The sequence below is a fragment of the Achromobacter piechaudii NBRC 102461 genome (genome assembly GCF_001571245.1).
GTDB classification, from domain to species: Bacteria; Pseudomonadota; Gammaproteobacteria; order Burkholderiales; family Burkholderiaceae_B; genus Achromobacter; species Achromobacter piechaudii.
This window is the reverse complement of record NZ_BCTK01000005.1, coordinates 569274-684616: the sequence shown is the minus strand read 5'-3', so window position 1 is coordinate 684616 and position 115343 is coordinate 569274. Positions and strand designations below refer to the sequence as shown.

Sequence of the window (115343 nt, the reverse complement as noted above, 5' to 3'; positions counted from 1 at the left end):
GCCGGCAGCCGGTTCGTCCAGCAGCAGCAGCACGGGATCGGACGCCAACGCGCGCGCGATCTCCAGGATGCGTTGCTGGCCCAGCGCCAGATTGCCGGCCTGTTCGTAAAGGTATTCGCCCAGGCCCACGCGCTTGAGCTGTTCGGCGGCTTCGTGCAGCAGTTGCGCCTCGCGGGCGCGGTCTGAATGCAAAGCGCCTGCCAGCACGCCGACGTCCGAACGCAGATGCGCGCCCAACGCGACGTTCTCAAGCACCGTCATGCCCGGCAGCAACTGCACGTGTTGGAACGTGCGGCCCACGCCCAGTTTGGCGATCTCGCGCGCGGAACGGTTGTCGATGCGTTCTCCCATGAACGTGACCTTGCCACGCGTCACGGGCAGCACGCCGCTGATCAGGTTGAACGTCGTGCTCTTGCCGGCGCCGTTGGGGCCGATCAGGCCCATGATTTCGCCCGAGCTGACCTTGAACGTGATGTCGTTGACCGCGACCAGACCGCCGAATTCCTTGCGGATGGCGTCGACTTCCAGCACCACCTGCCCCGCTTGCGGGCGCGCGCGGGCAGGCAGAGCCGGGGCCGTCGCGGGCGGCGCCAGATTGCGGCGCGAGCCGTCTGCGCCGGTCACGCTGCTCCACCACGTCGCCAGGATCGGCCAGAGGCCATTGCGGGCGTATTGCAGCATCAGGATCAGCAGCACGCCGAAGACGATCATCTCGAAGTTGGCGTTGGTGTCCAGCAGCTTGGGCAGCCAGTTCTGCAACTGGTCTTTCAGCACCAGGATGACGCCCGAGCCCAGCAACGCGCCCCACACGTAGCCCGCGCCGCCCACCACCGCCATGAACAGGTATTCAATGCCGTAGTTGACGCCGAACGGGCTGGGGCTGACAGCGCGCTGCATGTGCGCGTAGAGCCAGCCCGAAATGCAGGCCAGCAACGCCGCCCAGACAAAAATCACGACCTTGTACGCAGCGGTGTTCACGCCCATGGACTCGGCCATGCCCGCGCCGCTCTTGAGCGCGCGGATGGCGCGGCCGGGCCGCGAATTGAGCAGGTTGCGCGTCGCCCACAGCGCCAGCAGCACGAAGACCCAGATCAGGTAATAGATGTTGCGGCCGCTGGCCAGCGAAATGCCGAACAGGCTGAGGGGTTCGATGCCGGCAATGCCGTCATGCTTGCCCAGCCAATCAATATTGCCGAACAGGAAGTACAGCGACAGGCCCCAGGCGATGGTGCCCAGCGGCAGGTAATGGCCCGACAGGCGCAACGTGATCGCGCCCAGCAGATAAGCCACCACGGCGGTCAGGATCAGGCCGGCCGGCAAGGCCAGCCACGGCGACACGTCGTATTGCGTGGTCAGGTAGGCCGTGGTGTAGGCGCCCAGGCCCACGAACGCGGCCTGGCCGAACGAGGTCAGCCCGCCCACGCCGGTCAGCAGCACCAGACCCAGCACGACGAGGCTGGCCAAGCCGATGTAGTTGAGTTGCGTCACCCAGAATTCGGGCGTGACCGGCACCAACGGCAGGCCCGCCAGGACGACGATGAATACGGCAAGCAGAATGCGGTTCATGACGTTTATTCCTCTTCGTCCACGTGATGGGTGCTGAACGAACGCCAGACCAGAACCGGGATAATCAAGGTAAAGACGATCACTTCCTTATAGGCGCTGGCCCAGAAGGACGAGAAGGATTCCAGCACGCCCACCAGCAGCGAACCAGCGGCGGCGACGGGGTAGCTGGCCAGGCCGCCGATGATGGCGCCCACGAAGCCCTTCAGGCCGATCAGGAAACCGGTGTCGTAGTACACGGTGGTGATGGGCGCGATCAGCATGCCGGACATCGCGCCGATGGCGGTCGCCAGCGTGAACGTCAGGCTGCCCGACATGGTGGTGCTGATGCCGACCAGGCGCGCGCCACGGCGATTGACGGCGGTAGCGCGCAACGCGCGGCCGTACAGCGTCTTGCCGAAGAACAACCACAAGGCGGTGATGAGCAGCGCGCACGTGGCGACCACGAACAGGCTTTGTGCCGACCAGGTCATGAAGCCCAGATCGACTTGTCCGCTGACGAACGCGGGGGTGCGCCAGCCTTCGGCGCCGAAGAACACCAGCGCCAGGCCGGTCAGCGCGAAGTGCACGGCGACCGAGACGATCAGCAGCACCAGCACCGTGGCTTCGGCCAGCGGTTGATAAACGATGCGGTAAACCATGGGGCCCAGCGGAATCACCAGCAACAGCGTCAGCAGCATGTTCAGCCACAGCGAGTTGTCGGGGCCGGTGTAGGCCTTGGTCACCCAGAGCAGCGCCAGCGGCAGGACGACGCAGGTGGCCAGCGTTTTGGGCAGGCCAGCGAAACTGCGGGTGCGCGCGCCGCGTACCAGTTCCATCGCCAGGCACAGGGCGCCCAGCAGCGGCAGCAGATAGGCGGTGCCGGGCACCTTGCCGTCGACCAGCATGGCCAGGGTCAAGGCGCCAAACGCCACGAACTCGCCCTGGGGAATGAAAATGACGCGCGTAACGGCGAATACCAGCACCAGCGCCATGCCCAGCAGGGCATAGATGGCGCCGTTGACGACACCGTCTTGCAGCAAAATCAGCGCAATTGAGGAATCCATCTAACAACCTTATTGATTCTTGGTGTTCCGGCCCCGCCCGGGACACTGATACGACACACCGGCCGGAGAGGCCGGTGCGAAGCATTGCTCGGGTGCCGCAAGGCACGCGCCACCACTTGGCGCGGTCTTGCGATGCACATCCGTGGAACGGGCAATCCGAAGGAGATTACAGGCCGGGCTGATAGACCCACTTGCCGCCTTCGACCTTGACGATGACGCGCGAACGCTCGTCAAAGCCGGCGTGGTCGGTGGGCGACATGTTGAACACGCCTTGCGAGGCAGCCAGGTCCTTCACGTTTTCCAGCGCATCGCGCATGGCGGCGCGGAATTCCGGCGTGCCGGGCTTGGCGCCCGTCTTGAGCGCCACGGGCAGCGCGGTCACGACCAGTTGGCCAGCGTCCCACATGTGGCCGCCGAACGTGTTGGTCGAGTTGGCGCCGTTGGCCTTCTCGTAGGTTTCAACATAAGCCAGCGCCGACTTCTTGACCGGGTTGGAATCGGGCAATTGAGCGGCCACCAGCAGCGGGCCGGCCGGCAGGTACATGCCGTCGCAGTCCTTGCCGCAGACGCGCAGCACATCGTTGTTTGCCGCGCCGTGCGTCTGGTAGATGGTGCCGCCGTAGTTGCGGGCCTTCAATTCCTTTTGCGGCAGCGCCGACGGGGTGCCCGCGCCAGCGATCAGGATGGCGTCCGGCTTCGCGCCGACCAGCTTGAGCACCTGGCCCGTCACGCTGGTGTCGGTGCGGCTGTATTTTTCGATGGCGACGATTTCGATGCCCTTGGCCTTGGCGGCCTTCTGCATCACATCGAGCCAGCCGTCGCCGTAGGCGTCGGCAAAGCCGATGAAGCCCAGCGTCTTGACCTTGGACTTGGCCATGGCGTCGGCCAGAGCGCCGGCCATCAGCGCGTCGTTCTGCGGAGTCTTGAACACCCAGCGGCGCTTCTCGTCCACGGGTTCTACGATCTTGGCGCTGGCGGCCACGCTGATCATCGGCACCTTGGCTTCGGCGGCGACGTCGACCATGGCCAGCGAACCGGGGGTGACGGACGTGCCGATCAGCACGTCGACCTTGTCGTCGGTAGCCAGCTTGCGCGAGTTCTTGACGGCTTGCGTCGTATCGGTGGCGTCGTCCAGCACGATCCATTCGATCTTCTGGCCGGCCACTTCCTTGGGCAGCAACGCCACGGTATTACGCTCGGGGATACCCAGGGACGCAGCGGGGCCGGTGCTCGAAACCGTCACGCCGACCTTGACCTGCGCGCTTGCCAGAAGCGGCACGGCCAGGGCGAAAGCGGCAGCCGCCGCGGACAAGCCGAAGTGCTTGCGCATATTTTTTGTCTCCTGTGGTGGCTCTTATGTGCCTCGATTGAGGCGAAGCGAGCCTAGTTAAAGTTATACAGAAAAAAATATTATAGGGTTAAAACAGTATCAGATGACGTCGCGCAACTACGGTAAATCCCTGATGTGCTACGGAAACCTCAATTCAGCAAACGCATTCGTTAATGGCGAACTTGTACTAGAAAAACTTTCGGCCCGTCAGTTGGGGGATTCCCTTGTAGGGCGCAGCATGCCGCAAAGCATGCCAGGGGCTTATTACCTTACTGTCACCGCAAGGCGGACAAACCTGTCAGCGTCCCAACATCGGCCACACGCGTTCCACGCGCGAAGCCACCCAGGCGGCGACGACGGCCTTGATCAGATCCCCCGGCACGAACACCGAAACGACGGTGGCCGCCTTGGGCAGGCCCATCTTCGTCACGGCAGCCAGCCACGGCACGCCGAAGGCGTACACCACCAAGATGCCGCCCACGATGCAGGCCGCCAGATAGCCGCCCAGCTTTGCCCAATCACGGGTGGCGCGCGTCACCAGCGTGCGCGTCAGCCAACCGATGACCAGCGCGCCCACGACCATGCCGATCAGAAAGCCCCCCGTGGGGCCCATGAACGCGCCCAAGCCACCACGGCCGCCGGGCAGCACGGGCAGGCCGATCGCCGCCAACACCAGATACAGCAGGCAGGCCAGCGCCCCACGCCAGGGGCCAAGCATCGCGCCCGCCAGCATCGCGCCCAAGGTCTGCAAGGTGATCGGCACCGGGATGCCGGGCAACGGAATGGGAGGGATCAAGCTGAGAACCACGATCAGCGCGGCGAACAGCGCGATCAGCACGGTGTTTTGGGATTTCATGGTTTCACCTGTTGGAATGGGGTCAGCGCGGTTCAGGGGCTGCGCGCGTCGATGGCTTCGGACACTTCCTGCGCGCGCTTCAAAGTCAGCACGATCAAGGGCACGATCAGCGCGACGGGATGCGCGCCTAGACCGCGCGCGGCCTGGGCCTCGCGGATCTCATGGAAATTGCGCCAGATTTCGGGCACGAAGCGCAGCGCCAGCGCCAATGCCAGCGCCACCTTGCCCGCGTCGATCAGGCCGATCCGCTCGAACGGCGTCAAGACCCGCTCGCAGACGGCGATAAGATCGGAGGTGCGCGTCGCCAAGGTGACGGCCAGCGCCAGGCCGACCATGGCCCCTACCCGCAGCACCACGGCCAGGGCCTCGATGGCGCCTTGGAACACGGCGGTGAACAGGGCCACCGCCAACAACACCCACAACAGCCCGCGCACCTGCCGCCAGACGGCGACGCCCGACACGCCCGTGGACCAGACCAGCGCCGCCGCCAGGGCAAACACCGCGCCCAGCCAGCGCGGGTCGCGCAGCAGGAACAGGCCGGCCCCCGCGGCCACCAGCGCCGCCAGCTTCAGCCAGGCAGGCAGCCGGTGCAGCGGACTGTGTCCGGACACATAGAGAGGTTCGATCATGCGCAGTGCTCCCGGTACCAGCGCAAGGCGGCGGCGGGCGTGTCATCGGCTGCGATAGCGCCATCGCGCACGACCAGGATCCGGTCGAAATCTTCCAGCAGCTCCAGGTCATGGCTGACGACGACCGCATCGTGGGGCAGCGCGGCGATAGCGTTGCGGACCCGATTGCGGTTGCGCAGGTCCAGTTGCGTGGTGGGCTCGTCAAAAACGATCAGCGCGGGCTCCATGACCAGCACCGCCGCCAGCGCGACCAATTGGCGTTCCCCGCCAGACAGGGTGTGGCTGCTGCGATCCGCCAGATGCCCCACGCCCAGCGCGTCCAATTGGCTGTCGATGCGCGATTCGCGCCGTGCCTTGTCCGGCTCCAGGCGCTTCAGGCCGAACGCGAGGTCTTCGCGCACGATGGGAAACACGATCTGGTTTTCGGGGTTTTGAAACACAAAGCCCACGCGGCGGCGCACCGCCTTCAGGTCGTGCCGGGTGTCCAGCCCATCCACCCGCACGCTGCCCGACGAGGGCAGCACCAGACCATTGAGCAGGCGCGCAAGCGTGCTCTTGCCCGCGCCATTGGGACCCACGATGCCGATGCGGCGCTCGGCCAGGGTCGCGCTCACCCCGCGCAACACTTCTGCCTGGGGCGTGGCCACTACCGCCTGGTCAAACTCGATTAACATGGGGCGCGATTATGCCCGAACCATTTCGGGCATCGGGACTCCAAGAGCTGATATGGAAAAAGTACGCAAATCCGACGCCGAATGGCGTGCACAACTGTCCCCCGAAGAATACGTGGTCACCCGTGAAAAGGGTACCGAACGCGCATTCACCGGGCGTTACTGGAACACGTTCACGCCGGGCATCTATCGCTGCGTCGGCTGTGGCACCGCCCTGTTCGCATCCGACACCAAATTCGACGCCGGCTGCGGCTGGCCCAGCTACTTCCAGGCGCTGGACCCCGAACTGGTGCGCGAAGAACGCGACGTCAGCCACGGCATGGTCCGCACCGAAGTGCTGTGCAATGTGTGCGACTCGCACCTGGGCCACGTCTTCCCTGACGGCCCCGAACCCACCGGGCTGCGCTATTGCATCAACTCCCTGTCGATGACGTTTGAACCCATAAAAGACGAATGAAGAAGTTTCTGTTCGACCTGTTCCCGCTGTTCCTGTTCTTCATCGCCTATCGGTACACGGACATCTTCATCGCCACCGGCGTCGCCATGGCGGCCGCGGTGTTGCAGATTGTGTGGCTCAAGGCCACCGGCCGCGCCACCGAAGCGATGCACTGGATCAACCTGACGGTCATCCTGGTCTTTGGCGGCGCCACCATCTGGCTGCACAGCGATGTCTTCATCAAGTGGAAGCCCACCGTCCTGTATTGGCTGTTTGGCGGCGCGCTGCTGGTTTCCCGCTTCCTGTTCGGCCGCAACCTGATCCGCCGACTGATGGAAAAGCAGATTCAACTGCCCGACGCGGCATGGGACAAGCTCAACCTGGTCTGGGCGGCTTTCTTCCTTGTCGCCGGCGCGTTGAACCTGTATGTGGCGTTCTCGGGTCACTTCACCGAGTCGCAATGGGTCAGCTTCAAGGCCTTCGGCCTGATGGGTTTGATGGTCGTGTTCGTGATCGGCCAATCGGTGTGGCTGGGCAAACACATCCAGACCGACGAAAATGCCAGTTCCGGCAACCCGCCGGGCAAGCCCTGATTCGCCAGACGGCTCAATAATTGGCGCGCCCGCCACTGGCGGCGCGTCGGAACTTTCATATTGCCGCCATGTCCGAAAACACCGATCGCATCACCCTCATCCGAGAGCGCCTCGCCGCCCTGGAACCCGTCACGCTGGACATTCTGGACGACTCGCATTTGCATGCCGGCCACGAAGGCAGTAAAAACGGCGCCGGCCACTATCGCGTGCACATCGTAGCGCCTTGCTTCACGGGGCTCTCCGCCGTTGCGCGACATAGGCTGGTGTATCATCATTTGCAAGATTTGATCCCCTATCCGATTCATGCGCTTGCGCTAGATGCCCAGGCTCCCAAATAGAAAGTAAAAGGATATTCATGAAACGCATCGTCATGCTGGCTGCGGCCTGCGTCATCGCCGTGCCTGCTTTCGCGCAGAACGTGGCCACCGTCAACGGTAAGGCCATTCCGCAAAAGAATTTGGATCAATTCGTCAAGCTGCTGGTCAGCCAAGGCGCGACCGACTCGCCGCAACTGCGCGAACAGGTCAAGCAAGAAATGATCAACCGCCAGATCTTCGTGCAAGCCGCCGAATCCAGCGGCATCGCCAAGCAAGCCGACGTTCAGACCGAAATCGAACTGGCCCGCCAAGGCATCCTGGTGCGCGCGCTGATGGCCGACTACCTGGCCAAGAATCCGGTTTCGGACGCCAAGGTCACCGCCGAATACGAGAAGATCAAGAAAGAACAAGCCGGCAAGATGGAATACAAGGTCCGTCATATCCTCGTCGAAGACGAGAAGACGGCCAATGACCTGCTGGCCCAGATCAAGAGCAACAAGAGCAAGTTCGACGATCTGGCCAAGAAGAACTCGAAGGACCCCGGCAGCGCCGAAAAGGGTGGCGATCTGGGTTGGGCTCCCCCGACCAACTACGTCCAGCCGTTCGCGCAAGCCGTGACCCAGCTCAAGAAGGGCCAACTGGTCGACAAGCCGGTGCAAACCCAGTTTGGCTGGCACATCATCATGGTTGACGACACCCGCCCGGTGGAATTCCCGCCGCTGGATCAGGTCCGTCCGCAACTGGAAGAAATGCTGCGCCAGCAAACCCTGGCCGACTACCAGAAGCAACTGCGCGACAAGGCCAAGATCCAGTAAGCCTTCGCCAGACGAAAAAAACTGCCCGCGGGCAGTTTTTTTTCGTCTCAAGCGGGAGCAAAACCTTCGTGCAAAGCAAGGCAGGCCCCAGCCGGATGCCGGCTACGACATGCCCAGCAGTGCCTTGAGTGCATCTTCGTCCAACACGGTCACGCCCAGTTCCTGCGCCTTGGTGAGCTTGCTGCCCGCCTCTTCGCCGGCCACCAGGTATGCAGTCTTCTTGGAAACCGAGCCGGTGACCTTGCCGCCCGCCGCCTGGATATGCATCGAGGCTTCTTCGCGCGTCCAATTGGGCAAGGTGCCGGTCAGCACGAAGGTCTTGCCCGCCAGCGTCGTGCCTTGCGGCGCGGCTTCCGCCACCGGGTTCACCCCCTGCGCCTTCAACTGCTCGATCACGTCGCGGTTGTGCTGTTCGGCAAAGAAGCGGCGGATGGAAGCGGCCACGACCGGGCCTACGTCGGGCACGGATGACAGCGCCTCTTCGTCGGCGTCCATGATGGCGTCGATGCTGCCAAAATGGCGCGCGACGTCGCGTGCAGTGGTTTCCCCCACGTGGCGGATGCCCAGCGCGAAGAGTAGGCGGTTCAAAGCCGGCGCGCGCGCCTTGTCGATGGCGGCAACCAGGTTGTCGGCCGACTTCTGGCCCATGCGATCCAGCCCCACCAGTTCAAGCGGGCGCAGGCTGTACAGGTCGGCCAGCGTCTTGACGCGGCCGCTGTCGACCAATTGGTCGACCAGCTTTTCGCCCAGGCCTTCGATATCCAGCGCCTTGCGGCTGGCGGCGTGCCACAGGGTCTGCTTGCGCTGTGCGGCGCAGAACAGGCCGCCCGTGCAACGCGCAATGGTTTCGTCTTCCAGCCGTTCGATGGCCGAGCCACAGACCGGACAGGCGGTGGGCATCACGAACTGCTGGGCGTCGTCGGGACGCTTTTCCAGCACGGGGCCCAGCACTTCGGGAATCACATCGCCCGCGCGGCGCACGATGACCGTGTCGCCCTTGCGCACATCCTTGCGGCGGATTTCGTCTTCGTTATGCAGCGTGGCGTTGGTGACCGTGACGCCGCCCACGAAGACCGGCTTCAGGCGCGCCACCGGGGTGATCGCGCCCGTGCGGCCCACCTGCACTTCGATATCGAGCAGCGTGGTGGTGGCTTCTTCCGCGGCGAACTTATGCGCCAGCGCGAAGCGCGGCGCACGCGCCACGAAGCCCAGCACCTTCTGCGCCGGCAGGGAATCCACTTTGTAGACCACGCCGTCGATGTCGTAAGGCAAGCTGGCGCGCAGTTCGCCGACCTTGGCATAGAACGCCATCAGGCCTTCCGCGCCCGTCGCACGATCGTTGTGCTTCAGATTTACCGGCAGGCCCAGTTCGTGCAGCCAGGCCAACATCGCGCCATGGGATTTTTCCGGCAGTTGCGATGCCTGGCCGGCGCCGGCCGTGGCCTCGTCGAACAGGCCGCTCTGCTTGCCCGGCAAGCCCTGCACTTCGCCCCAGCCGTACGCGAAGAATCGCAGCGGCCGCTTGGCGGTGATGCGCGGATCCAGCTGGCGCAGGCTACCTGCCGCCGCGTTGCGCGGATTGACGAAGATCTTTTCGTCGCGCCTGGCCTGGGCTTCGTTCAACTTTTCGAAGTCGGTGCGATTCATCAGCACTTCGCCGCGCACTTCCAACACCTTCGGCGCCGCGCCCTTGAGCTGGAGCGGAATGGCCTTGATGGTGCGGATGTTGGACGTCACGTCTTCGCCCGTCTGGCCATCGCCGCGCGTGGCGGCCTGCACCAGCCGCCCGTCTTCGTAGCGCAGGCTGATCGCCAGGCCATCGAGCTTCAATTCACAGAAATAATCGGCTTGCTGCGCCGGCCCCAACAGGCCCGCGCCGCGCAACGTGTCCGTCACGCGACGGTCGAACGCCACCACTTCTTCTTCCGCGAAGGCGTTGTTCAGGGACAGCATGGGCACGGCATGGCTCACGCTGCCAAAGGCCGAGACCGGTGCCGCACCCACGCGCTGCGTGGGCGATTCCGGCGTGATCAGTTCGGGATGCTCGGCCTCAAGGGCTTCGAGCTGCCGCATCAGCCCGTCGTATTCGGCATCCGAAATCGAGGGCTCGTCGTAGACGTAATAGCGGACGTTGTGCTGTTCAAGCTCGGCGCGCAGACGCGCCGCGGTCTCGGCCGGGTTGACTTCACCAGACGCTCGACTCATTTACGCAAACACCCGTTGAGCGCGCTCGCTTCCGGCGGGCAGGCCCGCTTGTTCGAGCTGTTCGAAGAGCACTTGAAGGCGTTCGTCGATCACCGTTTCAGACCCTTCAGCCAAAGGCTTGCCCTGGTCATCGACCAATTCGGCACGCAGGCGCGCGGCCAGATCGCGGCCCACATCCACCATGCGACCGAAGGCGCGGGTGTCAGCGGGAGCACAAGGCACATCCAGCAGCAGGTAAAGACGTTCAACCCCGCCCATGCCTGCGTCGAAGGCAGCGCCATCGGCGCGCGACAGCGTGAAGCGGGTCACGCCGTTTTCCGCCGGCCAGGCCATGCGGTTGCCGTCAGCCACAAACCCGGTGTCGCGGGCGACCGCCAGAACTTCGGCAGCCGGTTGCGCCGCGCCCAACAGAAGCGTCAGGCCGACCTGGGTGTCCAGGGCGGCGCAGGTGTCGTCCAGGCGAGCGCCCTGCTCCAGCACGGCTTGCTGGTCGGGGCCTTCGATGTTGGCGTCGAAGCGTTCGGCCATGTCCTGGGCGCGGGCCCAGGCTTGCGACCATTCGATCGCGGTGAGCGGGCCGCTGCGGTTGGCCAGCAATACCGCCAGTTGCATCGATGCGTAGGACTCGCCGGCATGCACGCGCGCACGATGGCGCCGTTGGTCCGTTTCGGCAAACACGCGCATGGGCTTGCGGCCGACGTGGCGCAGGCTTTGCATGTAGGGAAGCAGATCGGCGCCGCGAACCGGCTCGGCAAAATTGATTTCGATGACGACTTCGCAAGCGGGATCGGGCTCTTCGGCATCATCGGCATCGCTGCCCGGATCCACCGGCGCGGGCTGGCCCGGCTGCGAACGTGGGGCGTCGCCGCCCATGCCGGGCTCGCGGCGGCTCGCGCCAGCGGCCGTGGCCGACGCAGCGCCAGCCGCGCCGGCACCCAGCAACGGATCTTGTTCAGACGTAGGGAAATGGCTTTGCATCTTGCGCCGGACGCGCCGGTCCTGCCACCAGTTGAATCCCAACACCAGCAGTATCAGCAAGACGCCCAGGGCTATCAGCCCGATCTGCAAATCACTCATGTGTACATCCCGCGCCAGGAGGGCGGCGCCTTTCTAAATATGGGGTTTATGCCGCTTCGGAGGCCATCATCTGCACGGCCGAATCTATGTCTACCGCAACGATACGCGAAACCCCTTGCTCTTGCATGGTTACGCCGATCAGCTGCTTGGCCATTTGCATGGCGATCTTGTTGTGCGAAATAAATAGGAATTGCGTTTGCTCGCTCATGTTGGCGACCAGGTTTGCGTAGCGTTCCGTGTTGGCGTCGTCCAGCGGCGCGTCCACCTCGTCCAGCAGGCAGAACGGCGCCGGATTCAGCTTGAACAGCGCGAACACCAGCGCGGTCGCGGTCAGTGCCTTTTCGCCGCCCGACAACAGGTGGATTGTGCTGTTGCGCTTGCCCGGGGGCTGCGCCATCACCTGCACGCCGGCGTCGAGGATTTCCTCGCCGGTCATGCTGAGCTTGGCTTCGCCGCCCCCGAAAAGCTTGGGGAACAGCTCGCCGAAGTGGCCGTTCACGATATTGAACGTCTCTTGCAGCAGCTCGCGCGTTTCGCGGTCGATCTTGCGGATCGCGTCTTCCAGGGTCTCGATGGCGGTCATCAAGTCCTGGTGCTGAGAATCCAGGAACCCCTTGCGTTCGCGCGAGGTGTTCAATTCGTCCAGCGCGGCCAGGTTGACCGAGCCCAGCGATTCGATCTGGCGCGAGATCCGCCCCACTTCCTGTTGCAGCCAGCTGGCGCGACGCCATTCTTCGGGGCGGTTGGCCAGGTCCTGGGCCAGCGCCTCGCGGTCGACTTCGCGAGCGTTCAACTGTTCGGTGAATTGCTCTTCCGCCAGACGCGCGGCCTGTTCCTGCAATTGCAGTTCCATGATGCGCGCGCGGCGCGGTTCCAGCGTCTGTTCCTGCTGCTGGCGATCTTCATCAGCGCCCCGCAACAGGGCCGCCAGATTTTCCATTTCCTGGCGCGCCCGCGACAGCGCTTCCTCGCGCTCGGCGCGCGCTTCCAGCGCATCCTGCAGACCGGCCTGGGAAGCCGAGGCGTCCAATTCGGTCAGCTCGCCCATCAGCTGTTCCAGTTCGACCGTGCCGCGCTGGCTTTGATCGGCCGCCAGTTGCTGATTGCGTTGCAGATCGGTGATGCGGACCTGGATACCCCGCTCGGCGAATTCGGCTTCTTGAGCGGCGCGCTCCAGCTCGCGCAGGCGCGTGCGGGCGGCTTCCGCCTGGGCGGCCAGCGTCTCGCCGTCCATTTCCGCATCGGCAAAGCGGGATTGATGTTCGGCCAGTTCTTCGTCCAGCGTCTCGAAGCGGGCTTCGGCTTCTTCGCGGGTGGCGCGCAGGTCTTCTTCCTGAACCTTGATTTCTTCCAGGTCCTGGCGCAGGCGCGATGCCCGCTCGCCCGATTGTTCGGCCTGCTGCTGGAGACGCGAATGCTCAAGCTGGATGTCGTGCACGCGGCGCGTGACTTCGGCCACGCGCGTGCGCGCCGGCGCTATGGCCTGCGAGACCTGCTGCCAGGCCGCCTCGGCTCGCGCAACCGCGGCGCGCGCCTGATCGGCGATCAGTTGCTGGGCCTTGATTTCGCGTTGCAGGTTTTCGATTTCCTGCTGGCGGGCCAACAGGCCGGCCTGTTCGGAGTCCGGCGCGTAAAAGCGGACGCTGTGCGCGTCGATCAGGTGGCCGGCCTTGACCACGCAGGCGCTGCCAGCCGGCAAGGTGGCGCGCATGGCCAGGGCTTGCGTGACGTCGGTGGCGGTATAGACGCCAGCCAGCCATTCATTCAGCAGCGTGCGCAGGTCTGGGTCGGTGATGCGCAGCAGGCTGGCCAGCGGCGTCAAGCCAGCCGGGGCGGCCGGTGCGGGGGCCGCGGCTGGCAGCTGATAGAAGGCCAGGCGGGCGGGCGGCGCATCTTCGGCGAAGGCGCGCGCCCAATCCAGGTTGCGCACTTCCATCGACGCCATGCGTTCGCGCAGCGCGGATTCAAGAGCTGTTTCCCAACCCGGTTCCACATGCAGCTTCTGCCACAGGCGCGACAGGCCGGCCAGCTCGTGCTTGGCCAGCCAGGGTTCCAGCGCGCCCTGCTTCTGCACGTCTTCCTGCAACTTCACCAGGGCCGACAGGCGGGCTTCCAGGCGCGCCAGATTCTGCGCGTCGGTCTGGGCGGCGGCCTGGGCGCGGCTGCGCTCGGCATCCGCTTCAGGCACGCGGCCTTCCAGCGTGGCCAGTTCTTCCTGCGCTTCTTCCAGCTGGTCTTCGCCGGCAAGGCGGTCGCCGGCCAGTTGTTCCAGGCGGACGGGATCGGGCGCATGCAGTTCGCGCAGTTCCTGCTGGAGCCGTTCGCGGCGCTGTTCCAGCACCTGCATCTGGCGGTCGGCGTCGCGCTGGGTCTGGGCGACCAGCGCCAGGTTCTGCTCGACTCGGGCCAGCGCGGCGCGCATTTCGTCGCGCCCCGAGGCGGCCTCGCGCACACGTTGTTCGACGGCGGGCAAGCCAGCCTGGGCGTCTTCAGCCGTGGCGCGCGCTTCTTCGGTACGGGCGGCGGCGGCGGCCAGGTCTTCTTCGGCCTGGGCGATCTGTTCAGTGCAGTGTTCGCGCTGGCTGGTCCATTCGGCGATCTGCTGCTGCAACTGGTCGCGGCGCGCCTGCAAGCGGTTGCGCGAATCGACGACGTGGCGGATCTCGGCTTCCAGCCGGCTGACCTGCGCGTTGGCCTCGTATAGCGCGCCCTGCGCGGTATGTACCGCGTCGCTGGCCGCATAGTGGGCCTGACGGCGCGATTCCAGCGCGGCTTCGCCCGCCCGCAGGCCGGCGATGGCGGCTTCAAGCTCGTTCTGCGCCTGCGCCATTTCCTGGGCCTTCTTGGCGCGCTCTTCGCGCGCCCCGGTTTCCTTCAGGAACCACAGGGAATGCTGTTTCTTTTCGCCGTCGGCCTGAAGCTCGCGGTAACGCGTGGCGACTTCGGCCTGGGCTTCCAGCTTTTCAAGCTGGCTGTTCAATTCGCGCAGGATATCTTCCACGCGGGTCAGGTTTTCGCGCGTGTCGGACAGGCGGTTTTCGGTCTCGCGGCGGCGTTCCTTGTAGCGCGACACCCCGGCCGCTTCTTCCAGGAACACCCGCAACTCTTCAGGACGCGCCTCGATCAGGCGGTTGATCATGCCCTGCCCGATGATCGCGTAACCCCGAGCGCCCAGGCCGGTGCCCAGGAAGATGTCGTGGATATCGCGGCGGCGGACCTGCTGGTTATTGACGAAGTAGCTGCTGGTGCCGTCGCGCGTCAGCACGCGTCGCACGGCGATTTCGGCGTAGGTGCTCCATTGGCCGGCGGCGCGCCCTTCGCTGTTGTCGAAGACCATCTCCACCGACGCCCGCGCGGCCGGCTTGCGGTTGCCCGAGCCGTTGAAAATAACGTCCTGCATGGATTCGCCACGCAGTTCCGAGGCCTTGGCCTCGCCCAGCACCCAGCGCACGGCGTCGATGATGTTCGATTTTCCGCAGCCGTTCGGACCCACCACGCCAACCAGTTGACTGGGCACGGGAATCACGGTGGGATCGACGAAGGACTTGAAGCCGGCGAGTTTTAGCTGAGTAAGACGCACAGTACGATGACGACGGGGTGGGTTGACGAAAGGCGTTAACGGACCTGCCGCACAGATTGCAAACCGGCCCACGAAGGGCCGGCTCACATATGGGTCGTATGATACCGCAGGCAGTCTGTCGCCAAACGTCAGTAATGGTCAACCCACGGGCAAACGCTCAATGGCCCCGCTCCGGGCTCCGGCTATACTCCCTGACACTTTTTGGCACGACACATAATTTTCACGCGGATCGGCCGGGCTCAGGCCAAAGAACGGGGACATTCTTGAAACGTGGTTTCTATCTGGTCATGGCCGCGCAGGCCTTCTCGTCATTGGCGGACAATGCGCTGTTCATCGCAGCCATCGCCTTGATTCAGGAGCTGCACGGCCCCGACTGGTTGGCGCCCATGATGAAATGGTCGTTCGCGCTGGCCTACGTGGTGCTGGCGGCCTTTGTCGGCGCCATCGCGGACTCCTTCCCCAAGGGCCGCGTGATGTTCTCCACCAACGCCCTGAAGGTGGCCGGCTGTCTGCTGATGTTCTCGTACGCCAGCATTGGCGTCGCCCCGGAATATCAGACTTACCTGGTGTGTGGCGCCTATGCCGTGGTCGGGATCGGGGCTGCGGCCTATTCGCCCGCCAAGTACGGCATCGTCACCGAAATGCTGCCCCCGCACATGCTGGTCAAGGGCAATAGCTGGATCGAAGGCCTGACGGTGTTCTCGATCATCCTGGGCACGGTGCTGGGCGGCCTGCTGATCTCGTCCTCGGTATCCACCGCGCTGTTGAGCCATTCTTTCATCGGCAGCTTGGTGCACACGCCTGCCGAAGCCGCCATTCTGGTGATTGCCTTCGTGTATCTGTTGGCAGCGCTGTGCAATCTGATGATTCCGCGCACCCACGTGCGCTACCCCCCGCAGCAGAAAAACCCGGTGCGCCTGATCCGCACGTTCTGGGGCTACGTCTGCGTGCTGTGGAAGGACAAGCTGGGCCAGATCTCGCTGGCCGTCACCACCCTGTTCTGGGGCGCGGGCGCCACGCTGCAACTGATCGTGATCGAATGGGGCCGCAGCCACCTGGGCTATCAACTGGACAAGGCGTCGATGCTGATGGGCGTGGCGGCGCTGGGCACCGTCGTGGGCTCCATCCTGGCTGGCCGCATCCCCTTGCGCCGCGCGCTGGCCGTGCTGCCGGTGGGCGCCGCCATGGGGCTGGTCGTGCTGCTGATGCCGCTCGTCTATTCGCCCTGGAGCGTCTACCTGCTGCTGCTGCTCACGGGCGGACTGGCCGGTTTCTTCGTGGTGCCGATGAACGCTCTGCTTCAGCATCGCGGCCACGTGCTGCTGTCGGCCGGGCATTCCATCGCGGTCCAGAACTTCAATGAACAGCTCAACATCCTGCTGATGGTTGCGATGTACACGCTGCTGCTGTGGCTGCAATTGCCCATCAACGTGATCATCGTGATCTTCGGTACGGTGGTCGCGGTGCTGATGGTCGTGTTCATGCGCTGGAGCAAGCGCAACATGCTGGCCAACCCCGACCTGCACGACCAGATCGGCCAGGAAGGCCATGGCCGCGCGCTGGACTCCACGCACTAAACGATTGATCTGCCAATAAAAAAACCGGGCCATGGCCCGGTTTTTTTATTGCCCTGCTCGGACGATGCCCGACGCCGGGTCAGGCCATCCGTGAGGCCAGCTTCAAGTCTTGCCACGCCCGCGCCTTTTCGGACGGGCTGCGCAGCAGGTACGCGGGGTGATAGCTGACGATAAGCGGAATCTCGCTTCCGTCTTCCGTCTTGAGCGTATGCACGCGACCGCGCAGGCTGCCGATCGTGGCGTCCGTGCCTAGCAGCGTCTGCGCGGCAAAGCGGCCCAGCACGAGGATGCGCTCGGGCTTGAGCAGCGCGATCTGCCGCATCAGATAGGGGCTGCAAGACGCGATCTCTTCGGGCTTGGGATTGCGGTTGCCCGGGGGACGGCACTTGATGACGTTGGTGATGAACACGTCGGTATCCCGGCTCATCCCCACGGCGGCCAGCATGGCGTCCAGCAACTGCCCCGAACGGCCGACGAAGGGGTGGCCCTGCCGGTCCTCTTGCTCGCCCGGCGCTTCGCCCACGACCAGCCAGCGGGTGGGGGTTGCGCCGTGGCCAAACACCGCATGGCGGCGTCCCTGGCACAGCCCGCAAGCCGTGCAGGCCACCACATGCTCGCGCAGCTCGTCCAGATTGGCGTTCTTGACGGCCTCGGCGACAGGAATGCGAGGCGCTTCGACGGCTTCTTCTTCGGCGGTCTTGGGAACGGGGCGCGGCGGTGGACCCGTTCGATTCAGGATGGACGCCGGAATGCCCGGCCGTCCGGAAGCCCGCTCGGTCGGAACGAAGGCGGCCGCGGGTATCGGCGCGACCGGATCGGCGACGACCGGGGGCTGCTCGGCAACCGTGGCCGAGGGCTCGATGCCGGGCGCCGCCAGCGCAACGGGCGCGGGCGCTGGCGGCGCCGCTGCCGGCAAAACCGGTTTCGAAACAGGCACTTGCGGTGCGGCAAGCGGCTTGGCTTCAACTGGCGACGGACGCAGCCACAGCCGCTCCATGCCGATTTCGCGCAGCCAGATGCGTTGCAGCGGATTGACGCGAGGCGCCACGGCGGGCATTGGCAACGTCATGCCGCCACCTGCTCGTCGGTCGCAAAGCGCTTCTGCATCACCAGCGCGTCTTCTCGCGTGCCCTTTTCCGCCGGGTAGTACCCCCGGCGCACGCCGATCTGCAAATAGCCATGGTGGCGGTAGAAGCTGACGGCCGAAGTATTGGACGGGCGCACTTCCAGCAACACGCCTTCCAGCCCGCGCTGACGCGCCTGTTCCTCGCACCATTGAAGGAGAATGCCCCCCAGCCCCTGGCGATGCAGGTCCTTGGAAACCGCGATGACCAGCAAATGCGCCACATCCGGGGCGTACATCAGGATGCAGAAGGCGATGACCCTGCCATCGCGGCGCAGCACCCACGCGCCGTATCCTGCGGATAAGGCGTCGACGAAATTACCGCGCGTCCACGGAAACGCCTGGACGTGGGCCTCCAGGGCGACGACGTCGTCCAGGTCCGCGTGCGTCAACGGTTGCGGCGTGTCGGAGGATGGCTGCGGTTCTGCGGCTTGCGGCGTAAGCGACGGCTGGGCTTTCGGGTTGCCGCCCTCGCCGCGCATGCGTTCGGCGGTGGTGAACGCGACCTTGTCGCGCACATACAGCGGCGCGGCCTCTTCGGGCGGCAACGCTTCGCCGCGCAGCCAGCCCTGGCGCGCCAGCCGGGCCACGCTGGCCGCTTCCGGGCGCAAGGCCTCGGCGGCGCGTGTCCAGCCCGCCACAGGCGTCATTTCGGACGCGTAGGCATCCCAGGCGTCACCCGCGAGCACAGGGCGCAGCGCCTGGCCGGCCGCTTCTGACCAGCCGGCAAGATGGTGCGCCGTCCAGGGCACGACCTCGGCCGCGGCGATCAAGAGGGGCGCTTGCAGCACTTCCCAGCCGCTATCTTCCGAAGAATTCGAGTCCGTACGGCGATAGACCGCCAGATAGACTTCGTTCATACGCGCGTCCAGCGCCACGACGATGGCGTCTGCCGGACCGGCCCCGGGCACCTGCGCGGCGACCGCCTGGTGCGATACTACGGGAAGCACCGGAATTCCCAGCCCCAGCCCCATGCCTTGCGCCACGCCACAGGCCACGCGCAGGCCAGTAAAGCCCCCGGGCCCCTGGCCAAACGCCACCGCATGCAGCGCCGTGGGCGCCAGGCCGGACTCGGCAAGCAGCTCGTTCGCCATCGGCAAGAGGCGTTCCGCATGCTCCTGCGAGCCCTCGTGTTCGCGGGTGATGACCTCCAAACGGCCATCGACCGTCCGCAGCAAAGCCACGCCGCAACGGGACGAAGAGGTTTCCAAAGCCAGCAGGTTTAGTTCCATAGATGCAGATTGTACGAAATACGCGGGTCCGCCCCCGGTTGTAAGGGGGATTTCAACCATGGTTCGCAATGTGTAATATCTTGTGAACGCCCACTAGCCGCTGGTTCTTGTCACTGTTACATTTCCGGCCATGAATACGCAAAACACCACCCCCACCCGAAAAATCCTCGTCGTTGACGATGATCCGCGCTTGCGCGATTTGCTGCGCCGGTATTTGTCCGAGCAGGGATTCAACGTTTTCGTCGCCGAAGACGCCAAAGAGATGGGCAAACTCTGGCAACGCGAGCATTTTGACCTGCTCGTGCTGGATCTGATGCTGCCCGGCGAAGATGGATTGTCCATCTGTCGTCGGCTGCGCGGTGGCCACGACAATACCCCCATCATCATGCTCACGGCCAAGGCGGAAGAAATCGACCGCATCGTGGGCCTGGAGATGGGCGCGGACGACTACCTGTCCAAACCGTTCAACCCCCGGGAACTGCTGGCGCGGATCAATGCGATCCTGCGCCGTCGCGGCACCGAGGAACATCCTGGCGCTCCCAGCCAGGAGAACGAATCGATCGCCTTCGGCCCCTACGTGCTGAACTTGTCCACCCGCACGCTCACGCGCAACGGTGAACAGGTGCCCATCACCACGGGTGAATTCTCGGTGCTCAAGGTGTTTGCGCGCCATCCGAAGATTCCCCTGTCCCGCGACAAGCTCATGGAACTGGCGCGCGGCCGCGAATACGAAGCTTTCGATCGCAGTCTCGACGTGCAGATCTCGCGCCTGCGCAAGCTGATCGAACCCAATCCGTCCAAGCCCGTGTTCATCCAGACCGTTTGGGGTCTCGGATACGTGTTTGTGCCGGACGGTGGTAGCTGATCGGCTCGCCCGCCCTGGGCAGGAGCGCAGCCTCGTGCCCCGCTTGCGCAGAACCTTCAGGAACCTGACTTCACGTTTGCGGCTCGGCTTGTTCGGCCGCACGTTCCTGCTGCTCGCAGCGCTGATGCTGGTCAGCCTGGGCGCGTGGCTTCAAGTATTTTTCAGCATGGAGCTGGGACCGCGCGCCAATCAAATGGCGCAGAGGGTGATCACGGCCGTCAATATCACGCGCACGGCCCTGATCTATTCTCATAACGGTGAACGCAGCAAGCTGCTGCTAGACCTTGCCACCAACGAGGGCATTCAGGTCTACCCGCGCGAAGTCACCGACTTTGCCGAAGCCCTTCCCGACGACGACTACTGGCAGCGCGTGGCGCAACACATCCGCACGCGCTTCGGCCCCGAGACGCAGATTGCTTGGGGCGTAAACCAGGTGCCCGGCTTCTGGGTCAGTTTCCAGATCGAAAAAGACCTGTACTGGCTCGTTTTCGAGCGAGAGCAGATCGGTTTGACCGGCGGTATCGAATGGCTCGGATGGGGCGCGACAGCGTTGCTGCTTTCCCTTGTCGGCGCGGCGGTCAGCGTGGGGTTCGTGAACCGGCCCCTGTCCCGGCTTGCCCGGGCCGCGCAGGTGCTCTCGCGCGGGGAAACGCCCGCGCCCTTGCCTGAGCAAGGGCCGCTGGAAATACGCGACCTGAACGCATCGTTCAACCGCATGGCCAAGGACTTACGGCAGGCCGAAGCCGACCGCGAACTCATGCTGGCGGGGATTTCGCACGATTTGCGCACCCCGCTGGCGCGTATGCGCCTTGAAATCGAACTGAGCGGCGTGTCGGAAGACGCGCGCCAGGCCATCGACGAAGACCTGGGCCAGATCGACCACAGCATCGGGCAACTGATGGAATACGCGCGGCCAGCCGGCACCCTGCCCCAACTGGCCACCGACATTTCAGCGGTGCTGGCGGAACTGTACGAGCGAGAGCGCAGCCACACTGCGTCGCTGGGCGGCGAGCTGGAAGCCTCGCTGGAACCGGGCTTGCGCGCGCGGATCACGGCGCTGGACCTCAAGCGCGTGGTCAGCAACCTGATCGAAAACGCCCGCCGCTACGGTCGGTCCAGCGACGGCATGGCGCACCTTGTCATGACGCTGCAAGCCGAAGGCGGGATGATCGTGATCGAAGTCTGTGACCGTGGCCCGGGCATTGCGCCCGAAGACGTGGACCGGCTGCTGCGCCCCTTCTCGCGTGGCGAGGCGGCGCGTACCGGCGTGAGCGGCGCGGGCTTGGGGCTGGCAATCGTGGAACGCCTGCTCAAGCACGTGGGCGGCACGCTGCGGATGCTGCCGCGAGAAGGCGGCGGACTGACCGCCCGGATAGAGTTGCCCAAAGCCAAGTTTAGGAATTATCAATTAGACAACGATAATCCATAGCGTAGAATTTATGGTTTGAGGCACTGCCTTATCTCCACCAACAACTACTGGGAGTAAACATGAAAACTGTTGGCGACAAACTCGAGCCCTTCAAGGTCACCGGCGTCAAGCCCGGCTTCAACCAGCACGAAGAAAATGGCGTGTCGGCGTTTGAAGACATCACCGAAAGCTCGTTCCCCGGCAAGTGGAAGGTGATCTACTTCTACCCGAAAGACTTCACGTTTGTGTGCCCGACCGAAATCGTCGGCTTCAACAAGCTGGCCAAGGATTTCGAAGACCGCGACGCCGTTCTGTTAGGCGGCTCCACCGACAACGAATTCGTCAAGCTGGCATGGCGCCGTGAGCATCCGGACCTGAACAAGCTGGGTCACTACCAATTCGGCGACACCACCGGTGCCCTGATCGACCAACTGGGCGTCCGCGAAAAGGGTGCTGGCGTTGCTCTGCGCGCCACCTTCATCGTCGACCCGGACAACACGATCCAGCACGTTTCGGTGAACAACCTGAACGTCGGCCGTAACCCGGAAGAAGTTCTGCGTCTGCTCGACGGTCTGCAAACCGATGAGCTGTGCCCGTGCAACCGTACGGTTGGCGGCGCTACGCTGTAATTTCCAGCCCGGCCAAGGGCCTGTCCGCAGGCCCGGCGCCGGGCTTTACTTGCTCTAGATTATAGGTAAAAACTATGGAATTTCTTACGACCATTAAGGAACAGCTGCCGGATTGGGCCAAGGACATCCGCCTGAATCTGGACGCCGTCATTGCCCGCTCGACCCTCGCGCCTGAAGACGCCGTAGGCGCCGCCCTGTCCGCCGCCTACGCCGCGCGCAGCCCGGTGCTGGTCGAAGCCTTCAAGAGCGGCCTGTCGGAAGGCGACGCCAATGCCGCCCTGACCGCGTCGGCGCTGATGGGCATGAACAACACCTGGTATCCCTACGTCGAAATGACGGGCGATGCCAACCTGAAGAGCCTGCCGGCGCAATTGCGCATGAACGCCTACGCAACGCATGGCGGGGTCGAGAAGAAGCGCTTTGAACTGTTCGCGCTGGTGGCTTCGATCATCGGCAAGTGCCATTTCTGCGTGGCCTCGCACTACGAAAATCTGAAGAACGACGGCCTGACGACCGAACAGCTGCGTGACGCTGGCCGTATCGCGGCTGTCGTCAACGCCGCTGCGCTGGCGCTCGCCGCGCAAGGCAAGTAAGCCGCCGCGGCCCCAGACCAAAAAGCCCGCCTGTTTCACAACAGGCGGGCTTTTTATCGCCCCAAGTGGCGTCAGCGCGCAATCAGTTTTGCGCCGCCTTCACCGGCGTGGTCGGCAGCCCGTTGGCCACCCAGGCTTGCATGCCGCCGCGATACCAGTAAGCGTCCCAACCCAGCGTGCCGACACGCAAGGCCGCGTTGTACGACGAGCGATCGTCCATGCTGGCGCCCATCAGCACGATCGGCACGCCACGATTGCCGCCCGATTTCTTCAGCAACCAATCGTCCAGCGCGTTTTGCAGATGGTCCTTGACGCTGCCGTCCGACCCGGCGTCGGTCAACGGATATGCGATGGGCAGGGTATCGGCCAGCCCGCTGGTGTCGACGATGACCAGGTTCTTGTTGTTCTTGATCAGCTGGACCAGGTCGCCGGTCGTGATCACCTTGGCGCGGTAATGCTGCACGGGCGTGGGTCCCTTGTAGGGCGCCGAAAACAGCAGAGTCGTGGCCGGGATGCCGCTGTCCTTCAACTCATCGAAGCCGCCCGTCGGGGCGGCAGCGCCCTGCCCCTGGCCCGCCGGCGCTTGTTGTTGGCGCGGCGGCGGGGCCGACCCGTCCTTGGCAACGACTTCACCGCCCACCGTGCCCATTTCGATATCGGAAATCATCACAGCGATGTTTTCGATCAGCTCGTAGCACATGGTGATCGTGCCTTCACGCGGGCTGTACCAGGCATTGAGCTTGCCGCAGTCCTTGAAGGTCACGTTCACCGGGCGGGGCAGCACATAAGTCTTGCCCAGCAGCTTGATGTTCTCGCCAATGGCGGCCGACAGATTATTCGCGAACAGATTGCCGATCTTGCGCTGCGACGGCTCGAACACCACGTTCACGGGCGCGCCCGGCGCATTGGCCGGCCGCTCGCCGTCCGGCGTCCAGGTGCCGACCCGCGTATGAGGCGCCAGAATCTTGCGCCACGCGCGATTCTGCTTGCTGAATTCATCCGTGCAGCGGGCTTTGGTACGGTCTTCGAAACCGGTCTGGCGAACGACGGATTCGAACACGGAGGGATTGCCGCCGTACATGATGCAGAGCATGTTGCGGAAGCGCTTGAGGTCGCCGGTGTGCTCGTCCTGCCATGCCGAAGGCGCCTGCCCCCGGTTCTCGGAAATCTTGCCGCTGTAATACCACTGCAAGGCGGCATAGGTCGCCGCCTCGCTCGCCATGCGGTCCACGTCCTTGTTGCCCGACGGGTACATCGTGGGCTCGACGATCTGTAGCGCCGCATAGATGTCCACCGCGTCCTCTTCGGCGCCGGTGGACGGCAATTGCAGTTCGCCGATCAGGGCGTGGCCGAATTCGTGCATGAAGATGCTCTTCATCAGGCCGATGTACACCGCGACGATGCGCTCTGTGTCACCGCCGAAACGCGGGTACGGCCCGGCACCCGGCAGACCCGTATTGTCACGGCTGGCCGCAGGACCGGACCGAGGCGCGCTCGCAGGCGGTTGCGTATTTTGCGGGCTGGCGGCCGTGCCGCCGCCACGAGGCGGCAGACCTGCCGGCGGCGCGCTGGCCGCGCCACCGCCGCGAGGCGGCAAGCCGGTGGATGCCGGGGGAGCTGCGGGCGGGTTGGCGCCCTTGTTGGTCGTGATGGAAAAATCCGCGATGCCGAACGTGCCGACGTCATACGCCATAATGCCGATGTCCGCACCCAATGCGGGCACGTCGGCCACGTCGCCAATCTTCTGTCCATTGACGATGAAGCGCGCCGCGCCAGGCACTTCAACCACTTTGATGCGATCCGAGCCGTCCAGCTTGGCAACGTTGGGCACGGATCCGAATTCGCGGCGATTCTGCCCATCCAGACAGAACAGCTGCGTGTTCTTGTCTGCTGAAATTTCAAGCAGGCACAGGCTCTTGCGCGCCCGGTTGTTCATCACAACGCCGATGGATGCCTTCGGATTCTGCGAATTGACGACCACGTTGACGTCGGTGATCCGGCCGGCTTCGGGTGCGGGTCCAACGCTGACATACAGCGTCTGCTCGCTGTCCGGCGTGCCCTTGTTCTGCAGGGTGAACCAACCGTCTTGCAAGCCCGCCGTCCACCCCTGCAACAGTTGCTGCCTGACACCGCCGGCAAGCGGGCCGAGCTGCTGTTCAAACTCCGCGTGTGCGGGAGCACACAGCGCGGCAAGGGCTAAGAGCAGGGCTGCGCCACGTAAATGCATCCGAATATCTCATGTGATTCGATTTGGGTAGCGCAGAATATTCCGAATCATATGGACCTGCTTATTCATTTGTTAAAGATGTATATCAAAGTAAATAATCGAGGCTTCAAGCGTCGACACGGGACAAAAGCGTGACCACGGTGGCCGCAATACCTTCCTTGCGCCCCAGGTAGCCCAAGCCCTCATTGGTCTTGGCCTTGATGTTTACGTCGGCTTCCGCCAAGCCGGTATCGGCGGCGATGTTCTTCACCATTGCAGGCGCATGCGGACCAATTTTCGGGGCCTGCGCATGCAGGGTCGCGTCGATGTTCACGGGCGTCCAACCCGCTGCGCGCACGCGCTCCATCGCTTCGCGCAGCAGCACACGGCTGTCCGCGCCCTTGAACGCGGGATCCGTATCCGGAAAGTGGCGGCCGATGTCGCCCAGGCCCGCCGCGCCCAGCAGCGCGTCGGTGACGGCGTGCAGCAACACATCAGCGTCGGAATGCCCCAACAGGCCATGCGTGTGCGGAATCGTCACGCCGCCGATGATCAGCGGCCGGCCCTCGACCAGGGCGTGTACGTCAAAGCCCTGCCCGACGCGAAAGGGAATGCTCATAGCCATTTTTCCATCAGTTCGAAATCATCTGGCCACGTCACCTTGAAGTTGCGCAGTGCGCCCGGGACCAGTAATGGCGCGTAGCCGGCTGCTTCCAAGGCGGAGGCCTCGTCGGTCACGGTCACGCCATTCACGGAGGCCGCCGTCAGCGCATCGCGCAACACGCCGGCCCGAAACATTTGCGGCGTCTGCGCCAACCACAAGCCATTGCGGTCCAGTGTGCGTTCGACCCGCTCGCGCCCGCCCTTGACGGTATCGGCGACCGGCAGCGCCAGCAGGCCACCCACGGGGTCGGCCAGGCAAGCGTCGATCAGGCGGCGCAACGCCGCTTCCGGCAGCCCGGGGCGCGCCGCATCGTGCACCAGCACCCAGGCATCGTCGGCCACGCCGCTGTCAGCCAGCGCACCCTCGACGGTATCGGCGCGTGTTGCGCCCCCGCAGGCCCGCCAGACCGTACGCGGCAGGCCGGCCAGCGCCGCATCGACCCAGCCATCGCCCGGCGTCACCGCCACCCGAACCTGGGCGATGCGGTCGTCGGCCAGCAACGCGCGTACCGCGTGACGCAACATGGGCTGTCCGGCCAATGGACGGTATTGCTTGGGAACGGGCTGCGCCCCGGGATGGCTGGCGCGGGCGCCGACGCCCGCTGCGGGAACGATCGCAATGATTGAGTCAGACATGGTGCGGTGATTTTATAATCTTCCGCTTGATGCCTGCTTCCATCCTGATGCCCACCCCCACTTCCCCCGTCACCGCCGCGCCGCCCGTCCCTGCGACCGCCTCTACTTTGTCCGCGCTGAAAGCCGGCGCTCGCTATGCGCAGCCCCGCCCGCCCGGTTCCGGCGACGCCTGGTTGCTGGCGGACCTGGCCCGGCAGGCGTCCGCGCCGCTGGTCATCCTGACGGCCGAACCGGTAGAAGCCCAGCGGCTGGCCGAAGAGATCCAGCTGTTTGCCCCCGACCTGCGCGTGCGGCAGCTGCCCGATTGGGAAACGTTGCCCTACGACGCCTTTTCCCCGCACCAGGACCTGATCTCCGAGCGCCTGCACACCCTGCATTCGCTGATGATGAAGACGGTGGACGTGCTGACGGTGCCGATCACCACGGCGCTGTACCGACTGGCGCCGCCCTCGTTCCTGGCGGCCTACACGTTTTCCTTCAAGCAGAAAGACAAGCTGAACGAAGCGGCGCTGCGCGCGCAACTGACGTTGGCCAATTACAACCACGTCACCCAGGTCACCGCGCCCGGCGAGTTCTGCCTGCGCGGCGGGCTGATCGATCTGTTCCCAATGGGCTCGGTGGTGCCCTACCGCCTGGATCTGTTCGACGACGAAATCGAAACCATCCGCAGCTTCGACGTGGACACGCAACGCAGCCTTTACCCGGTGGGCGAAGTGCAGCTGCTGCCCGGCCGCGAATTCCCCATGGACGAAGACTCGCGCAATCGCTTTCGCGCGCGCTTTCGTGAAATCTTCGAGGGCGACCCCTCGCGCGCCCTGCCCTATAAAGATATCGGCAACGGCATCCCGTTCGCGGGCGTCGAATACTACCTGCCGCTGTTTTTCGAAGAAACCGCCACGCTGTTCGACTACCTCACGGCGGGCACCGTCACGGTCACCATCGGCGACATCGACGACGCCATCCAGCGCTTCAACCAGGACACCTCCAGCCGCTACAGTTTCTTGAAGAGCGACCGCGAGCGCCCCGTGCTGCCGCCCTCGGCGCTGTTCCTGGATAGCGAAACGCTTTACACGCGGCTCAAGGAATTCCGTCGCCTGTCGCTGACGGCGGGCGAGCCTCACCCCGACTTTCAGCCGGTGCCCGATGTCAGCGTAGCGCGACGTTCGGACGATCCCATCGCCAAGCTGCGCGCGCTGGTGCAGACGCGGCAGACCCGTGTACTGCTGTGCGCCGACTCCGCCGGCCGGCGCGAGACCCTGGTGCAGATGCTGAATGAATTCGGCGTAACGCCCGATGCGCAGCCCGACACCATCGAAGCCTTTCTGGCGTCCGACGCCAACTTCGGCATCGTCGCCGCGCCGCTGGCGACCGGCTTCGGCCTGCCGCAAGCCAATCTGGCCTTCCTGACCGAAAACGATCTGTACCCCGGCCTGGCCACTACAGGCCGCCGGGGCAAGCGTGACCAGGAACGCGCCAGCAACGTCGAAGCGATGGTGCGCGATCTGTCCGAACTGCGCGCCGGCGATCCCGTCGTCCACGCGCAGCACGGCATCGGCCGCTATCACGGCCTGGTCAACATGGACATGGGCGAAGGCGAGATGGAATTCCTCCATCTTGAATACGCCAACGGCAGCACCCTTTACGTGCCGGTGTCGCAGTTGCACGTCATCGCGCGCTACAGCGGCGCCGACCCCGACGCCGCGCCGCTGCATCAGCTGGGTTCCGGCCAGTGGGACAAGGCGCGCCGCAAGGCCGCCAAGCAAGTGCGCGACACCGCCGCCGAACTGCTGGCGCTGTATGCGCAGCGCGCGGCGCGCGAAGGCTTTGCGTTCAATCTGCCGCTGAACGATTACCAGGCGTTCGCTGAAGGTTTCGGCTTTGAAGAAACCGTGGACCAGGCCGCCGCCATCGAGGCCGTGATCGCCGACATGACTTCCGGCCGGCCCATGGACCGACTGGTCTGCGGCGACGTGGGTTTCGGCAAGACCGAAGTAGCGTTGCGCGCCGCCTTCCTGGCGGTGGCCAACGGCAAGCAGGTCGCCCTGCTGTGCCCGACCACGCTGCTGGCCGAGCAACACGCACAGACGTTTTCCGACCGCTTCGCCGACTGGCCGGTGCGCGTGGTGGAACTGTCGCGCTTCCGTTCCGCCAAGGAAGTGGCGGCCGCCGTCGAAGGCATCAACGACGGCCGGGTCGACATCGTGATCGGCACGCACAAGATTCTGTCCAAGGATGTGAAATTCAAACGCCTGGGACTGGTCATCATCGACGAAGAGCACCGCTTCGGCGTGCGCCAGAAGGAAGCGCTGAAAGCGTTGCGGGCCGAAGTCGACGTGCTGACGCTGACCGCCACGCCCATCCCGCGCACGCTGGGCATGTCTCTGGAAGGCATCCGCGACTTCTCCGTCATCGCCACCGCGCCGCAAAAGCGGCTGGCGATCAAGACCTTCGTGCGGCGCGAAGACGGCAGCACGCTGCGCGAGGCCCTGCTGCGCGAGCTCAAGCGCGGCGGCCAGTGCTATTTCCTGCATAACGAGGTGGAAACCATCCACAACCGCCGCGCCCGCCTGGAAGAACTGGTGCCCGAAGCGCGTATCGCGGTGGCGCACGGCCAGATGCCCGAGCGCGAGCTGGAACAGGTGATGAAGGGCTTTTACCAGCAGCGCTACAACGTGCTGTTGTGCACCACCATCATTGAAACCGGCATCGACGTGCCCAGCGCCAACACCATCGTGATCCACCGCGCCGACCGCTTTGGCCTGGCGCAGCTGCATCAGCTGCGCGGACGCGTGGGCCGCTCGCACCACCAGGCCTACGCCTACCTGCTGACGCCCGGCGAGGACGCCATCACCAACAACGCGAAAAAGCGGCTGGAAGCCATCCAGGCCATGGAAGAGCTGGGCTCCGGTTTCTACTTGGCCATGCACGATCTTGAAATTCGCGGCACGGGCGAAGTGCTGGGCGATTCGCAGTCGGGCAACATCCAGGAAGTGGGTTTCTCGATGTACAACGAGATGCTCAACGAAGCCGTGCGTGCGCTGCGCGCGGGCGAAGAACCCGACCTGGACGCGCCGTTCAACCTGGCCTGCGAAGTCAATCTGCATGCCCCCGCCCTGCTGCCCTCCGACTATTGCGCCGACGTGCACGCGCGGCTGGGCATCTACAAGCGGCTGGCGCACGCGGCCGACGAAGACGATCTGATCCACATCCAGGAAGAACTGATCGACCGTTTCGGCAAGCTGCCCGAAGCCGCGCAAACGCTGCTGACGTCGCACCGCCTGCGTCTGGCCGCGCAGCCGCTGGGCATCGTCAAGATCGACGCCAGCGAAACCCAGGCCCTGATCCAGTTCGGCCCCAAGACCAGCGTGGATCCGGCCCGCATCATCGAGCTGGTACAACGCCAGCGCAACATCAAACTGGCCGGACAGGATAAATTGCGCGTTGAGATCAAAGCCGCGCAGATCCCCGCCCGCTCAGACGCCGTCCGCGCCGTGCTGCGTGCCTTGAAGTAAATCCGCAACCCTGCCCCTATTCTTATGACCACCCATCACCTTGTCGTCCAATCCCCCGGCTTGACCATCGAACACGCCGAGCAACTGGCCGCGCTGGCCCAGGCCCAGGGCGTGGCGCGCATCAGCAACACCGCGGCCCGCCTGCTGGACGTGCAGCATGACACGCTGACCCGCGCCGAAGTGGTGGCCTGGGCCGACCGCAAGGGCGTGGACGTGGCGTTCGTGCCTGCCGGGCTCAAGCTGTCGGACTGCAAGGTGCTGGCGATGGATATGGATTCCACGCTGATCAACATCGAATGCATCGACGAGATCGCCGGCGTGGTGGGCGTGAAGGACAAGGTGTCGGAAATCACCGAGGCCGCGATGCGCGGCGAAATCAAGGATTTCGCGGAGAGCCTGCGCCGCCGCGTAGCGCTGCTCAAGGGCGTGCCCGCCGAGGCGCTGGAACAGGTCTATGTGGAAAAGCTGCGCCTGAATCCCGGCGCGGAACGGCTGGTCAGCACGGCTCAGGCGGCCGGCATCAAGGTGCTGCTGGTCTCGGGCGGCTTCACCTTCTTCACCGACCGGCTGCGTGAACGCCTGAAACTGGACAGCGCGCACGCCAATACGCTGGAGATCGACAACGGACTCCTGACTGGTCATGTGCTGGGCGACATCCTGGATGCCCAGGCCAAGGCCGTGTACCTCCGCGAATTCGCCCGCACGCATGGCGCCACGAAAGACCAGATCATCGCCATCGGCGACGGCGCCAACGACCTGCTGATGCTGGGCGCGGCCGGCTTTCCGGTGGCCTATCACGCCAAACCCGTCGTGCGCGAGCAGACCCGCTACGCGCTGAACGTCACCGGCCTGGACGGCGTGCTGAACTGGTTCGAAGGCTGATCGTTCGCCCGCGAGCCATCAAAAAAATAGCCACCTTCAAGGTGGCTATTTTTCATCAGGCGTGTCGGATCAATACCGCATCTTCACCGACAGCAATGCCGCGCGGCCCGTGCCCAGCGCCGCATAGTGCGCCGCGTAAGCCTTCGTGTAATACGTTTCGTCGAACAGGTTCAGCACGTTCAACTGCGCCGAAAAGTGTTCGTTGAATTCGTAGGCCGCCATGGCGTCAAAGCGCCAGTAGGAAGGCACCCAGCGCGCCTTGGGCGTGCCATCGGCATTGCGCGTGGCGTCGGAATTGCCATACACCTTGTCCACGTAGTACGCGCCACCGCCCACCGTCAGCTTGGGCAGCACCTTGTAGGTGGTCCACAGGCTGAAGGCGTTGCGCGGGGTGTTGGGCAGGTCCTGGCCGATTGCGCCGCTGTTGTAGGCGCCCTTGGTCATTTCGCTGTCCATGAAGGTGTAGCCGCCAAACACGTTCCACCGGGGCGTGATGGCGCCCGAGAAGCCCAGTTCGATACCACGCACCTTGGCCTCACCCACCTGCGCCACTTCGGTGGCGGAGACGGCCACGCTCGTGTTCTTGCGGGTGTCGTGGAAAGCGGCCGCCGACAAGGTCAGGCGGTCGTCGAAGACCTGCCACTTGGTGCCCACTTCCACCGTGCGGCTCTTTTCGGGTTCAAGCGACGAGCTGGTCACCGATGCGGCATCGCTGATCGCGCCGCCGGCAAGCGCCGAAGGCGTGGACGAGGTGCCATAGGTGGCGTAGATCGTGCCGTTGGGCACCGGCTTGTACGCCAGGCCCACCTGGTAGTTGAACAGGCTGTCGTCGCGGCTGGTGCTGTAGAACGCGGGGGTGCCGGCCGGGTCATTGCGGCCGCGAGCGATGTTGCTGCCGCTGGTGCGGTAGTTGTCCCAGCGGGCGCCCAGGCTGGCCTGCCACTGTTCGTTGAACTTGATGGTGTCGAATCCGTACAGCGCCAGGGTGTCGGTGTTGTAGCGCGCCGGATTGTTGTTGCGGGTCAGCGTGCCCGGATAATCGGTGCCCGGATCCGGGTCCCACAACGACGAGCACAAGGCCGGGTTGGACAGGTCCGTCGCGCTGACCTTGCAGGCCATCGGGGCGTTCGCAATCTTCTGCGTGTAGCTGTCCTTGTCCTGCTTGATGTTGCTGTATTCAAAACCCAGGTCGAACGAGTGCTTCAGGCTGCCCGTGTCGAATTCGCCGGTCAGGTCGGTCTGGTTGGCGAAGCTCTTGGTGACGTAGTAGCCCGATTTCAACGCGCGGTACACCAGCCCGTTGGGCACGTTGCCCTTGCTATCGTCCGGGTTGGTCGCGGCGAAGTCCGTGGTGCCCCGGCCATAGCGGGTCACGTTGCGCAGTTGCAGCTTGTCCGAAAAGTCGTGTTGGAAGTCCACCGTGGCGACATCGTCGCGCGTCTTCATGAAGTCGCGCCCGGTCAGGCCATAGAACGACTTGCGGCTCACGCCCATGGTCTCCGTCACCGGCTGACCCGTCTTGGGGTCATACGGAATGGAGTAGTCCGGCATGCTGTCGTCTTGGTAGTGGTAGTAGCTCAGCGTGATGCGAGTCGGCGTACCCACACCCAGCATCAGCGACGGCGCTACGCCCCAGCGCTCGAAGTCCACCGCATTGTCGCGGCCAGGGACGTCGCCCTTGTTGCCCATCACGTTCAGGCGGAAGGCGGCCTTGTCGGCCAGGCGCCAGTTGCTGTCGATGGTGGCGCGGTAGTTGTTGTCCGTGCCGATCTGCGCGGTGGCCTCAGTAAAGTCAGTCGCCTTGGGGGCCTTGCTGATCATGTTGATGCTGCCGCCCGCGCCGCCCCGGCCCGAATACACCGAGTCCGGGCCCTTGATCACTTCCACCTGTTCCAGGTTGAACGTGTCGCGCACCTGCGTGCTGCTGTCGCGTATGCCATCCAGGAACAGGCTGCCCGCCGAGTTCTGCCCACGGATGATCGGAAGATCTCCGCCTGGGCGACCGCCTTCCCCCGCACCGAAGGTAATGCCGGGCGAGTTGCGCAGCACGTCCTGCAACGTCGATGCCGCCTGATCCTGGATCACCTGCTTGGGCACCACTTGCACCGTGCGCGGCGTATCGAGCAAGGGTGCGGTCATTTTCGGGGACGGCACCGTGTCGGTCTGGTACGAAGACCCCTCGCCTTCCACCCGGACCGGAGAAAGCTGCGTCACACCCGAGTCCGCAGACTGGGCGGCGGCGTAAGGGCTGATGAACAGGGCGGGTGCCGCGATCGCCGCGGCGAGCGAGGTCGCGAGCGTATTCAGCGAATACGAATCTTGGGGCTTCAAACCAGCTTCTCCAGAATGTGAATAGCAACGATTCTTGTTTTTTTACCGGTTGCGATTTTGATCCTGAGCGCTGAATGAAACCTGAATGAAAGCCCTGAATCCCCCTAAAAGATAAAAATACAACACTCGATCGACGAGGCTTTCATCGGTCGCTACCGACCGCGGGCGTCAAGAACGTCCGCTGAAAGGGCCGGAGGTTCGGCGGAAGTCGAAACCAGGGACAGCTCGCAAAGCGCCATGGAATCCCCGCCATGCAGGCGGACACCGCGTGCACCACTTTGTTCGCCGCCAAATGAAAAACGCCCCAGGCGGGGCGTTAGAGGCATTGGCGGGCCATCAGGCGCGCAGGCGGGGGTGCCGTTTGAACAGATAGCGGTACACGAACCCCGGATACGCCAGCACCAGATACAAGCTCAAGGTGATGGCGTAGAACTCCCAGGTCTGGGAAAAGCGATTTCCCAGCGTCGATTCAAACGCAAATCCCAGCGCGCCCACGATGGCGTAGAACACCAGCACTTCGACCAGGCGCATCCAGAACGGCTTGACCGCCACCGCCCCACCCTGTTTCCAGGGCAAGACGGCAAACACGCGTTCCGTCAGGAAAGGCAGGTTTGCGCTGACCAGCGCCAGCGCGATCAACAGCCATACCGCCAGCGTCTGGTTCATGGCTGCGTTCCGCTTACAGGCTGAGCGACGAGCGAATCGCCTGCACGCACAGCGCCATCAGGCCACCGGGCAACAGGCCCAGCACCAGCATCATGGCGCCGTTGATCGACAGCAGGCCGCGCTGGCCGACGGTCGCGACGATCGGGGCCACATCGGCGACCGGCTCGTCGAAGTACACGACCTTGACGACACGCAGGTAGTAGAACGCGCCAATCAGCGAGAACAGCACTGCAACCACGGCCAGCGTGACGTGGCCAGCGCTGATCAGCGCTTGCAGCACGGCCAGCTTGGCGTAGAAGCCCACCAGCGGCGGAATGCCGGCCAGCGAGAACATCAGCAGCAGCACGATGAAGGCGTGCCACGGGCTGCGGCGGTTCAGGCCCTTCAGGTCGTCGATATGCTCGCACTCGAAACCCTGGCGCGACAGCAGCAGCACGATGCCGAAGCTGGCCAGCGTGGTCAGCACGTAGGTCAGCATGTAGAACAGCGACGCACCATAAGCGGCGGACGACAGTTCCGGCTTGCCCGCGACCGAACCCGACATCAGGCCCAAGAGCACGAAGCCCATGTGCGAAATGGTGGAGTACGCCAGCATGCGCTTGAAGTTGGTCTGCGCGATGGCGGTCAGGTTACCGATAGCCAGCGACAGCACGGCCAGGATCATCAGCATCGGCTGCCAATCGGCGGCCAGGCCGTGCAGGCCGTCGACCAGCAGGCGCAGCGTGATGGCGAAGGCCGCCAGCTTGGGCGCGCCGCCCAGGATCAGCGTCACGGCGGTGGGCGAACCCTGGTAGACGTCCGGCACCCACATGTGGAACGGCACGGCGCCCAGCTTGAACGCCAGACCCGACACCAGGAACACGATGCCGAACACCAGCGCCATCTTCTCGGCCTTGCCAGCCGCGATGACCTTGGACACTTCGGTCAGGTCCAGGTGGCCCGTAGCGCCGTAGACCATCGACATGCCGTACAGCAGGAAGCCCGAGGCCAGCGCGCCCAGCACGAAGTACTTCATGGCGGCTTCGGTGGCGACGACGTCATCGCGACGCAGCGCGATCAGCGCGTACAGCGCCAACGACATCAGTTCCAGGCCCAGGTAGATGGAGATGAGGTTCCCGGAGGAAATCATGACCATCTGGCCCAGCAGCGCGAACAGCGTCAGGACGTAGAGCTCGCCGCCCTTGAGCATGTCGCGCGCCTGCGCATAGACGCGGCCGTAGACCAAGGTCGCGGCAACCGCGATGTAGGACGCGATCTTGAGCAGGTGCGACAGTTCGTCGGTGACGTACAGGCCGTTGAACGTTGCGCCCGCAACGCCGTTTTTCCATTGCACGGCCGACACGACGGTCAGCACGCCCAATACCAGCATGGTCAGCAGGAACGTCGGCTTGCGCTCGGGGTGATTGCTGACCGCGTCGACGAGCAGGATAGCCAGGCCGGAAACCAGCAGAAGGATTTCCGGCGCCGCCAGGGCGAAATCGATTTGGGATTGCATCATTGTCTTGTCTTACAGTTTCGAGACGGCAACGTGTTGCAGCAGGGCCTCGACCGACACGTGCATCACGTCGGTAAAGGGCTTGGGATAGATCCCCATGTACAACACGGCGATCGCCATCACGCCAAGAATCACAAATTCGCGGCGGTTGATATCGGTCAGCTCGCGAACGTGGTCATTGGCGATGTCGCCCAGAACCACGCGCTTGACCATCCACAGCGAATACGAAGCACCCAGGATCAGGGCGGTAGCCGCCAACAGGCCGATCCAGAAGTTGTGCTCGACGGCGCCCATGATCACCATGAACTCGCCGACGAAACCGCTGGTGGCCGGCAGGCCGCTGTTGGCCATCGAGAAGAGGATGAAGAACGTCGCGAAGCGCGGCATCACGTTGACCACGCCGCCGTAATCGGCGATGCGGCGCGAGTGCATGCGGTCATAGAGCACGCCGATACACATGAACATGGCGCCCGACACGAAGCCGTGCGAAATCATCTGCACGATGGCGCCTTCGACGCCGGCCGTGTTGAAGATGAAAAAGCCCAAGGTCACGAAACCCATGTGGGCCACGGACGAATAAGCCACCAGCTTCTTCATGTCTTCCTGGATGATCGCCACCAGGCCAATGTAGATCACGGCAATCAGCGACAACGTGATCATCAGGCCAGCCAGGCTATGCGAAGCGTCAGGCGTGATCGGCAGCGAGAAGCGCAGGAAGCCGTAGGCGCCCAGCTTCAGCATGATCGCGGCCAGCACGATGGAGCCGCCAGTAGGCGCTTCCACGTGAGCATCCGGCAACCACGTGTGGACGGGCCACATCGGCACCTTCACCGCGAACGCCGCCAGCAGCGCCACGAAGATCAGGATCTGCGGGGTTTGGCCGAGCTTGACCTGGTGCCAGGTCAGGATGTCGAACGAACCGCCCGACGCGTGCCACAGGTAGATGAACGCGATCAGGGTCAGGAGCGAGCCCATCAGCGTGTACAGGAAGAACTTGAATGCCGCATACACACGGTTCGGTCCGCCCCAGACGCCGATGATGATGTACATCGGGATCAGCGTGGCTTCGAAGAACACGTAGAACAGCATGCCGTCCAGCGCGGCGAACACGCCCACCATCAGACCCGACAGGATCAAGAAGGCGGCCATGTACTGCGCGACGCGGCTGGTGATGACTTCCCAGCCGGCCAGCACCACGATGATGGTGATGAACGCGGTCAGGAGGACGAACCACAGCGAAATGCCGTCGATGCCCAGGTGGTAATTGACGTTGAAGGCTTCAATCCAGGAAGCCTTCTCCACGAACTGCATGGCGGCCGTGGTGTTATCGAAACCGGTGTAGAGCGGAATCGTGACGAGGAAACCGGCGAAGGCGCCGACGAGCGACAGGCCGCGCGTCAGACCGGGACGGTCGTCACGGCCCACCGCCAGCACCAGCAGGCCGAATACGATCGGGACAAAGATCGCAAGCGTGAGCCAGGGGAAAGTGTTGGATGCCATCTCGCTTGCCATCATTGGGGAATCAGCACAAAGAAAGTCACCAGCGCCATGATGCCGATGATCATCGCGAACGCGTAGTGATAGATGAAGCCGGACTGCAGGTGGCGGCTGACCGCAGCCACCCAGCCCACCACGCGAGCGCTACCGTTGACGAGCAGGCCGTCAATGATGCCGCGGTCGCCGGTCTGCCACAGGCCACGGCCCAGGGCGCGCAGGCCACGAGCGATGATCTGTTCGTTGACCCAATCCACGTAGTACTTGTTCTCAAGCACCTTGTTCACGCCAGACAGGCTGGATTTGATCGCGGCCGGAACCTTGGGATTGATCAGGTAGCAGTACCAGGCGATGACAAAACCAGCCACGACCAGCCAGAACGGCAGGGTCTGGAAGGCATGCAGGCCATAGGCCACCCAGCCGTGCCATTCTTCTTGCAGTTCATGCATGGCCGGATGCTGCGGCAGCACCGTGATCACGCCGTTGAAGAACTTGCCGAACAGCATCGGGTCAACTGCCCAGGCGCCAACCAGCACCGACGGAATCGCCAGCAGGATCAGCGGCAGCGTGACCACCCAGGGCGACTCATGCGGCTTGCCGCCATGATGGCCGTGGTCATCGTGGCCATGATCATCGTGGCCGTGAGCGTCATGGCCGTGGCCATGGTCGCTGGTGTCGAAACGTTCCTTGCCATGGAAGACCAGGAAGTACACGCGGAACGAGTACAGCGAGGTCACGAACACACCGATCAGCACGGCGTAGTACGCGAAGCTTGCGCCCCAGACGTTGGCGTGGCCAGCGGCTTCGATGATGTTTTCTTTCGAGTAGAAACCCGAGAAGAACGGCGTACCGACTAGCGCCAGCGTGCCCAGCAGGAAGGTGATCCAGGTGATGGGCATGTACTTGCGCAGGCCGCCCATGTTGCGGATGTCCTGATCGTGGTGCATGCCGATGATGACCGAACCCGCGCCCAGGAACAGCAGCGCCTTGAAGAACGCGTGGGTCATCAGGTGGAAAATGGCCACCGAGTAGGCCGATGCGCCCAGCGCCACGGTCATGTAGCCCAGCTGCGACAGCGTGGAGTACGCGACGACGCGCTTGATGTCGGTCTGGATGATGCCCAGGATGCCCAGGAACAACGCACCGATGGCGCCGATCACGATAATGAACGACAGCGCCACGTCCGACAGTTCGAACAGCGGCGAGAAGCGCGCAACCATGAAGATGCCGGCCGTCACCATGGTGGCGGCGTGGATCAGCGCGGAGATCGGGGTCGGGCCTTCCATCGAGTCAGGCAGCCAGGCGTGCAGCGGAACCTGGGCCGATTTGCCCATGGCGCCGATGAACAGGCAGATACACGCCACCGTCAGCAGCATCCAGTCAGAGCCCGGCAGGGTCATCGCGGCCAGCTTGTCGGCTTGGGCGAACACCTCGCCGTAGTGCATCGTGCCGGCATACGCGAACAACAGGCCGATGCCCAGCACGAAGCCGAAGTCGCCGACGCGGTTGATCAGGAATGCCTTCATGTTGGCGAAGATGGCCGTGGGGCGGGTGTACCAGAAACCGATCAGCAGGTACGACACCAGGCCCACTGCTTCCCAGCCGAAGAACAGCTGCACCATGTTGTTCGACATCACCAGCATCAGCATGGAGAACGTGAACAGCGAGATGTACGAGAAGAAGCGCTGGTAGCCGGGATCGTCAGCCATGTAGCCGATGGTGTAGATGTGCACCATCAGCGACACGGAGGTGACCACGACCATCATCATGGCCGACAGCGGATCGATCAGGAAGCCGATTTCCAGCTTGGTCTGGCCGATCAGGCTCCAGGTGTAGACCGCGCCGTCAAAGCGCAGGCCGTTGAGCACGTCGCCCAACACCACCACCGAACCGATGGCAGAGATGAGCACGCCAAGAATGGTGATGACGTGAGACGCGCGCCGGCCGATCGGACGGCCCAGGAAGCCGGTGCCGAAAAGGCCCGCGAGAATTGCTCCGGCCAGCGGTGCCAGCGCGATGAGCAAGTAGAGATTGGGTGAGCTAGACATTTTCTTCCAATACCCCGTCAGCCCTTCAGGCGATCGAGTTCGTCAACGTTGATCGTGTTCAGGTTGCGGAACAGCAGCACCAGGATGGCCAGGCCGATCGCCGCTTCAGCGGCGGCCACGGTCAGGATGAAGAACACGAACACCTGGCCGGCGGTATCGCCGAACCAGCTGGAGAACGCCACGAAGTTCATGTTGACGGCCAGGAGCACGAGCTCGATGGACATCAAGAGAATGATCAGGTTGCGGCGGTTCAGGAAGATGCCGAAGATCCCGATGGCGAACAGGATCGCCCCAAGGATCAGATAGTGGGCCAGCGTCAGCGTCATTGTTTTTCTCCTTGGGGCGCAGCGGCGACTCCGGACGAACCATCGCGCTTGGCTTGTGCACGCTCGCTCTGGGCGGGCATCTTGACCATGCGGAAGCGGTCCTTCGAACGGACGCGCACGGCGGCCACGGGGTCGTTGTACTTCACGTCGCGGCGGCGGCGCAGCGTCAGCGCAATCGCGGCGACCATGCCGACCAGCAGCAAGGCGGCGCCCACTTCAACGGCGTAGATGTACTGGGTGTACATGGCTTCGCCCAGCGCGCGGGCGTTGTTGTAGTCGCCGGCAACCGGAGCCTGCGGACCCGCGCCGTACCAGGTGGAACCCAGCACGAACGACATTTCCAGCACCAGCACCAGACCAATCACCAGGCCCAGAGGCAGGTAGGTCTTGAGGCCCTGGCGCATGGCGTCCATGCGGATGTCCAGCATCATCACGACGAAAAGGAAGAGCACCATCACGGCGCCCACGTACACCAGCACCAGCAGCAAGGCCAGGAATTCGGCGCCCAGCAGCATCCACAGCATGGCTGCGTTGGAGAATGCCAGGATCAGGTGCAATACGGCGGTCACCGGACTGCGCGCGGTGATCACGCGGAACGCCGCGATCACCAGCACGGCGGCCAGTATGTAGAAAAGGACAGTGGTAAAAGTCATGGATCAGACCCTGGGCTTCAACGGTAAGGAGCGTCGTCGGCCCGGCGGCGGGCGATGTCGGCTTCGTAGCGGTCGCCCACGGCGAGCAGCATGTCTTTGGTGAAATACAGGTCGCCGCGCTTTTCACCGTGGTATTCGTGGATATGGGTTTCCACGATCGAGTCCACGGGGCAGCTTTCCTCACAGAAGCCGCAGAAAATGCACTTGGTCAGATCGATGTCGTAACGCGTGGTGCGGCGGGTGCCGTCCTCGCGCTGGTCCGATTCGATGGTGATCGCCAAGGCCGGACACACGGCTTCGCACAGCTTGCACGCGATGCAGCGCTCTTCCCCGTTGGGGTAGCGGCGCAATGCGTGCAGGCCGCGGAATCGCGCCGACGTAGGCGTTTTTTCCTGCGGGTAGCGCAAGGTCACCTTGCGCTTGAAAAAGTACTTGCCCGTCAGGCGCATGCCCTTGAGCAACTCGGTCAGCATCAGGCTGCCGAAGAAATCTTTGATCGCTTCCATATCCTGCCTCTGCCTGGCGGCTTAGCGCCAAATGTTCCAGGGCGTCTGCATCCAGATCGCCACCACGACCAGCCAAACGCCGGTCAGCGGGATGAAGATTTTCCAACCCAAACGCATGATCTGGTCATAGCGGTAGCGCGGGAACGATGCGCGGAACCACACAAACAACGAGACCACGAAGAACGTCTTCAGACCCAGCCAGATCCAACCCGGGATCCAGGTCAGCGGCACGATGTCGATCGGGGAGGCCCAGCCGCCCAGGAACATGATCGATGCCATGCAGGACAGCAGGATCATGTTGGCGTATTCACCCAGGAAGAACAGGGCGAAGGCCATACCCGAGTACTCGACCATGTGGCCGGCCACGATTTCCGATTCGCCTTCGACGACGTCGAACGGGTGACGGTTGGTTTCGGCCACGGCCGAAATCACGTAGATCACGAACAGCGGCAACAGCGGCAGCCAGTTCCAGGACATGAACGTCAGTCCCTTGTCGGCAAACCAGCCGCGGTTCTGGACGTTTACGATCTCGGACATGTTCAGGCTGCCCGACACCAGCAGCACCGTGACGAGCACGAAGCCGATGGCCAGTTCGTAGGACAGCATCTGTGCCGAGGCGCGCAGCGCACCCAGGAACGCGTACTTGGAGTTCGACGCCCAACCCGCCACGATCACGCCGTACACGCCGATGGACGTGATGGCCATGATGTACAGCAGGCCGGCATTGACGTTGGCCAGCACGATGTCCGGGCCGAACGGCACCACGGCCCAGGCCGCCAGCGCCGGCATCAGCGTGACCACGGGGGCCACGATGAACAGCACCTTGTTGGCCTGGCTGGGAACCACGACTTCCTTGGTCAGCAGCTTGAACACGTCGGCAAACGGCTGAAGCAGCCCCTTGAAACCGACGCGGTTCGGACCCATGCGCACGTGCATGGCGCCGATCATCTTGCGTTCCCAGTACGTCAGGTACGCAACGCACAGAATGATCGGCACGGCGATGATCACAATCTTGATGAGGGTCCAGAGGACCATCCAGACCGTCGGGCCCAGCAATGCCTGCCCGTGGCCCTCAAGAACATTAAGCCATTCCATCAGGCACGCTCCACGCTGAGTTGACCGAATGCGCCACCCAGGGCTGCGGTGTTTTCAAAGGCTGCGGAAATGCGCACGGCGCGGTCGGCCACGGCATCGTCCTGCACGGTTTCAAGTTCGACGGCGCCTTGCGCACCCGCGACGCGCACCTTGACCCCGGCCGTCAGGCCCAGGCTGGCGAGCGTGCGGCCGTTCATGGCGGCAGCCGGCTTCTTGGACGCCGGGGACGCTTGCAGCGGCTCCGAGCGGCGCACCATCGCGTCGGTGCGGTAGATCGGCACGTCGGCCACGCGTTCCAGGCCGGTCGCGGCCTGGCCCAGACCCAACGGCGCCTTGACGTCGTTGGACAGGCGGCCTTCGATGCCGCCAGCCAGCGCGGCGTCGCGCACCGATTCCGACGTTTCATCGTCAAAGCCGGCCAGATGCAGCACGTTGCCCAGCACGCGCAGGACCTTCCAGCCCGGACGCGTCTGACCCAGCGGCGTGACCGTGCCCTTGAAGCTTTGAGCCAGACCTTGGGCGTTGACGAAGGTGCCCGAGGTTTCGGTGAACGGCGAGACCGGCAGCATGACGTCGGCCCATTCGGCGGCGGCCGAACGATAAGGCGTCAGGGCGACGGCGAATTGCGCGCCACGCAGCGCGGCGATGGCTTGCTGGCCGTTATCGGCATCCAGCAGCGGCTCGGCGTGCAGCACGATGTAAGCCTTGAGCGGCTCGGCCAGCATGGCGGCGGCAGTCTTGCCGCCCTTGCCCGGAACCGCGCCAGCCAGATAACCACCGACGGTGTTGCCGCCCGAGGTCAGGAAGCCGAACTTGCCACCGGCCAGGTTCGCCACGGCACGGCCGTTGGCGGCCAGCGTGGAAGCCTGCGCGCTGGCCACGGCCAGGTTGCCCAGCAGCACGGCGGTGTTGGCGCCGGATGCGAGGCTGGCGGCGATGAGCTTGGCGTTTTCGCCCGGGGTGACCGAGGCGAACTCGGCCGGCACGGCCTGGTCCTTGGCTTGCGCCAGCGCGACGGCCACTTCGGCCAGCGCGCGCGGCAGCTCGGAAGGCGCCACGGTGATGCGGGCGGCGATGGGCATCAGAGGATCGTCAGCGGCGCTGTCGACCATCAGGATCTGCGTGCCGCGCTTGGCGGCCTGACGCAGGCGTTGTGCCATCAGCGGGTGATCCTTGCGCAGGAACGAGCCGACGACCAGGACGCGGTCCAGGTTGTCGAGTTCAGCGATGGGCATGCCCAGCCACGGCGCGCCGGTCAAGGCGGCGTCAAACGCCGGATCGGTCTGGCGCAGGCGGAAGTCGATGTTCTCGGAACCCAGCGCGCGGACCAGGCGGCCCAGCAACGCATACTCTTCGGTCGTGGCGTATTCCGACGCCAGCGCGCCGATCTGGCCAGCGCCGAAACTGTCGCGAACCCGCGACAGGCCTTGGGCGACGGCTTGCAGCGCGTCGGCCCACGACGCTTCCTGCCACTTGCCGTCAGTGCCCTTGATCATCGGGGCGGTCAGGCGGTCGTCGCTGTTCAGGCCTTCGTACGAGAAGCGGTCGCGGTCGCTGATCCAGCATTCGTTGACGGCTTCGTCTTCGAACGGAACCACGCGCATGACGCGGTCGCCCTTGACCTGGACCACCAGGTTGGCGCCCAGGCTGTCGTGCGGGCTGACCGAACGGCGGCGGGCCAGTTCCCAGGTGCGGGCGCTGTAGCGGAAGGGCTTGGAAGTCAGCGCGCCCACCGGACAGATGTCGATCATGTTGCCGGACAGTTCGGATTCGATCGAACGGCCGACGAACGTCGTGATTTCAGAGTGCTCGCCACGGCCCAACATGCCCAGTTCCATGACGCCGGCGATTTCCTGGCCGAAGCGCACGCAACGGGTGCAGTGGATGCAGCGGCTCATTTCCTCGGCGGAAACCAGCGGACCCAGGTCCTTGTGGAAGACGACGCGCTTTTCCTCTTGGTAACGCGAGGACGAGCCACCGTAGCCCACGGCCAGATCCTGCAACTGGCATTCGCCGCCCTGATCGCAGATCGGGCAGTCGAGAGGGTGATTGATGAGCAAGAATTCCATCACCGACTTCTGAGCGGCGCGAGCCTTCTCGGAGCAGGTGTGCACGACCATGCCGTTCGTCACGGGCGTGGCGCAGGCGGGCAGCGCCTTGGGCGCTTTTTCCACTTCAACCAGGCACATGCGGCAGTTGGCCGCGATGGACAGTTTCTTGTGGTAGCAGAAATGCGGCACGTAAAGCCCGACTTTCTGAGCGGCATGCATGACCATGCTGCCTTCGGGCACTTCGACCTGATTGCCGTCGACGGTTAGTTCAACCATTGCTGTTCCTGAGACCTACAGATATTGCGGGACCACACACGACTTATGCTCGATGTGGTGCGCGAATTCGTCGCGAAAATGCTTGAGGAAGCCACGGACGGGCATGGCGGCGGCGTCACCCAGGGCGCAGATGGTGCGGCCCATGATGTTGCCTGCCACGTTGTCCAGCAAGTCCAGATCTTCCGGACGGCCGTGACCGTTTTCGATGCGATGCACCATGCGGTAGAGCCAGCCGGTGCCTTCGCGGCACGGCGTGCACTGGCCGCAGCTTTCCTCGAAATAGAAGTACGACAGACGCAGCAGCGACTTCACCATGCAGCGCGTTTCGTCCATGACGATCACAGCGCCGGAGCCCAGCATCGAGCCGGCCTTGGCGATGGAGTCATAGTCCATCGTGCATTCCATGATGATGTCGGCCGGCAGCACCGGGGCGCTGGATCCGCCAGGAATCACCGCCTTCAGTTTCTTGCCGCCGCGCATGCCGCCCGCCAGTTCCAGCAGGGTCGAGAACGGGGTGCCCAGCGGAATCTCGTAGTTGCCGGGGCGTTCGACGTCGCCGGTGATCGAGAACAGCTTGGTGCCGCCGTTGTTCGGCTTGCCGACTTCCAGGTAGGCCTGGCCGCTATTGCGGATGATCCACGGCACGGCCGCGAACGTTTCCGTGTTGTTGATCGTGGTGGGCTTGCCGTACAGGCCGAAGCTGGCCGGGAACGGCGGCTTGAAGCGCGGTTGGCCCTTCTTGCCTTCCAGCGATTCCAGCAGCGCGGTTTCTTCGCCGCAGATGTAGGCGCCGTAGCCGTGGAATGCGTGCAGCTGGAAGCTGAAGTCCGAACCCAGCAGCTTGTCGCCCAGGAAGCCGGCGGCGCGCGCCTCTTCCAGCGCCTCTTCGAAGCGCTCGTAGACTTCGAAGATTTCGCCGTGGATGTAGTTGTAGCCGACGCTGATGCCCATGGCGAAAGCAGCAATCGCCATGCCTTCAATCACGATGTGCGGATTGAAGCGCAGGATGTCGCGGTCCTTGAACGTGCCCGGTTCGCCTTCGTCCGAGTTGCAGACGAGGTACTTCTGGCCGGGGAACGCGCGCGGCATGAAGCTCCACTTCAGGCCGGTCGGAAAGCCCGCGCCGCCACGGCCGCGCAGACCCGACGCCTTGACTTCGGCGATCACGTCTTCCGGCTTCATGTCGGTGGTCAGGATCTTCTTCAGTGCTTCGTAGCCGCCGCGCTTGACGTAGTCTTCGAGGCGCCAGTTGGCGCCGTCGACGTCGGCCATGATCTGCGGCTTGATGTGCCGACCATGCAGGCACATCGAATTGGACGGGTCGTTCAGCGGATCGGGATCAAGCCCCTGCGCGAACTGTTTGTACAGGTCGGGCGCGTTCATGCCGACTCTCCTTGCACCTTGAGGGCCGCGACCAGCGCGTCCAGCTTCTCGTCGGTCATGCGCACGCACATATGCTTGTTGTTCACGATCAGCACGGGGGAATCGCCGCAAGCGCCCATGCATTCGCCTTCAACCAGCGTGAACTGGCCGTCGGCGGTGGTTTGACGGTAGTCGACACCCAGCTTGCGCTTGAGGTATTCGCCGGCACGGTCGCCATCGCGCAAGGCACAGGGCAGGTTCGTGCAGACGGCGATCTTGTTCTTGCCGACGGGCTTGACGTCGAACATGTTGTAGAACGTGGCGACTTCCTGCACCGCAATGGGCGGGACGCCAATGTAATTGGCCACATCTTCAATGGTTTCGGTAGCCAACCAGCCCTTCTCTTCTTGCGCGATGGCAAGCGAGGCCATGATGGCGGACTGCCGCTGGTCGGCCGGGAACTTCGCGAGTTCTCGGTCGATTTTCTGGTAGGCCTGTTCGGAAAGCAGCATAGTTTGAATCCGGGTTATGCGGGCGTGCTCGGGACTGTTCTCGGGGGATCAGCGATCGATCTCGCCGAAAACGATGTCCTGCGTACCAATGATGGTGACGGCGTCGGCGATCATGTGACCGCGCGACATTTCGTCCAGCGATTGCAGGTGGACAAAGCCAGGCGCGCGAATCTTCAGGCGGTAAGGCTTGTTGGCGCCGTCCGACACCAGATAGATGCCGAACTCGCCCTTGGGGTGCTCCACCGAGGCATACGCCTCGCCCGGGGGCACGTGGAAACCTTCGGTGAAGAGCTTGAAGTGATGAATCAGCTCTTCCATGTTGGTCTTCATGGCAGTGCGCTTGGGCGGGGCGATCTTGTGATTCTCGATCATGACCGGACCCGGGTTGTTGCGCAGCCATTCCACGCACTGGCGGATGATGCGATTGCTTTCACGCATTTCGGCGATGCGGACCAGGTAGCGGTCGTAGCAGTCGCCGTTGACACCCACGGGGATGTCGAAATCGAGCAGGTCATAGACTTCGTAGGGCTGCGTCTTGCGCAAGTCCCAGGCAACGCCCGAACCACGCAGCATCGGGCCGGTGAAGCCCAGCGCCTTTGCGCGATCGGGGTCGACCACGCCAATGCCCACCAGACGCTGCTTCCAGATGCGGTTGTCGGTCAGCAGCGTTTCGTACTCGTCGACGCAGGCCGGGAAGCGGTTGGTGAAGTCTTCGATGAAGTCCAGCAGCGAGCCCGAACGCGCGTCATTCATGATGCGCATTTCTTTGTCGCCGCGGTATTTGCTGGTGTCGCCGTACTGCGGCATCGTGTCCGGCAAATCGCGGTAGACGCCACCCGGACGATAGTAAGCCGCGTGCATGCGCGCGCCCGAGACCGCTTCGTAGCAGTCCATCAGGTCTTCACGTTCACGGAAGGCGTACAGGAACACGGCCATTGCACCCACGTCCAGGGCGTGCGAGCCCAGGGACATCAGGTGGTTCAGGAGGCGCGTGATCTCGTCGAACATCACGCGGATGTACTGGGCGCGCAGCGGGGCTTCGACACCCAGCAGCTTTTCGATGGCCATGACGTAGGCGTGCTCGTTGCACATCATGGACACGTAGTCCAGGCGGTCCATGTAGGGCAGCGCCTGGATGTAGGTCTTGTGCTCGGCCAGCTTTTCGGTGGCGCGATGCAGCAGGCCGATGTGCGGGTCGGCGCGCTGGATGACTTCGCCGTCCAGTTCAAGCACCAGGCGCAACACACCGTGCGCGGCCGGATGCTGAGGACCGAAGTTAAGCGTGTAGTTCTTGATTTCTGCCATGATTTAACGCCCCAAGCCGTAGGAGTCTTCGCGGACCACGCGCGGGGTGATCTCGCGCGGATCGATCGTGACCGGCTGGTAAATGACGCGCCGTTGTTCGGGGTCGTAACGCATTTCGACGGTGCCCGACAGCGGGAAGTCCTTGCGGAAAGGATGGCCGATGAAGCCGTAGTCGGTCAGGATGCGGCGCAGGTCGGGATGGCCTTCGAAGACGATACCGTACAGGTCGAACGCTTCGCGTTCGAACCAGCCCACGGCCGGCCAGCATTCCATCAGCGACGCAACGATCGGGAATTCGTCATCGGCTGCCCAGGTGCGAACACGCAGACGCCAGTTGTGCTCGATCGAGAGCAGGTGGATCACGACGGCGAAACGCGCGCGATGCACCTTGGCGCCCGGTTCCTCAGGCAGTTGGCGCGTGCCGTTGCCCCAGGTCAGGTAGTCGACGCCACAGAGGTCGATACAGGTTTCAAAGCGCAGGCCGGCTTCGGTGCGCAGCTTGTTGCAGACCGCGAACCATTGCTGCGCGGGCACTTCGAGCGTGAGCTCGCCCAACGCCTCGGTCAACGCAATATCTGCGCCGAGGGTGGTCTGCAAATTGTTTTTCAGGGATTCGAGCCTGGTCATCATCTTGTACGCTTAGGTGATCCGATACGCTGGTTTCGCAGGGTCGGCGGCAAGGACTGCCGCGGACGGGGCGAAAGATCAGCGCGCAATCGTGTTGGTCAGGCGGATCTTGTTCTGCATTTGCAGCAAGCCGTAGACCAGCGCCTCGGCCGTGGGCGGGCAGCCCGGCACGTAGACGTCTACCGGTACGATGCGGTCGCAGCCACGCACCACCGAATACGAGTAGTGGTAGTAGCCGCCGCCATTGGCACAGGAGCCCATGGACACGACCCAACGCGGTTCGGGCATCTGGTCATAGACCTTGCGCAGCGCCGGCGCCATCTTGTTGCACAGCGTGCCAGCGACGATCATCAGATCGGACTGACGCGGACTGGGTCGGAAGATGATGCCGAACTGGTCCAGGTCATAACGGGCAGCGCCCGCGTGCATCATCTCAACCGCGCAACAGGCCAGACCGAAGGTCATGGGCCACATGGAGCCGGTCTTCGCCCAATTAAGGAACTTGTCGGCGCTGGTTGTGATGAACCCTTGCTTGAGAATGCCGTCTATAGCCATATTCGTCTCTGATAGCGTGCGGTGAAGAAAACAACCCGAAGCGGGTTTATTCCCAATCCAGCGCGCCCTTTTTCCATTCGTAGATGAAGCCGACGGTCAACACGGCTAGGAAAACCATGACCGTCCAGAAACCGACGAGCCCGACTGTGCCTTGGGCAATGGCCCACGGGAACAGGAACGCGATTTCCAGGTCGAAAAGAATGAACAGAATCGCCACCAGGTAGTAGCGCACGTCAAACTTCATGCGCGCGTCTTCAAACGCTTCGAAGCCGCACTCATAGGGCGACAGCTTCTCAGCGTAGGGACGCCGCGGGCCAAGGAGGGAGCCGGCCGTTAGAAGCGCGAACCCGATAAGGGTGGCCACTACGATAAACAGCAGGACGGGAAAATACTGTTGCAGGTTCATTCAGGCGTCCGTCAAATGCGCAAACCTTAGGATTGTAGCATTCGCGTGGTTACTTCCGGCTGAACTCTGTAGCTTGAACAACGGGTGAAAGACTGCATTCCTCAAATGGAACAATTGCAGTTTTCGGACCAGAACCGCAAGCATACAGGACTCGGCTGACAAGCTCCTGCGCGGGGTAAAAAATCAAACCAAAGCACAAAAAAAAGCCACCCCGAAGGGTGGCTTTATACGAACGAGCCGCAGCCCGTTCGTTCGCTTGCGCTTTATATCCAGACAGGGCTTGCGCCCTGCAGTGGATTAGAAGCGGTGGCGGACACCGACGCCGACAGCGGTCGACTTGACGTCGTCGATGAAGGCGTAGTTCTTAGCGTACGAACCGTAAGCGTACAGGTTGGTGCGCTTGGACAGGTCGTAGGTGTAGCCCAGCGAGTACACGTTGGTGGTGGCATCGCCGCCGGTCAACTTGTCGTTCGAGGGGTCAACACGCTGCCACGAACCGAACAGGCTGCTTGCGCCGCCGATCGGGGCGGACAGGCCGACCATGTACGAGTTGGCCTTGAAGCCGTCAGCGAAGGCGTTGGCGCCGAAGTTGACGCTGCCGACGTTGGTGTCGACGCCTTGACCGGCGAACCAGCCGTCGGTGGTGCGAGCATAGGCCAGAGCCAGCTTCACAACTTCGAAGTCGTACGAACCGCCGATGGCGTACTGACGCGGGGTGGCGTCAACCGAAGCCGACGACAGCTTGTTCGAGGCGTTCAGTTGGTCGTACGTCAGGGCGACGTTCAGGGGGCCGTTGACGTAGCGCAGACCGGTCGTGATGGCGCGGGTGTTGTCGGCGGTCTTGAAGCCGGTTTGAGCAGCGTTGGTGTCGTTCACGTTGAACGAGTAGCCGACGCCGAACTGGAAGCCGCTGAACGACGGGGTCTGATACATGACCATGTTGTCGTAGCGGTTCGTGTTGGCGGCGCTCAGAGCCACGCCGATGTTAGCTTGACCGAAGCCAGCGCCGAACGGATCGATCGAGCCGAAGTACTTCGACGCGATGTTGGTTTGGCGACCGAAGTCCAGTTGACCCCAGCTGTCGCTGGCCAGACCGACGGTGGCTTGACGACCGAACAGGCGGCCGCCTTGAGCGGAGTTGCCGTTACCGGAGTTGAAGCCCGATTCCAGTTGGAAAACAGCGCGCAGGCCGTCACCCAGGTCTTCCGAACCACGCAGACCCCAGCGCGAACCGTTCTGAACGCCGTTGATCATGCCAAAACGGCTGCCGTTGGCCGCATCGTTCGGGGCGCCGCTGATCTTGTTGTAGCCGAGGCCCGTGTCGATGATGCCGTACAGGGTAACAGACGTTTCTGCCTGGGCGACACCGGCAAAACCGGCGAGCAGGGCGGCAGCGAGCAGAGTCTTTTTCATTTAAGAAATCTCCGTTGATTTGAGTGACAAGAGCAGCAATCCAGCAAACCAGCCTGCCGCCCCCCTAACTCCGCGAAGGGAAGTTGACGCTATTGCATCAAAAATCGGGGGGACTGGCTATGGTCGGCGTCAGAAAAGTGCAGGTTTGCGACACCCCTGTTGGGATCTTGCAACATCGGGATCGCGTCCGTCCAATGGTGTTAGGGCTAACCCGAGTCAAAACGGGTAAGCACGTATCCATGCGACTTGCAGCCCTGCCCCCAATTATTCGAGGACTTTTTCCAATGCGCTTTCAGAGGCCTTTCGCCTCTTCCCCTGCCTGCTTTGTACTCGGAAACCGGTCTGGTGGCCCGCAAAGGCGTCCGCTGGACTCGGCCGCGCGCCCCATTCTGATAACGTTGTTATAAATAAAAATCGTCGATATGATCGACTCGCCCCGCCCTCTTCCGAAACCCCATGCCGACCTCATCTTCCGATCGCACCGAACGCAATGAACGCCTCAATGCCCTGCGCCGGCAGATGATCCTGGACGCCGCTCGGCGCGTGTTCGCGCGGGACGGATTGGAAAAGACCACGATCCGCGCGATTGCGAAAGAGGCCGGCTGCACCACCGGCGCGATTTATCCCTGGTTTGGCGGCAAGGAAGCGCTCTATGGCGAATTGCTGGACGAATCGCTGCGAGGCCTGCACGACCACCTGACCGAGGCCTCGGCCTGGCCCGCGTCCGGCGCGGCGCGCAAGACCATCCACACCTTCTTCGATTACTACGCCCAGCGGCGCACGGATTTTTCCCTGGGCCTGTACCTGTTCCAGGGATTGGGCCCGCGCGGACTGGGCAGGGAAATGGACGAAAAGCTCAACGCCCGCCTGCGCCAGTGCGTGGACCTTATCGGCGCGGCGCTCGCACGCACCAAGGCCTGGGACCCCGGCATGGTCGCGGTCGAACAGATGAACGTGTTCACCTACCTGATGGGACTGTTGCTGTTGCAGCACACGCATCGCCTGAAATCCCTGGGTCAGCAGGCCGACGCCTTGCTGGACCAATATTGCCTCGCCCTGGAGCAACGATGACCGCAACCCTCCTGACCGCAGACGCCGACGCGCCGCTGATCACCCTGGCCGACTTTCACATCCTGTTGGCCGACCAGCATCCCTTTTCGCTGTTGTTGGGCATCGACGTGGTGCGCATCGGGCGCGGCACCGCCCGCGCGGTATTGCCGGCCCGCGAAGCGCACCAGCGCCTGGGCGGGATCGTGGCAGGGCCGATGCTGATGGGGCTGGCGGATCTGGCCATGTACGCCGCCGTCGTGGGCGCCACGGGGCAGACGCACGCCGTGACGGCCAGCCTGACCATCAACTTCCTGCGCAAAAGCCCCGCGGGCGCCATCCATGCCGATGCCCGGCTGCTCAAGGTGGGCCGGTTGTCGGCGGGCGAAGTCATCCTGACCGGCGAAGGCTCCGACGAGCCCGTAGCCCATATCGTGAGCACGTGGTCCGTGCCCAAGCCATGAACCTGCGCATCAGCATCGTCGGCATGGGCGACACCGGCACGATGGCCGCCCGGCGTCTGCTGGAAGCCGAACCGGACATCGCGCTGACCCTGTACGACATCGACCCGGAACGCTGCGAGCCCTTTCGCGGCTCCGCCACGCTGGCGACCTCGGCCTGCGAAGCATTGATGGAATCGGACACCATCGTGCTGGCCCTGCCGCGCGAGCGGGAGATCGACCGCACGTTGGAACGCTTCAGCGATGGCGCGGTGACTGCACCCATCCTGGGCAAGCTGATCGTGGACCTGGCGCCGCCGCCCCCGGAACGCGCGCACCAACTGGACCGCGCCGTCACTGTCGCAGGCGGCCGCTACACCAGCATCCCCGGCCTGACCGCCGAAGACACCAGCGGCATACAGCGCCGGCTTTTACGGCTCTTGTTGTGCCCGGCGTGACTGGCAGCAGCGTTCGGCCACGGCCACGCAAAGGGCAAGCCACGCCAGCGTGACGGCAAAGCCCGCCGCCACGTCGCTGGCAAAGTGCACCTGAAGCAGAATGCGGCTCAGGCCGATCGCCATGATCAGCGCGGCCGCCAGCGCCACGCTTGGCCAGCGCCATGACGCAGGCGCCAGGCGCCACACCAGATAGCAGGCCGTGCCGTACACGGCCATGGCCGCCGAGGCATGGCCGCTGGGAAAGCTCCACCCCGCCGCCGCCACGAAGCCGTGGTCGTGGTCAGGCCGGACGCGTTCAAAGCTGTGCTTGAGCACCCAGTTGAGCGCACCGCCCAAACCCGTGGTCAGCGCGCAGAATGCCGCCAACCGCCACCAGCCGGTCCACAGGAGATAGAGCGTCATCAAGACGCTGACGACGGTCAGGAAATCGCGGTCGCCCAGATACGTGAACCAGGACAGCAGCCACAGCAGCGACGATTCCATCGACATGCTCAAAGCGTCGGCCAACTCGGCGTCGAACGCAACCACCCTGCCCTGGGTGTGCACTGCCCAAGCCAGCACACCGAATACCAGCAACGCCAGCGAGACGCCCCCCACGAAGGCGCGGCGGCGCGTCTTCAAAGGGCAGCCGGCCAAGGCGCGAAGCACGAACAGCGCCATCGCGCCCGTCAACAGCGGCAACGCAATAAACAATTCAAGGGCATGGGCCGCAGCCCACGCCGCGTAGGTATCGCTCATTCAGGGCTCACCGGCGGTCAACAGTGGTCACCAGGGTCTTGTCGACCGGTGCAAAAACGTGGGTGGCCTCGGCGTAGTCCCAGCGTTCGACATGGCATATCTGCTGGTCGCCTTCGCCTTCGCGCGTGATCACGTTTACCGAGTTGGGCACGCTGCCTCGCACCCGGCGCGAACACGCGGTGCCGGCTTGCACGATCCATCCTGCCGGCAGCCCGCCCGCCGACAGCGGCAGCACATAGGGCAGGTGGATGTGGCCGCCCAGCACCAGATCGATGCCTGCCTGCGCCCACGCCGCCAGCGCGCGCTCGCGCCCATTGAGCAGGTTCGACAGGTCGGATTCCACCTTGGCGCGCACCGGGTGATGGGCCACGACTACGCGCAACTGGCCCGGCCGCGCCTGGCGCAGGCGCTGCGCAACCCGCGCGATCTGCGCGTCGGAAATCTCGCCGTCCTTGTGGCGGCGCGGCCGCGTCGTGTTCACGCCGATGGCAAGGAGACACGGGTTTTCAAACACCGGTTCCAGCACCGCGCCCAGCGCCCGCTTGTAGTTGCCGTAGGGATTCAAGGCGCGGGCGAACAGGTTGATCAACGGGATGTCGTGGTTGCCCGGCACGGTCAGCACGGGCAGCGACAGGCGCTCGATGAACTTGCGCGCCGCCGCGAACTGCGCGCGGCGCGCACGCTGCGTGATGTCGCCGCTTACCACCACCAGATCCGGATTGAGCGACCGCGCCAGGTCCAGCGCGGCCTCGACGACGGGTTTGCGCTCGGTACCGAAATGCGTGTCCGACAGTTGCAGTATCCGCGTCATGAGCGATCCAGGTATTGCGGGTCGGCCGGCACCACCAGCGGCAGCTTTTCCTCGGCCACCTTGAATTCCAGCGGCGTGTTCATCCACGAGATTTCGCCGTCCATCGCCACCTTGACGCGATGGCGCCCGCGGATGCGCACCGTCATGCGCTGAAAGCCGAAGCTGATGACGTGCTCGGCTTCGCCCAGCCGGCTGAACAGCCCGCGCAGCAGCAGCCCGTATAGCGCCAGCGTACCAACCGGCTTGACCGTCATGGCGACGAGCCGGTCGCGTTCCAGGTCTTCGGATTCGATGCCGACATGCTCCAGCTGCAACTTGTTGTTGCCCACCACCAGCGTCGGCGTGCGCAGGTCGCGCACCCCGCCCTTCTCTTCGAGTTGCAGCCGCAGTTGGCGCGGCGCGCGCAGCAGCGTCACCACGCCGGACCACAGCGCCACCAGCCGGCTGCGGCCGAATCGCTGCTTGTAGGCTTCGCGGTCTTCCAGCAGCGTGGGATACAGCCCCAGGCTGGCGTTGACCAGGAACAGCCGGCCGTTCAACTGGCCCACGCGCACCGGTTCGATATGGCCTTGCAGAAAGCCGCGCAGCGCCACGTCTGTCTCTTGCGAGATCCCGTAAGCGCGGCCGAAGTAATTGAACGTGCCCTGCGGCAGGATGCCGAACGGCACCCCCTTGCCAAGCACGGTGGCGGCCACCGCGTTCAGCGTGCCATCGCCGCCAGCCGCGATGACGACGCCCTTTTCGTCCTGCGCGCGCTTGACGGCGTCCTGCGCGGTTTCGGTCAGGTGGGTGGGATCGTCCACGGGCATCAGCGTGTAACGCCGGCCCGCCTCATCGAGAATGCCTCGGATGGTGTCTTGCAGGACCTGCGCGTCGCCGCGCCCCGATCCGGTGTTGAGGACGATGAATAGCGGCTCTTGTCCCGTCAGGGAGGGCGCTCCGGTGCCTTGGCGCTGGTCGGAAGAAGTCATGGGAGAAAGATAGCCCATGCCGGCAAAACGCCGCAAGGCGGCATCACGACAGGTCCGACGCGGGCCTCGCGCACGGCGAGGCCCGATCACACCACAACGGTCAACGCCCGATGGCGTACGCCTGCATCAGTCGCGGCGTAGCGGCGGCATGCAGCAGGCCGTCTTCATCGCGCGAGGCCGCCGTCAAGCGGCCGACCGACCACTCGGGCACTTCCTCGATCTCGTGCCCACGTTGACGCAAGCCATCGATCACCTCTGCGCCAAAGCTGGCCTCTACCGCCAGATGGCCCGGCTTGCGGTCACGCGGATAGAACGACGTGGGAAAGTGCATCGTGTGCGACATCGGCATATCGATGGCTTCCTGCAGATTCAGCCCGTGATGCACGTGGCGCAGGAAGAACAGCAACTGCCATTGCTCCTGCTGGTCGCCGCCCGGCGTGCCGAAGGCCAGGTACGGCTTGCCGTCGCGCAGCGCCAGCGACGGCGTCAGCGTCGTACGCGGGCGCTTGCCCGGGGCCAGCGTACCGGGCAAGCCCTCTTCCAGCCAGAACATCTGCGCGCGGGTGTTCAAGCCAAAGCCCAGTTCGGGTATCACCGGTGACGATTGGAACCAGCCGCCCGACGGCGTGGCCGAAATCATGTTGCCCCAGCGGTCGATCACATCCACGTGCGTGGTATCGCCGCGCTTGGCCGAGGCGCGCATATCGGCCAGCGTGGGCTCGTTGGTGGCGCTGCCCGGCGCGGACACCTTGGACAGCCGTTCCAGCGTATCCATCACGCGCGCGACCTGCGCCTCGAAACCGGGCACCTGGCCGGGCAGCAGCGCGTGCGAGGCGGTCTCGCCGATCAGGGCGCGGCGCTCGTCGTTGTAGGCGTCCGACAGCAGGTGCGCCAGCGGCACATCGATGAAGGCGGGGTCGCCGTAATAGGCTTCCCGGTCGGCAAACGCCAGCTTCATCGCCTCGGTGACGCGGTGGATGAACTCGACGCTGTTCGGGCCAACGCTCGCCAGATCCATGCCCTTGAGCAGCGCCAGCGTTTGAAGAAAAACAGGGCCCTGGCTCCAGGCGCCGGCCTTGGCGACGGTGTAGCCGTGATAGTCGTAGGTCAGCGGGGTGTCGTAGCTGGCCGACCAGCCGGCCAGGTCGTCAGCCGTGATGACGCCACGGTGCGTGCTACCGCTTTCGTCCATGACGTCGGTGTTGCGCGCGAAACGGTCGATCTCTTCGGCGATGAAGCCGCGATAGAACGCATCCCGCGCGGCCTCGATCTGGCGTTCGCGGTCGGCGCCCACGCTTTCCGCCTCTTTCAACACCCGCGTCCAGGTGCGGGCCAGCGCCGGATTGCGGAACAGTTTCCTCGCTTCCGGAACCTTGCCGCCCGGCACATAGACCGAGGCGGTCGTGGGCCAATGGGTCTCAAAGAAATCCTTCAGCCCCGCGATGGTGTTGGAAATGCGCGGCATCAGCGCGTGGCCGTGTTCGGCGTAATAGATGGCCGGTTCCAGCACGTCGCGCACGCGCATCGTGCCGTGATCGCGCAGCAACAGCATCCATGCGTCGAACGCGCCGGGAATCACCGTGGCCAGCAGACCATTGCCGGGAATCAGCTTCAGCCCTTCGGCGCGATATCGCGCAAGCGTCGCGGCGGCCGGCGTCGTGCCCTGGCCGCACAACACTTCCAGCTTGCCCGTACGCGCCGAATAGAACACCGCCGGCACTTCGCCAGCCGGGCCGACCAGATGGGGCTCGACCACCTGCAACACGAAGGCCGAGGCCACGCAGGCGTCGAAGGCGTTGCCACCGCGTTCCAGCAGCGACATGCCTGCCGCGCTGGCCAGCCAATGGGTAGAGGTCACGACACCGAAGGTGCCAAGGATTTCCGGGCGAGTCGTAAACATGGTGCTTCCTGTAGCGGCGGCGCGCGCCGCCCGCGAATAAGAAAAAAAACGGGATCCGAAAGCGGATCCCGTCGTCGGTCGCCTGCTTACTTCTTGGCGACGGTCACGCCCTTCAGGCGGATCAGCCCGTCGGGGTAAGGCACGAAGCCTTCAAGCTTCTTTTGCACGCCGAAGGTCCACGGCAGGTAGAACAGGTAGATGATGGGGCGCCGTTCCTGCATGCTGGTCAGCACCTGGTCGTACAGCGCGCGGCGCTTGGCCGTATCGGCTTCGGCGCGTGCGTCGTTCAGCAGCTTGTCGACGCCAGCGTCGCAGAACTTGCCGTCATTCAGGTTGCCCTTGCAGCTGAGGTACTGATGGATATTGCCGCTGGGATCGACTCGGCCCGACCATCCGCTCTGGCCCACTTCAAAGTCGCCGCGCGCAAGCGACGATTGCAGCGATGCGAATTCCACCGGACGCAGCGTGATGTCGAAACCGGCTTCCGCGCCCATGGCCTGCACCAGCTCGAACACCTGCTGCATGGTCGTGTTGTTGCCGAAGGTGATCTCGAACTTCACCCGGTCAAAGCCGGCTTCCTTCAACAGCGCCTGCGCCTTTTTGGGGTCGCGGCCCTTGTGTTCGAAGGCCGTGTTGTAGGCGAAGCTGGCGGGCGGGAACGGCTGGTATGCCGGTTGGAACATGCCCTCGCCGATCACCTGGTTCAGCACGTCGCGGTCGATCGCCAGGTCCAGCGCCTGACGCACGCGCTTGTCCTTGGCCAGCGGGTTGTTGGCGCGCGCGCCGTTGCCCAGGTTGACCGAGATCGATTGGAAGCCCAGACCGGTCACCGGGGCCAGGCGCAGGTTGCGGTCGTCCTTGACGGCCTTGGCGTCGCTGGGCGCCACGCGTTCGATGATGTCCAGATCGCCGGCGCGCAGGTTGTTCAGGCGCACGGTGTTGTCAGGAATCGGCGTGAACACCAGACGGTCGAAATGGAAATTGCCGGCGTCCCAATACTTGGGAAATTTTTCGAGCACGATGCGGTCGTTCTGCACGCGCTCCTTGAATTGGTACGGGCCCGAACACACGGGCTTGCTGCCCGGATCCTTGTCGAACGTGGCGGGCGACATCATCATCCCGGCGCGGTCGGACAGCTGCGACAGCAGCGACGCGTCGGGCTCGGACAGGTTCAGCACCACGGTATTGGCGTCCGGCGCATCCACGCTGGCGACGGTGGCCAGCTCGCTCTTGCGGTTGCTGTCCGGCAGCGTGCGGGCACGGTCCAGGTTGGCCTTGACCGCCGCGGCGTTGACCGGCGTGCCGTCATGGAAGACGGCATCGGTGCGCAGCTTGAAGGTCAGCGTCTTGTTGTCGGGACCGATCGTCCAGGACTGCGCCAACTGCGGCACGATCTTCAGGTCGGGCGTGATGTCGACCAGCTTGTCGCAGAGAGAAGCAAAGACGATGCGGCCCACGAAGGTACGGGCGCGTACCGGGTCCAACACGTCCGGATCGTCTTGCAGACCGATACGCAGGGTGGACTGGGCTTGCGCCAGGCCGCTGACCAGCATTCCCGCCATGGCCATGGCGAGGCAAAGTTTACGCATGAGTGTTCTCCGTCGTTGCATCTTGTGGAATTCTGCGCCAGGCGCGCGGCGATTGTATAGAGCGGCAGCTGTCGCGCCGCTAAAAGAGGTGTGCGCCGACCGCCTCGCGGACGACCGGACCAGGGGATCGGGGCAAGCCAGTCAGGGCAAGCGGCATGGCGCGGAAAAGTCCACGGCCGCCGCGACGGATTCGCGCAGGCGGGCGACCAGCGGTCGCGCGTCGTCGCGCCGATACTGAAACGAGTACGCCAGCGCGGCCGGTTCGGGATCGCAGCGCAACACGCGCAAGCTGCCTTCGGCTTGCAGCGCCTGGGCCCAATGTTCGGGGATCAACCCCACCCCGGTGCCTTCGATCAGCAGCCCGACGATGGCGCCCCAGTTGTTGCAACAGAGACGCTCGCCAGCGGCGTCGCGCCCCGCGAGCCAGTCGTCGATGATCCGCGTCGTGCCCGCGCCGGGCGGCAGCGTCACCAGCGGAAGGCGGCCCAGCAGCGCCGGCGACATGCGGGTGTCGCCACCCAGCGCGTCCGGCGCGGCCACCCAGGCGAAGCGGGCCTGGCCGATGGGCGTCGAGGCGATGTTCGCGCGCGAGGACCGGCCGGCGATCACGGCAAAATCCAGTTCGCCATCCGCCACGCGCTGCTCCAGCACCTGTCCAATGTCGACATAGGGTTCCAGCACCAGGTCGGGATAGGCGGCGCGCACCACCCCGATCAGGCGCGGCAACCAGGTCAGCGCCGTCAATTCACCGACGCCGAAGCGGCAACGGCCGCGCAACCCTGGGGTTTCCGCCATGGACGCACGCACCTGGTCGGCCGCCGCCAGAAGCTCGCGCGCCTGCGGCAGCAGCCGCTGCCCGGCGTCGGTCAGCGCGGCCTTGTGGCCGCTGCGGTCGAACAGGGGCCGGCCCAGCGCGTCCTCAAGCTCGGTGATGCGCTTGGACAGCGACGACACCGACAGGTGCAGCCGTTCAGCGGCCACGGCGAAGCTGGCGCACGTGGCGGCCCAGTAAAACGCTTCAAGTTGCTTGAGAGTCATGGGGCGGATTGTAGGACCGGCGGCATGCAGAAACGGCGACGGCACGGGCGCAACGCCTAGGCCTCGCCCGCGATTCGCGTGACGCGATAGGCGCAGCGGCGCGCGCCGCTCAGGATGTGCTCTTCGCGCTCCACTTGAACGTTCGGCCCCAGCACCTTGCGGAACAGATCGAGTTCGCTGCGGCAAAAGCCCATACAGGCCTTGGCCGCCGAGCAGATCGGACAGTGGTTCTCGATAAACAGAAAGTCTGCGCCGTCTGCGCGCATCTCAGCCATATAGCCTTCGGACGCGCGCAGTTGCACCAGGCGGTCCAGGCGGGAAGGCAGGTCATCGGCGCCCGCCATCGCGCGCTGATAGCCATCCATCATGGCGGCTTCGCGCGCCTGGATCAGCTTGTCCACGCCTTCCTCGCCGAAGACCTGGCGCACGGCGCCGATCATCTGCACCGTCATCTCGGCATGCGTATCGGGAAAGCGGCCGTGGCCCGCGTCGGTCAGGAACCAGATCTGCGTGGGACGGCCGCGCCCGGCGCTGTGGCTTTCGGAATCGACCAGCCCGTCCGCGTGCAAGCGCGTCATCTGCTGGCGCACCGCCTCGGCCGTCACGTCCATGGTCCGGGCGATGACGGCGACGGACTGCGGGCCGCGCGTCTTCAAGGTCATGAGCACGCGGTCCGCCGGCTGATGCGGCATCCAGGTGACGGGTTGGGAGGGGCTGTCGGACATGACGATGATGAACCTCGGGGCGTGAAGTTTCCTATGGTGCCACGAACCGGGCGACCGGTCAGCGGGCCGGCGCCAACGCTACCGAGGCGGGCGGCGCGTCGGCGTCGCCAGGGGCCTCCCACCCGCCGCCCAGCGCTTTGTAAAGCGCGACGAGACGAGTATAGGAATCGGTTTCGGCCACCGCCACGGCATCCTGGGCGCGCAAAAGCGTACGCTGGGCATCCAGCACCGTCAAATACGGCGCGCTGCCGGCGCGATAGCGCAACTGGGCCAGATCGGCCGCGCGCCGGCTCTGCGCGGCCGCCTCCAGCAAATTGCCCAGCCGCTGCTGCGTCTGGCCGAATTCGGTCAGGGCCGACTCCAGTTCCTGCACCGCCTGAAGCACCGTCTGCTCGTAGCGCGCCACCACCCCATCGGCACGCGCGACGGCCGCGCGCTTTCTGGCCAGCGCGGTCGGCAGGTGCAAGGCGGGCCAGTTCACGCCGGACGCCACGCTGAACGCACGGCTGGATGCCGCGCCAACGTCCGCCCCGCGCAGCGCGACAAAGCCCAGGAACCCGCCCAGATCGATGCGGGGATACAGCTCGGCGGTGGCGACACCCACGTCCGCGTTGGCGGCGGCCATGTTGCGCTCGGCCGCCGCCACGTCCGGCCGGCGCGACAAGAGCGCCCCCACGTCGCCAATCGGCAGCCGCGCAGTCAGGGGAGCCAGCGGCTGGCTTGCATCCAGCGCGGCCAGTTCGACCGGCCGCATGCCGGCCAACACCGCCAGCCGATACTGCGCCAGCCGCCTGGCCGTGACTTGCACGGGCACGCTGGCCTGCACCGTTTCGAGTTCCGCGCGCGCGCTGGCAAGATCGCCTTCGTCGCCCCGGCCGGCCTGCACCATCGCCTCGGTCACGCGCAGGCTATCGCGCTGGCTGGCCAGATTGGCGCGCGCGACCGCCAGGCGCTGCTCGGCGCCGCGCAGCTCGAAATAGTTGCGCGCCACTTCGGCGGCCACCACGATGCGCGTCTGGGCCAAGTCGGCCTGCTGCGCTTCGCTGCGCGCCGCCGCGCCTTGCGCCGCGTGGCGCAGACGCCCCCACAAGTCCAGTTCCCACGTGGCGTCAAAGCCCGCCCGATAGCTCTGAGCCAGATTGCGCTGGCCCGTCGGGCCGGCATGGGCCTGAGACAGGCTGCGTTCATAGCGCCCGTCCAGGGTCACCGCCGGCAGGCGGTCAAGTTCCTTTTCGTCCAGCACGGCGCGCGATTCCGCCAGGCGGGACTGCGCGATGCGGATGTCGTGATTGCGGCTCAAGGCCAGCGCCACCAGTTGGTCCAACTGCGGGTCTTGCAGTTGCTTCCACCAGTCGCGTTGCAGGGCGTCGGCGGAAAACAGCGCCGCTTCGGGGCTGGCCAGCACCACGGACGCATCTTGCGGCCGCTGGTAATCGGGGCCAACGGCGCAGCCGGCCAATGCCAATGCCGCCAGCAGTACGGTGGCCGCGCGGCGCGCGCGGTCGAGTCGATGGTAATCAGTCATGGTCGGATCCTCAGTGCGTAGCAACGGCGTCTTCGGCTCGCGCCGCCGCCAGTTCGCGCGCGCGCGGCGTGTCATGGGCGGCGCGGTGGTCGCGCGCGAACACGGTGTAGACGGTGGGCAGCACGAACAGCGTGAACAACGTGCCTACCAGCAGGCCCACCACGATGACCAGGCCCAGGCTGTAGCGGCTGTGCGCGCCCGCCCCGGTCGCGAACAGCAAGGGAATCAGCCCCATCACCATCGCCGCGGTCGTCATCAGGATGGGACGCAGACGGATGCGGGCGGCCTGTTCCATCGCCGCGCGCCGATCCAGTCCATGGCTGACCTGCATTTCGTTGGCGAACTCCACCATCAGAATGCCGTGCTTGCTGATCAGGCCGATCAATGTCACCAGGCCGATCTGCGTATAGATGTTCACGGTCGCCATGCCCAGCGCCAGCGGAATCAGCGCCCCGCAGATCGACATCGGCACGCTGACCAGGATGATGAAGGGGTCGCGCAGGCTTTCGTACTGCGCAGCCAGCACCAGGTAGATGACGATGATGGCGAAGACGAAGGTAATCATCAGCGCCGAGCCTTCCTGGCTGAACTGGCGCGCATCGGACTGCCAGTCGTGGCTGAACCCAGCGGGCAGCCGCTGCGCCTGTTCGGACAGGAACTTCACCGCGTCGCCCATGGTGACGCCGGGCATCGGAATGGCCTGGAACGTGGCGGCGTTCAATTGGTTGAACTGGGTCAGCGAGTTCGGTTCCACGCCCATGGACACCGACACCAAGTTGGACAGGGGCACTTGCGCGCCGCTGGCGCTCTTGACGTGGAATTGGGCCAGGGCTTGCGGCGACACGCGCTGCTCCGGCCGGCTTTGCGGAATGACGTCATACGAGCGTCCGTCCATGCCGAAGCGGTTGACGTAGTTTTCACCCACCAGCACCGCCAGTGTGTCGCCGATGGCCTTCATGGTGACGCCCAGGCTGTTGGCCTTGGCGCGGTCCACATTCAGTCGCAGCACGGGGTTGTTGTAGTCCAGGTCGCTGTCCACCACCATGAACAGGCCGCTGTCGCGCGCGGCCTTCTTCAGGCTTTCCATGGCTTCGTACACGACCGGGTAATCGGCGGCGCTCATCAGCACCATCTGCACCGGCAGGCCGCCCGTGGAACCGGGCAGCGACGGCAGCTGGAATGCAAAGATATTGCTGCCTTCGACCTGATTGGCCAGCGCCTGCATGTCGGCCTGGATTTCATCGGCGCTGCGCTTGCGGTCCTGCCAGTCGACAAAGTCCACGCCGCCGATGCTGTTGGACACGCCGTCCGACCCGTTGATCAGCCAGCGCCCCTTCTGTTCGGGCACGGTCTTCATCACGTCGTCCCACTGCTTGCCGAACTTTTCCACATAGTCGATGTTGGCATGCTGCGGCGACTTGATCGCGGTCAGCACGGTGGACTGGTCCTCGACCGGCGCCAGCTCGCGCTGCGCGGCGTTGTACAGCAGCGGCAGGCTGATCAGCACCGCGACGGCGATCAGGCCGGTCACCCAGCGATGCCGCAACGACACGTCCAGCACGCGCCCATAGGCGTCGCCCAATCGACCGAACGCGCGTTCGGCATAGCGCGCCATCCTGCCCTCGGACACGCGGCTGTTCAACAGGAACGAGCTCATCACGGGCGACAAGGTCAGCGCGATGACACCCGACACAACGACCGCGCCGGCCAGCGTGAAGGCGAATTCCTTGAACAGCGATCCGGTCAGTCCACCCATCAGGCCGATGGGCGCGTACACGGCAGCCAGCGTGATGGTCATGGCGATCACCGGCCCGGCCACTTCGCGCGCCCCGATCAACGCCGCGCGCACCGGCGACTTGCCTTCTTCGATATGGCGGTGCACGTTTTCCACCACCACGATGGCGTCGTCCACCACCAGGCCGATGGCCAGCACCATCGCCAGCAAGGTCAACAGGTTCACGCTAAAGCCGAACAACGCCATGATGGCCGCCCCGCCCAGCATCGACAGCGGGATGGTGACGACGGGGATCAGCACGGCGCGCAGCGAGCCCAGGCAGAGAAAGATCACCACGACCACAATGGCGATGGCTTCCAGCAGCGTCTGCATCACGCCATCGATCGACGCGCTGATGAAGCGGGCCAGCTCGAAGGGGACTTGCACGCTGGTGCCGGGCGGCAGGTTCTGCTTGATGTTGGGCAAGAGCTCCTGCAAGCGCTTGACGATGACCAGCGGATTGCCGACCGGCGTGGCGTTCAGGCCGAAGTAGACGGCGGGCTCGCCGTCCATGAAGCCGCTGGAATCCGTGGACGCCGCCCCCAGTTCCACGGTGGCCACATCGCCCAGCCGCACGATGGCGTCGCCATCGCGCTTGACGATCAGGTCGCGGAATTGCGCCACGCTCACCACGTCGGTATTGACCTGGATATTGGACACCACGTAAAGGCTCTTGGCCTGGCCGGGTGCGGCCTGCACGTTGTTATCGCGCAGCGCCTCTGCCAGTTCGCCCGCCGAAATGCCCCGCGCCGCCATGCGGTCGGGGTCCAGCCACACGCGCATGGCCAGCTTCTGTCCGCCATACAGCTCCACGCTGGCCACGCCGTCGATCGAGGACAGTTGCGGCTGCACCACGCGCGACAGGTAATCGGTCAGCGCCGCCAGCGACAGCGTCGAGCTGGAAAAGCCCACGTAGGCCACGGCGGTCGCCTCGCCCGCCGATTTGACCAGCACGGGATCGTAGACGTCAGGCGGCAGCCGATACTTGACCTCGTTGACCTTGGCCATCACTTCGGTCATGGCCTTGTTGGAATCGGCGTTCAGCTTCATCCGAACCGTGATCACGCTGCGGCCCTGGGTGGACGACGACGACAGGTAGTCGATGCCTTCCACCGTGGCCACGGATTGCGCGATGGGCTGCGTGACGAAGCCTTGCATCAGATCGGGTGACGCGCCCGGGTACTGGGTGGTGATGGTGATAGTGGTGCTTTCGGTCAGCGGGTATTGCCGCACGGGCAGTCCGCTCAAGGCCTTGATGCCCAGCAGCAGGATCAGCGTGCTGACCACCAGCGCCAGCACGGGCCGGCGCACGAAGAGATCGGTGAATGTCATGCTTGTCTCCCGTCGGCCTAGTTGGACCGTGACGCGGTCTGCCCGGGCGCGCGCAGCGCCACGGTGTCCGAGGCCGTCACCTCGACCGCCGCGCCGTTGTGCAGGCGCAGCTGCCCCGACGTCACGACCTGGTCACCAGCGTTCAGGCCTTCGGTGACGACCACCCGGCCGCGCACCCGCTCGGCCGTCTTGACATAGGCCTGCCGCACCGTGGCGGGCTCGCCGTCCGAATCGGGCTTGGGTGGCGTCAGCACGTAGACGGAATCGCCATAAGCGCTATAGCTGACGGCGGTTTCCGGCACGGTGATGACGTCGGGACGATCGGGCAGGCCGATGCCGCCATGCGCGAACATGCCTGCGGCCAGCGCGCCATCGGGGTTGGCCAGGGTGGCCTGCACCCGCACAGTGCGCGATCCGGCATCCACTTGCGGCTCCACCGTCGTGACCCGGCCGGTGAACTCGCGGCCGGGATGCGCATCCACCGTCACCGTCACGGGCTGGTCGGTTCGTACCGCGCCCAGCGCCTGTTCGGGCAGGATGATATTGGCGTACAGCGTGGAGGCATCCGTCAGCGACACCATCGGATCGCCGGCGCGGGCGAACTGGCCCAGATGCACCCGGCGCACGCCCAGCACGCCATCGAACGGCGCCTTGATGCGCTTTTGCTCGATCAGCGCCTGCACGCGCCGGACGTCGGCGGCGGCCTGGTCATGGTCGGCCTGCGCCTGCTCCAGCTGTTCGCGCGTGGCGGCCTGTTGTGGCACGAGCCGCCGGGTACGTTCCAACAAGGCGCGCGCGTTGCGGACCTGCGCTTCCAGGCGCGCCAATTCGCCCCGTTCGGGCGCGTCGTTCATCTGCACCAGCAACTGGCCGGCCTTCACCGCCTGCCCCGCCGTGAACAGAATCTGCGTGACGCGACCATCCACTTCGGCCGGCACCTGGACCTGGCGCGTCGCCTCCAGCGAGCCTATCCCGGTCAGCGTCATCGGAAAATCGGCCTGCACGGCGGGCGCCACCGCCACCTTGGCCGGCGCCATCGCCCATCCGCCCTGCTGCGACGCGCGCCCATGCTTCCAGGCCAAGCCGCCCCCCACCGCCAATACCAGCACAAGCGCGCTCGCGGCCCATGCTCCAGTTTTCGCCTTCATGATCTTCTCTTTATTTATCCAAGAATAAGCTTGGATAATCCATGATTCGGCAAATTCCGTCAAAGCGGACATTGCAATCCGGGGGATAGCGTGACGCTATCGGGCAAAAAAAAACCGCCAGGCGATGCTGGCGGTTGGGGAGCGGGATGCAGGGTCAGGTGCGGACCATGTGCAGGTAATGGCGATGGCGTTCGTACTGGTCAAGGATGTCGCCGATGACCGCGTCGCGGCTCCAACCCATGATGTCGTAGTCCTGTCCGCCTTCGCGCAAGTGCACTTCGGCCCGGAAGTACTTGCGCTCTTCTTCGTCGGCGGCCTCATCCGGCGTCAGGCTGGGGCGCACGAAGGCCTCGGGTTGCACCGCATAGGAAAAATCCAGGTGCTCGCCATGCGAGACCTCAAGGATGGCGCTGCCGTCGGCTTCGACTTCGCGCACTTCCACCGCATAGCCCTGCTTGCGCAGTTCGTCAGCGACATCTTCCAGCGCGGGCCGCACCACATCGCTGATGAAGCGTTGCACGTGCGAACGGCGCGGCATCATCACCATGTTGCGCAGACGCCGCTCCCAGGACTGGCCCCCGCGCGTGGGGCGCGACAAGGTCAAGGACTGATAGCGGATGCCGCGCTTGGTGGCGTCCAGCTTCAACGCCTTGAACAAGCCCCACAGCGAAAGCAGCAGGATGACTGAGAACGGCAGCGCACTGGCGATGGTGGCGGTCTGCAAGGCGGTCAAACCGTCGGCCAGCAACAGCGCCACGGCCACCGCGCCCATCAGGACCGACCAGAAGATGCGCTGCCAGACGGGCGTGCGGTCCGAGCCGCCCGAGGCCAGCAAGTCGACCACCAACGCGCCGGAGTCGGCCGAGGTCACGAAAAATACGGCGACCATCGCAATGGCGATCACGGACAGCACGCTGCTCCAGGGCAGATGCTCAAGAAAGGCGAACAGTGCCAGCGATGAATCGGCTTCGACCACCGGCGCCAGGTCCTGCACCTTGTCCACCAGGATCATGTGGATGGCCGTGTCGCCAAACACCGTCATCCAGAACAGGGTGAAGCCGGCCGGCACCAGCAGCACGCCGGTCACGAATTCGCGGATGGTGCGACCGCGCGAGATGCGCGCGATGAACAGGCCGACGAAGGGCGACCACGCAATCCACCAGCCCCAGTAGAACAAGGTCCAGCCGCCGATCCAGTCGGTGGGCTCGTAGGCGTACAGGTTGAAGGTCTTGTTGACGATGTCCGACAGGTAAGCGCCCGTGTTCTGGACAAAGGTCTGGAACAGGAACACGGTGGGGCCGACGACCAGCACGAACAGCAGCAGCACGCCCGCCAGCACAAGATTGGTCTCGGACAGAATGCGGATGCCCTTGTCCAGGCCGCTGGCCACCGACAACGTGGCCAGCCCGCACGTAACGATGATGAGGATGATCTGAGTTGTCACCCCCACCGGCACGCCGAACAGGTGATTGAGCCCGCTGTTGATCTGCGCCACGCCCAAGCCCAGTGACGTCGCCACGCCCAGCACCGTGCCGATGATGGCGAAGATGTCGACCGCGTGCCCGATGGGCCCGTGGATGCGGTTGCCGATCAGCGGGTACAGGGCCGAGCGCAGCGTCAGCGGCAGCCCGTGGCGGTAGCTGAAGAACGCCAGGATCAGCGCAACCACTGCATAGATGGCCCAGGCATGCAGGCCCCAATGGAAGAACGTGATCTTCATGGCCTCGCGCGCGGCGATGGCCGTGCCGCCTTCACCGACAGGCGGCGAAATGAAATGCATCACCGGTTCGGCCACGCCGAAGAACATCAGGCCGATGCCCATGCCAGCGGAAAACAGCATGGCGAACCAGGTGAAGTTGCGGTAATCCGGTTCGCTATGGTCAGGCCCCAGCTTGATGTCGCCGTAGCGGCTCACCGCCAGGAACACCACCGACAGCAGGATGATCGCCACGACCAGGATATAGAACCAGCTGACGTTGCCCAGGATCCAGCCTTGTACGGATTCAAAGACGCTCTGCGCCCGCTCGGGCGCAAAAATCGCGAATCCAACCAGCAGCAACGTGAAAATGGCCGCCGGAAAAAAAACCGGCCGGTTGATCGTGGTAGGTCGGGTTTCTGAAGTCATGCAGCAGCTCCTTACGCCCAGGGTTGCGAATATCGACGCCGGCCCCCTCAGCCCGGCCACGGCGCCGCTGGTATTACTATCACGGCCGGCATGCGGCTGACAATCTGAATCAATGGTTTGTCGCTGGCCGATTCCTTCGTGGACTGGCCCGCTGAAGGCGCAAGCGAAGGCGGATCAGGCCCGCGGTCCCGCTACTCGGCCGGGGTGGCGGAGTCTGGCGGCGACACGATGGGCGCCGCTTGAGGCAGCGGGTCGCCAAAGACGACCCGACGGAAAAAACCGGCCAGCACGGCCTCGGTCATTTCCTGGCTGACGCCCTGCGGATCGAACGCGAAGCTGAACTGCATGCCGTCCGACAGCGCCAGCAAGCCCACCGCCAATTGTTCGGCGGGCAGCGGCAGCGGCGTGCCCACATGCGCGGAAAACTGCCGCACGTATTCGGTCGTGGCCGCGCGCAGCTCGCGCAGACAGTCAGTAAACCCAACTCGGAAATCCGGGTCGCGCGCTGCCTGGAGCTTGCCTTCCATCCAGAGCAGGAAGCAATTGTTCTCGCGATGGTGCGTGCTGTAGTAGTGCAGCACGCGCGCTTCCATCTGCTGCCGCGTTTCGCCTTCTTCAAAGATGGCGCGCATGTCGGCCATCACTTTTTCGTGATCGCGCCTGAGCAATTGCAGGAAAAGTTCGGACTTGCTGCCGAAATTGGAATAGAAAGCCCCGCGCGTGTATCCCGCCAATTCGGCGATGTCCTCGACGCTGGCGGCCACGAAACCCTTGCTGAGGAAAACGGATTGCGCAGCGTCGAGCAGACGCTGGCGCGTCTGGTCTCGGCTTTGCTCTCGGGTCAGGCGGAGTTTTGACATGGCGCGAGTTTAGCACTGGCCATTCTTTCAAATACAACCTTGTATCTGAATACAGTCTCGCATTAGAATTCAGGCCGTATCGAGTCTGACTCGCCTTTCCCTCTTCGCGCCGCGAGGTGTTTTCGTGAATTTTCCTGGCTCCCGCCTGCCACCTTCCTCCGCAAGCGCCGACTTGGCCACGCCCCCTGCCCCGGTCTTTCGATGGTCGCGCCGCGTGGCATTGCCCGCCGCCCTGGCGCTTGCGCTGGCTGTGTCGGCATGCGGCCGCAAGGAAGCCCCCGCACCCGCCCCGCGTCCCGTGGTCGCCATGCCGGCGCAGGCCGACGAACGCTTGCCGGCGTGGACCTTGCCGGGCGAAGTCCAGGCGCGCTACAGCACGCCGCTGTCATTTCGCGTGGGCGGCAAGATCATCGAACGCCAGGTCCGGCTGGGCGACAGCGTGACTCCCGGCCAGATCGTCGCCAAGCTGGACCCCGCCGACGCTACCAAGAACGCCGCCGCCGCCAAGGCCCAGTTGTCGGCCGCCCAGCATCAGCTGGAATACGCTCGCCAGCAACTGGAGCGCGACCGTACCCAGGCGCGCGAAAACCTGATCGCCGCGACGCAGCTGGAACAGACCCGCAACGCCTACGCCTCGGCGCTGGCGCAACGCGACCAGGCCGCGCAACAGGCCGCGCTGGCGGCCGATCAGCTCAAGTACACGACCTTGCAGGCCGACCATGCAGGCGTGATCACCGCTGAACAGGCCGACACCGGGCAGAACGTCGCTGCCGGCACCCCCGTCTACCAACTGGCCTGGGCCGGCGATATCGACGCCATCTGCGACGTGCCGGAAAACGTGTTGGCCGGCTTGCGCGTCGGCCAGCGCGCCACTGTCACGCTGGGGCCGTTGACCGGCCAGACCTTCAGCGCCGTGCTGCGTGAAATCGCGCCGGCCGCCGATCCGCAAAGCCGTACCTACCGCGTCAAGCTCACGCTGGAATCGCCGTCGCCGCAGGTGCGCCTGGGCATGACGGCCAACATCAGCTTCGACAACCACAACGCTTCGGACGAGGCCACCTACACCGTGCCCGCCACCGCACTTTTCCATGACGGCAAGAACCCCGCCGTGTGGATCGTCAAACCCAAGGAAGACACGCTGGAATTGCGCCGCGTGCAAGTGCTGCGGTTCGACGCGCGTACCGTGACGTTGAGCAGCGGCGTGTCGCCGGGCGACCGCGTGGTCTGGCAAGGCGTGCACACCGTGTCCGCCGGCCAGAAGGTCCGGGCGGTGCCGCCGCTGCACGCCGAGGACTTCGCCTCATGAGCGCCCCTGATAAGAAGTCGGTACGAGAACCCGGCCACGGCCACAACGAAGGCAATTTCAACCTGTCGGCCTGGGCGCTGCGCCACCAGCCGCTGGTGATCTTCCTGATCGCGATGGTGACGCTGTTCGGCGTGCTGTCGTATTCCCGGCTGGCCCAATCCGAAGATCCGCCCTTCACGTTTCGCGTGATGGTCATCAAGACGCTGTGGCCGGGCGCGACCGCGCAGCAGATGCAGGAACAGGTCACCGACCGCATCGGCAAGAAGCTGCAGGAAACCCCCAACACGGACTTCCTGCGCAGCTATTCCCGCCCGGGCGAATCGCTGATCTTCTACACCATGAAGGACTCGGCGCCCGCCAGCACGGTGGCCGACCAGTGGTATCAGATCCGCAAGAAGGTGGGCGACATCAAGGCCACGCTGCCGCAAGGCGTGCAAGGCCCGTTCTTCAATGACGAATTCGGCGACGTCTACACCAACATCTACACGCTGCACGGCGACGGCTTTTCGCCCGCGCAACTGCGCGACTATGCCGACAACCTGCGTACCGTGCTGCTGCGCGTGCCGGGCGTGGCCAAGGTCGATTATTTCGCCGACCAGGCCGAACATATCTACGCTGAAATCTCCAACACGCAACTGAGCCGCCTGGGCGTCACGCCGCAACAGATCGCGCAAGCCATCAACACACAGAACTCGGTGGCCGACGCCGGCACGCTGACTACGGCCGACGACCGCATCTACGTGCGGCCCAGCGGGCAGTTCCAGAACAGCCAGGCATTGGCCGACACGCTGATCCGCGTGAACGACAAGTCGATCCGGCTGGGCGACATCGCCACCATCCACCGGGGTTACGACGACCCGCCGACCGAGCAGATGCGCTTGGGCGGCAGTCCGGTGCTGGGTATCGGCATCACCATGCAGCCGGGCAAGGACGTGGTGCGCCTGGGGGAATCGCTGGACACGACGCTCGACAAGCTGAAGGCGCAGTTGCCAGCGGGCCTGACCCTGACCGAAGTGTCCAGCATGCCCGACGCCGTCTCGAATTCGGTGGATGAATTCCTGCGTTCGGTTGCCGAAGCCGTGGCCATCGTGCTGATTGTCAGCCTGGTGTCGCTGGGCCTGCGCACGGGCATGGTGGTGGTGATATCGATTCCCGTGGTGCTGGCCATTACCGCCTTGTTCATGGAGATGTTCGGCATCGGCCTGCACAAGGTGTCGCTGGGCACGCTGGTGCTGGCGCTGGGCCTGCTGGTGGACGACGCCATCATCGCCGTGGAAATGATGGCGGTGAAACTGGAACAGGGCTGGAGCCGTGCGCGCGCCGCCGCCTTTGCCTACACCAGCACCGCCTTCCCCATGCTGACCGGCACGCTTGTCACCGTGGCGGGCTTTCTGCCGATCGCGCTGGCCGAATCCAGCACCGGCGAGTACACGCGTTCGATCTTCCAGGTGTCGGCCATTGCGCTGATCACCTCGTGGTTTGCCGCCGTCGTGCTGATTCCGCTGCTGGGCTATAGGCTGCTGCCCGAACGCAAGCGCGAAGCGCATCAAGCGCAGGATCACGAACACGACATCTACAACACCCGCTTCTATCAGCGCCTGCGCGGCTGGGTCGCGTGGTGCGTGGACCGGCGCTTCTGGGTGCTGGCCGGCACGGTCCTGATCTTCGTTGTGGCGATGGCCGGCTTCAAGCTGGTGCCGCAGCAATTCTTCCCCAGTTCGGACCGCACCGAGCTGCTGGTGGACGTACGGCTGCAAGAAGGCGCGTCGTTCGCGGCCACGCTGCGCCAGGTGGAACGGCTGGAAAAGGCGCTGGACGGCCGGCCCGAAATCGATCATTCGGTCAGCTTCGTCGGCACGGGCGCACCGCGCTTCTACCTGCCGCTGGACCAGCAACTGGCCACGCCCAACTTTGCGCAACTGGTCATCACAGCCCATTCGGTCGAGGACCGCGAAAAGCTGGCGCACTGGCTCGAACCGATGCTGCGCGAGAATTTCCCCGCCATCCGCACCCGCCTGTCACGGCTGGAGAACGGCCCACCGGTCGGCTATCAGGTGCAGTTCCGCGTCAGCGGGGACAAGATCGGCGAAGTGCGCGCGGTGGCAGAAAAGGTCGCCGCCGAAGTCCGCGCCGACACGCGTTCGGTCAACGTGCAGTTCGATTGGGACGAGCCCTCGGAACGCTCCGTGCGTTTCGACATCGACCAGCAGAAAGCGCGCGAGCTGGGCATCAGCTCAAGCGATATCTCCGACTTCCTGGCCATGACGCTGTCGGGCTACACCGTGACGCAGTACCGCGAACGCGACAAGCTCATCAACGTCAGCCTGCGCGCCCCGCGCGAAGAACGCATCGATCCGGCGCGCCTGGCGACGCTTGCCATGCCGACGCCCAATGGCCCCGTGCCGCTGGGCAGCCTGGGCCAGGTGCGTTACGACCTGGAATACGGCGTCATCTGGGAACGCGACCGCCAACCCACCATCACGGTGCAGGCCGATGTGACCAGCGGCTCGCAAGGCATCGATGTCACCCACGCCATCGACAAGAAGCTGGACGCCATCCGCGCCGATCTGCCGGTGGGCTACCGCATCGAAGTTGGCGGGCCGGTCGAGGAAAGCGCCAAGGGCCAATCGTCCATCAACGCGCAGATGCCGCTGATGGCCGTCGCCGTGCTGACCCTGCTGATGGTGCAACTGCAAAGCTTCGCGCGCGTGCTGATGGTGGTGCTGACCGCGCCGCTGGGCCTGATCGGCGTGGTCGCGGCATTGCTGTTGTTCGGCAAGCCCTTCGGCTTCGTAGCCATGCTGGGCGTCATCGCCATGTTCGGCATCATCATGCGCAACTCGGTGATTCTGGTGGACCAGATCGAGCAGGATATCCGTCATGGCCACAAACGCGTGGACGCCATTGTCGGCGCCACCGCGCGGCGCTTCCGCCCGATCGTGCTGACGGCTGCGGCTGCCGTGCTGGCGTTGATTCCCTTGTTGCGCAGCAACTTTTTCGGCCCCATGGCTACGGCGCTGATGGGCGGCATTACCAGCGCCACCGTGCTGACGCTGTTCTTCCTGCCCGCCTTGTACGCCGCGTGGTTCCGCGTGCGCCATGACGAGCGCGACGAACCCGAAGGCGTGCCGCCTGGCGCCAATGCCGCCGACACGGTGGAACGAGGAGTCTGATGATGAAGATCCATCCCACGCGCTTGCCCGCGCTGCCGCTGGCCCTGCCCTTGCTGCTGGCCCTGAGCGCCTGCGCGTTCGCCCCGGACAGCAAGCCGCCCGCAATAACGTCGCCCGCGCAGTACGGCGTCGAACCCACGCCGCCACAGGGCGCCACCGCCCAAGGCGTGGCGCAACGCTTTGAACAGGGCGCGCGCCCCGTGCCCGAATGGTGGAAACGCTATGGTTCCGACGCGCTCGATGCCCTGGTGCAAGAGGGGCTGGCCAACAGCCCCAACCTGGCTGCGGCCGAACGCAACCTGGCCGGCGCGCGCGAACAACTGCGCGCGCAGGTCAATTCCTCGTTGTTGCCTTCGGTAGACGCCGGCGCAAGCGGCACGCGCAATCGCGCGCTGACCATGCCGAACCTGCCGCAACCCACGACGCTCTACAACGTCTTCACCGGTCAGATCCAGGCCACCTACGACCTGGATCTGTTTGGCGCTGCGCGCTTTGCCAATGCGTCGCTGGCCGCGCAGGTCGAGCAGCAGGCTTTCCGACTCGAATCGGCGCGGCGTTCGCTGGCGGGCAACATCGTCACCGGCGCCCTAACGTCGGCATCGCTGGCCGAACGGGTCGCGCTGACCGAAAAGCAGGTGGTGTTGCTGCGGCAGGTGGCGCGCGATACGCAGCGCCGCTACGAACTGGGCTCGGCCTCGCAGAACGATGCGCTGGACGCCGACCAGGACGCGGCCACGCTGGAAGCCTCGCTGCCCGGCCTGCGCGCGCAGTGGCAGGCCACGCGCCATGCGCTGGCCGTGCTGCTGGGCCGCAGCCCGGACCAGGCTCCCGACGATCTGGCGTTCAGCACGCTGGCCGTGCCGCAACAGGTGCCCGTGGTGGTGCCTTCGGAATTGCTGGCCTCGCGCCCGGACATTCTGGTGGCCGACGCCGTGGTGCAAGCCGCCGCCGCCGATGTGGGCGTGGCCACCGCGCAATTGTTCCCCAGCCTGTCGCTGTCCGCCTCGATGGGCAAGGGCGGCTTCAGCTGGCCGGCGGCGCTGTCCGGCGCGGGCTCGATCTGGGCGATAGGCGCGTCGCTGACCCAGCCCATCTTCCATGGCGGCGCCTTGCTGGCCGAGCGCCGCGCCGCCAAGGAACGCTACGAAGCATCGGTGTTGCAGTACAAGCAGACCGTGCTGACCGCGTTCCAGGACGTGGCCGACACGCTGGCTCGGCTGGACGCGGACGGGCAGGCCCTGGCCTCGGCCGAAGCCTCGCGGCGCGCGGCCGAGCAGTCCTGGCGCAACACGTCCAGCCGCGTGCGGCTGGGCGCGCTGGCGCCCTACACGGAATACGCAGCCGAGCAGCACTACGTGGCCGCGCGCCTGCGCGAACTGGAATACGCAAACGCCCGCCTGACCGAAACCGCCGCGCTGTTCCAGGCCATGGGCTCGCCGACGCGCGCGCCGGAGGTGGCCGCGCGCCAGCCCTGACGCGCGACGGCGCGTCTTCGAGGTCGCGCCCCGCGCCGACCGTATGTGCACCCCCCATCCGCGCCGCTTTTGTTTTCAGGCAGCGACGCAATGCAAGCTGGCCCCCGCGATGTCACGTCGCGGGGGCTTTTTTTGTCGGGGCGATGCTGTCGAAGCAGCATTGGGTAAACCCTGAGCAATATTGGCGCCAAAATAAGCTAACATTTTTTCAGTTTCGATTTCCCCTCCCGACTTCACGGCGCCCGCCGCCGCTTTCCGTCCATGACCCAAATCCCGCAGTTTCCGTTCGTCTCGGTTTCCGGCACGCCCGAGGCCCGTGGCCGTTCCTATGGCCAGCAAGCCACCGCCCGCGTGCGCAAGAGCGCAGCCATGTATGGCCAGACACTGGTTGACCTGGGCTACGACGCCATGGCGCGCACCGAGCTCATCGCTCACTTCGCGCGCGAGATCGAACACTTCGCGCCGCACTACCTGGAAGAAATGCGCGGCATCGCCGCCGGCGCCGACGTGCCGTTCGAAGACATCGTGATGGTCAACGCCCGCACCGAAGTCGTGGCCAAGGCGCGCGCCGAAAAGAAGAAGGCGGCCGAACTGGAACCCGGCGATGGCTGCACCGGCGCGTTGATCCTGCCCACGCGCTCGGCCAACGGCAACCTGATCCACGGACAAAATTGGGACTGGCGCGCCGAATGCGCCGAGACCGCCATCGTGCTGCGCGTTCGCAACGACAACGGCCCGGACATTCTCACCTTCGTGGAAGCCGGGGGCCTGGCGCGTAGCGGCTTGAACAGCGCGGGCGTGTCCATCACCGCCAATTACCTGGAGTCCGACCGCGACTTTCGCCAATTGGGCGTGCCGCTGTCGCTGATCCGCCGCAAAGTGCTGGAACAGCAGCATTTCGCGCTGGCGATCAAGGCGGTGGCGACCACGGCCAAGTCCTGCTCCAACAACATCATGCTGGGCATGGCGGCGGGCTTTGGCGTGGACTACGAATGCACCACGGATGAAGCCTTCCCCATTTACCCGGGCAACGACGACCTGATCGTTCACGCCAACCACTGGGTCAGCGAAGTGGCCTTGTCCAAGTTGCGCGACACCGGCCGCGCCAGCACGCCGGAAAGCGCCTACCGCGACTGGCGCGTGCGCCGCCTGCTGAACGAAAAGCCGCAACTGACGCGCGAAGACCTCAAGCGCGCCTTGTTCGACGACTTCGGCGCGCCCTATTCCGTCTGCCGCCCGCCGCGCCCCGGCAGCCACGACAATCTTTCGGCCACGGTCGCCATGGTGGTCATGGAACCCGCCGCCGGCCTGATGGAAGTGGCGCCGCTGCCCGCGCTGAATCGCACGTTCACCCGCTACAGCCTGACCGCCGAACCCGAACTGCTGGCCGCCGCCTGATACGCGGCGCACCCGCGCAACCCAAGGAAGTTCCAATGAAAAACCATCGTCTGGGCGCCACGGTTGCGCTGGCGCTCGCTAGCCTGGCGGGCGCCGCCAGCGCGCAGTCCGACACGCCGCTGCGCATTTCCATGACCGCCGACATCCGTTCAACCGAGCCCGGCGTCAATCGTGACAGCAATAGCGACGCGGTCGTGATGCATATCGTCGAAGGGCTGGTCGCCTATGGCGAAGACGCCGAAGTGCGGCCGTTGCTGGCCAAATCGGTGGACATCAGCCCTGACGGCAAGACGTACACCTTCACCCTGCGCGACGGCATCAAATTCCACAACGGCAAGCCGATGACCTCGGCCGACGTGCTGTGGAGCTGGCAGCACTACACCGCCGCCAATTCGGGGTGGCGCTGCGCCAGCGAATTCGACGGCCGAGGCACCGTCAAGGTCACGGGGGTGGAAGCGCCGGACGCGCGCACCGTCGTCTATCACCTGGAAAAGCCCAGCAGCCTGTTCCTGGCGTCACTGGCGCGGATCGACTGCGGCGGCACCGGCATCCTGTCCAAGGATTCCGTCGGTGCGGACGGCGCCTGGCTCAAGCCCGTCGGCACCGGCCCGTTCGAACTGGCCGAATGGAAGCGCGGCGAATACATCCGCCTGACGCGCTTTGCCGACTATGCCAATCAGGACGGCAAGCGCGATGGCTATACCGGTTCCAAGCGCCCTTTGGTAAATGAAGTGCGCTTCATGATCGTGCCCGATGACTCGACCGCCAAGGCCGCTTTGCAACGCGGCAACATCGACATCATCGAAGACGTGTCGAACAGCGACGTTCCAGTGCTGCAAGCCACGCCCAACGTGAAGGTAGCCTACGCGCCCGTGATGAGCATGACGGCGCTGCTGTTGCAGACCCGCGACCCGGTGCTGTCCAACAATAAGATGCGCCAGGCGCTGGCGCATGCCATCGACTACAAGCAACTGGCCGCCGCCGTCACCGAAGGCCTGGCGCAGCCCAATAATTCCATCGTGCCGCTGGTCTCGCCCTACCACGACGCCACGCAGAAGCAGGGTTGGGACTATGACCCCGCGCTGACGGCCAAGCTCTTGCAGGAGGCCGGCTACAAAGGGCAGCCGCTGTCGATCCTGACGACCAAGCGTTATCCACAGTCGTATAACGCGGCGGTGATCGTGCAGGCCATGTTGCAGGCGGTGGGCGTGAATGCGCAGTTGTCGGTCGTGGAATGGGCGACTCAGCTGGACCGCTACAACGCCGGCACGTACCAGATGATGACGTTCCCCTACTCCGCGCGCCTGGATGCGGCGTTGAACTACGAGATGGTGACGGGCGACAAGGCCAAGCAGCCGCGCAAGATCTGGGACAACGCCCAGGCGTCAAAACTGGTGGAAGCGGCTTCGGTCGACAGCGATCCCGCGAAACGGCAGGCGTCGTTCGATCAGTTGCACAAACTGTTCCTGGCGGAAGTGCCCAGCATTCCGCTCTACAACGGCTTGGACATCGGCGCGTATCGCAGCAACATCAAGGGCTACCAGCCCTGGGCGGTGAAGAAGCCGCGTGCGTGGGAAGTGGAACGGGTCGCGCCCTGAAGCGGCACTGAGGCTGCGGGAAGCAGACCGTGAACGGGTGGAGCCCACCCGTTCACTGTGACCCGCAACGCGCTATTTGTCGCCCACCATCTTGGTCTCCCAGGCGCGCGGCTTGCCTTCCCAAACCGAAAAGCCCTGGACCCGCTTATTCGCCGCCCATGCGTCCGCGCCGTTGTAGAGCATCAGCATCGGGGCCTGCTCCAGCATCAACGCGTGCAACTGATCGAAAAGCGCCTGGCGCTTGGCCGGGTCGGACTCCAGGAAACTTTCGTCGATAAGCTTTTGCGCGGCCGGGTCGTCCCAGACCTTGCGCGGCTGCTTGGCCTTGTCGCCCGAAAACTGCTCGAAGCTTAACGATGGGTCCAAGCGCGACGAGAACGAGAACGAGCTGATCTGGTATTTGCCGGTGTTGTAGCGGTCCAGTTGGGTCGCCCACTCCAGTACTTCGATCTTTGCGTTGATGCCTACCGACTGCATCATGGCCTGCGCGATCACCGCCACCTGATAGCTGGGCACATGGGCCCGCTTGTTGGCGTAGATCACCACGGGCTCGCCCTTATAGCCCGCCTCTTTCAGCAGCTGCTGCGCGCGCGCCGGGTCGTACTTGTAGCCCTTCTTCTGGGCATCCTTGTAATAAGCCGAACCCGCGTACACGGCCGAATTATTAAGTTGGCCCAGCCCTTCGGAGGCCGCCGCGACCACCTGCGGAATGTCCAGCGACGCCGCGATGGCCTGGCGCACCTTCACATTCTTCAACACCGGGTCCTGCGTCTGGAACAGCAGCACGTGCTTGACGGCGTCGTGCGGGCTGAACACGGTCAGCGTCTTGACGCCTTTCAACTCGCCCACGTCCGTATTGGTGATCTGGCTGGCGTCGATGGCGCCGGACATCAAACCCGCCTTTGACGTGGACGGGTCCGGCACCACGAGAAACTTCACCTCGTCCACCAGCGGGCGCTTCGAGCCGACATACCCGTCGGCGGTATCGCCTGCCGGCGACGTGTAATCCTTGAACGCCGACAGCAGCGTGTATTCGCCGCGCTTCCACTCCTTGAACATGTACGGACCGGTGCCGATCGGCTTGATCCACGAGCCATCCGCCGCCACCGAATCCTTGGAGACGATTGCCGTCATGCCACAGTCCGTGCGCGCCAGGGAATCGAGGAACACCGCCGACTTGCGATCCACCTTCATCACCACGGTCTTCGCGTCGGGCGCGGTCACCTCGGTGACCTTCAAACCATTGCGGCCGTCGAAATCGCTGCGGCAGCGCCAGTCCGTCTTGGCGTCCATATAGCGCTGCCAGTTCCACAGCACATCGGCCGAGGTCAGCGTGGCGCCGTTGTGGAACTTGACGCCGTCACGCAGCGTGAACGTATAGGTCAGGCCATCGGCCGACAGGTCGACCGACTTGGCCAGCAAGGGGCCGACGGTGCCGTCTTCCCGGTAACCGACCAGCCCTTCGACGATATTGAGCACCACGCCATCGGTGGTGTTGTCGCGGTTGACCCCCGGGTTGGTCGAACGGATGTCAGCCGGCTGCGCGATGGTCAGCACGGCGGCGTGGACCGGCAAGGTGGCGGCCAGCGCCAGGGAGAGCGCAAGCGCTCTGGGAACGAAATGGTGGTGCATGCAAGAGACTCCCCGGCGTGCGGCGCAGATATCACGCGTATTTTTTGGCGCCAAAATAATCTGCTAATTATGGAGACTCTGGCATCTGCCGCCATACGGGGTATCCCTGAAGCACACCGCAAAAAAAAGCGGCGGCCTCATTAAGAAAGAGGCCGCCGCGATATGCGTCGCAGGCGATAGAGAAATCCGGTAGGCCGGTTTACGAAATATCCTGCCCGACGTGCTGCGTGATGATCTTCTGCAAGCGCTTCACGTCGCGCGCTTCCAGGGCTTCGACCATGTCGAAGTGCTCGCGCGCCGAGATCTCGATGCGCGAGCGGGTCACCCATTCCTTGGCCGGCGCGGCGGGGCCACGCGCGCGCGTGTCCTGGATCAAAGTGGCCAGTTCGCGGTTGCTGCACATGTCGTACATGGCCGCATGAAACGCCAGGTTGACTTCGTACTGTTCCAGCAAGGTGCCGTCTTGCAGCAGCTTGGCGAAGCGTTCCGCCAGCGCGCGCAGCGCACGCACCTTGGCGGGCGTGACGTTGGGCATCAGGTCGGCGGCCGCGCCCGATTCCAGCAGGATGCGGATGTCGCGGATCTGATGATGCACGTCCGGGTCCATCGCGTAGACGTGATAGCCGCGATTCGGGATGTGCGCGATCAGCCGCTTGGCGGCCAATTGATCCAGCGCCCGGCGCACGTCCAGACGCTTGGCGTCGTAGCGCTCTTGCAGGTCGATCTGTTTCAACCAGGCGCCGGGACCATACACGCCCGCCTGAATATCATGGGCGATACGGTCAACCAGGCCGGGTTGCGTCGCTGCCGTTTTCGGCATGGACCACTCCCGTCTATGAATTCCAAAGCGCGTATTTTAGGCGTAAGTTCTTGCGGGGAAAGCGGGGAGTTCCCCGCCCGCCGTCAGGCCACATCATGCAATCGCGCGCATGGGTTCCTGCCCGTCCAGCCGCCAACGCAAGCGCACGCCCCCGCTTTCGGTGGACTCCAGGGCGGGAATGGCCTGTAGCAGGCTGCGGGTGTAGTCCTCCTGCGGCCGGTCGAACACCGCATCGCGCGTGCCTTGCTCGACAATGCCGCCGTTGCGCATGACCACCACGCGGTCGGCCACCTGCTCCACCACGCCCAGATCGTGGCTGATGAACAGGCACGAAAAGCCGTGGCGTTCCTGAAGATCGGCGAACAGGTCCAACACCTGCGCGCGCACCGTCACGTCCAGCGCCGATACCGGTTCGTCGGCAATCACGAACGCCGGCCGTCGCACGATGGCGCGCGCAATGGCCACCCGCTGGCGCTGCCCGCCCGACATCTCGTGCGGATAGCGCTTGGCATATTCGGACCCCAGTCCCACCTCGGCCAGCACTTCGTCCACGCGGCGCCGCTTGTCCACGGCGGACAGGTCATTGACCATGCGCAGGCCCTCGCCCACCAGTTGGCCGATGGTCATGCGCGGATCCAGCGACGAATACGGGTCCTGGAACACCATCTGGCAGTTCAGGCGGTAGTCGCGCCAGGCCGCCGAGCGGCGATCCACGGGCTGGTTGCGAAACAGAAGCTGACCGGACGTGGGCGCAAGCAAGCCGGCGATGGCGCGGCCCAGCGTGGTCTTGCCAGACCCCGAACCGCCGACCACAGCCACCACCTCGCGCGGCCTGACGTGCAGGTCGATGCCATTCAACGCGCGCTTGGCGCCCGTGCGCGAGAACAGGCGCTGATGGCCGGCGTAGTCCACCACCAGATTCCTGACTTCCACGATGGGTGCATCCTGCGTCAGCTTGCGGGCCGGCAGACGGCGCGGCATGGCCTCCAGCAGCTTGCGCGTGTAGGGATGCTGCGGCCGTTCCAGGATGCCCGCGGTCGTGCCGGCTTCCAGCACCTTGCCATGCTGCATGACGACCATGCGCTCGGTGTAGCGGGCCACCATCGGCAGGTCGTGGCTGATCATCAGCACCGCCGTATTGTGTTCGCGCGTCAGGTCCACCATCAGCTCCAGCACGTCGCGCTGCACGACGGCGTCCAGCGCGGTGGTGGGCTCGTCGGCGATCAACAGCGCCGGTTCCAGCAACATCACCGAGGCCAGCATCATGCGTTGTCGCATGCCGCCCGAAAACTCATGCGGCCAGGCGTCCATCGCCGCTTTCGGGTCGCTGATGCCCACGCGGCGCAGCATCTCCAGGATGCGCTCACGCCGCGCCGCCGTAGACAGCGAACGGCGATGCAGTTTCAAGCCTTCGTCCAACTGGCGGCCAATCGGCATGGAGGGATTGAGCGACGTCATGGGTTCCTGGAACACCATGCCGATACGCGCGCCGCGCAGCTTGCGCAACACTGCCGGGTCTGCCCGGGTCACGTCCACGCCTTCGAACAGGATCGCACCGCCCGCAACCACCAACGGCGCGGGCGTCAGGCCCATGATGGCGCGCGCGGCCTGGGTCTTGCCGCTGCCGGACTCGCCGACGATGCCGACCATCTCGCCCGGCGCGACCTCGAACGACACGCCGCTGACGATCTCGCGGCCGCCCAGGCCCACGGTCAGGCTCAGGTTCGATACGGATACCAGTGCGCTCATTGCACGCCCCTCATGCGGGGGTCGAGACGGTCTCGCACCGCGTCGCCCAACAGGTTGATGCCCAGCAGCGCCAGCGCGATGGCCAGGCCCGGAAGAATGGAAAGGTAGGACGCCTGCGCCATGAACGGACGCGCGGCCGCCAGCATGTTGCCCCAGGTGGGCGCGGGCGGGGGCACGCCCAGCCCCAGGAACGACAGCGCGCTTTCGGCCAGGATCACCCAGCCGAACATCGACGTAGCCAGCACGGTCAAGGGCGCAACGCAGTTGGGCAGCACGTGCCGGAACATGGTGTAAAGCTCGGAATTTCCCAGCACGCGGGACGATTCGATGAACTCCTTTTCGCGCAGCGACAGCACCGTTCCGCGCACGATGCGCGTTACCGAGGGCGTATACGCCAGGCCCAGCGCCAGGATGATGCCGTACTTGTTCGCGCCCACCACGGCCAACAGGCCCAGCGCCAGCAACAGGCCGGGAAAGGCCAGTAACGCGTTGTTGAATGCCATGATGATGCGGTCGGTCCAGCCGCGCACGAAGCCGGTCAACGTGCCGATGGCGGTACCCGCAATGATGGCGAAGCTGACGGTCAACAGGCTGATCCAGACGCTGCTGGACGCGCCAGCCAGCAGGCGCGACAGCTCGTCGCGGCCGAATTCGTCGGTGCCCAGCAGGAAGTCGCCGCCTGGCGGTTTGAGCCGCGATACGAAATTGATCTTGAGCGGGTCGTGCGGCGTCCAGAAGGCGCCCATGAGCGCCGCGACGATCATCGCCCCGACAATCAGGCCGCCCAGTAGCGCATTGGCTGGAATTCGCTTTTTCATTCGGCGGTCACTCTCGGGTCGAAGATGGGATAGCAAAGATCGATCAACAGGTTGACGACCACGTAGACCACACCCACAAACAGCAGGCAGCCCTGGATCACGGGATAGTCGCGGGCAAAGATGGAGTCGACCAGCAGGCGGCCCAGGCCGGGGATGGTGAACACCGTTTCCACCACGGCGATGCCGCCCAGCAGGTTGCCCAGCACCAGGCCGATCAAGGTCCAGGTCGGACCGAACGCATTACGGAAAGCGTGGCGCATCAGCACGGCGGATTCCGACAGGCCCTTGGCGCGCGCGTGGGTGATGTAGTCCAGCCGCAGCACTTCCAGCGTGCTGGCGCGCGCCATGCGCATCAGCACACCGATCTCGTGCAGGATCAGCGTCAGGATCGGCATGGCCAGGTACAAGAGGCCGGCCTTCCAGTCTTCGCCGATCGACACATAGCCCACCACGGGCAGCCATTGCAGCTTCAGGCCGAAGAAGATCAACAGCAGCAGGCCCAGCCAGAACGTGGGGATGGAAACCAGCAAAGTGGCCGAGCCCACCAGGAACAGGTCGGGCCATTTGTTTTGCTTCCAGGCGGCGATCATGCCGGCCGGCACCGCCACCAACGCGGCGAACAGCACGGCCACCAGCACCACGCGCCCGCTGATGAGGAAGCGATCCCACACCAGCGCCAGCACGGGCTGCCCGGTGTTGATGGACGCGCCCAGATCGCCATGCAGCATGTTGCCGAACCAGATGCCGAACTGCGTCAGCCATGTCTGGTCCAGCCCCAGCCGGGCCCGCAGGTCCGCCAGCGCGGCCGGCGTGGCCAGGTCGCCCAGCAGCAGTTGGGCGGGATCGCCCGGAATCAGCCGGATCATCACGAATACCGCCACCGCCACGATCAACAGTGTCGGCACGGCCATGACAATTCGGGATAGCGCGAAACGCAGCATGGCCCTCTCCTATTCCTGGACGCGATGGCACGCGCCGGCCTTGCGGCCGGCATCGCCCGTGTCAGTTTTCTTCATGGCGCAGCTTGCGCAGCGCGCGCGCCAGGAAGTCCTGCACCCGGCCCACGCATTTCAGACCGTCGTGCGGCACGTTATCCACCAAATCCAGCACGGCGTTCACGCCGGCGGCTTCAAATGAACGGCGCAGCGACTCCAGCCGCTCGGGACGCGTCTTGCCGGCGTCATTGGCCCCGGCCATGAAGAACTTGCCGCCTTCGCGGTGCGTGATTTCCCAGGTTTCCAGGTCTGCCTTGCCCACGATCATGTGCACCGCCACCTGCTTGAGCGCTTCAATATCCACGCCCTTGCCGAAGCGCGTCTCTGCATCGCGCACGCCTACCCACCAGTCCTGGCTGGGATCCAGCAGCGTGACCGAGCCCGGCGCGCCGATCGATACCGCCCACAGGCGTTCGGGGTGCAGGTAGGCAAAGCGGTTCACGAACTGGCCGCCGCCGGAATAGCCGAACAGGCCGAACTTGTCGAACCGCAGCCCGAACTTCTCGCCGACCTCGGCCACCATGTCGAGCAGGATCTCGTCATAGCGGATGTCGCCTTCACGCAGTTGCTTGAAGCCGTCGCGGTTGCCATCGCCCAGCGGTCCCACGGGGAACAGCGGGCACAGCACGATGCAGTCGTTCCAGCGCGCGAACTCCGCGAACGCATCGCGGTATTCCACAAAGGCGCGGCCGGTGCCGTGCATGATCACCACCAGCTCCATGGGGTGGCGAGACGTGTCGATGTGAGGCGGCACGTACATGCAATAGGAAAAGCGCGGGTCGGTGCGCGCGGCGAAGACCGTGCTGTGGCCCAGGTCATAGATGGCCCGCGCCAAGGCGGCGTCGGGGGTCAGAGCGATAGCTGCGTTGGACTGCATGATTTCCTCATCTCCATGGCCGCAAGGCGGGTGCATGGTGGCTGCCAATGATCGACGATAATGATCACATAAATTGGCGCCAATTTTAGGCGTATGAAAATCAGTGCAGCAAGGCAGGGGATTCCCTAGGCTGGCGCGAATCTGCGCCAACCCAGGCAATCCGAGCCGCTTCAGCCCTTCTTGAAAATGCGCTTGACGCCCGCCACCACGCCCAGGACCACGGCGCCGGCGACCACGCCGAACAAGGCGTTGAGCACGGTGGACGTCAGCGCCTGCATGAGCGCGCCACCGCCGACAGCGGCAGCGGCATGCTCGACGGCGGCATATACGGGCGGGATGCCGTGCGTGAGAATGGCGCCGCCCACCATGAACATCGCGGCGGTGCCCACCACTGACAGGGTTTTCATCAGATAAGGCGCGGCGGCGACGATGCCCCGGCCCAGCCCGGCCACCGCTTGCGTACGCTTCTTGCTCAGGTGCAAGCCCAGGTCGTCCAGCTTGACGATGCCGGCCACCAGGCCATAGACGCCTATCGTCATTGCGATGGCGATGATCGACAGGACCGCCACCTGACGCGTGAAGTCGGCGCCCGCCACCGCTCCAAGACTGATGACGATGATTTCGGCGGACAGGATGAAGTCGGTACGCACGGCGCCCTTGATCTTGTCGCGCTCGAACGCGACCATGTCCACCGACGCGTCCTGTAGCGCATGCGCGCGCGCGGCGTGCTTGTCGCCGTCGGCCTCTTCATGCGGCAGGAACTTGTGGGCCAGCTTTTCCACACCCTCGAAGCACAGGAATGCGCCGCCCAGCATCAGCAGCGGCGTCACCAGCCAAGGAACGAACGCGCTGATCAACAGCGCTGACGGCACCAGGATCAGCTTGTTGATGAAAGAACCCTTGGCCACCGCCCACACGACGGGCAGTTCCCGGTTGACCGGCACGCCCGAGACCTGCTGCGCGTTTAGCGCCAGGTCGTCGCCCAGCACCCCGGCGGTCTTCTTGGCCGCCACTTTGGTCATCACGGACACGTCATCCAGAATGGTGGCGATGTCATCGAACAATGCGAAGAAACTGCTGCCGGCCATCAAGCATCCCCTGTGCCTTTTCGGTGATCCGAGTGTACAGGCGGCAAGGTGTGCGCCGATGTGGCGGATCGGTCCGTTTTTATTCCGTTTGTGTCTTGATCCGTGACCTGATCGTTGCTCGCGCCCACAAAAAGGCCGCCCTATCTGGGGCGGCCGGTAAGCTGGACAGCACGGCGCTGCGCGGGATCAGGAAGGCCGGGCATGGGAATCCACCACAAGCCGTCCATGATTGATCGCGGCATCCACCGCCATGCCGGGGCTGGATACAAACCCGCCCGATTCGAACAAGGGCACGGCATGGTGTTCATTGAGTTGATCGCGGTCGGCAGCCAATTCAACGGCCACGGTCGCGGTGAAAGCGGGGCGGCCGGTGCCGCCGACGGAAACACGGGAAACGCTGGCGGTCAGCCGGTAGCCCTTGTAAACCATATTATTGTGAAGCATGTAGCCTCCTGTTTGAAAAAAAGGCCCAGAGGGCCTTTATTTACAACGCGCGAATTTGCGTGGCGTGGGGGCCTTTGGCGCCCTGAGCGGTCACGTAGCTGACGCGTTGATTTTCGACCAGCACTTTATGACCGTCGCTGACGATTTCCGAAAAGTGCGCGAATAAATCCTTGCCGCCGTTCTCGGGCATGATGAATCCAAAGCCCTTTGCATCGTTGAACCACTTCACGATTCCGGTTTCCATAATCTCATTCCTTTAAATGCGGGCAGCGCCCGCGAAGATGAGCCTATCAAGGAAAGGACCGCGAACAATGTAGCGCCACGAAGGCCGCAAGACCGGACGAAAATCACGATGCTCGAAAAGCTTCAATCCCACTATGGGTGCAGCGGTGATCAAAGTCAATTAGCGTTTCCAATTACTGTATTCATGTCGGGGCGGCCGAATAACGGTCGATTAAAGACAAAATGATGCGAAGCGTTAAGCACGTTTCCGCGCGCCCTGATTGCGTAACCGGGCACATGCGCAAATACGCGTAACCGATAAAGCGCGTATGCTCGCGCCATGGTGCTTTAAACGCGCGTCGCCTCGCCGTATCGCCATACAGGAGTATGGCCATGCGTCATCGTTGCCCGCGCACCGCGCGTATCGTTTCTTTTGCTGCAATATCTGCGTGCAGCCCCGCGCTGCATTCACTTCGCGCGCCCGCGCGAATCGCAGACGCCGCGTGAGCGCCATCAGAAAGTCCATCGCAAGACTCGCCAACGCCTGCGTCAAACTGCTTCCGTCCGCGCCCCGGCCCAACGCCGGCCCCCCAAAACGCGATGGCCAGCGCGAAACTGCCCGCGACCATGCCGCGATCTCGTCGCCGTGGCGCATCTACCGCATCTATGCACGCCCCGGGCATTTGCTGATGCGCAACGAACAGGGTCGCATTCTTGATCTGGGCGTCATGAAGGGCGAGGAGCCCAACCTGACCTACCGCCTTCACGCGCGCGATCTGCAAGGCAAAGGTTTTGCCACCCGCACACTGCTGCTGGATGATATTGCCCGCCGCATCGAGGCCGGTGAAGTCAACCGTGAACTATTGGACCTGCCCGATTGGGATCAGTCCCTGGGCTCCGACCTGGACCGGGGCACCCATACCGACGTATCGATGAAGCTGGGCCGATAGGCCGCCAGCGCGGCCGCCCGCCGTGCAGAGCAGGAATTACTTCTGCAACTGCTCTTGCACGCACATATTGACGACGGCATTGACCATGGGTTCGATCCGGTCGCGTTCCGCGCTTTTTTCATTGACGACCAGCATGCGGTCATAAGCGGTGTAGTCCTTGAGCGGCACCGACTTTTGCAAACCGTCGAGCACGCAGCGGCAATATGCCGCCGAGCGCGCATCCACGTCGGGCCGCGCGCCGGCGCTCTTCTTGAAGCCTTCCACGCACGAGCTGTAGGTCACGAGACGAATGCCTTCGGGGTATTCGCTTTTCTTGTCGCAGCCGGCAAGCCCCGCCACCGCAACCACTGCCGCCACTGCCAACCACTTACGCTGCATGAACTGCTCCGTTTGAGATGCCGAAGGGCAGCATTTTTGCACAGGGCCCGGCGACTCAGCTCATGTAGACGCCGCCGTTGATGGCGTAGTTGGCGCCCGTCACGAAGGCAGCCTCGTCCGACGCCAGCCAGGCGCAGAGCCCGGCCAGGTCCTGCGCGGTGCCCAAGCGTCCGACCGGCACGCTTTCGACGATGCGGTCCAACAATGCCGGCGGAAACGCCTTGACCGTGTCATCGGCAATAAAGCCGGGCGACACCAGGTTCACCGTCACGCCGCGCGCCGCCACTTCCTGCGCCAGCGACCGCGTAAAGCCAATCACCGCGCCCTTGGCCGTGGCGTAGTTGATCTGGCCGATCTGCCCTTTTTCAGCGGCAACCGAACCGATATTGATGACGCGTCCCCAGCCTCGGTCGGCCATGCCGTCGACCACCTGCTTGGTGCTGTTGAACAGCGTGTCCAGGTTGCTGCGCAGCACCGCCGACCAGTCGGCGTAGCTCATCTGCCGAAACCGCATGTCCAGCATCGACCCGGCGTTGTTGACCAGCACGTCGATGTCGCCCACTTCGCGCCGCACCTTGGCAAACGCCGCCTCGGTCGAGGCCCAATCCGTGGCGTCGCCCTCGGACGCAATGAAGTCGTATCCCAGGGACTTCTGCTCTTTCAACCAGCTATCGCGGCGCGACGAACGCGGTCCGCAGCCCGCCACCACGCGGTGGCCAGCGCGATGCAGCGCCTGGCAGATCGCGGTGCCCGTGTGGCCCATTCCGCTGGTGACATAAGCAATACGCAAAGCCATGACTATTCCTTATTCAACGTGCGGCATGCGCCGCGGGTCAAGCGACCGAACCCACCAGCGGGAACAGGCCGAACGCCAGGGCGGCAACCAGCATCACCATGCAGACCAGCGTGGCCCACTTGAGCGAATAGCGCTGGTGATCGCCAAACTCCACGCCGGCCAAACCCACCAGCAAGTACGTGGACGGCACCAGCGGGCTCAACAAGTGCACCGGCTGGCCGATAAGGGACGCGCGCGCCATTTCCACGGCCGAAATGCCATAGCCTTGCGCAGCTTCGCTCAGGATCGGCAGCACGCCGAAATAGAACGCGTCGTTCGACATGAAGAACGTGAACGGCAGGCTCACCAATGCCGTGATGCCGGCCAGGTACGGCCCCATCGCGTCCGGAATCACCGCGAGCAGGCTGCGCGACATAGCTTCCACCATGCCGGTGCCGGACAGGATGCCGGTGAAGATGCCCGCCGCGAAAATCAACGACACCACCGACAGCACATTGCCCGCGTGCTGCGCAACGCGCCGGCGCTGCTCGGCCAGGTTCGGATAGTTGATGATCAGCGCGATGGCGAATGCAATCATGAACAGCACCGGCAGGGGCAGGATGCCCATCACCAGGCTGACCATCAGCGCCAGCGTCAGGCCGGCGTTCACCCACAGCAGCTTGGGGCGGCGCAGATCGTGATCGACCTCGATCTCCGGCAGGTTCTTGGGACCGTCTTCGTCGTAGCCCGCATGCAGCGAGGCACCGTCCGGCAACGACAGCACGCCCAGCCGGCGGCGTTCCTTCAAGCCCAGGAAGAAGGCCAGGATCAGCAGCGACACAATCGCCACGCCCATCACCGGCACCAGCGGAATGAAGATATCGCCCGCGTCCACGTGCAAGGCGCTGGCGGCGCGCGCCGTCGGGCCGCCCCACGGCGTCAGGTTCATGATGCCGCTGGCCAGCATCGCCAGGCAGGTCATGGACAGCGCGTTCATCTTCAAGCGGCGATACAGCGGCAGCATCGAGGCCACCACGATCATGTAGGTGGTCGAGCCGTCGCCATCCAGCGAAATCACCAGCGCCAGCACCGTGGTGCCCAGCACGATTTTCAGGGGGTCGCCCTTCACGGCGCGCAAGATGCGGCCGACGATGGGGTCGAACAGGCCCGCATCGATCATCACTCCGAAGTACAGGATGGCGAACATCAGCATCACGCCCGTGGGCGCGATCTTGCGGATACCGTCCAGCATCATCTTGTCGATGCCGGCGCCAAAGCCGCCCAGCAGCGCAAAAATAATGGGGACAAGGATGAGGGCGACCAACGGCGACAGGCGCTTGGTCATGATCAGCGTCATGAACGTGATCACCATGCCGAAGCCAAGCAGGGTCAGAAGCATGAGGGGGTATCTCCGACTAGTCGTTGTTATGTTTGACGCTGCCTCCAGCAAGGGAGGCAGGAGCCGAAGACTAGGAAGAAAAGCTGTCTGGAACCTGTCGTTTTTTGAAATCCACCGCGGCCGATATGCGTGGCCGGCGCGGCGTCCAGAGCCGGAATCCGGCCGGTTCCGGACAGCTACAATCAGCCGATGCGCATCCTGGTAATCGAAGACGACGAGGATCTGGCCGACGCCCTCGTCCGCCGGTTGCGCCGTCTCGGCCATGCCGTGGATCTGCAGATCGACGGCCTGAGCGCCGACGGCGTGCTGCAATACGAAACCTTCGATCTGGTCATCCTGGATATTGGTTTGCCCCGCATGTCCGGCTTTGACATCCTGCACCGGCTGCGCGATCGCGGCAGCAAGACGCCCGTGCTGGCGCTGACGGCCCGCATCGACATCGAAGACCGCGTCCACGCCCTGGATACCGGCGCGGACGACTACCTGGCCAAGCCCTTCGACTTCCGCGAACTGGAAGCGCGCTGCCGCGCCCTGCTGCGCCGCCCCATCGCGCAAGCCACGGGTGTGCAACGCTTTGGCGATCTGGTCATCGACAGCGCCGCGCGCCATGTGTCCTTGGCCGGGCAACGCATCGACCTGCCCAAGCGCGAATACAGCCTGCTGGAAATCCTGCTGGCCGGCATGAACCGCGCCGTCAGCAAGACGGAAATCGCCAACAAGCTGTTCGCGTTCGACGACGAGGCCGCGCCCAATGCCATCGAGGTCTACATCGCCCGGCTGCGCCGCAAGCTGGAGGGTTCCCCACTGCGCATCGAAACGCAGCGCGGCACCGGCTACCTGCTGACTTCGACCACGCCGCCGGACAGCACGTCTTCCGGTACGCCACAGGACTGACCGTGCAGCTGGGTCGAATTTCCGTCCGCCGCCGCCTGCTGACGATGCTGCTGGCGCTGTTCGCGATTGGCCTGGCGGCGCTGTACCTGCTGGTGCGCGGCTACGCGCAGCAGACCGCCGACACCACGTACGACCAACTGCTGCGCGCCTCGGTGCTGTCCATGGCCGACAGCCTGCAACTGGTGCAGGGCGACTGGCAGATGGACATGCCTTACGCGGCGCTGGCCCTGCTGGAACAGGCGCCGCGCGACCGCGTGTTCTATCGCGTCGCCACCACGGCGGGATCACTGATTTCCGGCTATGCAGACCTGCCCGCCGCGCCTGACCGCGCGCAGGCCAACGACACGCCGCAGCTGTACACCACCCGCTACCAGGGCGAGCCCGTGCGCGTTGCCTGGATGGAACGCAAGATCGCCGGGCCGCGCAGCACGGAAACCGCCGTGATCCAGGTGGCGCAGACACGCGAGGCGCGCAACGCGCTGGCCGACAGCATCCTGTGGCAAGGCACCTTGGCGCTGATCGGTTTTACCGGCGCGGCACTGGCGCTGGCGTACTGGGGCTTGCAACGGTCGCTCTCGCCCATCCAGCGCATAGAACGCGAACTGGCGAGCCGCAGCGCCTCGGATCTGCACCCCATCGCCGCCCCCGTGCCCGAGGAACTGGACACGCTGGTGCAATCGCTGGACGGTTTCATGGCGCGCCTGTCCGACAACCTGGACACGCTGCGCCTGTTCATCGCCGAAGCCGCGCACCAGTTGCGCACGCCGCTTGCCGCCCTGCACGCGCAGATGGAAGTGGCGCTGGACGAAGACGATCCCGGCGAGCAGCGCCGCAGCCTTGTCGCCGTGCTGCGCAATGCCGAGAAGCTGTCGCGGCTGGTCAACCAGCTTCTGAGCGACGCCAGCGTCATCCATCGCAGCAACGTCAAGCAATTCCAGCCCGTCGACCTGGCCGAGCTGCTGCGCCAGGCCACCTACGACACCGTGCCGCAAGCCGACCCCATCCCCGATGTGCGACTGCACCTGCCCGAGGCGGACACGGTCCCCCCGCCCCGCATGCCCGGCGACAGCCTGATGCTGCGCGAAGCCTTCAAGAACCTGATCGACAATGCGCTGCGCCACGGCGGCAGCGAGGACGGCCACATCGACGTCACGCTGGACGCGCACGAAGGCGGCTGGCGCATCACCGTGGCCGACCAGGGCCCGGGCATCCCACCCGCGCTGGCCAACACCGCCTTCGAGCGTTTCGCTCGCGGCCCCAACCCGCGCACGCCCGGCGCGGGCCTGGGCCTGTCCATCATCAAGCGCGTGGTGGACATCCATCAGGGAAAACTCAGTTTGAGCAATCGCGTCGGTGGCGGCCTGAGCGCGGTCATCGAGCTGCCGATGGAGCGTCACGATGGCTAGCGCACGCGCCTGGGCAAGCCGGCTGCTGGGCGTGGCCGCCCTGATGATGGCGGCGGCCACACACGCGGCCGAAGTCAGCCGCGACGGCCTGACGCTCGGCCCGGCCGACAGCAAGCAGGTGCTGATCCTGCACGCGTCCAACAGCGTGCAGGTGTTCAAGGGCGTGCTGGAAGACTTCAGCCAATTGAATCCGGGCATCCGGCTGGAATACACCGAACTGTCCACACAGCAGCTCTACCAGGACACGGTGGATCGCAAGCGTGTAGACCCGCAGGCCAGGCGCGGCCCGGACCTCATCATCAGCAGCGCGATGGATTTGCAGACCAAGCTTGTCAACGACGGCTACGCGCAAGTACACGTCTCGCCGCAGACCCGTGCCCTGCCCGCCTGGGCGAACTGGCGCGATGAGGTTTTCAGCATCGGCACCGATCCCATCGTCATGGTCTACAACACCGACAAGCTGGACGCCACGCGCGTGCCGCATACACGCCGCGAATTGCTGTCGCTGCTGCAAGCGCCCGACCGTCCGCTGGCCGGCAGCATCTCGACCTACGACGTCCAGGGAAGCGGTATCGGCTATCTGGCCGCCACGCAGGACACGCGCCTGGACAGCATGGCCGGCGCGTTGCTGGCTGCCTTCGGGCGCAACGGCGTGACGACCCATGAGTCCACCGAGGATGCGCTGGACAAGCTGGAACGCGGCGAGGTGACGCTGGCCTACAACCTGCTGGAGTCGTACACGCGCCACCGCATCGATCAGGGCGCCAGGCTGGCCATCATCTACCCGCAGGACTACACGCTGATGCTGTCGCGCTCCGCCATCATTCCCAAGCAGGCCCCGCGCGGCGACCTGGGCGCGCTGCTGCTGGACTACCTGCTCTCGCCCCGGGGGCAGGACATGCTGGCCAGGCAGTCGGGCATGCGCCCGGTCAACGCGTCGGTGATTGCCGAGGCGGGCGTGCGCCCCATGGCGCTGGGGGTCGGGCTGCTGGTGTATCTGGACGCGCTGAAAAAACGCCACTTCCTGGATCTGTGGCGCGCGGCGATCCTGCCGCCGGAGGAGGAATCGCGCTGAATCAGCGCCACGCGGCGCGTGCGGCCGCCATGGGCTCTGGCAGCGCTGATTGAATTGCTCTGGTGCGCTTGCATCAGATCGCTCGACCGCGTGCCAGCGTCTTGCTTCAAGCGTGGCTATTTTGCGCACTGATCGCAAATTCGCGCGCATAATTTCCGCTCGGGCCCGCGGCATCCGCCTCGTTTTCTCCAACGCCGTCAGCCCGCCGAACCGGTTCCTTGCCAGCGCATCGCCGCTGCGCCGTGACATGGCAGCAACGGACCGGCACCCGTAGCGGCGCGCAGCAACGCCTGCGCGATACAGCCCCGTTGGAGACGCACAATGGTCGAGCCTCAGCTTGTCTTTACGCGCGCGATGGATGCGGTGCATCACCTGACCGATCCGAATCCTCCCTGGCATGACATCCTGCGCACGGCGCGCGACCTGGTCGGCGCGGACAGCGGCACGCTGATCGTCTTCGACGCGCGCAACCAGCTTTCCAACCTGTCGGCGATCGGCTTCTCGGACGCGTGCTTTGCCGACTACCAAGGGCACTACTTTCGCCACGACGTGCTGGAGCGCGACTCGCGCACTGCCCCGGCCGGCACCTGGCTGGACACCGCCCGGATGTACAGCCCTAGCCAGTTGCAACGCACCGAGTTCTACGCCGATTTCATGCTGAAGCATCGCATGGCGCAGATTCTCTCCCTGATCGTCGAATCCAACACCGTGCTGCATGCAACCATCGGCTTCCAGCGTTCCACGATCGACCCCAAGGCCAGCGACCGCTTGCGTGCCGGAAACTTCGGCAAGTACTTCCGCACGCTGCAAAGCCAGTTGGCACAGCGCGAAAAGGCCCAGGCCATCGGCTGGAAATCCGTGGAAAGCGCGTTTTCGGAAGTCAACGAAGCGGTCATCCTGATCAACCAGGATTGCATGGTCAACAAGATGTCGACGCTGGCCCGGCAGTATCTGACCGAGGCGCGCGGCTGGTTGCTGCAAGGCGGCAGGCTGCGCCACGCCGATCCCAAGAACCAACGCCTGTTCGACGCCTATTGCGCCGCCACCTTCCGGGACGGGCAGACGCGCTCGCTGGTAACAACCACCGGCTGGGGCGAATTTCAATGGTTGGACATCAGCGCCGCGCCCGACTCGTTCAGCCTGATCGGCGGCCGACTGCTGCTGACGCGGCTACGCCGCAAAAGCGCTTTCGCCATGCCTGACGTGGACAAGCTGGAATCCGTGTTCGGCATCACCCATGCGGAAGCCGGCGTGCTGGCCGGCCTGGCCGCGGGCCACAGCGTCGAAGAAGTGGCCACGCTGCGTCAGTCGTCTGTGCTGACGGTACGCAAACAGGTCGCGTCGCTGCTGAACAAGATGGAATGCAGTCGGCAGGCGGAACTGGTCAGGCTGGCCTCGCTGCTGTAAGGGGCGGCCGCCGAGCCGCCCAGCCCGGTGCTGTCCCGGGCCAGCCCGGGCCGCCCCCCGGTAGCCATCCCGCCTTGCCGGGATGGCGTAATCAATCTTGGGTATGTAGTGGGCACCCATGCGGCCCTACGATGAGGTCGAAGCCACAGGAGGGAGGGATCGTTCTCATCATTAAGGATTCACCATGAAGACCGTTCATTTTTTTCGTGTATTAGCTCCGGCAGCCCTGGCAGCGGCCACACTGCTATCCGGCCCCGTGCACGCACAGCAGGCCGTCGCACCCACCACCGCCACACCCGAGCCCAACGTCGCCCTCAGCCGCGACGATGTCATGCGCGACCTGGCCGCGTGGCGTCAATCCGGCGTCGAAAAGAACTGGAATAGCGACAACACTCCGGATATCAACAGCCCGGAATACATCGCCAGCTATAAGAAGTATGTGGATACCGTCCGCCCCGCCAATGCCGTGCCGCCGATGCAATCGCAGAGTACCGGCAAGTGGTAATTGCGCACGCGCAGTCGATGACGCTCGGGCCCGTAGACGCGATCCTACGGGTCTGCTTCCACAAAAGGCGTTGGCGTCGATGCGGTCGGGCTCGGCGCGCCGTGGTAATAAAAGAACTTCGTTCACGCCAGATAGGACGTGACCTCTTCCTCAGTCAAATAGCGCGTGAACGTCATCGAGGGCGCTTGCGCGTCATGGATCGCGCCGTTAAAGCCCGACCAGTTCCGCTTCGTACCTTCTTCGGTCTCAAGCGCGATCAGCACCGGCCTGCCGTGCTTGGCCATGTTGTCGCGCAACGCCGCCTCGCCCCATGCCCACAACATCGGCTGGGTCAACTCGCCATTCGCGAACGCGCCCGCCTGCAACCACTGGAAGTCGGCCGAGTCGCGGTCCATGTCGGGTTCGCGGGCTGCGATTTCACGTTGCACTTTCAGCGCCCCAGCGTGCTCGCCAATCAGGATCTGCAATAGCGTGAAGGCGTGGAACGTGTTGTTCACCCCATGCGCCCGCGCCACAAAGCCGGTGCGCGAAGTGGGCAGGACCACAACCAGCTCATCCACATAACTGATGCGCGAGGCGAGCCACAGAAAATGCAACTGTTCAAATGGAAGGCTGCCGTTGCTGGTCGCCATCGCGTAAAGCAACGCCATCAGATCGGCGTCTGCAATCAAGGCCTGGTGGTTGCAGCGGCTGCGCATCAGCATGGCCATCATGGGCAGGACCAGCACGTCCACCGACTGCTGCAAGGCCTCCACGCCCCAACGCTGTTCCGCCGGCATGGCATCTAGCTTTTCCTGGGCATCGGTCCATGCCTTGCGATCGGCTTCGTCGACTTCGTCATCATCCGCTTCGACTTCCTGCGCGCAATAGGGTCGCAAGGTGCGCAACCATTCGTGAAGCAGGGATTGCAGGCAGGCGTAAAGAAGTTCCGGGTCTGCGTCGTCTTCGACCAGCGACCCGCACAGCAAGGCCAGCGCCGACGCACGGCCGGGATGCAGATCGGGAAGCAACGCAGCACACGCCTGGAGGTTGGCCGCCGTATGCGCCGGATCCTGGCACTGCGCGTAAAACGCGCGCACCTCGGGACGGTTGAAGAACTGCTCCAGGGAATCCAGGTCATCGGGGCGACGGACCGGAGTGGACAGGATGCGGGCAAGATCGGCGTAGGGAGTGGGCATGCGCAGGTCGGATGGGGCGGGTGACGGTCGCAGAAACATAGACGAGGCGCCACGGGTTGGCAACTTCGCGTTCTTTTTCTTCTGGAACTGCTTGCGAAGACTTCTCGCCAAACCTGTTCGCGGCGAACGCTGCTGAATGCTCGCTGCGCATGCATACCGAAATTCCCCGGGCTACTGCCCGTGTATCCCCGCACTCTTCACGACGTCGGCCCAGTTCTCGATCTGCGTCGCTACCCACTGCTTCGCCTCGCCGCTACCCCCCAAGGGCGCGCCCAGCCCCAGGCTGGAAATGCTGCGCAGGAAATCGGGCATGACGTAGACGGCAGCCAGACTGTCGTCCCATTTGCGCGCGATGGCCGGGGGCAGGCCCTGGGGCGCCATGATCAGGAAGGCGAATGCGGCGTGGAAGTCTTTCAAGGATTCGATGCCCAGCTGCGCCATCGCGGGCACGCCCGGCAGGTCGGGGTCGGGTTCGCGCGCCGATACGGCCAGCGCCCGCATCTTGCCCGCCTGCACGTGGGGCCGCAGCGCGGACGCGGCCAAAAACCCCGCCTGGATCTGGTTGCCCAACAAGGCGTTCACGGCGCCGGCGCTGCCCCGGAACGGCACGTGCGCGACTTGCGCCCCAGTCGCCAGCTTCAATTTTTCAAATGCCAGATTACCGGGACTGCCGTAGCCGGCCGACGAATACGTCACCGCGTTGGTTTTGGCGTAGTGCAGGAATTGCTCCATCGTCGCGATACCCAGGTCGGCTCGCACGGCGAGCGCCAGGCCGAAGCTGCCCGCGATTCCAAGCGGCTCCAGCAACGGGATGAATGCGGCTTCGGGACCTTTGAAGACATGGGGATTGACGGTCATGAGGGTGTCCAACGTCATCAGCAACGTGTAGCCATCCGGCCCGGCATGGGCCACCGCTTTCGCGCCGACGTTACCGGATGCGCCCGGCCGGTTCTCGACAATGATGGTCTGCCCCATCAGCTTGCCCGCGTACTGCGCAATGGCGCGTGCGGCGATGTCCAAGGGGCCCGCTGGCGACGAATTGACGATCAGCCGGATGGGACGCAACGGGTAGTCGGCCTCTGTGCCCGACGCCGCCAAAGCAGGCGATGCTGCCGGCGCGGGCCCGGCCACCAGCAGTGCGATACAAAGCAGGAACAGCTTGATCATGTCTCTCTCCAGATGCGCGGCGGCAGCCAGGCCGCCGTGTTGGCCGTTGCCTCAGGCGATGTCTCAGGCAATGGCGGTGGGATGTGGGCTGGTTTCCGCGTGGCGGATCATCGTTTGCGTCAGCGTCGCTAACAGTTCGCCGCGCAACGCGTGCGCCACCGGGTCGTGCCACAGGTTGCGCAATTCGTGCGGGTCTTCGTGCAGGTCGTAAAGTTCGCCCCAGTTCGCGTCGGCGTAGACGCTCAGGCGGTGCCGCGCCGTTTGCAGCGTTCGCATGCGCGTGCGGCCGGGGAATCCGAACATCGTGCGCTGGCCTTCTTCTTCGATCAGCACGGCGTCCCGCAATTTGTCGACCTCGCCCGCGATCAAGGGCAGCAGGGAAACGCCTTGCAGGCCGTTGTAGCCGGGCAGCCCGGCGCGCGCGAGGATGGTGGCGGCGATATCCGTAGTGGCGCACAACGCCTCGCTGCGCGGGAAGCGTGGCAGCCCTTGCGGATCGCGCCAGATGAAGGGCGTGCGTATGAGCCCTTGGTAGTGGATCGGGCCTTTGAACAATAGTTGGTGGTCGCCGAAGTAGTCGCCGTGGTCGCTGGTGAAGATGACCACGGTGTTGCTGTCCAGATCCAGTTCACGCAGCGCGTGCATGACGCGGCCGATGGTGGCGTCGATGTGGCGGATGGACCCGTAGTTCAGCGCAATGGCTTCCCGCGCTTCGCGTTCGGTGCACGCGAACACGGCCGGCGTGTGCTTGACCGCCATGTTCAACGCGCGTTGCCGGTATAGCCAGCCCACATGCGGCGGCGGGTGGTGATGCGCCGCCCGGCTGGCGTGAAAGGATTCGGGCAGCGTCACGTCGTCAGGCCCGTACATTCCCCAATACCTGCCCGGCGGCGTATAGGGATGGTGCGGGTCGGGAAACGAACATTGGATGAAGAACGGGGCGTGGCCGTTCGCATGTTCACGCAGCCGAGCGATGGTCTGATCACCGATGTAGGCGGTGCTGGAACATTCTTCGGGCACACGCGTGCGCCATGCCTGACGGTGTTGCGTCAACACGAAGTCCGGCGTGGGCAGCGCGTGGTCAGGCCCCCACAGCCGTCGCGCGTCGGGGTGGACGCGCGCAAGCCAGCGCGCGTAATGGCCCCCGACCTGATCGCCGTGGTCAAGCGCCAGCCGCACGTGGTCAAAGCCGTAGAACGGCGTCTGCACATCGTGGCCAGGGTGTACTCGCCACCGGGGCCCCCATTCCTGATCGTAGTCGCCAGGTTCGGACCGCCATGCTTCGCCTTGCGTACTGCTGGCGCCTGCCGGGGGCCACGCCGGGCCGATGCCCGTCATGTTCTGCAAATGCGACTTGCCGATCAGCGCCGTGGCGTAACCCGCGTCGCGCAGGCGTTCGACGAAGGTCGTCGCGCGCTGCGATAGCGCGATGCCGTTGTGCCGCACCCCATGCACGGACGGCATGCGGCCGGTCATCAGCGTGGCGCGATTGGGCATGCAGATCGGCGAGGCGACATAAAAGCGGTCGGCGGACCACCCCTGTTCGGCCAAGTCGTCCAGCACCGGCGTTTGCAGCACGGAGTTGCCGTAACTGCCGACATGATCCGCGCGCTGCTGGTCCGTGATGAATAGCAGAAAGTTGGGCTGCATCGGGTCTCCTTGCCTGCGGCTCATGCCGGTCTGGCGATGTGATGCGGCCATTATGTCCAGCACTTTTCCCGTTCTTGTGCGTTTTGCCCCGGATGTCGGACTGATTCACCGGTCGACTAGCACCGTGCTGCGCAGCCAACACTTGTATCCATCGGATTCCCAACGCCTTGGGACATCGCCTGGCGTTACAAGCCATCCCAAATCTCAACAAATAAAACAGCTTTGCGGCAGCAACTGATTTAGATGTAGCTTTGCTTGCGCGGTTGACCCGGCGGCAGGAGGCCCCGGGGCCCACAGGCATAAAAGCAATAAACCGGAGGAGGAGCCATGCGTAGTTTTCATCGCAGGATCGCCGCGTTATTGGCGAGTGGATTGATTGCCTTGACAGCCGGGTGCGCCGCGCCCGGCAAGAAAGAAAGCATCAATATGGCGGGGCTGTCCCAGCCCGTGGAAATCGTGCGGGACAAGCACGGCGTCTCGCATATCTATGCGCAAAACCAGAATGACCTGTTCTTCGCCCAAGGCTTTTCCGCCGCGCGCGACCGCCTGTGGCAGTTGGACCTGTGGCGTCGGCAAGGCGAAGGCAAGATGGCCGAACAGTTCGGCCCGCGCTTCATCGAACAGGATCGCGCCGCGCGCCTGTTCCTGTTCCGCGGCGACATGCAGGCGGAATTCGCCAGCTATCACCCCGAAGGCCAGGCCATCCTGACCGCGTTTGCAGCCGGCATCAATGCGTATGTGGATTGGGTCAAAGCCAACCCCGACCAGTTGCCGCCCGAATTCAAGCTGACCGGCACGCTGCCCGGCTATTGGCGTCCCGAGACGTCGCTGATCCGCATCTACGGGCTGACGCGCAATCTGAACGAGGAAGTGAAAACGGCGCAGCAGGTCGCCAGCCTGGGCCTGAACGCCGTGCAGGGTCTGAGCACCTTCGAGCCGCCGCTGGCATTGCAGGTGCCGGCCGGCCTGGACGTGCGGCAGATCGACAAGTCGGTCCTGGCGAACTACACCCTGGCGCGCAACGGCCAGAAGTTCGTCGCGGCCGATTTCCCGCGCAGCCCGCTGGCGGCCGACAAGCGCGAGGCGCTTGCCAGCGCGCTGTCCGAAGGCAGGCTGGCGTCGCTGGATCCCAATTTCGATCCCCTGGCGACCCGCTACGAAAGCAACAACTGGACGATCGGCGGCCAGCATACCGATACGGGCAAGCCGATCCTGGCGGGCGATCCGCACCGCTCCATCACCATGCCATCGCTGCGCTACATGGTGCATCTGAACGCGCCGGGCTGGAACGTGATCGGCGCGGGCGAACCGGCGCTGCCGGGCGTGTCGATGGGCCATAACGACCGCATCGCCTTCGGCCTGACGATCTTCGCCTTTGGCGACGAAGAAGATCTGTACGTCTACGACACCAACCCCGCGAACCCCAACGAATACCGTTATCGGGGCGGCTGGGAAAAGATGCGGCAGATGGACGAGTCCATTCCCGTGCGCGGCGAGGCGGCGGCGGTGCGTCAGCTGAAATTCACACGCCATGGCCCGGTCATCCACGAAGACCCCGTGCGGCACAAAGCCTACGCGCTGCGCGCGGCCTATCTGGAATTCCCGGGAACGGCTGCCTACCTTGCCAGCCTGCGCTTGAACCAGGCGCAGAACTGGAATGAGTTTGTCGCGGGCATGGAAAAGCACTACACGCCCAGCGAGAACATGGTGTACGCCGACGTAGACGGCAACATCGGCTGGTTCGGCGGCAGCATCGCGCCGATACGTCCGCGCAACGACTGGTCGGGCATGTTGCCGGTGCCGGGCAATGGTGACTTCGAATGGCGCGGCGTGCTGCCGGGCAGCGCCTTGCCCAGGGCGTACAACCCGCCCGAGGGGTATGTCGCCACCGCCAACGAATTCAATCTGCCGGCCGATTACGCCTACCGGGATATGTCAGCGCGCACCTGGGCCGAGCCGTATCGCGTCCAGCGCATCCGCGAGGTGCTGGCGGACGGCAGCCGGCTGACGGTGCAACAGTCGCAGGACCTTCAGTACGACAACCTGTCGATTCCCGCGCGCACCTTGGGCACCTATGCCAAGGCGCTGAATTCGGCCGACCCGGCAGTGAACGACGCCCTGGGCTTGTTGAAGGACTGGGACTACCGCATGGATACGGACTCGCGGGCCGCGACGGTCTATGCCTTCTGGCTGCCGGAAGTCGTCAAGCGCGTGTCGGATCTCTACGTGCCCGCGAATGGCCGCGCGGCATTTGGCGACCTGTCCACTCGCAAGACGCTTGAAAAGCTGGCCGCCCCGGACGCCGCCTTCGGCGCGCAGCCCGAGCGGGGCCGCGACGCGCTGTTGCTGCAAGCCTTGAATGACGGCGTGCAGAAGCTGCGCGCCAAGCTGGGGCCGGACTCCACGCAGTGGCAATGGGGCAAGCTGCATCACATCCAGTTCGAACACAGCCTGGCCAGCCTGCTGCCGCCCGAAACCGCCAAGGCCTATGGCACACCGCGTTATCCGGTCGGCGGCGACAACGACACGGTGCATCGCGGCACGTTCCGCAAAAGCGATTTCCGCCAGATCAGCGGATCGTCGTATCGCCAGGTGATCGACGTGGCCAATTGGGATAACTCGCGCGTGCAGAACGTGCCCGGGCAATCGGCGGATCCGCGCAGCCCGTATTACCAGGACCTGCTCAAGGGTTGGGCGACGGGCGAATACTTCCCGATGGCGTTCAGCCGCGCCAAGGTCGATAGCGAAAAGGCCGACACGCTGACGCTCAAGCCCACAGGCAATTGACGAAGGCCGAACGTAAAAATGCCGGGCCGCTTTTGGCGGTCCGGCATTTTTTATCGCTTAGGTGTCGACGCATGTCGCGACGACGCGCGCGCTTGCCGCCTACTTCCGGGAAGCGTCCTGCTCCACCACCATGTCCAGCACATACACCTTGGACGGCGCGTCAGCGGGCGGATTCTTCCAGTCATAGCGCTTGACGCGCAGCACGGTGCGCACGCCGTCCTGATGCTCGAAGCCTTCGATGGACTGATACAGCGGGTGCCATTTGTCTTGCGTCGGCTGCTGCACGCCCGCCTCGTTGTAGCGGCGCTCGCGCACCATCAGGCACTGATAGTTGGGAATCATGGGATGGCTGCATTCCGCCTTCTTCGCGGCCACTTCCAGGAACATGATCTGGCCCGCGCTGCCGTACAGGGTCTCGGGCGTGGGTTCGCCGATGAACTTGAGCACGGCGCCGTCCGCGCCCTGCAGCTCCAGGGCCGGCTCGTGCGAATCGCCAGACAGCGTGGCTTGCAGGTCGCCCTTCATGCGCTGGGCGATCTCGGCGTCCAGCTGCATCAGGCTTTGCTCGCACGCCTTCATCGTGGACGCCAGGTTATCCACATGCAGCACGCCGTCCTGATAGCGATAGCCGCCAAACTGCGCGTTGCAGCCGCCGCGAATATTCAAGGAATCGTTGGTGAAGCTCAGGCGCAATTGGTGCTCGACGCCCGGCTGCAACACCGGAATCGATTTGCCCGACTTGTCCGTGGCCGACACCAGGCGCCAGTAATAGGCCGGCAAAGAAATCGAGCTGGAAGACGAGGTGGCAGCGGTGTTGGGCATGGAGGACGATCCTTCGCGGGGAGAGGAAACCGGTGCGCAAGCCTGAAGCAGCGCCGCGCAGACGGACGCAACGAGGATTATTTTTTTCATGGTTTGTTCCGAGAAGCCGGATGGCACTGATGCAAAGCGGCATTCTACGTCCGTGCCGTGGACGAATTGGCCGGACGGGACATCAGTGCGTTTCAAAACCTTGCGCGCCAAAGGCCGTGCTGGCGACGCCTTACGCCGCGCCAACTTGGCCGGTTCCCACTGCACCCGGCGTCGGTTGCGGCCCTCACGGCAGCCTTCCGAACTGCCACCAGCGATTACAGTCTGACACCGACCGGCCAGCGGCTGGCCGGGTCTACACGCAATGGCGCGCCTAGCGGCCTCCCGGAAATCCCGGATCCGTCAGGCAGGCTTGCGCCCATTCGATGTCGTCGTCGATATCGATCTCGCCGTCGATCTTGGGCAAGGGGCGCGATGCGTAGACATACTCAGGTTGCGCAGGCTTGCGGTTCCACGTAGCCGGCGCGCCGCCCACACTGACGCAGGCTTCGTCACTGCTGTTGAACGAGCAGGACGCGATGACCTTCGGCTTGCGGTCAACCACGTCGGCAACGTACCGCTTGGTGTAGACGTCGCCCGAAGCCCAGGACTCGTCCACGGTGCACACGCGGCCGTTGTGCTGATAGTGGCGAATGGCGAAGCAGGCGTAGTTGACGTAGTCGCGCGGCAGGACGTCGCACGTCGTCCAGTAGCCGGCATACGCCCCGCCCGTGAACTGCGATTGGAATTTCTTTTGCTGGACGGCGCGGTTGATCATCGCGGGCGTTCCGCTTTTCTTGTCGACTTCCTTGAACTGCGCTGCGCGGTCAAGGATCAGGTCACGGGCGATTTCACCGGCGTTCTTGTCGTCAGGCAATGCGTCCGGGTCCGTGATCAAACGATCCAGCGCCCGGTCGCGCGCTTCGATCCAGCGCTTCTGGCTGGCCACCAGCATGGCTTGGATATCGACGTCGGGCGCGGCCTTGAGAATGGCGTTGTAGGCGCGGTTCAATTGGGTGTCGGCCGCTACGGTCTGCTTGTCCGCGCAGATCAGCTTTTCAACTGCGCTCGCGGCTTTGCTGCATTGGATAGCGAAAGCGGGCGCGGACGCCACGACGAGGCTCAACAACAGCATGCCCTTCACGGCGGCGGTTCCAGTTTTCATTTTGTTTTCCTGGCATGGAAGACGGGTAGCGAAACCATCGCCGACGACGGGTTCGCGGTATCGTTCGTACGCGTCGCTGCCGGGGCCGACGAACCCCACGACAGTCGATCGCGTGCCATTTTGCATGAAATCAAACCGCTGCACCGAAACAGAGTACGGCACCCCATGCGCACCCTACCCGCGTTTCTCATGTCGTCCGGCTTGTTGGCCGCCGCCCTGCTCGGCCAGCCCGCGCTGGCCGATACCACCGTGCCCTCGCTCGACAAGGCGCGCTCGGCGATCCAGACCGAAGACGCCCGCAAGCTGTACGACAGCCAGATGAGCGGCGCGCCTCGCCCCGATGGCCTGGGCGTGGCGCTGCCGGCCGGCTTCAGCCGCGAATTCCTGGTTCAGCAACTGGCGCCCGGCGAAGATTCCCGGCGTCTGATTCTGGCCGGCGCCAAGCCCTGGCCTCAGCGGCCAGACGCCTATGTCGCCATGGTGTGTCTGGCGGCCTCGCCCGAACGCGCGCAGCGGCTGCTGCAATACGGCGGCGGCGATTGCGATGCCTTGTCTGGCGCCGATCAGAACGCCATCTGGGTCGGCGTCTTCAGCGCCTCGCCTGGCCAGCCGCCCACGTTGCTCGCGCGCACCGACGGACCGGTCGCCACGCCCACCGACTGGAGCCAGACGGATATCGACCTGCCCGCCGATCTCGCCATGCAGGATGCGGGCGCGCCGCTGGAGTCGCTGCCTTCAAAATGGACGCGCTTCGATCTGGCCGCCTACAAGATCGCGCCCGACGACGTGGCGTTCGGCTTGCGCGCTGGCTGGAGCGAAGGCTATTCAGGCGGCGGCGCGGATTTCGAAGCCTTGTATCTGTTCCGTCTGGACGGCGCCACGCTGCGCGTGGTGTTCGCGCAGCCGATGTCTTTCGTCAAGTCGATTGCCGGGGATTGGAACCCGGACGGGACGCGCCAGCACGACATGTCCGACGCCAGCAATACGCTGGTGATCCTGCCCGGCAAGACAGATGGATTTTTTGATCTGCAATTACGCCAGCGCGGCGACACGTGGCGGCGCACGTTCAAATGGGCGGCCGCCACGCAAAGCTACCGTTAGCACCCGCGAGTGCGAGCGCCGGGCGCGGTTCAGTACGGCGTCAATGTATCGTGCGCGCGTTTTTGCGCGCCCGCTTGATTTCATACATGCGCGCATCGGCCAGCCGGACGGCGGCCTCGGCATCCAGGCCGCGCGGATCCACCGCCACCACGCCCACGCTGGCCCCTTCGTAGGCCACCACGGCGTCACCCAGTTGATAGCGTCCTATCGTGGCCGCCGTGACGCGTTCTTCCTGGGACAGCGCGGCTTGGATCGCATCGCCGCCCTCGGTGGCATCGGGGCCCGGGCCGACCAGCACGAATTCGTCGCCGCCGATCCGGCCCAACAGGTCGGACGTGCGCAAGGCGCCCGCAATCCGCCGCGAAACTTCCTGCAAGAACAGGTCGCCCTGCTGGTGCCCATAGGTATCGTTAATGCCCTTGAATCCATCCAGGTCGATCACTCCCACCAGCACACTGCCGCCGTCCCGAAGCGCGCGTTGCTCCAGGCGCTCCAGCTCTTCGTACAGCGCGCGGCGATTCGGCAGGCCGGTCAAGGGATCGGTCATGGCGTAGGACCTGAGCTGGACGTTGGCCAAGTGCAGCTGCTCCATCAGGATCTCGCGTTGCAGGAAATTGGCGATCACGTTGGAAAACAGCTTCAACACGGATTCGGCCTGCGGCGCCAACTGCTGACGCCGCGCGCTGGCCGCGCATAGCGTGCCCAGCAGCCGGCCTTCATCGGTGCGAACCGGCGCGCTGACGTAGGTCTGGATGCCCAATTGCCGCGCGGCCTCGGAATCAGGCCAGCAACTGGCGACGTCGTTGGTGCACATGCGGCCTTCTTCCAGCGCACGCTTGCAGAGCGTGTCCGACCAGGGCACCGACAGCCCTTCGGGGATCTGCATATCGCCTACGTTGCGGGCATACCGCACGTGCTGAAGATTGGTGTCCAGATCGATCTCGGTCAGGTAGGTGGATTCCAGGCCCGTCACGCTGCCCAGCATGTCCAGCAGCGGGCGGGTCAGCTGCTCGACCGTCTTGGCCAGAGGCAAGGAATTCGACAGACCTGCAAGTATCGGATCCATAAGACATCTCCTCGAAGTGCGCGTCCTGCCGCGCGGCAATGCAAAGCCGGCGCATAGGGGCGGTCCGGGCAATCGAACATTATGCATGCTTGGCCACTTTCCCTTCCCCCAAAGCAAAAGCCCGCATTTCCGATGTCGGGAATACGGGCTTGCAGGACGTTTTCAATCAGGCGGCAAGCGCCTGATTCACGTCAGGCGATTCAGCCAACCACGCGGAAACGCTCGGCGTCATCCATGAAGGGCTTGTCGCCAAAGCCGTTTTCGTTCGAGCCGAACGGCATTTGCGCGCGCAGCTTCCACGAGGCGGGCACGTTCCATTCGCGAGCGACGGCGGCGTCGATCAGCGGGTTGTAGTGTTGCAGGCTGGCGCCCACGCCGGCGTTGGCCAGGGCAGCCCAGGTCGACAGTTGGGCCATGCCGCCCGATTGTTCCGACCACACGGGGAAATTGTCCGCGTACAGGGCGAATTTTTCTTGCAGGCTGCGCACGACGTCCTGGTCTTCGAAGAACAGCACCGTGCCCACGCCAGCCGCGAAGCTCTTGAGCTTGGCTTCGGTCTTGTCGAACCCTTCAGCCGGCGCAACCTTGCGCACTTCCTCGATGGCCAGGTCCCAGAGCTTCACGCTTTCATCGCCAAACAGAATGACGGCGCGCGAGCTTTGCGAGTTGAACGACGACGGGCTGTGCTTGATCGCTTCCTGGATCAGCGTGGCCAGTTCTTCCTTCGAAGCCGACACATTGCGGCCCAGCGAATACTGCGTACGGCGCTTCTTGAGTGCCTCGAGATAAGCGTTGCTCATAAGAATATGGACCTTTCGACTGGTAGATAGAGGGTGGTATGCGGAGGGATTCTACCGGCAGGCCCATGACCGGCGCACTAGTCCTCCGTGCAAAACGGACGATTTTGGCCGGAACAAACTGTTCTATTGATGGAACGAATGCACTCGATTGGCCGCTTCACGGTGCCGTGGCGGCGTCGTGGTCCCGTACGTTTTCCAGCATCCAATCGCGCAACGCCGCGACGCGAGGATCGGCATCGCTGCCCTGCGGGTACACCAGGTGATAGGCGAATTCGGGCGCCACCCGCACCCCCACGTCGAACAACCGCGCAAGGCGGCCCGCCTGCACATCCCGTTCGACCAGCTCCCATTCCACCAGGCCGACAGCGCCGCCATCGAGCACTGCCTGCACGACGTGGCTGGATTCCGAGAACGCCACGCTGCGGCTGTCGTCGAAATCGTCGATCCCGGCCGCCGCCATCCACATGGGCCAGTTCGGCCACACGATGCCGCCCGGCTTGCAATCCACGAAGCACAAGGTGTGCTTGGCGAGATCGCGGGGCGAGGACAGGGGCGTACCGGCCTGCAACAGGGCCGGGCTGCACACGGGCACGACTTCGGTATGGAACAGACGATGCGCGATGGCGCCGGGGTAGGTTCCCGCGCCGAATCGGATGGCGACGTCCACGTCGTCGGCATCGAAATCGCGCACCGCATCGCTGATGTCGAAGGTCAGCTCCAGCCCGGGGTTGGCCGCACGCCATTGGGCAAGCCGAGGCAACAACCAGTGGGTCGCGAAGCGCGCGCCCAGCGACACTTTCAACTGCCCGCCCGGCCGGTTCAATCGCCGCGCCTTCGCCACCGCGCGTTGCAGCGTAGCGAGCGCGTCGGTGGCGGCCTCGTACAGCACGGAGCCGGCCGGCGTCAGCTGGATGCTGCGGCTGGTGCGCGTGAAAAGCACGAGGTCCAGCTGATCTTCGATCTCTTTGACCTGATAGCTGACGGCGGCGGGAGTCAGCCCCACTTCGGCGGCGGCCCGCGTGAAATTCAGAAGGCGCGCGGCCGCCTCGAAGGTACGCAGCGCGCGGGTGCCAGGCAAGGTCCGAGTCATGAATCTTCAAGCCGAATTTGATGATGTGGTGAAAATTACTCGTTTCCCCTGCGTAGGGCAATCCAGGATAGTGGCGGAACTTGATGATCCGCCTGGAGTTTTCCGATGTCCGACCTGCTTGGCTTTCCCGTCACTCAACACAATGGCCAAGCGGCCACCCTTGCCGATCTGGCGCCGCTGGCATTCGCCGGGTACGCCCATTTCACGGCAATGCAGGTGCGCGGCGGACAGGTGCGAGGGCTGGATCTGCATCTGGCCCGCTTGCACGCCGCCTCACTTGAAATGTTCGGTCAGGCGCTGCCGGATGCCGTCATCCTGGACGCGCTGCGCAACGCCATCCGGGCGAGCGCACCGGACTTGTCGCTGGTGGCCACGGTGGTTTCCCGGGCGGGCGAATTCGTCGTCGCCGATAAGCGCCAACCCCTGGATGTGCTGGTGCGCACGAGCCCACCGGCCTCCGGCCCCGCCGGTCCCTTGTCGCTGGCGGCATTCGAGCACGAGCGGATGCTGCCATCGGTGAAACATGTCGGCGAGGTGGCGAAAACCTATCTGTTGCGCCAGGCCGTGGCGCAAGGTCATGACGATGCGGCATTCGTGGACCGTCAGGGGCGCTTGAGCGAAGCGTCGATCTGGAACCTGGCGTTCTGGGATGGCAGCGCGGTGGTTTGGCCGGACGCGGCGATGCTGACCGGCACCACGCTGGGTGTCGTGCAGCGCCAGTTAGAAAAAATGGGCGTGCCTCAACGCAGGCAGGCCGTGACGCTGGATACGCTGCCCGGGCTGGCAGGGGCGGCGGTCATGAACTCGTGGACGCCGGGCATCGCGGTACGCCGGATCGGCGACACCGCGATGCCGGATGCGCCGCGCTTGCTGGCGTTGCTGCACGCGGCGTATCAAGCAGAGATGCCGGTGTCGGTTTGAAAAGCGCCCGCCGACACGCCCTGCGTGCCGGCGCGCTGACGGCAATCAGTCTGCCCGGAAACCCGTAGCTTTCACAACGTCCGACCAGCGTTTGGCCTCTGTCGTCAACAAGGTTTGCAACGTCTGACGGTCTGAGCCGACCACGACGAAACCGGCTTCACCCAAGCTGCGCACGGCGGCGGGCTGACGCAGCGCCGCCGCGCTGTCCTTCTGCAAGCGGTCGAGCACGGCGTCCGGCGTACCGGCCGGCGCGAACAGCGCGAACCACGCGCCGAAGTTGATGGCCGGCAAGCCGCGCTCGGCGAAGGTGGGCACGTTGGCCAGGGCCGGCGAACGTTGTGCGCCCGTAATGGCCAAGGCGCGCATTTTGCCGCCTTGCACCTGCGGCACGGCCAGCGCCGTCGTCACGAAGGCGGCCTGAACAGCGCCCGAGACCAGCCCGGACACGGCGTCGCCGGTGGACCGATAGTGGATGGCCTCGATCTTCATGCCGGCTTCGCGCGCGAACAGCTCCGCGCCAAAATGCCCCGGCGTACCCGCGCCGAACGTGGCGAAATTGACGCGATCGGACGCCTTCTTGGCGCCATCGACGAAGGCGGCCAGGTCCTTGTACGGCGAATCGGCCGGCACCACCAACACGAAGTCGGCGCGCACCACTTCCGAGATCGGTGCAAAGTCCCGCGACGGGTTGTAGTTCAAATTGCGATACGTGGCGGGCGAGATGCTGATGGAGCCGACCTCGCCCAACAGCAGCGTCTGGCCGTCGGCCGGGCTGCGCGCCACGGTCTGCGCGGCAATCTGCCCACCCGCGCCCACCTTGTTTTCGACCACCACGCTTTCGCCCAGCAACGGGCCCATATGCTGCGACAGCGTGCGGGCCACGATGTCGGGCCCGGTGCCCGGTGGAAAGCCGACGTTCAGGCGCACGGGGCCATTGGGAAACTGCGCCATGGCCACGATGGGCAGGCACAGCATGAAGCCGCCGAAAAGGCGGCGCAGCATTGATGTCATGGTTGTCTCCGAGTCGTTTTTATATCCATGCCACGGCGGGTGCCGCGGGTTCAGCAAATGCGGTAGAAGCGCAGCTCGACGCGATCCGGGTAGCGCGCCCCCGTGCCGACGAACAGGCTTTCGTTCATCCAGGCCAATGCGGGCGATGCCGTTTCAAAGCGGGGATAGCTGCGAAAGTAGATCCGGGCGGGGTCCACGGGTTCGCCGCGCACCAGCCGGGCGATGTCGTCGGCGTGACCGGTACGGATGCCCGTGTTCTCAACGTAGACGCGGTCGCCCGTGGGCGTTTCGATGACGTAACGCGCGTGGATGTCGGTGTAGGTGTCCGAACGGATCACCTGAAAATCTGCGCCGCCCGGCAGCACTTTGCCGGCCAGGCGCGGGCCGTCCACCGTGCCGCCCGTGATCGGGATCACGCGGCGGCGGCCTTGCGGCGTGTCGCCCACTTCCTGCGGCGCGCCCACCTCGACGACAACGGTCGCTATGTGTTCCAGCCGGGGCGCCAACGGGTCTGTCATTGCATCGGCCTGGCTCATGGCGCGGTTCCCCGGTTCTTCTGCAAAGCGGCGGGATCAAAACCCGCCAGTTGTTTGTAGCGCAGCGATACCGCCGCCAGCTCTTCTTGCGCGATCACGTCGTTGATATCCGCAAAGCCTTGCGGCGCGCGCTCTTGAGCCATCTGCATGACTTGCTCGGGGCCGTTCAAGCGGTTGCGCAGCACGATGCCCGCCGTGCGCGGCAAGCGCTCTGCCTCATATTCCAGCAAGGCGATTTCAGGCGTGCGAACACTACCCTTTTCCGCTTGCGCGAGCCAGTCGGACAGGCAGCGCGCATCCAGGATCGCCTGCGCCGACCCGTTCGAACCGATGGGGTACATGGGATGCGCGGCGTCGCCCAAGAGCGTCAGCCGCCCCCGGGTCCAACGCGGCAGGGGATCGCGGTCGACCAGCGGGAATTCGTAGATGGCCTGCGCGCCGTCGATGATGGCGGGAATGTCGATCCAGTCCCAGCGCCAACTGGCGAAACGATCCGCGAACACGGATTTGTCGACCTGCCGGTTCCAGTCGGTCGCGGACAATTCGGCGTCCGGCACCGACAGTTCCGCGATCCAGTTGATCAGCGACCGGCCCTGCTGGCGCAATGGCTCGGAAATCGGATAGCACACGAACTTCTGATCTTGGTGGCCGGCCATGAACATGCTGCGGCCGTCCAGATAGGGGTCGGCTTCTGTCACGGCGCGCCACAACATGCGTCCAGAGAATCGCGGTTCATCACCCACCGGGTGCAGTTGACGACGCAACGCCGAATGGATGCCGTCCGCGCCCACCAGGATGTCGCCGCGCACACGCTGCGTGCTGCCGTCGGCGCGACGGCGGAACACGGCGGTGGCGCCGTCGGCATCTTGTTCAGCCGCTTCAAGCGCCATGCCGGTGACGATGGCGTCTGCCCCCAGGCGTTCTCGCACCGTTTGCGCCAGCAGCATCTGGAATTGCCCGCGATGCACCGAGAACTGCGGCAGCGGATAACCCGCCTGCAAGCCGCGCGGCTCGCGCCAGATCGCCTGGCCGAACTTGTTGTAGTAGTGCAGCTGCGAGGTTTCGATGGCGCATTCAGCCAGCGCCGGCAACAGGCCCAGTTGTTCCAGTTCGCTGACGGCGTGCGGCAGCAGGTTGATGCCCACGCCCAGCGGCCTGAGTTCCTGCGCGCTTTCATAAATGCGGCAATCGATGCCGCGCCGATGCAGCATCAACGCGAGCGTCAGCCCGCCGATGCCGGCGCCGGCGATGACGATTTGCATGTCTACTCCTGGGTTTTATTTGTTATGCAACATAACAAAACCAGGCACGGTTGCGAACCCCGGGGATTTCCCGTAATCCGGTAGCGCGGCGCGCACGACTGCATTAGTGTTGAGGCCCCTGACACCCGGCCTTCCAGGTCCGCGCCCTCATGTCCCGAGCCGCATCCCAACGCCCGCGCCGCCCCGCCGCGCGTGGCGAGCAATTCGACCCGCACGTTCCCGGCATCCAATACGGCGCGCTGGACGGGCTGGTGGGCTACGCCATCCGGCGCGCGCAGATTCTGATCTACGAAGATTTCCTGGCGGCGCTGGCGCCGTGGGACATCACGCCGCAACGCTTTTCGGCGTTGACGTTGATCGCGGCCAACCCCAATCTGAAGCTGACTGACCTGGCCAGCATCCTGGGCATCGCACGCTCGGGCGCGGTGCAGATCGTCAATCAATTGCAGGCGCTGGGCTATGTAGAACGGCTGGACGCCGAACACGACAAGCGCGCCTATTCGCTGGCGATGACCGAGCCCGGCCACGTGGTGCTGGCCGATATCACCCAGGCGGTCCAGGCGCACGATGCCCGCATCAGCCACCAGCTGAATGCGGCGCAGAAGCGCCAACTGATCGCTTTGCTGGGCAAGCTGGGCTGCTGACAGGCGCGCGCTGCCTGTCCTGCCACGGTGATACGATCTTCCGACCGTTTCCCCGACCAGCAGGAACCCATGCCGACCTCGCAGCGCCCCACGGAACCTTTCGAGACAACGCCAGAAGCCCTTCGTCGCCGCCTGGATCTTGAGAATGTGCACAATGCCCGCGACCTGGGCGGCCTGACCGGCATCGATGGACGGCGCGTGCGCCACGGCAGGCTCTTTCGCAGCGGCAACCCGGGTCGCGCCAGCGCGGCGGATCTGGAACGGCTGGGCGCATTGGGCCTGGAGGCGGTCATCGACTTTCGCGCCGAGCCCGAGAAGGCGCACGATGAGGCGCATTTCGGCCAACGCTTTCACTGGATTGCATCGCCCGTGCTGGACGGCAATATGGCGATGTCGGTCTTGCTTCCGCGCCTGCGCGAAGCCACGCCGGCGTTCAGCACCACGATGATGGTGGAGATCTACCGGGAATTTCCGTCGCGTTACCAGGCCGCGTTCGGCGGCTTTCTCAACACGGCGATGACGGGAAAGACGTTGCTGTTCCACTGCACCGCCGGCAAGGACCGCACGGGCTTCGCGTCTCTGCTGCTGCTATCCGCGCTGGGTGTGCGGCACGACGACATCTTGTCGAACTACCTGGAATCCAACCACTGCAATGCGCGCTTCTTCCAGGGCATTCTTGAAAAGTCGTCCGCCGGCGGCGTCAGCGCAGACGTGATGATGCCGCTGCTTGAGGTCGCGCCGGAATACCTGGATGCGTCGGTGCAGGCGATCAACGAGGAATACGGCGCGATGGATCGATATCTGAAAGACGTGCTGAAGGTGGACGTCCAGCGCTTGCAGGCGCATTACCTTGAAGCTTGAGCCTCGTGCCCACGGCAAGCGCTGCCAGCCGTCAGCTACCCGAGCTTCGGCGCAGACGGTCGGAGGCGTCCTTGTTCAGCCGCTTGGCTTCCTCTTCGGCATAGTCCTCTTCGCCGGGATCGTATGAGCCCTCGTGCATGCAGCTGCTGCGATACCACTGGCATTCACTGCTGCGGGAATCTCCCATACCCACCCACGAACATCCGGAACCCATTGCAATCAGCGACGCCGCTGCCCCACAACGGATCAACATTTGAATCGACATTTGCTCGTCCTACGTTTGTAACCACAGCGTCCTTTATACAGGGCCGCATCGCTGGCCTGGCCCGCCCATTACATCCCCTCACCGAACTTCTAGGATCGAAACCATGCTGAAGGACCGCGCATTCCTGATCTGGCTCGCCCTATTTGCCGTGGTCGCCGGCACGCTCATCGCGCTGCTGATGCCGCAGCCTTCCGCGACGCCGTCCATCGGCGGAGGCGGCTACGACCTTTCGGATTGGGTCTATACCTGGTCGCTGCTGCTGTTCACGGGTTTGTGGTCGCTAATCGCGCTGATGATCGGCATGAGCCGCAACAACCCCATGGCCGCCAAGCGCGCGTATCGGCTGGCGGCGATCGGAGGCGCGACATTTGTGGGAGCGGTGGTGGCGTTTGGCGGCAACCTGCATTGATGGCGTTCCGCCGATAAACATAAAACGCACGTCGGCATCAACGTACATTCCAAAAGCAAAAAGCAAAAAGCCCGCTGAAAACTTGCGTTTTCAGCGGGCTTTTTGCGAGGAATTCTTGGTGCGACGGCGAAACTCGAACTACATAGGTAAATTCCACCGCTCATCGGTGAAACCTACTCAAAAACATACTCAAATTTGACTGTCTGGCCGCTTCTTCGTTGCCAGAGCGACCCGCTACAGGGCCTGCTTCTTCAAGACAACACCGCCCTCTAGTTGCCAACTGCCAAAGTTATTTTGTTGTTGATCCGACACGGCAGCCGCCCCTAAGCTGGTTTTAGCACGCCTGAGTTCAGCCCTCGGCGCGCCCCTCAACCAGCGCCGCAACGCTGCCAGAAAGACGACTGCCTCAACGGCGATCTGCACTTTCCGCCTCTCCCCGTTTGTCCATTGAGTGCCCCTGATGTCCCTGGGCGGCTTCGTTGCGCGCACCTGAAACGAAGGAATGTGTCATGCCCAACATACCCAGCACCGTAACCTCGACCGCAGACGGCTTCCAGCCCGCCTTCGCTCGCGTCGCGCAGAATGGCGACTTCGATTGTGCCTTCGCGTGCATCGCCAGCATCACAGGGAAGCCGCTTGCAGAGGTCCGCGAGCTCGCAGTGAACAGGTTCAAGCATCCCGCGCATGGTCCCTACTGGATCACCGAAGACCTGATTGCCGGACTTCTGGCGCACTACGGCTGGGTTGCCACGGTCTACAAAGAGGTAAGCAAGCTGGCGGATGTTCCGGATCTGGCCATCCTGATGGTGGACTACGACCCCGACAAGGAGATCGGCCGTCACGTACTGTTCCACCGTGCGGCGGCGAGCCACTCGCCAAAGACCACCATTGCCTACATGGTTGACCCTGCATACTGGATCGAGACGTCCGCGCATGTCCGAACTGACCTCAAGCCGCTTGGCGCGGCCTGGTACATCGGCGTGCATCCCATGGCCACGAAAAGCGCCGCCGGCAAGTAGAGCTAGGGGGTGACCAGCTCCGCCATCGTGACATCGAGTGCGACGGCGATGCGTTCGATGTTGGCGATCGATAGATTGCGTTCCCCGCGTTCCACAGAAGACACGTAGTTCGGATGCAGGCCCGCCCTTTCAGCCACCTGCTCCTGAGTTAGCTGCTTTTCTTTGCGAATGCGGCGCATGTTCGCGGCAAACAACACCTGCGCATCACACTTTTGCGTTGGGTTAGACATGCCGCAGTTTTTCTTATCCCTCCCCCTCATTCCACACACTTTGGGTTTGGTTTTGGTACATTTAGCCTCACAACCAAACTCAAAGTGTTATTTTTGACTCTTAACCTCGATATGCAGACCAAACGACAAACTTTCAACAGACACCGCGCACGCAATGCGACCCTCACCCTCGTAGGAATACTTGCGGCCCTTATCACGACAGGCTGCGGTGCGGCGGCACCAGGCAATGCGGAAGCCAAGAACTTCCTTGAAAATCGATTCTCTGGCTGCCCTTTGTGGACCATTTCGAACGCCAGGAAGATCGACAGCGTCCAACGGGGCGACAAGTACCAACTCGATTACGAAGCCACCCTGACGATCCGTGAAGACTTCGCCCGCAGCACTTACGCCAGCGTTCGCGGATTCGTTGATGACCCTCGCAACAAGCCTTGCATGGGGGAGATGGGCAATGTGGTCGCAGGCATGGCAGGCGCTGTGAACCCGCAAACGCGACAAACGGTCCTGCGAGGCGCAGTGCTACTGATCCAGTCCGAACGGGGCTGGCGGCTACTCAGTGGGCCCGAGGAAGAATTCGTCATGCCCGGCCGCTAGCTAAACGCCCGTTCTTTTTTCAGTCCTGCTCTTTAAGGAATTCATGATGCGTTCGTACGCGTTGGCAATACTTTTAGCTCTCACCAGTCCCGCCGCCCTTGCAGGAGTCACGGGCAAATACATCAAACAAGGCGGCGAACTAATCGTCAAAGAATCCCAGCAAGGCGTCCAGTTCGCCTTTAACACCAATGTGGACGCCCATGCATGCAGCCTGGGAGAAGACGAGCCGTTATTTGCTCGTCCCATTGACGGGACCCGAGCTGCCTGGACGTCGGAAGACCCGGCAGACCAGTGCGTCGTGCTGTTGAACT

General features: G+C 64.3%; 101 protein-coding genes (2 of these 101 cut by a window edge). 34 read left to right on the top strand and 67 right to left on the bottom strand.

What is annotated here, in order from left to right; all coding sequences use genetic code 11:
- The 6 genes from API01S_RS09790 to API01S_RS09765 all read right to left on the bottom strand — a co-directional run.
- Positions 1-1566 carry the 5' portion of a branched-chain amino acid ABC transporter ATP-binding protein/permease gene (locus API01S_RS09790; RefSeq protein WP_006217999.1) on the bottom strand. Its footprint begins 273 nt before the window's first position, so only the first 1566 of its 1839 coding nucleotides appear in the window; the start codon lies at positions 1564-1566; its stop codon lies beyond the left edge, outside the window.
- A 5-nt stretch (positions 1567-1571) separates the two neighbouring features.
- Positions 1572-2609, bottom strand: a complete 1038-nt coding sequence (locus tag API01S_RS09785) for a branched-chain amino acid ABC transporter permease (protein WP_006217998.1) — start codon at positions 2607-2609, stop codon at positions 1572-1574.
- A 166-nt stretch (positions 2610-2775) separates the two neighbouring features.
- A complete protein-coding gene (locus API01S_RS09780) occupies positions 2776-3939 on the bottom strand; it encodes an ABC transporter substrate-binding protein (RefSeq protein ID WP_061304315.1) in 1164 nt (387 codons plus the stop codon).
- 298 nt (positions 3940-4237) lie between these two features.
- A complete protein-coding gene (locus tag API01S_RS09775) occupies positions 4238-4795 on the bottom strand; it encodes a biotin transporter BioY (protein WP_061304313.1) in 558 nt (185 codons plus the stop codon).
- 32 nt (positions 4796-4827) lie between these two features.
- Entirely contained in the window at positions 4828-5424 is a 597-nt protein-coding gene (locus tag API01S_RS09770; protein ID WP_061304311.1) for a CbiQ family ECF transporter T component, read from the bottom strand.
- Positions 5421-6098 (bottom strand): energy-coupling factor ABC transporter ATP-binding protein, encoded by a 678-nt coding sequence (locus tag API01S_RS09765; protein WP_006217994.1) that lies wholly within the window; start codon positions 6096-6098, stop codon positions 5421-5423. Before API01S_RS09765 ends, API01S_RS09770 begins: the two co-directional genes overlap by 4 nt.
- Before the next feature lie 52 nt (positions 6099-6150).
- Between API01S_RS09765 and msrB the strand changes: the two genes are divergently transcribed.
- The 4 genes from msrB (at position 6151) to API01S_RS09745 (ending at position 8256) form a co-directional block, all read left to right on the top strand.
- Positions 6151-6552, top strand: coding sequence for a peptide-methionine (R)-S-oxide reductase MsrB (msrB, locus tag API01S_RS09760; protein WP_006217993.1), 402 nt, complete (start codon positions 6151-6153; stop codon positions 6550-6552).
- Positions 6549-7124, top strand: coding sequence for a septation protein A (locus tag API01S_RS09755; RefSeq protein ID WP_050727876.1), 576 nt, complete (start codon positions 6549-6551; stop codon positions 7122-7124). Before msrB ends, API01S_RS09755 begins: the two co-directional genes overlap by 4 nt.
- A gap of 68 nt (positions 7125-7192) precedes the next feature.
- Positions 7193-7462: a BolA family protein gene (locus tag API01S_RS09750; RefSeq protein WP_006217991.1), complete on the top strand. Its 270-nt coding sequence runs from the start codon at positions 7193-7195 to the stop codon at positions 7460-7462.
- Between the two features lie 17 nt (positions 7463-7479).
- Positions 7480-8256 carry a peptidylprolyl isomerase gene (locus tag API01S_RS09745; RefSeq protein ID WP_006217990.1) on the top strand — a complete coding sequence of 259 codons (777 nt, stop codon included), beginning with the start codon at positions 7480-7482 and terminating at the stop codon, positions 8254-8256.
- Between the two features lie 102 nt (positions 8257-8358).
- On the opposite strand, the gene ligA is transcribed toward API01S_RS09745, so the two are convergent.
- From ligA to smc, 3 genes are read right to left on the bottom strand one after another with little or no spacing between them, the layout of a single operon-like run.
- On the bottom strand, positions 8359-10461 hold the full coding sequence (gene ligA / locus API01S_RS09740) for an NAD-dependent DNA ligase LigA (protein WP_050727877.1): 2103 nt from the start codon (positions 10459-10461) through the stop codon (positions 8359-8361).
- A complete protein-coding gene (locus API01S_RS09735; protein WP_050727878.1) occupies positions 10462-11538 on the bottom strand; it encodes a cell division protein ZipA C-terminal FtsZ-binding domain-containing protein in 1077 nt (358 codons plus the stop codon).
- Positions 11539-11584: 46 nt separating this feature from the next.
- Entirely contained in the window at positions 11585-15118 is a 3534-nt protein-coding gene (gene smc / locus API01S_RS09730; protein ID WP_006217987.1) for a chromosome segregation protein SMC, read from the bottom strand.
- Between the two features lie 263 nt (positions 15119-15381).
- Between smc and lplT the strand changes: the two genes are divergently transcribed.
- Positions 15382-16695, top strand: coding sequence for a lysophospholipid transporter LplT (gene lplT / locus API01S_RS09725; protein WP_006217986.1), 1314 nt, complete (start codon positions 15382-15384; stop codon positions 16693-16695).
- Between the two features lie 79 nt (positions 16696-16774).
- Here the strand turns inward: lplT and API01S_RS09720 are convergent, their stop codons facing one another.
- Entirely contained in the window at positions 16775-17764 is a 990-nt protein-coding gene (locus API01S_RS09720; protein WP_050727879.1) for a uracil-DNA glycosylase, read from the bottom strand.
- Positions 17761-19050 carry a bifunctional tRNA (adenosine(37)-N6)-threonylcarbamoyltransferase complex dimerization subunit type 1 TsaB/ribosomal protein alanine acetyltransferase RimI gene (locus tag API01S_RS09715; RefSeq protein WP_050727880.1) on the bottom strand — a complete coding sequence of 430 codons (1290 nt, stop codon included), beginning with the start codon at positions 19048-19050 and terminating at the stop codon, positions 17761-17763. Before API01S_RS09715 ends, API01S_RS09720 begins: the two co-directional genes overlap by 4 nt.
- 130 nt (positions 19051-19180) lie before the next feature.
- On the opposite strand from API01S_RS09715, the gene risA reads away from it, so the two are divergent.
- The 4 genes from risA to API01S_RS09695 all read left to right on the top strand — a co-directional run bounded on the left by risA (position 19181) and on the right by API01S_RS09695 (position 22545).
- The gene (risA, locus tag API01S_RS09710; protein WP_003813882.1) at positions 19181-19915 is read left to right on the top strand and encodes a response regulator transcription factor RisA; all 735 of its coding nucleotides are present in this window, start codon (positions 19181-19183) and stop codon (positions 19913-19915) included.
- Between the two features lie 34 nt (positions 19916-19949).
- On the top strand, positions 19950-21344 hold the full coding sequence (gene risS, locus API01S_RS09705) for a sensor histidine kinase RisS (protein ID WP_006217983.1): 1395 nt from the start codon (positions 19950-19952) through the stop codon (positions 21342-21344).
- Positions 21345-21403: 59 nt separating this feature from the next.
- The gene (locus tag API01S_RS09700; RefSeq protein ID WP_006217982.1) at positions 21404-21952 is read left to right on the top strand and encodes a peroxiredoxin; all 549 of its coding nucleotides are present in this window, start codon (positions 21404-21406) and stop codon (positions 21950-21952) included.
- A gap of 74 nt (positions 21953-22026) precedes the next feature.
- The gene (locus API01S_RS09695; RefSeq protein ID WP_006217981.1) at positions 22027-22545 is read left to right on the top strand and encodes a carboxymuconolactone decarboxylase family protein; all 519 of its coding nucleotides are present in this window, start codon (positions 22027-22029) and stop codon (positions 22543-22545) included.
- Between the two features lie 82 nt (positions 22546-22627).
- Here API01S_RS09695 and API01S_RS09690 read toward each other — a convergent pair whose 3' ends face one another.
- The 3 genes from API01S_RS09690 to ispD all read right to left on the bottom strand — a co-directional run bounded on the left by API01S_RS09690 (position 22628) and on the right by ispD (position 26050).
- Complete coding sequence (locus API01S_RS09690; protein WP_254598559.1) at positions 22628-24637, bottom strand: DUF4344 domain-containing metallopeptidase; 2010 nt, start codon at positions 24635-24637, stop codon at positions 22628-22630.
- 241 nt (positions 24638-24878) lie between these two features.
- Positions 24879-25370: a 2-C-methyl-D-erythritol 2,4-cyclodiphosphate synthase gene (ispF, locus tag API01S_RS09685; RefSeq protein WP_061304306.1), complete on the bottom strand. Its 492-nt coding sequence runs from the start codon at positions 25368-25370 to the stop codon at positions 24879-24881.
- Positions 25367-26050: a 2-C-methyl-D-erythritol 4-phosphate cytidylyltransferase gene (gene ispD / locus API01S_RS09680; RefSeq protein ID WP_006217977.1), complete on the bottom strand. Its 684-nt coding sequence runs from the start codon at positions 26048-26050 to the stop codon at positions 25367-25369. The genes ispF and ispD overlap by 4 nt, the downstream gene beginning before the upstream one ends.
- A 29-nt stretch (positions 26051-26079) precedes the next feature.
- On the opposite strand from ispD, the gene mfd reads away from it, so the two are divergent.
- Both mfd and serB read left to right on the top strand, forming a co-directional pair.
- Positions 26080-29562: a transcription-repair coupling factor gene (gene mfd / locus API01S_RS09675; RefSeq protein WP_006217976.1), complete on the top strand. Its 3483-nt coding sequence runs from the start codon at positions 26080-26082 to the stop codon at positions 29560-29562.
- Positions 29563-29586: 24 nt separating this feature from the next.
- Positions 29587-30444, top strand: a complete 858-nt coding sequence (gene serB / locus API01S_RS09670; RefSeq protein ID WP_050727883.1) for a phosphoserine phosphatase SerB — start codon at positions 29587-29589, stop codon at positions 30442-30444.
- Positions 30445-30513: 69 nt separating this feature from the next.
- On the opposite strand, the gene API01S_RS09665 is transcribed toward serB, so the two are convergent.
- The 17 genes from API01S_RS09665 to API01S_RS09585 form a co-directional block, all read right to left on the bottom strand.
- Positions 30514-32775, bottom strand: coding sequence for a TonB-dependent receptor (locus API01S_RS09665; protein WP_006217974.1), 2262 nt, complete (start codon positions 32773-32775; stop codon positions 30514-30516).
- 336 nt (positions 32776-33111) lie between these two features.
- Positions 33112-33441, bottom strand: coding sequence for a DUF2818 family protein (locus tag API01S_RS09660; protein ID WP_006217973.1), 330 nt, complete (start codon positions 33439-33441; stop codon positions 33112-33114).
- A 13-nt stretch (positions 33442-33454) separates the two neighbouring features.
- Positions 33455-34939: an NADH-quinone oxidoreductase subunit NuoN gene (gene nuoN, locus API01S_RS09655; RefSeq protein WP_050727884.1), complete on the bottom strand. Its 1485-nt coding sequence runs from the start codon at positions 34937-34939 to the stop codon at positions 33455-33457.
- Positions 34940-34948: 9 nt separating this feature from the next.
- Positions 34949-36451 carry an NADH-quinone oxidoreductase subunit M gene (locus API01S_RS09650; protein ID WP_006217971.1) on the bottom strand — a complete coding sequence of 501 codons (1503 nt, stop codon included), beginning with the start codon at positions 36449-36451 and terminating at the stop codon, positions 34949-34951.
- Positions 36448-38478, bottom strand: a complete 2031-nt coding sequence (gene nuoL / locus API01S_RS09645) for an NADH-quinone oxidoreductase subunit L (protein ID WP_006217970.1) — start codon at positions 38476-38478, stop codon at positions 36448-36450. Before nuoL ends, API01S_RS09650 begins: the two co-directional genes overlap by 4 nt.
- Before the next feature lie 17 nt (positions 38479-38495).
- Positions 38496-38804: an NADH-quinone oxidoreductase subunit NuoK gene (gene nuoK, locus API01S_RS09640; protein ID WP_006217969.1), complete on the bottom strand. Its 309-nt coding sequence runs from the start codon at positions 38802-38804 to the stop codon at positions 38496-38498.
- Positions 38801-39457 (bottom strand): NADH-quinone oxidoreductase subunit J, encoded by a 657-nt coding sequence (locus API01S_RS09635; RefSeq protein ID WP_050727885.1) that lies wholly within the window; start codon positions 39455-39457, stop codon positions 38801-38803. The genes nuoK and API01S_RS09635 overlap by 4 nt, the downstream gene beginning before the upstream one ends.
- A gap of 17 nt (positions 39458-39474) precedes the next feature.
- The gene (gene nuoI, locus API01S_RS09630) at positions 39475-39963 is read right to left on the bottom strand and encodes an NADH-quinone oxidoreductase subunit NuoI (protein WP_006217967.1); all 489 of its coding nucleotides are present in this window, start codon (positions 39961-39963) and stop codon (positions 39475-39477) included.
- Positions 39964-39984: 21 nt separating this feature from the next.
- Positions 39985-41058 carry an NADH-quinone oxidoreductase subunit NuoH gene (gene nuoH / locus API01S_RS09625; RefSeq protein WP_006217966.1) on the bottom strand — a complete coding sequence of 358 codons (1074 nt, stop codon included), beginning with the start codon at positions 41056-41058 and terminating at the stop codon, positions 39985-39987.
- Positions 41058-43385: an NADH-quinone oxidoreductase subunit NuoG gene (nuoG, locus tag API01S_RS09620; RefSeq protein WP_050727886.1), complete on the bottom strand. Its 2328-nt coding sequence runs from the start codon at positions 43383-43385 to the stop codon at positions 41058-41060. The genes nuoH and nuoG overlap by 1 nt, the downstream gene beginning before the upstream one ends.
- Positions 43386-43400: 15 nt before the next feature.
- On the bottom strand, positions 43401-44768 hold the full coding sequence (nuoF, locus tag API01S_RS09615; protein WP_061304304.1) for an NADH-quinone oxidoreductase subunit NuoF: 1368 nt from the start codon (positions 44766-44768) through the stop codon (positions 43401-43403).
- Positions 44765-45259, bottom strand: a complete 495-nt coding sequence (gene nuoE / locus API01S_RS09610) for an NADH-quinone oxidoreductase subunit NuoE (protein WP_006217963.1) — start codon at positions 45257-45259, stop codon at positions 44765-44767. Before nuoE ends, nuoF begins: the two co-directional genes overlap by 4 nt.
- 48 nt (positions 45260-45307) lie before the next feature.
- Entirely contained in the window at positions 45308-46564 is a 1257-nt protein-coding gene (locus API01S_RS09605) for an NADH-quinone oxidoreductase subunit D (protein WP_006217962.1), read from the bottom strand.
- 3 nt (positions 46565-46567) lie between these two features.
- The gene (locus API01S_RS09600; RefSeq protein ID WP_006217961.1) at positions 46568-47194 is read right to left on the bottom strand and encodes an NADH-quinone oxidoreductase subunit C; all 627 of its coding nucleotides are present in this window, start codon (positions 47192-47194) and stop codon (positions 46568-46570) included.
- A gap of 75 nt (positions 47195-47269) precedes the next feature.
- Positions 47270-47746 carry a NuoB/complex I 20 kDa subunit family protein gene (locus API01S_RS09595; RefSeq protein ID WP_006217960.1) on the bottom strand — a complete coding sequence of 159 codons (477 nt, stop codon included), beginning with the start codon at positions 47744-47746 and terminating at the stop codon, positions 47270-47272.
- Between the two features lie 46 nt (positions 47747-47792).
- On the bottom strand, positions 47793-48152 hold the full coding sequence (locus API01S_RS09590; protein ID WP_006217959.1) for an NADH-quinone oxidoreductase subunit A: 360 nt from the start codon (positions 48150-48152) through the stop codon (positions 47793-47795).
- 297 nt (positions 48153-48449) lie between these two features.
- Positions 48450-49565, bottom strand: a complete 1116-nt coding sequence (locus API01S_RS09585) for a porin (protein ID WP_061304302.1) — start codon at positions 49563-49565, stop codon at positions 48450-48452.
- 456 nt (positions 49566-50021) lie between these two features.
- Here API01S_RS09585 and API01S_RS09580 point away from each other — a divergent pair, with 456 nt between their 5' ends.
- Genes API01S_RS09580 through API01S_RS09570 form a run of 3 tightly spaced genes read left to right on the top strand, consistent with a single transcriptional unit; the run spans position 50022 to position 51510 of the window.
- Positions 50022-50636 (top strand): TetR/AcrR family transcriptional regulator, encoded by a 615-nt coding sequence (locus API01S_RS09580; RefSeq protein WP_061304301.1) that lies wholly within the window; start codon positions 50022-50024, stop codon positions 50634-50636.
- Positions 50633-51076: a PaaI family thioesterase gene (locus API01S_RS09575; RefSeq protein WP_006217956.1), complete on the top strand. Its 444-nt coding sequence runs from the start codon at positions 50633-50635 to the stop codon at positions 51074-51076. Before API01S_RS09580 ends, API01S_RS09575 begins: the two co-directional genes overlap by 4 nt.
- Positions 51073-51510: an NAD(P)-binding domain-containing protein gene (locus tag API01S_RS09570; RefSeq protein ID WP_050727888.1), complete on the top strand. Its 438-nt coding sequence runs from the start codon at positions 51073-51075 to the stop codon at positions 51508-51510. The genes API01S_RS09575 and API01S_RS09570 overlap by 4 nt, the downstream gene beginning before the upstream one ends.
- Here API01S_RS09570 and API01S_RS09565 read toward each other — a convergent pair.
- The 12 genes from API01S_RS09565 to API01S_RS09510 form a co-directional block, all read right to left on the bottom strand.
- Positions 51484-52248, bottom strand: coding sequence for a phosphatase PAP2 family protein (locus tag API01S_RS09565; RefSeq protein ID WP_061304299.1), 765 nt, complete (start codon positions 52246-52248; stop codon positions 51484-51486). The two genes, API01S_RS09570 and API01S_RS09565, sit on opposite strands and share 27 nt — an antisense overlap.
- 7 nt (positions 52249-52255) lie before the next feature.
- A complete protein-coding gene (locus API01S_RS09560; protein WP_061304297.1) occupies positions 52256-53059 on the bottom strand; it encodes a metallophosphoesterase family protein in 804 nt (267 codons plus the stop codon).
- Positions 53056-54048 carry a diacylglycerol/lipid kinase family protein gene (locus tag API01S_RS09555; protein WP_156329809.1) on the bottom strand — a complete coding sequence of 331 codons (993 nt, stop codon included), beginning with the start codon at positions 54046-54048 and terminating at the stop codon, positions 53056-53058. Before API01S_RS09555 ends, API01S_RS09560 begins: the two co-directional genes overlap by 4 nt.
- A gap of 82 nt (positions 54049-54130) precedes the next feature.
- Complete coding sequence (locus tag API01S_RS09550) at positions 54131-55930, bottom strand: gamma-glutamyltransferase family protein (RefSeq protein WP_061304295.1); 1800 nt, start codon at positions 55928-55930, stop codon at positions 54131-54133.
- A gap of 86 nt (positions 55931-56016) precedes the next feature.
- Complete coding sequence (locus tag API01S_RS09545) at positions 56017-57519, bottom strand: ABC transporter substrate-binding protein (RefSeq protein WP_061304293.1); 1503 nt, start codon at positions 57517-57519, stop codon at positions 56017-56019.
- A 141-nt stretch (positions 57520-57660) separates the two neighbouring features.
- A complete protein-coding gene (locus API01S_RS09540; RefSeq protein ID WP_050727892.1) occupies positions 57661-58557 on the bottom strand; it encodes a LysR family transcriptional regulator in 897 nt (298 codons plus the stop codon).
- Between the two features lie 56 nt (positions 58558-58613).
- Positions 58614-59282 carry a helix-turn-helix transcriptional regulator gene (locus tag API01S_RS09535; protein ID WP_061304292.1) on the bottom strand — a complete coding sequence of 223 codons (669 nt, stop codon included), beginning with the start codon at positions 59280-59282 and terminating at the stop codon, positions 58614-58616.
- Between the two features lie 58 nt (positions 59283-59340).
- The gene (locus API01S_RS09530; RefSeq protein ID WP_061304290.1) at positions 59341-60807 is read right to left on the bottom strand and encodes an efflux transporter outer membrane subunit; all 1467 of its coding nucleotides are present in this window, start codon (positions 60805-60807) and stop codon (positions 59341-59343) included.
- A 10-nt stretch (positions 60808-60817) separates the two neighbouring features.
- Positions 60818-63913, bottom strand: a complete 3096-nt coding sequence (locus tag API01S_RS09525) for a MexW/MexI family multidrug efflux RND transporter permease subunit (RefSeq protein ID WP_061304287.1) — start codon at positions 63911-63913, stop codon at positions 60818-60820.
- 17 nt (positions 63914-63930) lie between these two features.
- Positions 63931-65061: an efflux RND transporter periplasmic adaptor subunit gene (locus API01S_RS09520; protein ID WP_061304286.1), complete on the bottom strand. Its 1131-nt coding sequence runs from the start codon at positions 65059-65061 to the stop codon at positions 63931-63933.
- 154 nt (positions 65062-65215) lie between these two features.
- Positions 65216-67186: a BCCT family transporter gene (locus API01S_RS09515; RefSeq protein WP_061304284.1), complete on the bottom strand. Its 1971-nt coding sequence runs from the start codon at positions 67184-67186 to the stop codon at positions 65216-65218.
- 191 nt (positions 67187-67377) lie between these two features.
- A complete protein-coding gene (locus tag API01S_RS09510) occupies positions 67378-68046 on the bottom strand; it encodes a TetR/AcrR family transcriptional regulator (RefSeq protein ID WP_050727896.1) in 669 nt (222 codons plus the stop codon).
- A 172-nt stretch (positions 68047-68218) separates the two neighbouring features.
- Here API01S_RS09510 and API01S_RS09505 point away from each other — a divergent pair, with 172 nt between their 5' ends.
- From API01S_RS09505 to API01S_RS09485, 5 genes are all read left to right on the top strand, one after another.
- Positions 68219-69352, top strand: a complete 1134-nt coding sequence (locus tag API01S_RS09505) for an efflux RND transporter periplasmic adaptor subunit (RefSeq protein ID WP_084802407.1) — start codon at positions 68219-68221, stop codon at positions 69350-69352.
- The gene (locus API01S_RS09500; RefSeq protein ID WP_061304282.1) at positions 69349-72525 is read left to right on the top strand and encodes an efflux RND transporter permease subunit; all 3177 of its coding nucleotides are present in this window, start codon (positions 69349-69351) and stop codon (positions 72523-72525) included. The genes API01S_RS09505 and API01S_RS09500 overlap by 4 nt, the downstream gene beginning before the upstream one ends.
- Positions 72525-74000 carry an efflux transporter outer membrane subunit gene (locus API01S_RS09495; RefSeq protein ID WP_084802406.1) on the top strand — a complete coding sequence of 492 codons (1476 nt, stop codon included), beginning with the start codon at positions 72525-72527 and terminating at the stop codon, positions 73998-74000. Before API01S_RS09500 ends, API01S_RS09495 begins: the two co-directional genes overlap by 1 nt.
- A 261-nt stretch (positions 74001-74261) precedes the next feature.
- A complete protein-coding gene (locus API01S_RS09490) occupies positions 74262-75398 on the top strand; it encodes a C45 family autoproteolytic acyltransferase/hydolase (RefSeq protein ID WP_061304278.1) in 1137 nt (378 codons plus the stop codon).
- Between the two features lie 35 nt (positions 75399-75433).
- Positions 75434-76996, top strand: a complete 1563-nt coding sequence (locus API01S_RS09485; RefSeq protein WP_061304276.1) for an ABC transporter substrate-binding protein — start codon at positions 75434-75436, stop codon at positions 76994-76996.
- Positions 76997-77068: 72 nt separating this feature from the next.
- On the opposite strand, the gene API01S_RS09480 is transcribed toward API01S_RS09485, so the two are convergent.
- The 9 genes from API01S_RS09480 to API01S_RS09440 all read right to left on the bottom strand — a co-directional run bounded on the left by API01S_RS09480 (position 77069) and on the right by API01S_RS09440 (position 85663).
- A complete protein-coding gene (locus API01S_RS09480; protein WP_156487094.1) occupies positions 77069-78628 on the bottom strand; it encodes an ABC transporter substrate-binding protein in 1560 nt (519 codons plus the stop codon).
- 199 nt (positions 78629-78827) lie between these two features.
- Complete coding sequence (locus API01S_RS09475; protein WP_006217935.1) at positions 78828-79448, bottom strand: GntR family transcriptional regulator; 621 nt, start codon at positions 79446-79448, stop codon at positions 78828-78830.
- A 93-nt stretch (positions 79449-79541) separates the two neighbouring features.
- Positions 79542-81197, bottom strand: coding sequence for an ABC transporter ATP-binding protein (locus API01S_RS09470; RefSeq protein ID WP_061304274.1), 1656 nt, complete (start codon positions 81195-81197; stop codon positions 79542-79544).
- A complete protein-coding gene (locus tag API01S_RS09465; RefSeq protein ID WP_006217933.1) occupies positions 81194-82015 on the bottom strand; it encodes an ABC transporter permease in 822 nt (273 codons plus the stop codon). Before API01S_RS09465 ends, API01S_RS09470 begins: the two co-directional genes overlap by 4 nt.
- Positions 82012-82956, bottom strand: a complete 945-nt coding sequence (locus API01S_RS09460) for an ABC transporter permease (protein ID WP_061304272.1) — start codon at positions 82954-82956, stop codon at positions 82012-82014. Before API01S_RS09460 ends, API01S_RS09465 begins: the two co-directional genes overlap by 4 nt.
- A 61-nt stretch (positions 82957-83017) precedes the next feature.
- Positions 83018-83887 carry an alpha/beta hydrolase family protein gene (locus API01S_RS09455; RefSeq protein WP_061304270.1) on the bottom strand — a complete coding sequence of 290 codons (870 nt, stop codon included), beginning with the start codon at positions 83885-83887 and terminating at the stop codon, positions 83018-83020.
- Between the two features lie 170 nt (positions 83888-84057).
- On the bottom strand, positions 84058-84975 hold the full coding sequence (locus API01S_RS09450) for a DUF808 domain-containing protein (RefSeq protein WP_061304268.1): 918 nt from the start codon (positions 84973-84975) through the stop codon (positions 84058-84060).
- A 186-nt stretch (positions 84976-85161) separates the two neighbouring features.
- Positions 85162-85419: a hypothetical protein gene (locus API01S_RS09445; protein ID WP_006217929.1), complete on the bottom strand. Its 258-nt coding sequence runs from the start codon at positions 85417-85419 to the stop codon at positions 85162-85164.
- A gap of 40 nt (positions 85420-85459) precedes the next feature.
- A complete protein-coding gene (locus tag API01S_RS09440) occupies positions 85460-85663 on the bottom strand; it encodes a cold-shock protein (protein WP_006217928.1) in 204 nt (67 codons plus the stop codon).
- Between the two features lie 481 nt (positions 85664-86144).
- On the opposite strand from API01S_RS09440, the gene API01S_RS09435 reads away from it, so the two are divergent.
- Positions 86145-86591: a hypothetical protein gene (locus API01S_RS09435; RefSeq protein ID WP_061304630.1), complete on the top strand. Its 447-nt coding sequence runs from the start codon at positions 86145-86147 to the stop codon at positions 86589-86591.
- Between the two features lie 36 nt (positions 86592-86627).
- Here the strand turns inward: API01S_RS09435 and API01S_RS09430 are convergent, their stop codons facing one another.
- From API01S_RS09430 to API01S_RS09420, 3 genes are read right to left on the bottom strand one after another with little or no spacing between them, the layout of a single operon-like run.
- The gene (locus tag API01S_RS09430; protein WP_006217925.1) at positions 86628-86969 is read right to left on the bottom strand and encodes a hypothetical protein; all 342 of its coding nucleotides are present in this window, start codon (positions 86967-86969) and stop codon (positions 86628-86630) included.
- A gap of 55 nt (positions 86970-87024) precedes the next feature.
- A complete protein-coding gene (locus tag API01S_RS09425; protein WP_006217924.1) occupies positions 87025-87765 on the bottom strand; it encodes an SDR family oxidoreductase in 741 nt (246 codons plus the stop codon).
- A 37-nt stretch (positions 87766-87802) separates the two neighbouring features.
- Positions 87803-89407, bottom strand: a complete 1605-nt coding sequence (locus API01S_RS09420; RefSeq protein ID WP_255221295.1) for a CitMHS family transporter — start codon at positions 89405-89407, stop codon at positions 87803-87805.
- Between API01S_RS09420 and API01S_RS09415 the strand changes: the two genes are divergently transcribed.
- The 5 genes from API01S_RS09415 to API01S_RS09395 all read left to right on the top strand — a co-directional run bounded on the left by API01S_RS09415 (position 89333) and on the right by API01S_RS09395 (position 94430).
- Positions 89333-90037, top strand: coding sequence for a response regulator transcription factor (locus tag API01S_RS09415; protein WP_006217922.1), 705 nt, complete (start codon positions 89333-89335; stop codon positions 90035-90037). The genes API01S_RS09420 and API01S_RS09415 overlap by 75 nt on opposite strands.
- A 2-nt stretch (positions 90038-90039) precedes the next feature.
- Positions 90040-91443 (top strand): sensor histidine kinase, encoded by a 1404-nt coding sequence (locus API01S_RS09410; RefSeq protein ID WP_084802405.1) that lies wholly within the window; start codon positions 90040-90042, stop codon positions 91441-91443.
- Positions 91436-92518, top strand: coding sequence for an ABC transporter substrate-binding protein (locus tag API01S_RS09405; RefSeq protein WP_061304266.1), 1083 nt, complete (start codon positions 91436-91438; stop codon positions 92516-92518). Before API01S_RS09410 ends, API01S_RS09405 begins: the two co-directional genes overlap by 8 nt.
- Before the next feature lie 321 nt (positions 92519-92839).
- On the top strand, positions 92840-93925 hold the full coding sequence (locus API01S_RS09400; protein WP_061304264.1) for a helix-turn-helix transcriptional regulator: 1086 nt from the start codon (positions 92840-92842) through the stop codon (positions 93923-93925).
- A gap of 184 nt (positions 93926-94109) precedes the next feature.
- Positions 94110-94430, top strand: coding sequence for a hypothetical protein (locus tag API01S_RS09395; protein WP_061304262.1), 321 nt, complete (start codon positions 94110-94112; stop codon positions 94428-94430).
- Between the two features lie 122 nt (positions 94431-94552).
- Here the strand turns inward: API01S_RS09395 and API01S_RS09390 are convergent, their stop codons facing one another.
- The 3 genes from API01S_RS09390 to API01S_RS09380 form a co-directional block, all read right to left on the bottom strand.
- Positions 94553-95608 carry a hypothetical protein gene (locus API01S_RS09390; RefSeq protein ID WP_061304260.1) on the bottom strand — a complete coding sequence of 352 codons (1056 nt, stop codon included), beginning with the start codon at positions 95606-95608 and terminating at the stop codon, positions 94553-94555.
- Between the two features lie 171 nt (positions 95609-95779).
- The gene (locus API01S_RS09385; protein ID WP_061304258.1) at positions 95780-96775 is read right to left on the bottom strand and encodes a Bug family tripartite tricarboxylate transporter substrate binding protein; all 996 of its coding nucleotides are present in this window, start codon (positions 96773-96775) and stop codon (positions 95780-95782) included.
- Between the two features lie 63 nt (positions 96776-96838).
- Positions 96839-98425: a sulfatase family protein gene (locus tag API01S_RS09380; protein ID WP_061304256.1), complete on the bottom strand. Its 1587-nt coding sequence runs from the start codon at positions 98423-98425 to the stop codon at positions 96839-96841.
- A 327-nt stretch (positions 98426-98752) separates the two neighbouring features.
- On the opposite strand from API01S_RS09380, the gene API01S_RS09375 reads away from it, so the two are divergent.
- Positions 98753-101212: a penicillin acylase family protein gene (locus tag API01S_RS09375; protein WP_006217913.1), complete on the top strand. Its 2460-nt coding sequence runs from the start codon at positions 98753-98755 to the stop codon at positions 101210-101212.
- 99 nt (positions 101213-101311) lie between these two features.
- Here the strand turns inward: API01S_RS09375 and API01S_RS09370 are convergent, their stop codons facing one another.
- Positions 101312-102034 carry an META and DUF4377 domain-containing protein gene (locus tag API01S_RS09370; RefSeq protein ID WP_217481366.1) on the bottom strand — a complete coding sequence of 241 codons (723 nt, stop codon included), beginning with the start codon at positions 102032-102034 and terminating at the stop codon, positions 101312-101314.
- A 361-nt stretch (positions 102035-102395) separates the two neighbouring features.
- The gene (locus API01S_RS09365) at positions 102396-103226 is read right to left on the bottom strand and encodes a lysozyme inhibitor LprI family protein (protein ID WP_006217911.1); all 831 of its coding nucleotides are present in this window, start codon (positions 103224-103226) and stop codon (positions 102396-102398) included.
- A 165-nt stretch (positions 103227-103391) separates the two neighbouring features.
- Here API01S_RS09365 and API01S_RS09360 point away from each other — a divergent pair, with 165 nt between their 5' ends.
- Positions 103392-104327: a hypothetical protein gene (locus API01S_RS09360; protein WP_061304252.1), complete on the top strand. Its 936-nt coding sequence runs from the start codon at positions 103392-103394 to the stop codon at positions 104325-104327.
- Between the two features lie 40 nt (positions 104328-104367).
- On the opposite strand, the gene API01S_RS09355 is transcribed toward API01S_RS09360, so the two are convergent.
- The 3 genes from API01S_RS09355 to API01S_RS09345 form a co-directional block, all read right to left on the bottom strand.
- Entirely contained in the window at positions 104368-105393 is a 1026-nt protein-coding gene (locus tag API01S_RS09355; protein WP_061304250.1) for a sensor domain-containing diguanylate cyclase, read from the bottom strand.
- A gap of 200 nt (positions 105394-105593) precedes the next feature.
- Positions 105594-106193, bottom strand: coding sequence for a nitroreductase family protein (locus API01S_RS09350; protein ID WP_050727919.1), 600 nt, complete (start codon positions 106191-106193; stop codon positions 105594-105596).
- A gap of 157 nt (positions 106194-106350) precedes the next feature.
- Entirely contained in the window at positions 106351-107283 is a 933-nt protein-coding gene (locus tag API01S_RS09345) for a LysR substrate-binding domain-containing protein (RefSeq protein ID WP_061304248.1), read from the bottom strand.
- A gap of 105 nt (positions 107284-107388) precedes the next feature.
- On the opposite strand from API01S_RS09345, the gene API01S_RS09340 reads away from it, so the two are divergent.
- Entirely contained in the window at positions 107389-108204 is an 816-nt protein-coding gene (locus API01S_RS09340) for an aminotransferase class IV family protein (RefSeq protein ID WP_061304246.1), read from the top strand.
- Positions 108205-108249: 45 nt separating this feature from the next.
- Here the strand turns inward: API01S_RS09340 and API01S_RS09335 are convergent, their stop codons facing one another.
- Genes API01S_RS09335 through API01S_RS09325 form a run of 3 tightly spaced genes read right to left on the bottom strand, consistent with a single transcriptional unit; the run spans position 108250 to position 111013 of the window.
- Complete coding sequence (locus tag API01S_RS09335) at positions 108250-109215, bottom strand: Bug family tripartite tricarboxylate transporter substrate binding protein (protein ID WP_050727922.1); 966 nt, start codon at positions 109213-109215, stop codon at positions 108250-108252.
- Between the two features lie 50 nt (positions 109216-109265).
- The gene (locus tag API01S_RS09330; protein ID WP_006217904.1) at positions 109266-109751 is read right to left on the bottom strand and encodes a DUF3237 domain-containing protein; all 486 of its coding nucleotides are present in this window, start codon (positions 109749-109751) and stop codon (positions 109266-109268) included.
- Positions 109748-111013: a flavin-dependent oxidoreductase gene (locus tag API01S_RS09325; protein WP_050727923.1), complete on the bottom strand. Its 1266-nt coding sequence runs from the start codon at positions 111011-111013 to the stop codon at positions 109748-109750. Before API01S_RS09325 ends, API01S_RS09330 begins: the two co-directional genes overlap by 4 nt.
- 149 nt (positions 111014-111162) lie before the next feature.
- On the opposite strand from API01S_RS09325, the gene API01S_RS09320 reads away from it, so the two are divergent.
- The 4 genes from API01S_RS09320 to API01S_RS09300 all read left to right on the top strand — a co-directional run bounded on the left by API01S_RS09320 (position 111163) and on the right by API01S_RS09300 (position 114211).
- Entirely contained in the window at positions 111163-111657 is a 495-nt protein-coding gene (locus tag API01S_RS09320; RefSeq protein WP_006217902.1) for a MarR family winged helix-turn-helix transcriptional regulator, read from the top strand.
- 69 nt (positions 111658-111726) lie between these two features.
- A complete protein-coding gene (locus tag API01S_RS09315) occupies positions 111727-112518 on the top strand; it encodes a tyrosine-protein phosphatase (RefSeq protein ID WP_050727924.1) in 792 nt (263 codons plus the stop codon).
- A 368-nt stretch (positions 112519-112886) separates the two neighbouring features.
- The gene (locus tag API01S_RS09305; RefSeq protein ID WP_006217900.1) at positions 112887-113192 is read left to right on the top strand and encodes a hypothetical protein; all 306 of its coding nucleotides are present in this window, start codon (positions 112887-112889) and stop codon (positions 113190-113192) included.
- 509 nt (positions 113193-113701) lie between these two features.
- On the top strand, positions 113702-114211 hold the full coding sequence (locus API01S_RS09300) for a hypothetical protein (RefSeq protein WP_061304245.1): 510 nt from the start codon (positions 113702-113704) through the stop codon (positions 114209-114211).
- A 2-nt stretch (positions 114212-114213) separates the two neighbouring features.
- On the opposite strand, the gene API01S_RS09295 is transcribed toward API01S_RS09300, so the two are convergent.
- Entirely contained in the window at positions 114214-114441 is a 228-nt protein-coding gene (locus tag API01S_RS09295; protein ID WP_061304242.1) for a helix-turn-helix domain-containing protein, read from the bottom strand.
- 93 nt (positions 114442-114534) lie between these two features.
- Between API01S_RS09295 and API01S_RS29180 the strand changes: the two genes are divergently transcribed.
- Together API01S_RS29180 and API01S_RS09285 are read left to right on the top strand one after the other, a co-directional pair.
- Positions 114535-115032, top strand: a complete 498-nt coding sequence (locus tag API01S_RS29180; protein ID WP_156487093.1) for a hypothetical protein — start codon at positions 114535-114537, stop codon at positions 115030-115032.
- Positions 115033-115075: 43 nt separating this feature from the next.
- Positions 115076-115343: the 5' portion of a hypothetical protein gene (locus API01S_RS09285; RefSeq protein ID WP_061304238.1), read on the top strand. Its footprint extends 98 nt past the window's final position; the window shows 268 of its 366 coding nt (coding positions 1-268); the start codon lies at positions 115076-115078; its stop codon lies off the right edge, out of view.

Bases quoted from the DNA above. Each gene is read 5' to 3' on its own strand.
- API01S_RS09785 (WP_006217998.1), bottom strand. From the start codon at position 2,609: ATGGATTCCTCAATTGCGCTGATTTTGCTGCAAGACGGTGTCGTCAAC.
- API01S_RS09780 (WP_061304315.1), bottom strand. From the start codon at position 3,939: ATGCGCAAGCACTTCGGCTTGTCCGCGGCGGCTGCCGCTTTCGCCCTG.
- API01S_RS09775 (WP_061304313.1), bottom strand. From the start codon at position 4,795: ATGAAATCCCAAAACACCGTGCTGATCGCGCTGTTCGCCGCGCTGATC.
- API01S_RS09770 (WP_061304311.1), bottom strand. From the start codon at position 5,424: ATGATCGAACCTCTCTATGTGTCCGGACACAGTCCGCTGCACCGGCTG.
- API01S_RS09765 (WP_006217994.1), bottom strand. From the start codon at position 6,098: ATGTTAATCGAGTTTGACCAGGCGGTAGTGGCCACGCCCCAGGCAGAA.
- msrB (WP_006217993.1), top strand. From the start codon at position 6,151: ATGGAAAAAGTACGCAAATCCGACGCCGAATGGCGTGCACAACTGTCC.
- API01S_RS09755 (WP_050727876.1), top strand. From the start codon at position 6,549: ATGAAGAAGTTTCTGTTCGACCTGTTCCCGCTGTTCCTGTTCTTCATC.
- API01S_RS09750 (WP_006217991.1), top strand. From the start codon at position 7,193: ATGTCCGAAAACACCGATCGCATCACCCTCATCCGAGAGCGCCTCGCC.
- API01S_RS09745 (WP_006217990.1), top strand. From the start codon at position 7,480: ATGAAACGCATCGTCATGCTGGCTGCGGCCTGCGTCATCGCCGTGCCT.
- ligA (WP_050727877.1), bottom strand. From the start codon at position 10,461: ATGAGTCGAGCGTCTGGTGAAGTCAACCCGGCCGAGACCGCGGCGCGT.
- API01S_RS09735 (WP_050727878.1), bottom strand. From the start codon at position 11,538: ATGAGTGATTTGCAGATCGGGCTGATAGCCCTGGGCGTCTTGCTGATA.
- API01S_RS09720 (WP_050727879.1), bottom strand. From the start codon at position 17,764: ATGACGTTGCCAATGCCCGCCGTGGCGCCTCGCGTCAATCCGCTGCAA.
- API01S_RS09715 (WP_050727880.1), bottom strand. From the start codon at position 19,050: ATGGAACTAAACCTGCTGGCTTTGGAAACCTCTTCGTCCCGTTGCGGC.
- risA (WP_003813882.1), top strand. From the start codon at position 19,181: ATGAATACGCAAAACACCACCCCCACCCGAAAAATCCTCGTCGTTGAC.
- API01S_RS09700 (WP_006217982.1), top strand. From the start codon at position 21,404: ATGAAAACTGTTGGCGACAAACTCGAGCCCTTCAAGGTCACCGGCGTC.
- API01S_RS09695 (WP_006217981.1), top strand. From the start codon at position 22,027: ATGGAATTTCTTACGACCATTAAGGAACAGCTGCCGGATTGGGCCAAG.
- ispF (WP_061304306.1), bottom strand. From the start codon at position 25,370: ATGAGCATTCCCTTTCGCGTCGGGCAGGGCTTTGACGTACACGCCCTG.
- ispD (WP_006217977.1), bottom strand. From the start codon at position 26,050: ATGTCTGACTCAATCATTGCGATCGTTCCCGCAGCGGGCGTCGGCGCC.
- mfd (WP_006217976.1), top strand. From the start codon at position 26,080: ATGCCTGCTTCCATCCTGATGCCCACCCCCACTTCCCCCGTCACCGCC.
- serB (WP_050727883.1), top strand. From the start codon at position 29,587: ATGACCACCCATCACCTTGTCGTCCAATCCCCCGGCTTGACCATCGAA.
- API01S_RS09660 (WP_006217973.1), bottom strand. From the start codon at position 33,441: ATGAACCAGACGCTGGCGGTATGGCTGTTGATCGCGCTGGCGCTGGTC.
- nuoN (WP_050727884.1), bottom strand. From the start codon at position 34,939: ATGATGCAATCCCAAATCGATTTCGCCCTGGCGGCGCCGGAAATCCTT.
- API01S_RS09650 (WP_006217971.1), bottom strand. From the start codon at position 36,451: ATGATGGCAAGCGAGATGGCATCCAACACTTTCCCCTGGCTCACGCTT.
- nuoL (WP_006217970.1), bottom strand. From the start codon at position 38,478: ATGTCTAGCTCACCCAATCTCTACTTGCTCATCGCGCTGGCACCGCTG.
- nuoK (WP_006217969.1), bottom strand. From the start codon at position 38,804: ATGACGCTGACGCTGGCCCACTATCTGATCCTTGGGGCGATCCTGTTC.
- API01S_RS09635 (WP_050727885.1), bottom strand. From the start codon at position 39,457: ATGACTTTTACCACTGTCCTTTTCTACATACTGGCCGCCGTGCTGGTG.
- nuoI (WP_006217967.1), bottom strand. From the start codon at position 39,963: ATGGAAGCGATCAAAGATTTCTTCGGCAGCCTGATGCTGACCGAGTTG.
- nuoH (WP_006217966.1), bottom strand. From the start codon at position 41,058: ATGGAATGGCTTAATGTTCTTGAGGGCCACGGGCAGGCATTGCTGGGC.
- nuoG (WP_050727886.1), bottom strand. From the start codon at position 43,385: ATGGTTGAACTAACCGTCGACGGCAATCAGGTCGAAGTGCCCGAAGGC.
- nuoF (WP_061304304.1), bottom strand. From the start codon at position 44,768: ATGAACGCGCCCGACCTGTACAAACAGTTCGCGCAGGGGCTTGATCCC.
- nuoE (WP_006217963.1), bottom strand. From the start codon at position 45,259: ATGCTGCTTTCCGAACAGGCCTACCAGAAAATCGACCGAGAACTCGCG.
- API01S_RS09605 (WP_006217962.1), bottom strand. From the start codon at position 46,564: ATGGCAGAAATCAAGAACTACACGCTTAACTTCGGTCCTCAGCATCCG.
- API01S_RS09600 (WP_006217961.1), bottom strand. From the start codon at position 47,194: ATGATGACCAGGCTCGAATCCCTGAAAAACAATTTGCAGACCACCCTC.
- API01S_RS09595 (WP_006217960.1), bottom strand. From the start codon at position 47,746: ATGGCTATAGACGGCATTCTCAAGCAAGGGTTCATCACAACCAGCGCC.
- API01S_RS09590 (WP_006217959.1), bottom strand. From the start codon at position 48,152: ATGAACCTGCAACAGTATTTTCCCGTCCTGCTGTTTATCGTAGTGGCC.
- API01S_RS09585 (WP_061304302.1), bottom strand. From the start codon at position 49,565: ATGAAAAAGACTCTGCTCGCTGCCGCCCTGCTCGCCGGTTTTGCCGGT.
- API01S_RS09580 (WP_061304301.1), top strand. From the start codon at position 50,022: ATGCCGACCTCATCTTCCGATCGCACCGAACGCAATGAACGCCTCAAT.
- API01S_RS09575 (WP_006217956.1), top strand. From the start codon at position 50,633: ATGACCGCAACCCTCCTGACCGCAGACGCCGACGCGCCGCTGATCACC.
- API01S_RS09570 (WP_050727888.1), top strand. From the start codon at position 51,073: ATGAACCTGCGCATCAGCATCGTCGGCATGGGCGACACCGGCACGATG.
- API01S_RS09565 (WP_061304299.1), bottom strand. From the start codon at position 52,248: ATGAGCGATACCTACGCGGCGTGGGCTGCGGCCCATGCCCTTGAATTG.
- API01S_RS09560 (WP_061304297.1), bottom strand. From the start codon at position 53,059: ATGACGCGGATACTGCAACTGTCGGACACGCATTTCGGTACCGAGCGC.
- API01S_RS09555 (WP_156329809.1), bottom strand. From the start codon at position 54,048: ATGGGCTATCTTTCTCCCATGACTTCTTCCGACCAGCGCCAAGGCACC.
- API01S_RS09550 (WP_061304295.1), bottom strand. From the start codon at position 55,930: ATGTTTACGACTCGCCCGGAAATCCTTGGCACCTTCGGTGTCGTGACC.
- API01S_RS09545 (WP_061304293.1), bottom strand. From the start codon at position 57,519: ATGCGTAAACTTTGCCTCGCCATGGCCATGGCGGGAATGCTGGTCAGC.
- API01S_RS09540 (WP_050727892.1), bottom strand. From the start codon at position 58,557: ATGACTCTCAAGCAACTTGAAGCGTTTTACTGGGCCGCCACGTGCGCC.
- API01S_RS09535 (WP_061304292.1), bottom strand. From the start codon at position 59,282: ATGTCCGACAGCCCCTCCCAACCCGTCACCTGGATGCCGCATCAGCCG.
- API01S_RS09530 (WP_061304290.1), bottom strand. From the start codon at position 60,807: ATGACTGATTACCATCGACTCGACCGCGCGCGCCGCGCGGCCACCGTA.
- API01S_RS09525 (WP_061304287.1), bottom strand. From the start codon at position 63,913: ATGACATTCACCGATCTCTTCGTGCGCCGGCCCGTGCTGGCGCTGGTG.
- API01S_RS09520 (WP_061304286.1), bottom strand. From the start codon at position 65,061: ATGAAGGCGAAAACTGGAGCATGGGCCGCGAGCGCGCTTGTGCTGGTA.
- API01S_RS09515 (WP_061304284.1), bottom strand. From the start codon at position 67,186: ATGACTTCAGAAACCCGACCTACCACGATCAACCGGCCGGTTTTTTTT.
- API01S_RS09510 (WP_050727896.1), bottom strand. From the start codon at position 68,046: ATGTCAAAACTCCGCCTGACCCGAGAGCAAAGCCGAGACCAGACGCGC.
- API01S_RS09500 (WP_061304282.1), top strand. From the start codon at position 69,349: ATGAGCGCCCCTGATAAGAAGTCGGTACGAGAACCCGGCCACGGCCAC.
- API01S_RS09495 (WP_084802406.1), top strand. From the start codon at position 72,525: ATGATGAAGATCCATCCCACGCGCTTGCCCGCGCTGCCGCTGGCCCTG.
- API01S_RS09490 (WP_061304278.1), top strand. From the start codon at position 74,262: ATGACCCAAATCCCGCAGTTTCCGTTCGTCTCGGTTTCCGGCACGCCC.
- API01S_RS09485 (WP_061304276.1), top strand. From the start codon at position 75,434: ATGAAAAACCATCGTCTGGGCGCCACGGTTGCGCTGGCGCTCGCTAGC.
- API01S_RS09480 (WP_156487094.1), bottom strand. From the start codon at position 78,628: ATGCACCACCATTTCGTTCCCAGAGCGCTTGCGCTCTCCCTGGCGCTG.
- API01S_RS09475 (WP_006217935.1), bottom strand. From the start codon at position 79,448: ATGCCGAAAACGGCAGCGACGCAACCCGGCCTGGTTGACCGTATCGCC.
- API01S_RS09470 (WP_061304274.1), bottom strand. From the start codon at position 81,197: ATGAGCGCACTGGTATCCGTATCGAACCTGAGCCTGACCGTGGGCCTG.
- API01S_RS09465 (WP_006217933.1), bottom strand. From the start codon at position 82,015: ATGAAAAAGCGAATTCCAGCCAATGCGCTACTGGGCGGCCTGATTGTC.
- API01S_RS09460 (WP_061304272.1), bottom strand. From the start codon at position 82,956: ATGCTGCGTTTCGCGCTATCCCGAATTGTCATGGCCGTGCCGACACTG.
- API01S_RS09455 (WP_061304270.1), bottom strand. From the start codon at position 83,887: ATGCAGTCCAACGCAGCTATCGCTCTGACCCCCGACGCCGCCTTGGCG.
- API01S_RS09450 (WP_061304268.1), bottom strand. From the start codon at position 84,975: ATGGCCGGCAGCAGTTTCTTCGCATTGTTCGATGACATCGCCACCATT.
- API01S_RS09445 (WP_006217929.1), bottom strand. From the start codon at position 85,419: ATGCTTCACAATAATATGGTTTACAAGGGCTACCGGCTGACCGCCAGC.
- API01S_RS09440 (WP_006217928.1), bottom strand. From the start codon at position 85,663: ATGGAAACCGGAATCGTGAAGTGGTTCAACGATGCAAAGGGCTTTGGA.
- API01S_RS09430 (WP_006217925.1), bottom strand. From the start codon at position 86,969: ATGCAGCGTAAGTGGTTGGCAGTGGCGGCAGTGGTTGCGGTGGCGGGG.
- API01S_RS09425 (WP_006217924.1), bottom strand. From the start codon at position 87,765: ATGGCTTTGCGTATTGCTTATGTCACCAGCGGAATGGGCCACACGGGC.
- API01S_RS09415 (WP_006217922.1), top strand. From the start codon at position 89,333: ATGCGCATCCTGGTAATCGAAGACGACGAGGATCTGGCCGACGCCCTC.
- API01S_RS09420 (WP_255221295.1), bottom strand. From the start codon at position 89,407: ATGGCCGAGACGGCGCAACCGGCGGACGAGGGCGTCGGCCAGATCCTC.
- API01S_RS09405 (WP_061304266.1), top strand. From the start codon at position 91,436: ATGGCTAGCGCACGCGCCTGGGCAAGCCGGCTGCTGGGCGTGGCCGCC.
- API01S_RS09400 (WP_061304264.1), top strand. From the start codon at position 92,840: ATGGTCGAGCCTCAGCTTGTCTTTACGCGCGCGATGGATGCGGTGCAT.
- API01S_RS09395 (WP_061304262.1), top strand. From the start codon at position 94,110: ATGAAGACCGTTCATTTTTTTCGTGTATTAGCTCCGGCAGCCCTGGCA.
- API01S_RS09390 (WP_061304260.1), bottom strand. From the start codon at position 95,608: ATGCCCACTCCCTACGCCGATCTTGCCCGCATCCTGTCCACTCCGGTC.
- API01S_RS09385 (WP_061304258.1), bottom strand. From the start codon at position 96,775: ATGATCAAGCTGTTCCTGCTTTGTATCGCACTGCTGGTGGCCGGGCCC.
- API01S_RS09380 (WP_061304256.1), bottom strand. From the start codon at position 98,425: ATGCAGCCCAACTTTCTGCTATTCATCACGGACCAGCAGCGCGCGGAT.
- API01S_RS09375 (WP_006217913.1), top strand. From the start codon at position 98,753: ATGCGTAGTTTTCATCGCAGGATCGCCGCGTTATTGGCGAGTGGATTG.
- API01S_RS09370 (WP_217481366.1), bottom strand. From the start codon at position 102,034: ATGCCCAACACCGCTGCCACCTCGTCTTCCAGCTCGATTTCTTTGCCG.
- API01S_RS09365 (WP_006217911.1), bottom strand. From the start codon at position 103,226: ATGAAAACTGGAACCGCCGCCGTGAAGGGCATGCTGTTGTTGAGCCTC.
- API01S_RS09360 (WP_061304252.1), top strand. From the start codon at position 103,392: ATGCGCACCCTACCCGCGTTTCTCATGTCGTCCGGCTTGTTGGCCGCC.
- API01S_RS09355 (WP_061304250.1), bottom strand. From the start codon at position 105,393: ATGGATCCGATACTTGCAGGTCTGTCGAATTCCTTGCCTCTGGCCAAG.
- API01S_RS09350 (WP_050727919.1), bottom strand. From the start codon at position 106,193: ATGAGCAACGCTTATCTCGAGGCACTCAAGAAGCGCCGTACGCAGTAT.
- API01S_RS09345 (WP_061304248.1), bottom strand. From the start codon at position 107,283: ATGACTCGGACCTTGCCTGGCACCCGCGCGCTGCGTACCTTCGAGGCG.
- API01S_RS09340 (WP_061304246.1), top strand. From the start codon at position 107,389: ATGTCCGACCTGCTTGGCTTTCCCGTCACTCAACACAATGGCCAAGCG.
- API01S_RS09335 (WP_050727922.1), bottom strand. From the start codon at position 109,215: ATGACATCAATGCTGCGCCGCCTTTTCGGCGGCTTCATGCTGTGCCTG.
- API01S_RS09330 (WP_006217904.1), bottom strand. From the start codon at position 109,751: ATGAGCCAGGCCGATGCAATGACAGACCCGTTGGCGCCCCGGCTGGAA.
- API01S_RS09325 (WP_050727923.1), bottom strand. From the start codon at position 111,013: ATGCAAATCGTCATCGCCGGCGCCGGCATCGGCGGGCTGACGCTCGCG.
- API01S_RS09320 (WP_006217902.1), top strand. From the start codon at position 111,163: ATGTCCCGAGCCGCATCCCAACGCCCGCGCCGCCCCGCCGCGCGTGGC.
- API01S_RS09315 (WP_050727924.1), top strand. From the start codon at position 111,727: ATGCCGACCTCGCAGCGCCCCACGGAACCTTTCGAGACAACGCCAGAA.
- API01S_RS09305 (WP_006217900.1), top strand. From the start codon at position 112,887: ATGCTGAAGGACCGCGCATTCCTGATCTGGCTCGCCCTATTTGCCGTG.
- API01S_RS09300 (WP_061304245.1), top strand. From the start codon at position 113,702: ATGCCCAACATACCCAGCACCGTAACCTCGACCGCAGACGGCTTCCAG.
- API01S_RS09295 (WP_061304242.1), bottom strand. From the start codon at position 114,441: ATGTCTAACCCAACGCAAAAGTGTGATGCGCAGGTGTTGTTTGCCGCG.